This is a genomic window from Aquimarina pacifica, assembly GCF_000520955.1.
GTDB classification, from domain to species: domain Bacteria; phylum Bacteroidota; class Bacteroidia; order Flavobacteriales; family Flavobacteriaceae; genus Aquimarina; species Aquimarina pacifica.
Genome location: NZ_JACC01000009.1, coordinates 57672 through 173014 on the forward strand (window position 1 = coordinate 57672; position 115343 = coordinate 173014).

A 115343-nucleotide genomic window follows, 5' to 3' on the forward strand; every position below is an offset into this window, starting at 1 on the left:
AGCTGTAATTTGTAAATCTTCAAAAATATCAATTGTTTGTGTATCTGTACATCCTCTTGTGTCACGAACAGTTACTGTATAACTACCCGTAGATGTTATTGTAAAGTCATGATTGGCACCATCATCAATAAAACTAACACCATCTATGCTATATGATAATTGACCTGTTCCTGTTGCATTGACAGTAAATGTATATGCAGATCCAAATGTACATTGGTCATAGGCAGGTATAGCTGTCAATGAAGGAGATGCAATAGTATTTAGTGTTACAGGGATGCCAAGGCTGCTACAACCATTATCATCTTCAACTCTTATGGTGTAGGATGTACCAGTGAGGGTGTTAAAAATACCGTTGGCATTAGAGGCAACATCAGTAGTACCATCATTCGCAATATAGGTGTATGGACCAGTACCACCTGTTGCAATCATAACTACTTCAGGTCTTTTTGTACAAAAGCCATCTTTCTGACTGTCTAGTCTTAGCTCTAATAGTTCGGGTTCTGTAATTTCAAACTCTATAGCAGCATTACATGGTGCTGCTAAACCAGAGTCTGTTTCATTTACCCTGAGCAAATATTTGCCGGGAGGAAGTAGACTAATTGTTCCTGTGGCCGAACTCCCTGATAATCCAGTTTGATTAACACCATTACTAAACGTATACGAAGCAGAAATATCAGTGTTAACATCAATAAGACTGTATAATTGATACGTTAGTTCATTACCGTTATAGCCATCTATTATATAATCAAGGCTTCCATCGATAACTGTATTGCAAGTGGTATTATTTTCTGTTTTCGTTATGGTGATAGAAGATGGACTAGGTTGTGGTGTAATAGTTCTGATATCTGTACAGTTAGAATCTATATCGATAATTTCATAAGTAAATGGTGTATCAAAGGCCAGGTTAGTAAACTGATGGTTGCGTTCGAAAGTTGTTCCCGAGGAGGTCGGATCGCCATTAAGATTTGCGAATGTGCCACTTGGGTATTCTCTTATCTGAAAAGGACCAACACCATCAAATACACTAATATCTACTGTAACTCCGCCTAAACAGGTTGCGACAGGTGCTGATTCGGTAATTGTAAACAAAGGTTTTGTGATAATTCTAAAATCATATGTAAATGCGCAACTATTTGAATCGGTAATTTCTAAGGTGTAATTACCAAATTCTAAGTCCTCGAACAATGCTGTGTCTGAAGTGGTAGCTGTAATAGGGTTTATTCCTCCGGCTACCGTAGCTAAGGAATTGTCTGGTTTTCTTAGAGTATATGTATAAGTTCCTGTACCTCCTAAAACACCAACCGCTTCAATAGAACCATTTGTGGTGCCTAGTACCGCATCACAAGTAATATTATTTTGGTTAAATGTTGTTACTGAAATAGGGGCTGGGTCATTTACATCAATGGTCAAAATGGCACTTTCACACTGGTTTGCATCACGAATGGTATATGAATATGTTCCTGCGGTTAACCCGCCATATACCGTTTGGTTTGTATATCCGTTACCGTTAAAATCGATTTCATAAGGAGGTACTCCTATAGAATTATTTACAGTAATTGTTGCACCACCATCAGATGCTAATGGGCATGTTGGTGAAGTTGCTACTGCAGTTGCTTCGGGATTAGCAGCCGGTGATACGATTATCTCATTTGTGATTACTTCACAATTATTAGCGTCTATTGCCTTAAAAGCGTATGTTCCCGATGTCCCTGTGGTGTATGAAGATCCAGAAATTGAAGTATATGTTCCTCCGTTTAGACTAGTTTCAAAACGTATGGGTGCTGTTCCTCCGTTTGTGGTGATGGATATTTCGGCTGCTGTACTTGCAGAGCAATCAATATCTTTTGTTAAACTGGCACTTGCTGTTAATTGTGGTGCAATTGTTTGTGTTATTTTAGCTTTACAACCATAAGTATCTAGAATAGTAACGGTATATGTGTTTGGTGTGAGCGAAGTAACAGAAAAGGTGTTCCCTGTTACATTTGTACTTGCTCCTGAATTAATAGTATATGTAAAAGGTGCTGTTCCTCCTGTGATAGTAACATCTAATTGAGCAGGATTAGCAGGGGTATAACATAGGTCAGATCCGCTGTCAAATGATGCAGAAATAGCAGGTGGATCCGTGATAATAACGGTATCCGTAGTGGTACAATTTAGACGATCAGATACAACAATAGTATATGTATCGGCTGTCCCTACTGTAAACGTAGGACTTGTTTGGGGCCCGGCAACTGATGATGCACTACTATTTAGTAACTCATATTGGATGCCGCCGCTACCTCCCGAAGAAGTTACACTTATTACAGCATCTTGTATACATGTAAGAGGTGTACTATCTATAGCGTCTATTGCTATTGCATTTGGTTGATTTATAGTAACCATTGCACTTTCATTACAATTTGTAGTAGTATCTGTAACCAAAATGGTATATACTCCTGAACCGAGACCCGATATAGTAATAGGTGTTGTATTTGATCCTCCAATATTTGGAGATCCCAACGAACCTCCTGTTACTGTGTAACTATATGAAGTACTAGTAAGATCTATTCCAGATACCTCAAACGAAAAGGCTGCATTTTCATCTCCATGACATTGGGGTTCAGCAAGCAATGTTGTGTTTATAATGATTGCATCAACTTGTTCTATGGTATATGTCTCGCTATATATACATCCATCTTCTGTAGTTCTTGCCTCAAAAGTATAGGTAGTGCCAGGAGAAAGTCCTGCAAATTCAGATGAATTTTGCCAAGCTGTAACTGTTGGTGACGTAATCCTATATTCTATGGTTGCTGGAGTGTTGGTCGTTGTTGGAATAAGTTCAACATCTGCCGTTAATGCCGGACATTGTGGCTGTGATGCATTAAAATCTAAATCAATTATTTCTTTTAATGGATCTACAGTTAATGAACCTAATTCAACTGGGCAAAAATTGGTGTCAGTATCTCTTATAAATACAGTATATGTTCCTGCAGTTAACCCGGTAAATATTCCTGTTGTATTGGTATAATCAATACCATCAATACTATATTCATAGCTGCTATTTCCATTTTGTGGATTTGTTACGCTTATGGTGGCTGTTTGTACGCTTGTTCCTAATGCATCACATTGATAGTTTTGGGTGATTGCAATATCCGCAGTAATTTCGATTGCATCTGTTATCGTTGCATTGAGAGATGTTATACAGTTAAAACGATCAAATATAATGATAGAGTGGTTTCCACTGCTTAGATTTACAAAAGTATGGTTAGGTGTATTTATAGGTCCTACAAATGTAGAACTGTTTAAGACATATGTAAAAGGCCCTTCTCCATCTGTGATTTCAACAAATATTGATCCTTTCTCAGTAGTACATATTGGGTCAATAGCTGTTGCTGTTGCTACTACCTCAGAATATTCACTAACGGTTACTGATCCTGCTGAGATCACACATCCTGTACTTGTGTCTCTAACAAAAATTGGGTAGACACCATCTGTTGTAAATCTAATTTCGTTTGTAGATCCAGACGGAACGGTCAATAAAGGAGTCATAGTAATATTGGTGCTATACTCAAAAGGTCCGGTTCCTCCAGTAATATTAATATCTGCAATCGCCGTAAATTGATCTGGGTCGTAATCTGGTAATCCAGAATCTGGTTGATAAAAAGTATTGCAGCTAAGGTCTTTTCTTAACGTAGTAACTGCAGAAAAATCTATAGAAGAATCGATAGTAATTGTTTTGCTATCAATACATGAACCATCAAAAGAGACAACTTCTACTGTATAAGTGTCTGGATTAAGTCCCGAAAAAATATGGTTTGTAGTTGTTGTTGGACCTACAGCATTGCTAAATGTATTTGTTGTACTAGCAATGGTATATGAATAGTTAGGTCCTGAATCAGTAACATTTATTACAACTTCACCCTTATCATTTGGGCACCCTGGATCTGTTGTTGTTATGGATACAATAGATTCTGAAATTTCCATAAATTGAGTTGCCTGAAATACACAGGCAGTCGATAAACCATTATTTTGACGTACGTTAATTGTATAGGTACCTTCTTCTGTTAATCCAGCAAACTCTGGAGATATCTGATACCCAACGACAGTATTTGTTACTGGTGTAATTAGTTGGTATTCATATTGGTTAGAGGAGTTTTGTACCCGTAATGTTCCTGGTGTTGTACAAACAATATCCTGAACAATTTTTAGGCTTGGTGCAAAATTGTTTTTAAAAACATTAAAATAAAAATCAATACTACAATTAACATCAAATTCTGCTCTGATTCTATACTCACCAGGTTGAGAAACAGTGTATTCTCGGGTATTTGCTACCTGAACCCAATCAGAAGAACAACCACTATCCAAAGTTGGACAAGATTCATTTCTGATTACTGTTGGACAAGATGAAGGATCTAAACGTTCCCAAATGATATTTGTAGCATCTGCAAAACCTGAATCTAGATATTCTTCGGCATCAATACCACATAAAAATATCTCTGGTAAAGCCTCTGCCGTAATAGGGCAAGTACGAATATTGCCATTTACCGAGGTATTATTTACAATATCAATAATTGGATTCACGACGGTGTTAAAAGCTTTTACGGTCCATATCTCAAAAGCATCTGAACAATTTGGATCACCTGTTTTATCTACTCGATATTCTCCTCCCGTACTTACATTTAAGGTCTGTGAAGTACCCACAACGTTACCCGAACTTAGATTTGTCCACCTATACGTAGGAAATCCTGATCCAGCTACTAAATCTAAAGTACCTGTACATAAAATCGCGTCATATTTATTATCACAACCCGATACATCAATAAGAACGGTTGCTGCACCTGGATCATCAAAGAGACAAGCATCTTGTCCTAGTATACTATCCTCATTTGTTATGGTAATTGATGAGCTTACACCTGTATATGTTGTGGTGGCAGTATTTATTATTTGGTCGGCACAAGCGTCACGTAAATCTATACAACTGGCTTCTACAGTGACTTTGAAACGTATGGATAAAGCACTGTCAAATCGCTCTACATATTCATCTTCTATTGTAATGGTAACTTCATTAGTGCCATTGTAAGTAAGGTTTAGTCCAGGGTCGGGAATAGTTGCACCGGCAGTAAATTCTATATTGCTAGATAGAATATCGGTTATTGTGGCATTAGTAATGTCTTCGATCCCTTGATTTTCTATTATTAATTCATAATAAATTTCGTCTCCAGGAAGTACAGATCCTCCTGTAATATCTACTCCATTTTTATCTAAAACCTTTTTGATTACGGTAAGTCTGGGGTCTGTCAATTCAATAGGGTCTGTATAGGGAGCCCCGTCTACTAGGCCAAAACCATCAACTGTTGCCGGATCTACTCCATAAACTCCTGTGTCATTACCATCTGCGTCTGGGTCATTATATGCTTCATCTGCATCACTACATCCATCTTCATCACTATCAAGGTTAAGAAAATCAAAACTACCGTTACTTAACGTATCGATAGGATCAATTCCTGTGCCAGCAGAAGAAGGAATTCCGTGGTATTCATTACTAGCATTGTTATCATCGTCATCGGCTCTACCATCGTCATTGTTATCTATACCACCAGCTTCAACAACATCATAGATACCATCATTGTCACTATCTAAATCCAGATAATTTGGTTTGCCATCATTATCAAAATCGGGACAGTTATTGATTTCTGTCAAATTAAATATTCTTACATCATCAATTAGGTTTCCTACGGATCCTGCAGCTGGGAATACGGATTGTATGGCAAACACGGTGGTTGTTTGACCGAGGGGTACTGTATATAATCCAACGTAGCGTTTCCAAGCCGTTTTGTCGGTTTCCATAATTGTTTGTACCGTGGCCGTTGCGAGATCTTCGCCAATTTTAATAGAAGCTTTTTCTGTTTTTGATCTCCCCTTATGGCTTAGTGACCAAAGTATTTGATCTCCCGGACTTACCGTTATAAATTGATAAAGAGTACTCGGGGCTGTAGACATGAGCTCAGCAACAATATCGCCCTCGGGCGCTACGGTTCCTAAAAAGTTTTTCCCCCAAAGCTCTATTTTTTTATGGCCCAATGAACTATACCATCCCTGAACCTTCGATTCATGAAACAGGCCCCATTTATTTGGTCCAACGAGTTTATTGAATTCGAAACTTCCGTTGACTAATACTTCGGGATATCCGCATTCTATATTATCCAAGATACCATCGTTGTCATCATCAAGATCATATAAATCACACATCCTGTCTGTATCATAATCAGCCGCACCAGTACTGGAGACCGTAGTACAGTTGTCTATTGTCTGAGCATTAAAATTATACGAATTAAATAGTGCTAGCATGAACAGAACATATCTGAGTATTTTTCTACTCATGTTCTTATAGAGACGGGGGGATATAGAACTCATTTTAATATTATTATATCTTGGCCTTACCAATAAATTGTGGCAATAGGGGTAGCTTCCGAAAGATTCGGACATAAGTCACAACTCAATAGCAAGTATCGAAATGTTTACAAATTAAATAGATAGGTTGACCTTGTCAATTTGATCAAAAATTGACATAATTATTCTGTTATTAAATAAATCTCTATAAGATCAAATGAATAGAATAATGAGAGTAGTACGTTTGTGTACTTTTACATGTAGGGAAAGTGTAGTTTTTTACCATAAGGGGGGTGTTAGGGGTTCATAATATGTGTTAAATATAGCGAAAAAATATACTCAAAATGTAACTTTAACGTTTGTTCATCGATAAAAAAGTGTTTTTTGTAGATAAATACAAGTTGTTTTATTCAAAATTGTAAGAGGTGTTCTTGTTAAAATTCATACTAAATGTATTGTGCTTTATAAATATTCTACTAGAGGCATTTTTAAGAAGTCTATTAAATTAAGTCTACCGTTTATGAAAACATGAATCTTATAAGCTTCTTATTTTGGTTATTGTTATTATTAGCTTAATTTGTTGGCACTCTATCTAAAATCACAAGCATTAATATGACTTTTTTGGGGTATTATTTTCGAGAGTTAAAACATCACTAATTTATTTATGATCTATGAGTACATATATGAAAGTCCTAACGCTATTTATTTCGCTTTTGTCAATGAGTTGTTTCGATTCAAAGGGTAAGCAAAAAGTAGAATATTATGATACTGGTGCTGTAAAAAGTATAGGACAGGTTAAGGGAAATGTAAAGATAGGTGTATGGGCGTATTTTGATGAATATGCTATTGTCGTTGATTCAATTCCTTTTGTAAATGGCTTGAAAGAGGGAGAGGCTAAGGTGTATGTTTTAGAAACGGGTCAACTTAAGGAAAAGGGGATGTATCAAAATAATAATAAACAAGGTCTCTGGACGTCATATCATGATGGGGGAAATATACATTGCAAGAAAATATATGAGAACGGAAATCTTGTAGATACCGTTGTCTATTACTACCCTAATGGCACAAAAAAAATAATAACATATATCGAGAATGGCCAGCATCATGGAGAACATAAGGAATTTTATCCTGATGGAAATATTGCTGTCACGGGATACTATAGTGATGGTAAAATAGACGGTGAATGGAAAGAGTATGATAATGCTGGTAAAATCAAGGAGATATACCGTTGTCAGACCGGATTATGGCATGGGGATTATATAAAATATCATTCTAATGGTGTGATTATGGAAAAGGGGAAATATCAGTTAGACAAACAAATCGGTGTTTGGGAGTATTTTGATAGTAGCGGAGCTGTTATCTCTACTAAAACCTTTTAAAATATATAAGGGATAGGTAAATTGGTAGAGGTTAAGGAAGTGACTATTCTTGTTCGTTTTCTGAATACTTAATAATCCATGGATTTGTTGTTAAATGGTTCCAGGGAACTGCGGCTAGATCTACCTCAGGGTCAATATACTTTCTTCTCTTTTTACCATTTACAGAAACACTGCTTTTGACATATACTGCAATATCTTTTCCTTCTTCCTTATGTTTTTTCTTGAGATATTGGGCAAATTGCCACATTGCATCGGGCTTTGAATTTACAAGACGCATTTGTTTCTTTGAAAGATACTTTGTTTTGGTAATGCGCTTTCTTTTGCCTTCGGGGTCATTTTTATCCAAAATGTAAAAACTTGTGATCCCTGATCTTCCTCGTAACATCATGCGCCAACTCATTCTATGACCCTCTTCTGTCCATAATACATCACCAGGGATAAACCAATGACGCAATGGCAGTGAGATTTGTATCACAAACCAAACAATTAGTACGGGAACTAATAATTTTTTATAAGACGGCACAACCATTTCGTTTGCGGTGTAGAATTCTTTCTTTTTCATAAAAATTCGATGTATTGTTTCTTTCGAAAAGAAAAATACTGTAAAAGCAAGCGACATATAAGGAAATATTCCGATTTGGAATACTATTGAGTTAAATAAATGAAAAAAGATACTTACAATAAAGGCGATCAATCGTGTTCTTTTCCATAGTAAAAGAGGGATTATTAAGAGGTCAAACAAAATACCAAAATAGGTAATGCTTACATGTGCCCAGTGCTCCTGAAGAATATCTCCTACAAAATGATAATGCGCTCTACCAGCCATTAAGTTTTTTGCAACCCTATAACTAAGCCAATCAGGGTATAATTTCGCAATTGAGGCATATGTATATACAATCCATAGTTGTGCAATGATTGTTAATACGCACCAACGAGGCATAGAAATTTTCTTTAGTGCAGGATTTAATTTTACATCTAATGAGAAGTAATTTCCTGCTGGCAAAACACTCATCATCATACAGAGTAGGAGTAAGAGGTAATAATGGTTGTTATACGATGATTTTTGCATAAAATAAACTCCTGCCCACATAATAGTATAACCAATCATACTCCAGCGGTACTTGTATCCAACCATGACAAGAATACCAAAGATTCCCATAATGGCAAAATAAAAGTACATACCATTACCTGGCAATGGTTGTAGGAAATCAAATTGAATAAAGGGAAACGTAAATTCGGGATCAACAAATGCTTTTCGTACCCAGCCGGTACAAATAGCTCCTATGGCTTCTGCAGCAATTAGAAATCCAAAAAATACTCTAAAAATGATAAGAGCACTATTATCTATCTTGGTAAATAACCAACGATTAATCATAATAAAGAATTTATAAAGTCTCTGGCGAAATCTTCGTCCTGGTGCATAGCTTCTTGTAAATGTGCTACTGAATCAAACTTTTTCTCATCTCTTATCCGTTTAAGTAACTGTATCTGTATTTTTTTTTCGTAGAGATTAAAAGATGCATCAAAAAAGTGGGTTTCTATGGTCTGTTGGGTTCCATTCACGGTGGGATTGGTTCCTATATTCATCATCCCAAAGTATATTCTATTATCTATACATGATTTTACAATATATACTCCGTTTTTTGGGATAAGTTTGTATTGCTCTTCTATAAATAAATTAGCTGTAGGATAGTTTAATTTTCTTCCTAATTCTTTTCCTTTAACTACTGTTCCTGTTAACATAAACTCATACCCCAAAAATGAATTCGCTCGGGTAATATTGCCTTCTGCCAATGCTTGTCGGATTTTAGTAGAGCTTACAGCTACATCATCAATGTCTTGTTTAGAAATTTCTTCTACAGTAAAGTCATTCTGCATGCCAAATGAGGCTAGATCGGTAATATTAGAGTTTCGGTTACGTCCAAATCGATGATCATACCCTATGATAACGTGCCTTATATTAAGACATTCTATTAGCATATCTTGTACATACTCACCCGCAGTAAGTCTAGAAAACTCTTTGGTAAAAGGATGGATAACCAGATTAGAAAGTCCGGTTTTTTCAAGAATTTGAATGCGTTCTTCAATGGTATTAATCAATTTTATATCTGAGTCTTGCTGCAATACCATTCTTGGATGCGGAAAAAATGTGAGAATCACAGATTCAAGATCATTTCTTTCTGCACATTCGATAAGACGTTCAATGATTTTTTTATGCCCTATATGTACACCATCAAAAGTGCCTATAGTTACAACAGAAGGTATCTGGTTATCGTATGTTTTGGCGTCTGTATAGCGTTTCATATGTTACTTATAAATTGGTGTTTTGTCACCTGTATTTTCAGCATGTTGAAAAATTCTACATTATTAGACATTATGATTGGCATTAATTACAGTGTTAGCATTGTTATTGGCCCGAAATGACACTTTTTTTGTATTTGTAAAAATAAAAAATAGTTCTGATACATTTCTTTATTTTCCGTTAAAGCTATTCATGGTGTTATTAGTTCCTGCGGCTACAAAAGATTTTATAAGTGCTATTGCTTTTTCTAATCTTTCTGGCATGGCTTTTTGTTCATCATCGTTCCATTCTCCTAAAACATAGTCTACTTGCCGTCCTTTATTAAACGCGTCACCGACACCAAATCTAAATCTGCAATATTTTGAGGTGTTTAACTGTGCTTCGGTATCTTTAAGTCCGTTATGTCCTCCTGCACTACCTTTTGACTTGAGTCGAATAGTGCCAAAGGGTAAGTTAAGGTCATCTGTAATAACCAAAAGATTTTCTAAAGGAATTTTTTCTTTTTCTAACCAATATCGAATAGCCTTACCACTCAGATTCATATAGGTATTGGGCTTAAGAAGTAGTATTGTTCTTCCTTTGTGCTTATAGGTTGTCAGGTCTCCTAACTTTTTGGTTTCAAAAATAAGTTGTTCTTCTTTAGCCAAGGCGTCTAAGACTTTAAATCCTATATTATGACGGGTGTTATGGTATTTTGGACCTATATTACCTAGCCCAACAACAAGAAATTTTTTCATAAGATCTTCTTGAGTCTCTTTTTCTTTTAAAAATAATCTTCTGACAACAGAAAGCATATTCTTTTATTGTTTTACCTCGCTTATATATAGTAATTGGTATGCTGTTTTTATAGCGATGTACTTTAAATCTACGTAAAAATAAAAAAAGCATTCTGATTATAAACCAGAATGCTTTAATATACTGAGCTGTAGCAAAATTATGCTTCTGCTGGTGCTTCTGCAGCTGCTCCTTCAGTTTCTTCTTCTTCATCTTCTTCAACAACGGCAACACGAGATGTTTTAACTTGACAAACTACTGTGTTATCAGGGTGAAGTATTGTATAGTCGTCACTAGATAAATCTGTAACATACAATTTGTTACCTATTTTAAGTTCTGAGATATCTCCTTCGATTACGTCAGGTAATTTAGAAGAAAGTCCTTTTACTTTAATACGACGTAAATTAAAACGTAATACACCACCGGCACGAACACCTCTAGAGGTTCCTGTTGTTTTGAAAGGAATCTCCATGGTTATCGGTTTATCGTCAAAAATTTCGATAAAATCTATATGCAAAATTCTATCTGTTACAGGGTGAAATTGAATATCCTGTAGGATTGCATTTACAGTTGTGCCATTATCCAACGCAATTACCACGGTATGTACGTCTGGAGTATACACTAATTTTTTGAAAGCAATTTCTGGTGCTGCAAAGTGTACAATAGTGTCTCCACCGTAAATTACACAAGGTACCTGTCCAGCATTACGTAAGGCTTTTGTTGCTTTCTTGCCTACGCTTTCTCTTTGAGATGCATTGATTGTTAATGATTTCATTTTAAAAATTTATTAATTATTAATTACATTACAAAATTAGAGCTAATAGACTCATTCTTATGAACTTTGTTCATAACATCGGCAAATAAATCTGCACAGCTTACTACTCTAATTTTATTACTTTCTTGTTTTAGAGGAATAGAATCTGTGACAATTAATTCTTCTAACTTAGATTTTTCTAATCGTTCATATGCGTTTCCTGATAGGATCGGGTGTGTACAAATAGCTCTTACGCTTTTGGCACCTCTTTCTATCATTAGATCGGCGGCTTTTGTTAAGGTTCCTGCAGTATCTACCATGTCATCAACCAAAACAACATTTTTGCCAGTAACATCGCCTATTAGTTCCATATGAGAAATAACATTTGCTTTGGCTCTTTGTTTATAACAAATAACCACATCACTTGATAAGGCTTTAGAGTATGCATATGCTCTTTTTGATCCACCCATATCAGGCGAAGCTATCGTAAGGTCACTTAAGTTTAGTGATTGTAGATATGGTAAGAAAATAGTTGATGCAAAAAGATGATCTACAGGTTTCTCAAAGAATCCTTGTATTTGATCTGCATGCAGATCCATGGTAATGATTCTAGTTGCTCCTGCTGTTTCTAGCATTTTGGCAATTAATTTTGCTGCTATAGGAACTCTAGGTTTATCTTTTCTATCTTGTCTGGCCCATCCATAATAGGGTAATACAGCTGTAATATGTCTTGCCGAAGCTCTTTTTGCTGCGTCAAGCATTAAGAGCATTTCCATCAAGTGGTCAGAACTAGGATGTGTAGATCCGATAATAAAAATTCTGGAACCTCTTACGGATTCTTCAAAAGAAGGCTGAAATTCACCATCGCTATAAGTTGAGGTAATAATTTTACCAAGACTCGAACCGTATGCAGATACTATTTTTTCTGCAAGTTCAGTACTTTGACTACACGCAAAGAATTTTGCTTCTGTTATTCCGGTTGGCATAGGGGGTAAATTGTTGAATAATAATAGATTAAACCTTTTTTTTAAAACAAGTTGCAAATTTAAAAATTTATTTTCACTCTAGGCTTTATTTTATTAGTTATTTTGATGGTGGAAAAGGAATATTTTTTTAATTTTGCCATCCAATTCAGAATTGAATATGCTCAAGTGGCGGAATTGGTAGACGCGCTGGATTCAAAATCCAGTGACTTCGGTCGTGTGGGTTCGATTCCCACCTTGAGTACAGATTTAGTAACCTTTTGTAAATTAGAAACTTACAAAGGGTTTTCTTTTGGGTAATGCCGAAATTAAGTATGCACGATACTTTCTTGAGTTACATATAGCTTAAACAATTTGCTATTACTAAGTATATAACGGTTTTCTATAAGTGGTGGTGATTACTGATGCGTATAGTGATATTTGTTTAAGAGGCAGTGTTTGTCGTAGTCTTTATTCTTCCATCCCTATTTCTTTCCACAATTCTAATTTTCATGTTTCTTTTAGATAGAAAATTTCATTTTTGTATTATTAGTCGACACTTTTTTTATGAGTTCAATTTAGTTTCTCAAATCTAATACAGTATTTTCTGTCTTAAAAATCAAAATTAATGAACCACGATTTTGGTTAAGGAATGAATCTTCTTAAGTTTTGACTAACAGTTTTATATAGAACATTCACTGCCCCATATCTATTAGAAATAATCACATAGTTGTTTTAAACATATTTTTCGACTCTAATCAACACTATAACAACGTTGGATCAAAAGCACTCATGGTTTATTTAGTGTTTGGTTTCTTAGCCCATTTTGACCCAGTTCTATAATATTTATCATCATTGAACTGAACATATCTTGTCAATTTTAAAGCTTCTAAGAAAATACCTTCTATGGTCTTAATTGTTTTTGGTTGTTGGCAGTCGTTAAAGGTAAAAATACCATCGCAAACACTAATTTTATTATTACGATGATCCCTAATGAAAAGAAAACCTTTAATTAAAGCTTCTTTAAGGCTTTGTTTAATAAAATCATCATCAATCTTCATAGGTTATTTTAACTTCATTTTTATTAGTTTCTTAAAATTTCTAGGGCTGCAATATCAATAATTTATTATTACTACGGTTACGGTTTTCCTCAGCAATCATTTTTTATAGATTATCTATATAACACTAATAATTTGCTTGTTAAAAATACTAAACTTAATCCCCATTACCCATATTGATTTTTAGAAATAATCGCATAATAGTTTTTAAGTGTATTATCGGTGCACAAATACCGTTGTCTACGAAAAATTTTCCCTTTAAATGGTATTAATAGTAAGTATTTCAAAAAGTCAATAATAGAAATATTATTCATATTTTTCTTCAAACTACAGAAGTGCATCATCAATTTTCTGAAGGAAGTGTAAATGAAAAAATGAGTAGATTTTTCTTAAAAAATCTTTATGAGTAAAGAAGGTGGATCATTAGAATGTGTAAGCATACGTATCTTTTTAGAACAGGTGGTGCAATACAATTTCAAACAGATAATCTGGTTTTAGTACGTGATTTTTTATTAAATCGACGGAGTAATGTAGCGTAAGAATTCTTGATTAAAAGGCAAATTTGCAGGTACTATTTCTTTATCTCTAGGAGAACAAAGAAAAATAGCACCTAAAGCAAGGGTAATATTGCAAGTATAAATTTGTAAATTGAATTTTGGAGTTGACAAATATCTAGTTCAACCAAAACTATTGCGTTAACTATTCTTGCTTTGATGTAATAGTATAGAAATTTTATAGAGAGGACATTGTTATTATATTTGTTTTTGCCATCAATATAGTAGAAGCAGTTTAGAAGTATTGATCAAGTAAAAGCAGCATTATTAGGTAAGTTTATGAGAAAACAAAAAGAACAAGAAAGTCTGAAAAATAAATTCGACTTTGTGCAACGTATGGCCACTCAAAAAGAGATTGAAGAAGTGGTAGGTTTTCTGAGCAAAGAAAAAAATATAGTACTCCGATTGTTACGAGGGTCTGTTTTGGTTCAGGATTTCAAAAAACCGAAGGTGGCTATATATGTGTATAATCATATCAAAATGCATGAAAACAATTCTATTCTATCCATGACGTTTCGTGTATTAAAGACTCCTTATGAGATGCGCTTGTTAGAAAACTATGATGCCATTTTTGACTTTGATAAACTAAAAAAAGAAAAAGCTAAGAAGAAAGCTCCAAAAGGAAGGCGTGCAATACCAAAAATGGAATCTATCCAGAAAACTATGCTTGTTCGAAAATATATCGAAAAAAATCCAAATGTGAATCGAGAAAGGACCTGTGCCGAATTTGGAATCTCTAAAGTAACCTATTACAGAACGATTAAATTTTTGGATTCTCAGTTGGTATAGCCTAAGTTTACTAGGGTTTCATAAACTATTGTAAAACCTTGATAGCTAAACTTCCTATCAAAAACATGAGTAATGGAGATATGTTAATCAATACTTTCTTAAATCCATATTGATTAAATTTCATTAGTCCCTGAATAAGAATTTTCAGAGCAACAAACCTGCTCAAGTATATGATTGCTATTTGGGTATTAAATTCATACATAGACAAATTGGGATGCTGTAAGAAAGCAACCAGTATATGCCCAATGATAAGAGGTGTAAAGGCATATGCTAACAAAGAGAAAATCTCTATATAGTTGGCCTTTCCGTCGATCCATTGTGCGATTTTGAATAGTATAAAAGCATACGTCAAACCTAATAAGACACAAAACAACATACAGATACATAATTGTAGTAGGTTTATTATAAATGTATTCGCTTCTTGACTTTTATCAAAATAAAAAAGAAACTGTACCATTCCATAGAACGCAAAAATTAAAGCGCTTTTTCTTCTTAGATCATCTTCGAATTCATCATCGAGAAGTTCTAAGCCTTTTCTTGTTCTAAAAAGTGTATATAGTATTGATTTCATCTTTTGTTGCTAAAGTATTTTTATTTTAATGTAGTATCTTTTTTAAGGAGGCCTTTTTAAAAAAACACTCAATAATTGAACTATGGGGATATTTTTATAATTTCTTATGTTCATTTTTTCGTTTTAATAAAAAAGCTCTTTAATCCTTTTTGAGATAAAATATTTCCATCAAAACGAAGGGTTGTTTTGTGAGACTTAAATTTGATATCGATAGTAGATGTATATTTTTTGCCTAAAAGAATCATTGCTAATTCACTTTGATTGACTTTAGGGCTTTGGTCTACTTTTCTGGTGTATTTAGTTCGTAGATTAAATTCTTTAATTTTAAGCCCGAAAATATTCTTGCATATCAATACTCTGTTGTGTAATTCAATTGAATGGATAGGAAAATAAATAAGCACCATGCTAAAAAATAGTATACTCAAGTTCAGTTCCCACAGAGATAACTGAATAGTATAAGCTGTTTTTAAAATTCTACTTCCCACAAAGCATAAAAGAGAAATGCAAAAAATGAGAAAAATGAATCTTCGACGTAAAAAATTATTGTTTTTTTGAAATCTCATCGATGATTTTTATCTAGTATATTGTCTAATACAACCCACGAATAAATAGGTTATACTCTCCTGTAATACGATTTCCTCTGGTATCTGTTACATCGATATGAATGGCATCCTCACTGCTACGTACGATTTTTATAGTTCCTGATGTGATAAACGCAGGATCAGGGTTTTCTCTATCTGGATTAAAAGCAGTCCAGTACACCGCATTAGAAAAAGTAAAAGGACTGTCTTTGGCACTAAAGGTATATGTACCTCCTTCTAGCTTCTCTGAGTTCGTATTGAGAACTGCTGCAAACAAAAAACCAGTACCATTGTACATTTCTTCTAGATTGACATACTCAATATTACCTCCAAATAGCTCCAAGTAATGCCAATACTTAAAGGTGTAATCTTCCTGACGCTCTTTATAGTCTCTTGTATATGCACCTTTGAGTTCGATACGATCACCATCTACGGTAACCGTATTAGGATAATATTTATCATCATCACTGGTACACGATACGGTAATGACAATCGTATGTACTAGGAACAAAACTCCTTTTAGTATAGTTTTCATATTTTTTGATTGTTGTTTTAATCCCATACTAGTAGTGCCCAGTATGGGGATTTATAATGGTTATTGTGATTTTGTTTTATTTAGTATTGCTTACTTGGTATATAGGTCATATTTACAAACTCGAACTAGCGACATACTATGACGCAGCGAGTTTTTTACTTGTATAAATCGCTCAAAATCTGCACTGAAAAAATTTCTGCATTATCTGGATTCAAAATACTTCATAAACATCAGTGTATTAATAATTTATTTTTTTCCCTGTATAGCATCTCATATGTCTGAACTTTATATAGGTTTATGTCTCTACCCAGAGAAATGTTACAAACTATACAGTACTTTTTTTGCTTTTTTACTGATAATGATATTTTTCCTTCTTTTTTTTGACCATTACTTTCCTAGTAAAATGCAATATTACAGCGTACTTGTTTCATTTTTTAGAACTCGAAGATTTTTATTCTTTTTAGAAATTGAGAAACGAAGGTTGGATGCTCTAATTCACAAAACGTAGCATATGTCTCTTCTCATTACTGATTTAACCTCTTAAGGCATACGATTTGTGTGCACTCTAACCTGAAACCCAAAACTCTTGATTGACATATTATAGATCAATGGCGCATCTAAGGCTCTCATCAAATGAATCATTCAATAGAGTTTGGTGTTAGGAATTCCCAATCTTATTACCTCAATCTCATGGCACAACAAATTAAAATCATCCTAAGGAGATCAGGTACCACATATAATATCGATGTCGAAATCAAACAAGAAGATGGTACCAAAAAACGAGTTCCTTTCTTAGAACTATCAAAATTTGGTGAGATCGAAACTACCTAATAATGTCTTATTGATGGTAAAGGAGATAAGTCAACGAAAGATAAAAGAATAACTGGGACGAGAAAAAGAATCTCCTATGAAAAAATAGCTTTTATGACTGTAACAGGTAAAGCCTATCATGGAGTTGATATTATAGATTTTTACTTTGAGTACTTAAACAAATAACCCTTTGTAAATTAAAAGTTTGCAAAGGGTTTGTTTTTTTAAAGACATTTTTTGATAATTAAAATTATGTGATTACTTCGTCTTGTAACACTAAATGTTTACTCTTTTTGTTTTGGCAGAAGTTTGTCGATTTACTCTATTTGTTGGTAGAACTCCTTGACGAGGTGTCGGTTTTGCCCTAGACATTTTTGCAAAGACGTTTGAACCTATTTTTGGTTTTGCTGCTTTCGCTTTTTGGGCAGACTGTTTTTTAAATGCTTTTTCTAGTTTTGTTCTCTGTGTTTTTAATTTTGATTCTGCTTTCTTTATTTTAGTGTTATTTTCTCTCACCATTGCTTTGGCAGTTTTTATTTCTTTTTGATAAAAGCGGATGTCAGCTTTTATCTGAACAATGTTTCCGTTAATTTGTTTTCTTTCGAGTTTACTTGGGCGAGGTTTAGCTTTTAGAGCGGTATTCATAAGATTTACATCTTTTTTTAGTCGTGCAACTTCTGTTTCAGCTTCATTAATCTTTCCCTCGATATTAATAACGTCTCTTTTTACGGTATTTATCCCCTCATCTAAGTCAGATAAGTAGTTTGCTTTTTGTTCGAGATTTTGTGTATTCTCGTTCATTTCTGCAACCCCGTTTCTTATAAATATATCAAGATAATCTGTTTTGATTTTAGGAAATAGATCTATTGCATTGGCAAGTGTATCTCTTAAATTTTCATTTTGATCGTTTAATCGTATGAATTGCCCCCGTGATTGATGAAGAAATTCGGACCCTTTATATTCTACCCCATGCCATACTCCATTAATTTTTTGATTTCCGATCACATATTTTGATGATGTACGGACCTTATCTCTTCCTATATTTGATTCTAAGGTATGATCCTGAGTAATACGTCCCCAGGTTGATACTCCTTTTCTGTTTTTTATCTCAAAATAGACCGTTGGATTATTTTGAGGGTCTCCTGTATATCCAATGATATTCTCTGCGCGGTACAAATTTTCTCCGTAACTCATAAGTATTGTTTTTTAAAATTATACAATACGAATGTATCTGTACTTTAAGGATTTTTATAGCCCAAAGTAATAACCGGTGTAGCTGAGGTAATGTTCGGAGCAATTATACATTGCAAGGAAGTTGTTCCCTAAATCTTATTGCTTTTCGCGAGTAAGTATCTTTAGGTCTTCGATCATTCTATTTATTTCTGTGGGCAGCGTTGCATTATAGACACCTCTTAGTCGTCCGATTTTATCGACCAGAACACCATTTTCGGTATGCAAAAATTCATCAACTTCCTTCTCTAATCCTAATCGTTTTTCGGCGAAAAAAGAAGTTCTTGCTAGCTCATATATTTTGTTCTTATCTCCTGTTAATAAGTGCCATTGTTTTCAGTAAAAAAGGCTTTCTCCTTTTAGAACTATCTCGGGGTTTTGATTAAAATCCCAATCCGAAAGATCCAGTATTCCGTTTTCTATAGTAGGTGAGTTGTGATTTTGAATAGAACAGCTTAATTGAAGTATCATAACAAACCCCATGAATATTCTGAGCAGATATTTTTTTATAAATAGGTGTAGAGCTTTTGATAGTTTCATTAGCAGGCTAGAAATGATAGAGTACCAAAGATAATTGAAAATAGGGTTGATCTCATCTGTTTTAATACTTCTTGTTTTTTTATCTGTAATGATCCTCAAGAGCATTATTTGAAACTACTAGTTAGATTGTAAACTTAAAGCATGTTAAATGTAGAATATAGCTAATAAATTATAAATACATTTGAACCTAAAAACCAGTATTGAGTTTTAACTAATTTCTTCCATTAAAAAAAACATCGAATGCCTAAATTTAATTATTTGTTATTTATTATTCCGGCTTTAATATGGGGATCTACTTGGTATGTAATCAAGTATCAACTGGGGAGTGTTGATCCTATTGTATCTGTTTCTTATCGATTTGGTTTGGCAGGGGTTTTATTGTTGGGGTATGCTAAAATTCGTAGTCTTAGATTGGGTTTTACTTTAAAGCAACATTTTTTTATTGCTTTACAAGGGGTGTTGTTGTTCGGGGCAAACTATTGGCTTGTGTATTTGGCTGAATTGTATTTGAGTAGTGGATTAGTAGCTGTAGCTTTTTCTACATTAATTTTTATGAATATTTTCTTTAGTGCTATTTTTTTGGGAGATCAAATTAAAAAACAGATTATTATCGGTGCTATTTTTGGTCTTTTAGGAACTATTTTAATTTATCAATCCGAATTTAGACGAATAGCGTTTGATGATCAAATTAAGGGGTTGATTTTATGCGTAAGTTCGATTATTCTTGCTTCATTAGGGAATATTGTTTCAGCATTTAATCAACGTGCATTTAAACTTCCGGTGGTGCAGACTAATGGTTATGGAATGTTATATGGAGCTATAATTATGTTATGCATAGCATTATCTAGCGGAAAATCCATTCACTTTGATCTTTCTTTTTCATATATGGCTTCATTGGCATATTTGGCTATTTTTGGTTCTGTAATTGCCTTTACGGCTTATCTAACATTAATTGGAAGAGTAGGAGCTGCCACGGGAGCGTATGCCATTATAATAGTTCCTGTTATTGCTTTGACTATATCTGCTATTTTTGAAGAATATAGGCCAGATCTATTTGCCTATTTAGGAATGGCACTAATTCTTGTTGGAAATATTCTAGCTTTAAAGACGAAGGCTAAGACGAAATAAAGTGTTTTATTATTTTTAAGCTGGTATCAGAAACTATTATTCTATGAATTGGAATGATTTTTTATGATAAAAATCTGCAAAACTAACCTCTAGATAATTTTCGATGTCTTCTTTGGTTTTACCTTCTAAATTCATCTCAAATATTTTGGAAATATGTTTTGTCTTAAAAGTCTTAAGCATACCATGATCAGATAATAAATCTTCAAAAGTAATTTGCTTCAACTGTTGTCGCATCCATTGGTGTGCGGTATATCCTTTTTTCTTAAGAGTTAAATCGTTATTCATCTCATCTGTTATCGCTTCGTTTTTTTCCTTCGCCATATTAATTTTGACTTGCTGTCTTACGTATTCATCTTTTATAATTAGATTCATTTCTTCAGAATCGGTATACAATCGCTGTAGACTACCAAAAGCTAGTTTATAATAACTGCTTAAGAAATTTTTGTGATCGTATAGATACTTAAGATAAGCCAAACTTGCTTCTTTAAACACTTTGTGAGGTTTTCTAACATTTTTGTACGCTTCTTTTCTAAGTTCTGCAAGCTTTTGGTCTATACCTTTTATTTTACGGATGTCATTAAAGCGATCCGATTCGCCAATAGCCATTATCTCCTGATATATCTTACCATGTGCTCCTTCAAAATTATGGGTTTTGTAAGAAAATCTAAACCCTTTTTCTTTTTTCAGCCTTTGCTCTTTTTCCTTCTTATTCTTTAGGGTATCTTTTTTAGGCTCTTTATTAATTTTTTCTCTATTCTTGAGTTTAATCTTTTTTACAGAAAGATCGAAGTTATAATTATATCCAAATGTTAAGGTTAACTCATCGATTGATTCTGAATCAGTAGATTTAAACAATTGTATAGCATTGAGATTAAAATTATGTTTTTTCTTATAAATATAATTGACACTTGCTCTGAGGTTAGCAACATTACTGGTATTATCTATACCGCGGGTTGTATTATAAGATGAGCCTATAGAAGTATTCATTTTATTGTTCAGTAATTTCTTAGAAATACTCAATGTTGGCCCCCATGTTAGTGCATCTTCTCTCCCGATAGTATTATAGGTTGCATTTACTGCAGAACTGATAGTTAGTCCCCAATCAGGATATCCGCGGGTATAAGAAACCATAGTATTATGAAAAGTAGAGGCATCTCCTAGCCGAACAATCCCGTTTTGTTCATTAGCCACATCGGCTAATGCATAATTGATGTTGATAGTTTGTTGTAGTTTTTTGGTTTTGGATAAAAGATAGTTAATGTTAAGGTTGGCATTTTGGGAGAGTTGTCTATAGTCTAACTCTTCAGAAATTTCATCGGTTAAATCATCATCGTTGATGTCATCAAATTGGTTGGGCTTTATGTTAGTAAATGTAGTGAAGTTAGAGTATGACCCTGATAGATTTAGGCGTTCTGAAGCGCTCCATGACAGATTTACAGACCCTACTGTTCTACTGGTTTCGCTTTCTTTTTGGTTTTCGAGATCATCACGTTGGTATCCGATATTAAAAGCGAGATTGATTTTGTCATTAAAAAGTACGGTACTGGTATTTACCGTTATGTTTTCAAAATCATTGTTAAAGAAATAAGCACCTAATGTTTCATATCCTGGATCAATACGCTCATAAGTCAATCCAACTTTTGATTTTTTGAAACTATAATTTACTTCGCCAATCATGGCATTATAAAATTCGGTTGATGTTTTGGTATTGAGAAATAGTCCGGCTAATCCTTGTGATTCTTCAATTGTTGTTCCTCTACTATCTTGGGTTATGGCGGTAGAGGCGTATTCTGCTTTTATTTGTAGATCTTTAAAAAAAGTATAACCTCCTGAAATACTTACAACTAGATTTTCTTTGGGAGTTACACCTTTTTCATCGGGTATACTTGCTATAGAGCTTAGGTCGTCTTTGGCATAAAAAGCAATGCCACCTAGAGCAAGTTGATCCTGCTTGTATTCGAGCTTTGCGCCATATCCCATTCGCTGATAAGCAGGAATAGTATTAGCATTGCCGTCGTCTTCGGTAGCTTTGAGTAAACGTCCTGTCATAGCACTAAACGAAAAACCTCCACGCGGAGTAAGTTCTATACCTCCTCCGGTAAATTGATGTGAGTTTAGGGTATAAGGAGAAAAGGTCATATTAGCATCCCCTATATGAGCTTGTATCCATTTGTATTTTGGGTGTAAGCTTAGACGATTAAATTTATAAGGTACCTGATAATCCAGTTGCTCTCCTTGGTTAGAGATATTATAGCTAATAGGCATAGAAAATAGGTAGTAACTGGCATTAAGAAATCCTTGGATATAATAGGTAAAGGGTTCTCTACCTTGTACATTATTAGAAGTATAATATACGCCATTAGTAGCAATACCACCACTGACTTTTAACTTCTTGGCATCAGTAAGGGTTTCTAAATCTACATTTTGGGCGTTGGCGGTATTGGATATCATCCAAAAGAACATTACCAAAAATATGATCTTAGGGTAAGATGAATTCCAAAATCTTCCTACTAAACACCCTAAGCTATGATGTTTTTTATATGTTATTCCCCAAATTGAAATCAATGGTAATTATTTTTTCGAATAGTTGTTTTTAATTATCTCTCTATTTTGTTTTCTCTTCATCATATATTACTTAAGACTCAGTATTTTTTGACTTTGAATTATACTATCTTAAATATTCGAACTCTAACTTTTTATAATACTCTAAACTCTCAAAATAGACTCTTTGAATATTTAAGGATTTTCTGAGAAGAAGGGAGGTTTTGAGGCTAGAGATATACTTTTTATTCATGTAGTATCCCGTCGATAAATCGAGCTATTTCTTTTCCATTATTATCTATAATTTTGATTTCTCCTTCTTTTATGGGTTCAAATTTGACAGTTGTATTTGAACCAAATTTTGTTTTTGCTTGATTAAGGTTTTTAAAAAGTTGGCTAAGACTTCTTATTCTACTACTTTTTGTTAAATGGAAAAATTCGTTAAGTCCATCAAACCCTAGTTTTTGCTTATAAATGAATCGATTACTTATTTCATTAATTAAACCGTAGTTTTTATCTGTTAAGAGACTGGGGTAATCTTTTACAACTTCTCGTCCCATATTATATGTCAATAATTTTGGACTATTTACTATGGTATTGATTTCGTCGGTGGCTTTTTTTACGGCTTCATCCAGAGATTTTTTATTATTTCCAACAATCATTCTAAGTTCTGTACCAATAAAACCTTCTAAAATTTTATCAACTTCATAAGTTTTACCCTCTATAATAATTGTTTTATTGGCTATAATATCATTCAGTTTACCAGAAAACTGTTTGTCAATAGCTCTTGCCATCGCAGCAGCTCTTATACTTTCACTTGTTTCTTCACCTATTCTATTAATACCATTATTAATCTTTTGGATAGTTTTAAAAACACCCCATGAGGTTTTAAGAAGCTTTGTTAGCTCTAGTGCTTTATTTTTATTGTCTTCGACTCCAGCACTTTCTAATAGTGATTCTAAGACTGCACTGGCATGATTTTCGAACAATGGAGAAGAGATGTAAAAACTGCTAACTTTTATTAATGCGTCTACATAGTCAAAACTATTAACCGCAGTTTTTACAAAATAATCTCCGGTGGCTGTTTTACGAAAGACTTCAACAGTTTCATAAATTACTTGTTCGCTTTTTTTAGTATTTACCGCCAATGTTCCTACGCTCTCATATCCATCCATTACAGCATCATCAGCAAGTCTAGCAGTATCAAAATCTACTACTAATATTTGTTTGGTATTGTTTTGATATTTTAAAGTAGCTATTGTTTGATCGCCAATTTTTAAAACTTCATAATTTTTTACTTCTAAAACTGTATTATCAAACCCTTGTTTGATTGAATTTATAATTTCAGCTTCCTTGAAGGATTGATCTACAATATTTTCGAATTGTATTATCTCTGGATTATTACTAATAGATTTGGCATGTTGTATAGCATCATTATATGAATCTTTCAATTCATCTAATTTGGTTATTCCATTGTCAGTTTTTGAAAGATCTTTTAAAGATTTAGTGAATTGACCATCTTTAGTTATTACAGAATATATTTGTTTTGTACCTTCTTTACTTAAGTCAAATAGGGCTTTACCTCCCATAACTAAACCATAGGTAGCAATAGCTTTATCCCAGAGTTTAATAAATTCTTTTCCTTCATTTGTTGCTTGTATGGTGTCGTCATTTATGGCAATAGCAATAGTCCCCACATTTAGTATTATATCTAAAGCTATAATTACGGATGACCCTCCGAAAGGAGCTGATAGAATACCAAAAGTGGCCATTGCTATTTTACCTTTTAGTCCTTCAATTCGTTCATTATGTTTATGAGCAAAATGATAAGCCCATATTAGAGGAACTACTTTAGAGTCGCCTGCTTTTATTCCCGCATAATTAAATTCGTCTAAAAAATCTATTCTTACGAATGACGTTAATGGATTACCATCATAAAAAGTGTAAGAAGCTTTTACTTGATTAGATTGGGTCATAGCATTTAAATATCCAAATCGAATCGTATTTGACTCAAAAGGGCTAAAGCCTTGAACGTCCTTTTGTTCTGTGAAGAAAATTTTACATGGCGGAGTTGCTGTCAAAATACCCTTACAGTCTGATAAAACATCGGTATTATGAACGTTAAAATAATTTTCTCGATAAAAGTACATTTCACCATCAGGTAGAACTAGGTCTGCAGTTTTTATTGGTAAAGTAGAAGGGAGGATTAAAGGTGCAGGATTAATTTTTTGTTGCATTTGAACCAAGAAATTAACAAAATATTCTTTATTTTCTTCTCCAAGGGTTTTATAAATAATCATAATATCACCAGTGTTAGAATCTAGTGATAAATCATCATACCATTGCTGTAATTGCTCAGAGGGCGTATTACAAAGCAAAGCGATTAATAGATCTTGGTACTCATCAATTTCAGCAGGGTTTTCAATAATCTTATTCAATAATCGAAACCTTTCTTCATAGGTTAATTGCTTTAATGTAAATTCAGATCCTTTTAAATTAGTAAAAGCCTCTTTTGTTTTAGCTAGGTTATTCGTTTGTAATGATTCATAGAATTTTGAATATCCTGAAGCAGCAATAGCATACGTTTTAAAATAGGAAGCATAGATATTAAGATGTGGAGTATTATTTTCATTTGGAGAAATATTATGATAGTCATATGTTATGTTACCGGATTCGTAAACATCTTGAATAGATTTTAGAATATTAAATCTTTCTTGAATGATTCTTTTATTTTCTTCATCTTCATATATGTGGTCATCAGTGGTATTACTGAGTATATGGATGTTTGGATATTTAGTGATTAATTTTGATAATCCAATGATATAGGGTGAGTAGGGAGAATCGCATTGTGCATTTTCACTATTTCTAATGATATATTTTTGTACTAATTCGTTATCAAAAGTTTTACCTAGGCTAAATTGAATTTCTTTTACTATACTTTCATCATTTGATGTCTCTAGTAATTTGATTTTAGTACTTTCTAAGAATAAATTATTAATAAAATCTATGGATTGAATATGCTCATCAGAAGCTACTAAAATAGTATCTCCCATTATGGATTCTTTAATATATTCTTCAATACTAGAATAAGTAATAGAAGTTACCTGAAAAATAAAACCACTAGAGGTAGCATTTAAACACAGTTTTCCTAAAATAGGAGAAATATTTTCTTTCCCTATTTTATCAGTCAGTTCATCTACATAAGGTTCGTAAACCCCACTCCCTTTTTTTCTTCCAAAGCCTTTACTTTTTTCACTAATTTCTCCAATTTTGTGTGTATAAATTTGGCCATCTTTATCAACAAAACAAATCAAAGAACCTAAGGGAGCAACAATATCAGTGTCTCCATAGGTGTCTCCAGTACTAAAATAAACCGAACTTGTAGTGTTAGGTAATGTAATTATTTCTCCAGATGGGGATAAGAATGAATAGGAACCATCTAATTCGTTTTTAAAATCATCTAAATCCGATAATCGAGATATTCCAACACTCTCCCCATCCTCATCATTCTGAAACAGATACAACTGTATTCCCGGTGCATGGATTTTTTGCCAATCCATGTGCGTAAACTCCATGCCACTACCATAATCCATTAGAAGATCTGTAGTTTCTTGTTGGACTCCGTATTCTGTAAATGGATGTTCTAACCCATAAATACCATGCCCTAACTCATGTGCAATCGTTTTTGTTAGATGTTCAGGATTAAATACAAAACCATATTGGCGTTTAAGCGGCATAAACCCTTCAGTTTCGGGATCGCTTGTAGGGATATCATCACCAAGTACAAAGACATAGTACATTTCTGACTCAACACCTCTTTGCTCTTTATAATATTCATAGATGGTTCGTTCTTCTGCGGTATAATGAGCTAAAACACTACTATCCCCGATATCTAAAGTGCCATTAGAAGTTTCGACATCCCAAGTACCAGTATTAATAGTCAATGAAGGAGCTGTAGTTATGTTAAAATCAACTCCTGTCTTATTGTAGATGGCATTGATTTCATTTGCGATTGAAGATGAAATACTTGCCCCATTTATAGGTACTAAGGTAATATTCACTAGCTGTTTGGTAATATGCCACACATTGACTTTACCTGCAATATCATACTTACCCGTACTATTTTCTGGTTTTATGTTGGCAAGGATTTCTTCTTTACCAAAATCAAAACGTTTGGTAAGGGCTATAGTAGCGGTATTACCATTCCATTCTGCTGGGATTGAGGTTCCTTCAATGGTTTTAAAAATAATATCATCTGTCGTTTTTCCATTACTTAAGGTAGCAGTAGCGGTCATAAAGTCTTCCTCATGTTCTGCAACATCAGAGATGACTTTATAGAGGACATTATATTTTCCTCCGTTAGCTTGTTCAATGGTTTCATATGAATTGGCAAAGTCAGTGTCACTAATACTACCTCTTAACTTATCTGTCCCATAAAAACCTGATGTATTAAAAAATACGGCCACATCAGTGGCTGATATTTGGGTTACATTTCCACTATTGGTAATCCCATTTGTGTTTCCTGCGGTTGGTGTACCCCCATCGGCTTCTTTACCTTCAGTTACATTACCCGCCTCATCAACGGTCCATTGATCGCCATTGGCGTCTGTAATTACCACAGGAGTGTCGGTTTCTATAGGATGTGCTACACCTTGTTCATCGATTAGTGTTACATTACCGTTTTCATCGACTTCTACATAGGCAATATCAATTGTCGAAGCATCAAATTTATCGATGTCTCCCGTATCTCCGAAAACTTCTTCAATGGCATCGTCAATATTGGCAATACCTTCCCAATTGGCATCATAGCTTGTTTTGACAATCCCATTGGTTAGCTGATAATCAGAATTAATGGTTATGCTATCAAACTCGACTCGTATTTTTACCAATGCCAAATAAGGAACACTTATATATCCCCATCCTGAGTACACTCCATTACTTCCGCTTATTTCCTTGACCGTTACCGGAAAATCTCCAGCAGTAAATATTTCATTAACTCCTATGTTTTGTAAGGGATCTTGATTCGTAATCTCTATTTCGGGAAGTACCCCACAATTGTAATATGCCGTTTCTTCTTCTGTTGGTGTTGTAAATTCTTGGGTTTGAGAAAAAGCAAACCCGCCGTTAGGGGTACATTCTCCGCCTACGCGAAACTCATAAGTGGTTCCGCCTTCTAGATTTCTGATGGTAGTTTCTGGGTTATAGGCATAACTTGTAAACCAATCATCGTCATCAGTATATCCTTTTTTTCGATATTGGGTTTCATATCTCAAATGCTCTGAAGTTTGCCAGGTAATAGCGACGGTCTGAGAATTTTGGGCTTGCGAAATAATAAATTCGGGGGCTTTGCAATCAGCTTGATAGTTGAAGTAATAAATCTCACTATTTCCGTTATTTCTAAAGACAGAAGTTTCACTAACTCCATCACTTACAATAGCTCGTACTTGCCATCCATACGTTTTGTCCTCTAGTAATTGCGTTTCTGCGGGACCGTAAAGTAAAGTGGTTGCTAAGGTTGTGGTTTGATACAGCGCAGGAGAGACTACAAAAGCAGCCTGTGGATTCATCCCTGTATCCCATAATTCTTTTAGCGTAAATTCATATTGTACATTGGTGGCATTGAGATGTCTTGGTGTCCAATTGAAGATAATATTTTGCGGATTTTGAGCAGTGATCAAATCTCCGGTATTCGGTAAGTTAAGAAAAGGAGGGTCATTTAGGAGTAAGTACACATTGAAACAACTATTCTGTCTAGAAAATAATTGACCAGATAGATAATCATATACTTCAAAACAAAAATTGTAAGAACCTTCAGGTAGGGTTTCACTATATTGTTGTGGTGAGATTCCTTGTAGGTTATTCAAATCAAAATAAGGCCGTAGGTCCAGATTAGATAATCTAGTATTGATTCCGCCATCTAGAAATATAGGAGAGGCCCCAGAAACAAAGTCTATAGTTTCGATATTAAGTCCCTGACCCTGAATTTTCATTTTTAGACGAACCCGTCTCCCTATTTCATTTACATCTGTTAATAATAGGTTTACAAATAACTTCTCGCTTGCCGTAGTCTGATAATCACTAAGTTTTAGACTATGTGGTGGTATTAATTGCGGAGTAACTTGTACAGGATATATTTGTGCAGTAATTAGTCCACATGAAAATAGTAGTAGAAAATAGAGTAATATTCGTTTCATCTAATAGGCTTCTTTTTGCATTTTAATATCAACTAATACATAAGAGTTCTGTCCATCTGTAACAAACTCTTTTATTTTAATGGCTCCTTTAATTCCTTGTTGATTTTCAAACAAAATGATTCTAGGGAGAAGAGAATCATCAAAGTCTTCTAATCCTTGATCGGTTTCTTCAATATCGAGCTCTGATAGTAAGGAGTCATCTTGCATGTTATCAAATTGAGAGGAACTAAGTGAAGCGCTGCATGCACAAGATTCTTGCAAATTGATAAATTGAGTATGAGTAGCGTTGGGTATAGCATCAAAAGTGCTTGATGCTGCTTCGTTGGGGGTAATGAATTTGTTAAACGTAAATGTACTATTTAACCCAAAAAATACAATGTCTATTAGACTTCCGTTAGTTTCAGTAACTTGATCTTTGGTATATACTTCCCGCGTTGTGGTAGAGAAAAATGCCCCAAGAGTATTATTGCTATGTGCAGTATTAATACCTAATTTAATATTTTCAATGGTTCTAAGATTGGTATTGGCGTAAACGGTTATGTTTTCAGTTTTAGTTTTAGTTTCTTTACCGTTAGTAGCTTCTAATTGTATTGTATATGTTCCGGGTGTACTCAAAACAATTTGGGGGTTTTGTTCTGTGGTTGTTTGGGGCTGTCCGTTTTCAATAGTCCACATATATGATGTGGCACTAATACTTTCATTATTCATATTTAGAGTAAAAGGCACCTGAAAGTCATCATCTTCAAAAGGAAATTCATAAGAAAAAAAAGCTTCGAGATAGGGTGCTACAGTAACGGTTTCTTGTGTTTGAAATACATCTTGTCCGTTACTCGCTTGGAGACCGATAATATGTTCTCCGGGTTCATTAAAAATAACATTTGAGGGATGTTGTTCGTTTGAAGAAGAAGGAGAGCCTCCTTCGAAAGTCCAGATATAACTAGTGGCCCCCAGAGTAGTATTATTGATTTCTACTTTCATAGGAGCATAATTATTTTCAATGATTGTCGGTTCAAAACCAATAGTTATCGCATCTGCTAATGTTATTGTCATTTCTTTAGAATTGAAGCTTCCGTCTTCATTACTAGCTTCTAATCGTATGGTATATGTGCCGTGTTCATCATATGCAATTATTCCGGGTTGTTTGTCAGTTGAAGTATTTGGGTTTCCATTTCCGAAATCCCATAAAAAATCTTCACCTCCTTCTGTAGTATTTTTTATAGAAACTAGTACTGGGATCGAATAATCACCATCTACAATTTCTAAGCTAAAATCAGCAGTAACAGGAAGAGCTTCTTCTGTGGCACAGTTCAAAAACAGAAAAATACTCCCAAAAAGAAGACGTAGGCTTTTGGGTATTATTCTATATTCTGTATTAAGGTAATTCTTCATTAGTTAATTACTATTTTACGTATTTGACTTTCTTTTTCGGTTTCTAGTAATAAGAAATAGATTCCGGAGGGTAAATTCATACTGTTATCAATAGTGTAATTACTGCTATTGCTTCTTTCCTGCGTTATCAAAGGGGTATTAGATACGAGATTAAAAAGTCGGAGCGAAATCCAACTTTCTTCAGCAAGTGATACAGAGATGGTAAAATTTCCTGAATTAGGGTTAGGAAACGTATCAAATTCTAAAATATATGGGGAATTAGTTTCTATATCATCTATTAGAGTTCTGGGTTCATCTATGATGATAGGCTTCATGTCGTCTTGATAACAATCGCCTTGATAAGATCTAAGGGTAATTTCATAAGCACCAGGTGTATTAAAACGCAACACTAGAGCCTCGTTACTTTCGTCAATAATTTCTGCTTCTCCACCAGAAATCATCCATTCGGTATTGATGCTTAGGGGATCACTGGCATTAACGACAATTACATCTTCTTCTGCATAGGCCTGCGAGGTGATTACTAATTGCGAGTCAATATCGACTGCAGAAGTTGTGATCCTAATTGTATCTGTACCAATACATCCTAATCTAGTGGTTAGGGTGGCGGTATAGGTTCCTGCTTCTGTTATTGTTATTGCAGGAGTGTTACTTGTAAATCCATTATCCGAAGTCCATGAATAAGTTGCCAGATCATCATCAATAGTAATATCTAAGCCATGTGTCTGACCATTACATAAGGTTCTATCATTACCTAAATTCACTAGAGTTGGTTCTGGATCAATTAGTTCAATATCCTTAAATCCCATACACCCTGAGGCATCGGTGACCTGAAATCTATGAATACCAGCTGGGAGTTCTTGTGCAAGCATACTATTGCTATTGATTGTATCCCATGCATAAGTGTATGGCGGTGTACCACCTTCGACAGTTACAGAAATGCTGCCATCGTTTCCTAAATAACAAGTAGGATTAATCTGTTCTATTACTTTGATCTCTAGCCCACCGGGTTGATCGACGCTAACTTGTCCTGTGACTTCACATCCTCGGGCATCTATAATGTAAGCGATATATTTACCTGCGATAAGATCAGTAATCGTTGCAGTAGAACTACCATTAGACCAAAGAATAGTATAAGGAGAGATTCCGCCAGAAATATTTACTGAAGCTGTACCGTTGTTACCCGAATCACAGGTGATTGCTGTACTGCTCATACTTACTTCTAATAATTCTGGCTCTTCGAATGTATATAGTTCATCGGTAGCTTCAATGAGTATTGCACTATCATATATTCCTATAATTCTACCCAAGGCATCTTCGACATTAAGTGCATAATTTCCTGTTGAGAGGTCCACGGCTATAGCTGTGGTCTGGGCAGGTAAATCGATATATGTACCCGAATCATCTTGCTTTTTCCAATAATATTTATAAGGTTGTCCTGTTGTAAAAGGTAAGCCACCTGTAACTGTAGCAATTAATTGTCCATCAGAAAATGGATTGTTAAAGGTATTATTTTGGTTACATGAAATAGGAACATGTACAGCAATAGTAGCTTCGATAGGATCATACATTTCGAACTCACTTTCTATCAAAGTACAGTTATACTCTTGACCAGTATCTGGGTTGGTTACTCCATCAATATCTAGATGATAGTTTCCTGCAGAAATTCCTTCCAATCGAATCTGAAAAATATCGTTGGATAAGCCAATAATGCTTGTGGTGGTTTGTGCGTTGAGTGATGTTCCTGATGCATCGGTCCATAGATAGGAATATACTAAATTAGCCATCCCTGATCCATCACTAATTTGGGCTTCGACCCATCCATCAGAGGCTCCGGCTGTTGATGGCGTGCCAAATGCAGTGTAAGTGATAGTGACAGGATTGGGTTCTAAAACGGTATATGGGACCGTAATTTGGCAATCATTAGCATCGGTTACTGTAATGGTATAGGTATCTGCCAGTAAATCTAAGATGTTTTGATCTTCTGAAATCAAATCATCATCACTGGTATACCATGCATAATGGTAGGGCAATGTTCCGCCTATAACTTCTATGTCAATAGAACCATGATCTCCACCATAACAGATATTATTTTTTATAAAAGAATTGCTAATTTCTAATAATTCTGGTTGGGTAATTACTACAGAAGGAACTACTATAGGTGGATTTATCAGCGGAGGATTGTCTGTAGAGTTACCTTTAAAGTCGGTAACAATCACTTTATAGATTCCTGGGTCTAAATTGGTAGCTGTCTGTGATGTTTGTCCTATGTTGGTATATAAGCCTGCAATTTCCTTTTGCCATTGATAATTATAGGTTGAATCTAAATTAGGCACTCCTCCTGTTGGTGTGGCAGTAATGGTGCCATCAGCAGCTTCAAAACATTGTACCATGGTAGCAGAAAGGGTTACGACTAATGGATCCGGTTCTGTAACCTCTATGGTTTCTGAGCTAATTGTACATTCATTAATATCTTCTACAGTTACAGTATATGCTCCTTTTCCAATATTGATTAAGTTTTTGTCAATACCGACTTCATCCCCTATTTCGTTTATCCAAGAATAGGTGTATCCTGGTGTGCCTCCAGATACAATGATATCAATATTTCCATTCGTTAATCCAAAACCTGATGGGAAGTTGATGTTGTCTAAACTTATGGTCAGTGGTGTAACTGGCTGATCAACGACTACCTCTAATTCTTCTTCATTATCAGAATACCCCGTACAGTTATTAGTATCTTTAACTCGTATTGTATAGGTGCCTTTTTGAAGGTTTGTAATAGCATCACCATTACTAAAATTAGTCCATGTTCCATCATCGATTTGATAATTATAGGTTTCTGATCCTCCTGATACAGTTAAGGTAATTGTTCCATCATTGCCACCATGGCAAGAGACATCTTTTGGAGCGGCAGAAAAAACTACTTTATCTGGTTCTGAAAAATCAAAATCTTCGGACTGTGCTGTTATTCCGTTACTATCTGTTATGATAACATAATAGATTCCATCTCCGATATTAGGAAGTGTTGTTATTGTTTGCGTTCCTGTTCCTGATATTGTTCCTGTTCCTAGAGGAAAAGCATCACCTTCTCTATGCCATTCGTAGGTATAGTTTTCACTATTCTTGAGAAGTCCACCAGCCCCTGTTGCGGTTAAAGCACCATCATTATCTCCATAACAAGTAATGGGTCTAGTTATACTAATGCTTACCTCGAGTAAGGGAGGTTGTGTAATCTCAAATTCTTGTTCCCCTCTACACCCTTCACTATCGATTACTACTGCTATATATTTTCCTGCAGGACCTATAAAATTAGATGAATTTTCTCCATTGATAGGTGTTGTTTGGCCCAATCTAAACCATTCATAATCTTCATAAGTTCCACTACCTCCATCAAAATCTTTTAATTCTATTTCACCATTTAAGCCAAAGCCAAGCGCAGGAGTCATATCTCCATCAAAGGTGATTTCTTCTTTTGCATCAAAAGTAATCGTCACTATCTTTGGATTATCACCATTCATTGCCACACATTCATCGGTATCTCTAATTCTAATGTTATGTGTACTTGCAGATAGATTAGCAATGATACCATTGTTTGGTAGGGTTTCCCAATCATTAGTATTGCGCTTATATTCAAATGAACCAGAACCTCCTTTTGGGGTTACTCTAATGCTGGGGATATCACCAAAGCATTTGGGGTGAATTCCTATGGCAGAAAATTCTACAGGGTCGGGTGCATTAATCGTAAAAGAATAGGATTCTTCTATACTTGCTGGGTCATCAGGGGTGTCTCCATCAGGATACAATTGATATACCACTGCGTATCTACCATCGCCTAATTCATAGCTTCCGGTTCGAGGTTTCCATTTGAATGTTATGTCCTCTCCATCAATATCTAAATCGTCATAGAGATATGAGTTATTAGTACTATCATAATTATTAACTAAAAACTCGTCAGTAACAAAATTTCCGTCATTATTTTCATCCCAGTAAACACTTACGAATAGGTTTTGATCATTATCTATTTCACCCTTTAATTCTAATATAAAACTTCCATCACCCGAATTAGAGCATGTTGGTGTAATTGCATTTATATCTACAAAATCGGGAGAGCATTCTTCTACGACTCTTTCAACAATGGCATATGCTCCTTCATCTAGTACGCCACCTTCGTATAATGGGGGAGCGGCCCGTACATTAGATCCTGGGGGTTTGTATTGCATTCGTAGTTGCATATTCCTAGATGTGTAATTAAAATGCAATCCAAAGCTTTCAAAAACCTCAAAAACCGAAGCGTTTAATGGGTAATTATCTGAAAACTCATAGATATTTTCCCAATAGCCCGCCTTATCATAATAAAACCATGTCAAACCTGGTATATCTTCTGTTGGATTACTACTGTCTATGGGGAAAATAGGTTCGTCTACACATATATTTTTTGAGGTATCATTGGCATTTAGTAGTCGCTCGTTGAGATAAGGCATTAATACAGCTTCTACATGATGTGTAAAATTGCCATTTGTTGAGGATCTATATACGTGATCAAATAAGTCTCTTGTTCCGTCCAAGACTGTCGAGTATGTATTACTTACGTCACATGTGGTAGAATCATCATTATCTATAATAAGGCAATAGTCAAACTTATATCGGATAGTATAAGGGCGTTTTGACAAAAGCACTCCTGCAGATATAGCCATTCCTCCGTCAACCGAGTATTCATCGGTTCCTCTGTCACTAAACCCTATACTCGATAACAGTACATCATCTTTATCATAAACTATAGCTTGGTAACTACCATAACCTGGCTCATAACCAACAGCACTAGTCCCTGTATAAACAAATCCTCCTGCAATTTCTAAGTAATATTGATCTTGTGCATGACTAGTTTGAAAATACAGTAATCCTACAAATAGCACGAGTATTATTTTCTTCATCTTCTAATATTTTATATCTAATTGAGCAGTCTCACTTAGAGTACCATCCATAAAAACTGCTCTAATGACATAGGTGTATTCATTATTGGGATGTACTTTTTTGTCTACAATGCGTTTTGTTGTAGGGGCCACATTTGTTAATAATGAAACAGATTGGTCCTTTACTCCTTTATAGATCATTAATTCGGCAACATTAGGTTCTTTATATGCTTTCCAGAATAACTCTATAAACCCATTTTCTTTGTCTTTATAACTAGATAAGCGTTGTATCTGAGGCTTTAATCCTGTTTTGGGAATTTTTACAGTTAAGGGCACTGCCGGATCAGATTCTAAACCACTTTTGTCAATAGCAATTAGGGTATAGCTATATAGTTTTCCTGCTTCTATGGCAGTATCTTCATAAGAAGTTTGGGAAACTTGGTTTGATTCATTTTTGGGGAGTATTTCTTCATCATTTTTTATTGATTGTATTGTATGTATTAACATCCAATCTAGGGTGTCATTATCTTTTCTATAGAGTTCATGCTTATTTACGTCTGCACTAGAACTATTAGCCCAGCTTAGCATTACTTTACCTACTTCTATATTGTAGGTCTTAAAAACCGCTGGTGTTGGTGGGATAAAATCTGGTTTACTAAGTTCTAAAACATCAGATGGAGGAGACATGTTAAAGCGTTCATCAACAGCAATGAGTTGATAATACACTTTTGTATTCAAGTTTTTTACTGAGATACTGTCATAATATGTGGTTCCTTGGTGAGGAGACACTGTAATTTGTGAAAATTCTTCTTCTTTATTATTTCCTCTAAATACCCGATATCCTAAAATATCTTTTTCTGTATTCGGTTTCCATTGCAGAGTTACGATACCTAAACTATCTACTTTACCCTGAAAACCTATAGGTTTTACTGGGGGTAACGAATCTACTGGTTGTACCAAAGCAGGAAATGAAGTTTTACTTAATCCTTCTTTTGCAATAGCCGTAATAGTTAAATAATTAGTGGGTAATAAGCTATCATATTTTAGCTTTCGAGCTTCTGGCGGGATGTCCTTCATAACCGTAGTATATTTTCCGTTGACCTTATCACTACGCCTAAGTTCAAAACCTTTGATATATTGGTTTCCTTCTTCTAGAAATTCCCATTCTAATATAATTCGATGGTCATCTAAATAGTTTTTATTGGTAATTCTAGGAGTGTAAGGTAACTGCTTTTCACTTTTTCCTGAGACGACATTCGATGGTTGACTTAATTCTCCGAAGGGAGTTTTACCTAATACTCGGTAATAATATTTTTTTTGTGTAACGATAGAGTCTAGATAAAACATACGTTTTGCATTGGTTTTGTCACTATTGTTTAAACCGGTTAATGGTTTTTTATTTAGTTGTACGAAAGTTTCTCCATCTTCAGACCGTTCTACGAAATAACTGTTGTAGGTTTTATTATGGATGGCATAATTCCAGTTAAGCATGACGCTCTGTTCAGTAAAAATAGCTGCTAAATCTAGCGGTTTAGGTAGTTTCTGATAATCTCCTAATCCTGTAAATACGCCTCCTTCTTTAATAGGTAGTTCTATCTCGGGAACTAAGGATGTGATTTTGTACAAATACTTTTCATTTGGTAGCACATCGTGATCTACATATGCTAATCCAGCCATTTCTGCCACGGTATAATCTTGATCTGCTACATACAATCCCCATGTATATCGTTGTTGCTGTTCTTCTGCAAGGTTTACGATAGCAGAGAGTTTGTCCATTCCTTCAATATCAAAACTTTCACCATAAAGAGACTGAGCCATTACCGCCGCATTATTGTTATTATCTATGAGTGTATCCCATTCTTCTAATGGCTTAGGTTTAAAAACGCCAATAGTTTTTTCAACAGGTTGTGCTAATGTGTTTTTATCTCTAGTTACTGTATATCGTTTTAACAGATAGCCGTATGTATTTAATTTTTTCCATGCTATTGCTGTTGTCGTTCCCCATCTCAATAAAATTTTTCCTTCTATCTGAGGACGACTCATAACAACAATTTTGTGATCTTCAATGTTTAAAATATCTGCTTGTTGCGCTTTACCATACTGAAATGACACAAGGCATACTACTATTATCAGGTTTTTGGCAGAGGTTTTTAGGATATCAGTAGTTCTAATAAAACACTGAGATACTTTCTTTTGGATGAAAAATTTGTTTATACCCATGTTCATATCACAATAGTTTTAAATATTAGGGTTCTTAAATTTCATTATACTTGAGGTCCCTTTGGTCCCTCCTGGTAATACATATTGCATTTTTACATTATAATACCCGGGTGTTATTGCCTTAAATTCTCCGTTAATGATATAGTTATACTTCTGTATTTGGCTTTGATATTTTGAAGTGTTTCCTAAATATTTGTTAGCAATCTTATACCTAATATTATAGAAATCTTCGATATAGTGATAGGGTAGATTATAGCGAAAAGGAATTCTTATATCGAGTAATGAATATGAGGGTTGACTCTCTAAATAAGTGCTATACCAAGTTATAGTATGCATAGCTTTTGTTGGTGGGACTCCTAATTCTTTTGTATCTCTATCTAAGGTGAATTCTGGTTCTAATGGATATCCTTGGTATACTAAGGGATATACGGTGTTGTTATAATAAGAATCATCTAAAATAGCTTCTGTAGCGACCAAAGGTTGAAATTCTGTATATGTACTTCCATTTAGTTCTAAAATACTAAAGCGTTCTGACGGAGCTACATCCGTTATTAGCGTATGAACAAGTGTATTTATAGGAACTAAAAAGTACTGAGAAACTACTTTGGCATCTATTTTTTGTTTAAAAGTATTATAAGCACTTGTTTTTATGGTATATGCAAGCATTTCTATTTCTACTCCATCTTTGGCTACGTCCTGTGCTTGCTTATTTAGGAGCTCTACGGTATTTCCTTCTTGTCCTGTTTCTTGCGAAACATATTCCTCTTCTTCATACTCTTGTACCTCTTGGTTTATCGGATAACTAACCATTCTAAACTGATATTCTCTTTGATTGCTTACATCAGGAATATCGAAGGTTACCTTTTTTTCTGCTTGGTTATATACTACCTTATCCGTCTGTTTGAAATCAATATCACTTGTGAATTCTATGCGTTGTTTCCAATCTGTTTCTGGACCAAATAGATACGATTGTCCCCTGTCTAGTTGTATATATCCTATGCTCGTTTCGTTTTGATAAAAATTGTCTTGATCAATAACGGGGTAGCAATATTCAATATTTGATATCGGAATGTAATTAGGAGCTTCGCCTGTTTGGAAGGTTATTTCTTCAATTTCTTGTGCAACTTCTCCGTCTTGCTTCAGTGTAACCCAAGTCCCAGATTGCCTTTGTTGAAAACTCACTTTTACTACAAAATGCAAAGAAGAATTAGGAGGAAGAATTTCTGTGGATATAAAATTAGCAACATCATTATTAGAGTTCCATTCTAATTTTCCTTCAATTGGAGTTCCTTCTTTAGAAAGTAATAGCTCATCCAGTAGGATTCGATATGTACCGATACCCTCATCATCTTCGAATTGAAAAGCTTCATTTATTTTCATATTGAAGGCTACTTGTGGTACAGCAAACACATCCACATTGCTTGATTCATTTTTAGGTTTTATATTTGAAATTATTTTTACACCATCTAACGGAGCTGTATTTACTAGTTCACATTCTTGTCCTAACTCTAGCATAAAATTAAATTCTCCTTTGGCAAGTCCGCCTAGTACATTGTAATATCCACCAACATATCCCCTAAACCAAGCAGGATTAGGTAGTTTGGCTTGCAAAAGAATGGCGGCGCCAGCGGTTAAAATGGGCGCTTTTTTTTCTTTACCTAATAGTTTTATGCGTATCCCTAATTCTCCTTGTAGATAGGCATAGGCCTGACCATTGGCATACCAACCATCAATACCAATTTGTCCACTGCTTTTACAAGCAGTTTCGCCATAATCTTTGAGCATAATATCAAAACCAAGACCTACCTGAAAACGCGCATATAACATTAAGAAGCCCATATTACCGGTATCCACACTTAAACTCATCCCAAAAGCGAATCCACTACCTTCTCCCAGTTGATTTAAGTCTCTCATATAATCAAGAGTATCCATATCAACTCCCAAAATGTCAGCAACAATCTGAGGAGGTGGCGGACTGCCAGGTATTTTGTCTCCTACCATTAAGTATGAGGTTACTTGCAAGCTTGCACCTCCTAATCCGATTTGTAACCCTACGGGATCTGTAGGGGTTCCCATATGTAGATACCATTCTTTGGGAGCACAATGAAAAACGGCCCAGCCTGCTCTTCCTTTTTCTCCGACGCCACTAAAAATATTTCCCGGAGTATTAACAAATACTTCCATTTCGGCATGAAATACTTTGTTCTGAAAATCCATTTCCATAGAGAAGTTAGCATCGATACCAATATCTAATGTTAATCCATCTTGAGGAAAAGCGAGTTTACTGTAATCGACAAGGTTTGTTTCTTTCAATTTATTCATTGCCGCATTATCTGCTCCCAAACTATTGACTTTATCCTCCATGGCGGTCATCTTGTCTTTAAATTGGTCTCCAAACCCGAAGTCTAAAGCTTTTACGATATGGGCTTCTCCAAAAAACATCACTCTGTTAAGTCCGCCATTATTATTAAATGCCAATTCGAACCCAACTTTGCCATTTAATGCTTTTTCATTTCCTAAGGCAAAACCTATTAAAGCTCTAAAACCGAGATAAGTGTCTCTGTCCGGCACGTAGGATTGTCCTGAGGGAATTCCTGCAGAATAAGTACCAGGAGCTTTTCCCATATGATAATAGGCTCCACCTCCAAACCCATTGACAATTACGGGTCCGATATAGACTTTTGTAGGAGCATTGGATAAATCAACATAGGCATCTAGATACCAATATCTAAAATCTGTTTTTCCAAAGCATGCGGTAACATCTACTTTTATTCCTACAAAATCAGCACTTACTTCTCCATAAAAACCATCACCATAGACTGGGTCGTCTTCTCTAATATCAACAAAACCATCTATTTTTATGGCTCCCATATCGGCTTTAACGGATATTCTATTGACTTTAATACGATCAAATTTCCAATGTTGTAGGCCATCATTTTCGCCAAATTTCCCTACAATTTCTAGATCAGTTCCCCCAGCAAAACCTTTAGACATTAAATTAACATCGATGCCAAAATGTAGCGATGCTGTATCATCACTAGCCGTGACTCCTATATCAGAAATTGTAACCGGAAAATTGGCGAATTTTATTTCACCAGAGTACCCCATGTAATCTACTTGAAAATAAGGAGCTTCGGATTGCAATTGTAACTTCTCAAAAGTTACACCCTTAAAATCGACAGTAGCCTTGTCGGGATTAGTACTATTACTACCTCGAATAGTAAGACTGCCGTGTAATACTGCTTTGGGTTTGAATTTATTATCCTCGACTTTGAGTTCGATATAGGAATTTTTTGTTAAGGTGGCTTGCGCTTTAAAAACATTGAACGAAATGTCGTTTTCTGTTTCTACAGTAAGTTGGTATTCATCGTTTACGGGATCAATTAAGGCAGTATATTTTAATCCTTTCTTGTTGAGGGTTTCACTGTCCTGACTATCTGATTCTGTTACTTTATCGGTTACAGGTAATACAATCTTACCATCGAATGCAGCACTTACAATGTCATTAGTCACAATTTTTGCTTCGATATGATCGACACTGAACTGCCATTTTGAGGCTTCACCTTCATGAAGCGGTAAAATATGATCTACCGTAAAATCAGCAGATACCCCCATCCCATCAATTAATAGGTTAGAGGCTTCAAAAAACACTCTTTCGGTATCGTCTCTTTTTTTAAATTGTTTAGGGAGAACGACTTTTAGGCTGTTTACATAGACACCTCTCCATGCATTTTCATTACCAGGGATCAAATATTGATCATATCCATCTGGAAATACTACGTCACTAGAGTTGTTTACATCACTAAAATCGAAAACTGCCGTATTTAGTTCAAAAACTAATCCTGCTTTACCAGAACCATCAGCAGTATTATTTTTTGTTAATTGAAAAGCAGGAAGGTTAATTTCTACCAATATGTCATTCCAATCTTCGACAGTTGCCTTAAAGCTTCCTTTTACTTTTTGTGAGGTATCAGAAATCACCTTATAATTAGTGTCTACTGGCTCTAACATGTTTCTAGAAAATATAACATCAGCTGCAATACCTAACTCTTTAAATCCGCTGCAATCAATAGTAGCATATGTTTCTTGTTCGATGTTTCCTGTTTGCATATCAAAACCACCTTTAAGAACTACCAGATTATTGCCGCCATTAATAGGTATTGCGGCATCTCCGAGTAAAACTAGATTGGCCTCTCCATAAATTCCTCCTTGATGAGATAATTTGATATTGTTCGCTCCAAAAAATAACTGTTTTTGATTTCCTTGTTCATCTAGTTGAGGGATAACAATTCTAACAAATGCTGTTACTTCGGTATACTCGGGAGTAAAACGAGCATCACTAATACCCATTATATAGGTAAGGTTGCCTATTTCTTTTTTTACTCCAACAGGTAAAGTAACAAGATCGTCGGGTGAAATGAGATCAATATAATTTTGAGAAGTTTCTAAATCATTGATAACAGCTATTGCTTCTGCTATATGATCATTGGTAATATCATCTAGAATAAAATTATTCTTAATGTAGTCGCTATTAAATTCACTGATTTCTGGAGAATAAGAAGAGGTTTTAAGTACGTTGTCAAGACTTTTGAACTTTTTTGTCTTTATGGTACTTGATGAAGTAGAATATAAAAGGCTGTCTTTTATTTTATCATTTTTCTCATAGGAGAAGCCTGAAAAAGTAAATGCAAAAAATAATAAGGGCCATAAAATTTTCATACTAAATGCGAGCTGGTTTAATTAATTGGTAATGAACTAGAGCATGTGTTTTTTTAATTAACACGTTGAAAAAGAAAATCTTCTAGAGGGATCTTCTAATCAAGGTAGTTCTGTTTTCTGACGTTATTGAATTAATTGTTAATTTGCTACCAGTAATTTATTTTGTTGAAGAATCACTTGTACTTTATCAAAAAGCAGAGGAGTTGTTATTTTAAAAGCTACGTTCATTTTCTTTGTTTTAAAATTATGAGGTGTAAAAAAACAAACTTATTAGATCATAGTTTGGTCAATCTGTATCACAAACTGGTCAATTTCAGTGTTTAAATCCAAGGAAATCTTATTGCATACTCTTTTTAACTAAAAAAGCCTGATAACAATTGTTATCAGGCTTTTTTAGTTTTTTATAAAAGAAGTAAAAATCTACTTACTATACTTTAGTGTTTATAGGTCTTTCTTGCCTCTTGCGCCCAAGTTAAAAGAGCTTGCTTTTCTGTATCGGTTATGTTTCCATGCAACAAAGTATATGATTTTAGAGGCATTTCTCCTTCTTCAACCTCCTCAATAAGTTCTTCTAGTTTGTGATCTTTTTTCTTATCAGAATAGGTCTCCCATTTAGAAACATTAAAATGCTCATTCCCCTCTTCGATATGGTGACCGATCCATAGAGAAATAGGGGCTACTTCTGCATACCACGGATACGTTGATTTATTACTATGGCAGTCATAGCATTTACTCTCTAGTAGTGTTAGGACTTCTTTGCTGGGTTTGGTTTCTTGTTCAAAAGCAGCTACCTCGCGATATTCAGCATTGTTTTTGGCCGGACGATAGAATTGAATCCCAACTAAAGCGATAAGTAATAAGATCAGAATTTTTTTGACGATTTTCATGATATTAACGTTCTAAATTTTTATTTGCAATGTAGCATAAAAATTTCTATCTGAAGATGGTATAATTCCTGGCCCAGGATATCCGGTTGCTCTTCGTGTAAAATAGTAATTATCTAATAGGTTATTTATGCCTGCTTCTAATTTAAACCTTTTGTATGAATAAGATATCGAAAGATCTAAAACATCATAGGCAGGAATTTCGCCAATTACTCCGCTCAAATTACTTTCTACAGAATTGGTTGCATCTGTAAATTGTGAAGATAAATAGGTGTATTGTAGGCTACTTAACAGGTTTTTGTAACCAAATCGGATACCCGTCTTGATATTTACGTTAGGAACAAATTCTACATTGTTACCTGCGACTCCGTTTTCTTGCGATCTAGTATATTCAGAATTTATGAAAGACGTGTTTATAAAGTAATTAAAAGTGTATTCATTGTCTTTGATAAAGAGTTTATTAATATTTATATCAATCAGAGATTCTATACCGTACATTACTGCATTACCTACATTCCCTCGTTCGGTTTTTACACTTCCATCCTCAAATTCGCGTTGTACAAAACCAATTCTGTCATTGTAGAACAAGCTAAAAACTCCGGCATCGTAGGATATAATGTTGTCAAAATTTCCTCGTATGCCAATATCTGTGGTAAGTCCTTTTTCATCATCAATATCGGGATTGATCGCAAAAGCGGGGTTGACCGTACTGATATCTGTAAACGTTACGGATCTATAGTTTTGAGAAACATTTCCATAGACTTCAACGGCATCAGAGGGTTTATAACTGGTTCCTAGCCCTAGTAATATAAAAGAACGTTCTCGGCTATCCTTTTCATCGATAGTTTCATTAAGAATTACATTACCCGCAGCATCTGTATTTATTCTTTTAAAAAAACCATCACTTTCGGTTTTGATATATTCTAACCTAAACCCCGGCGTAATCGATAATTTGTCTGTAAGATATACTATGTTTTCTCCAAAAACTGAAACATTTAGATTAGGGTAGGTGTACGTATTCTGATTCGAATAGTTGGGGTAGGAGTCTAGTTGAAAGTCAAAATTAGCATCAGCCCCATCAGAACCTGGTCCCTGTTGAGTTTCGTTATTGGCTTTATAAAATTTGGACCCAAACAGTGCGGTAGCTTTTTTACCAAATAGGGTATATTTATGTAATAAGCGTGCTTCGAATCCAAAATTATTAAAATCTCCTTTGATAAGATCTCGTTCCTCTTCTGGGTCTACTTGATCAACTCTATTTGTTCTAAAACCTAGCGCATATCTAGAGGCTTGAAGCCCAAATGCATTGAAGGTAAAGTTCGTTTTTTCTGAAAATTGATGTGATAATTTTGCGTTATAAAGTAGCCAATCTACCTGAAACCAGTTTCGAGCTCGGTTGCTTTGAAAAGGATCCTCATTAAACATAGCGTCTGTAAGACCACCAGCTTGTTGAGCAAGATAACGGATGTAAGTCACTTCTCCGCTCAATTTTGTTTTTTCGGTAATTGCATAGCCCAGATGAGCGTACGCATTTTTAGATTCGAATTGTGAATTGGGTCTAAAGCCATCTCCACTTTTGTAATTAAAAAAAGAATAATAACTCAGCTTATTTTTGGTCCCACTAACACTTGTAAAGTTGGTATATAAATTATTATTTCCTACCGTGTTTCTGGTGATAAATTCAAAAGGTTTATCGGGATTAGGTGATTTCATTATGAAATTTACAAGCCCACCAAATTGAGTGCCATATTGTAATGATGCAGCTCCTCGAATAATTTGTACTTCTTGCAAAGCTTCTGCACTAGGGGTATAATAACTTTCTGGATATCCTAATACATCTGCGCTTATATCATATCCATTCTGCCTAGTATTAAAATTAGCAGTTCTATTGGGGTCAAGACCTCTTCCTCCTATGTTCAGCTGCAACCCAGCATCATCATTCTGAAAAATATTTAATCCAGCTACCTGACTATATATTTGTCGCGCATTATTAGATGCCAGACTAGCCATAGATTGATCAACAAGCACAACTTCTGTTTTTTTACCAGCATAAATAGCCGTTTCTTCTACATCATTGAGTCTTTTTAAATTAAATATTTCTGCTTTTCTGGTCGTAATTTGTACCTCTGATAATTCAATACCACTAGAGGATAAGATATTGTTAACAACCATATCACCATTTATCTGTATCGTTTTTTCTGATATCTGGTGATCATATCCAAAGAAAACCAGTGTTATGGTATTTAAGGAAGTGGTAAATTCATAATACCCATTAGCATCTGTTTTAGTAATCAAACCTTTAGATTTATTATAAATATCAACTTCGGGTATAGGAAGATTGGTTTCTTTTGCTGTTATTACTCCTGATATTTTATATTGAGCGTGTATCGAAATACTTAATAGGCTCAATATTATGAGCGCTTTATAGTCCTTTAATGTCATCTTTAAAAGGTAAGATCCAATGTTTATGTTTAAATGATTCTTTTTCTCGGTACAAATCTACTTCTTTATCTACAAAAGGTTGGCTCAATCTGCCATTTAATGCAACATAACTTTCTGCAAAAACCTGTACCTCTTTATATCCTTGTGCAGTAAAGTGATCTCCCAGATAATGTGCATATTCTAAGATGAAATCAGGTTGAAAACTCATTTGTTTTTCCTGTAGTGGAGTCAAAAAGTCTGTGTTATTAACATAGAAGGAGGCGTTTGTTTTCTTGTCAACGATCTTAAATGTAGTGTGTCCCATTTTTTCTATAAGCATTACACGCCATGAAAATCGATAGCCTTCTTCGGTCCAAAATAGTTCTCCAGGATAAAGCATATATCTAAAAGGGAGTAGTAATTGAATGACGAAAAAAATAGTTATTATATATGGAGTTTTAGAGTTTTTGGGGTACCTAAAATGGTCCAGTCTTAAAATATTACCAAATGCAGATTTGGATACATAGGAGATTCCTTTTTTGAATACCGAAATAATTTTATGATGAAAACGTGCTTCAAAGAAAATTAAAGAACTAATAATCATAATATACGGAAACATCCCAATCGGAAACAAAACTCTTGTAAATACATGAAAAATGACTACGAGCACAAATGCAAACCATCTAGTTCTTCGATATAGTAAAAGAAAAGGGATCATTAAATCATATAACATTCCTGACCAACTCATGGCATAATGAAACCAATCTTCTTGCAAAAGTGTTTCTCCTAGTATGGGCAGATCATATTTCGAGGGAAGCCATATTTTGAGTGGCATCGCTTTTTGTAACCAATCAGAATTGAGCTTGGCCAGCCCTGCATAGAAATATACAATGGCAAGCAATAGTTTTATACTATCAATGGTCCATGCAGGTATGTTTTTATAAGATTTTTGGGTAATAATACAATCAATAGAATAATAGCGATGAGCGGGTAAAAATAGAAGTAGAAAACTCAAAATACTAATAAAATAGTAGTGATTGAGGTAAGTAGTTTTTTCTAGTAATTCTATGTATGTAAAACTCACAAAAAAAGTAAGTATCGAAACTCGATACTTAAATCCAATTGCGACAAAAAATGCAGACAGTCCACATAAAAAAAATAAGATATAGGTATAGTTTCCTATAGATTGTACCCATTCAAAACCATAGTAAGAAAAATGAAATTTGGGAGTGATATATACAGATTCTATCCATCCTTTATACCAGAACCTAATGATGCTCAAACACATCATAAAGCCAAACCCGATTCTAAACACGGCCAAAGGAGCCGAGTCTGTTTGTTTGTTGAGGTATGTGTTAAATAAGGTTCTCATTATGTGAAAAAAGCTGTCTATGGTTTAAAGACAGCTTTCGTAATTTTATACCAATTTTAATTTGGGTTTTTTATTTGGATATATTCGGTGTGTTTTTTGGCTTAGTCGCCATCAGCATCTACATAATCAACACTGATATTAAAGACTTGCAGCATATCTACTTTAAGAAGAACAACGGCAGTCTGTAGTGCATCATATGACTGTGTCATTTTGGTATTATCCGTATTTACTTGTTCAAAGAAATTTTCGTCTAATGCTTCTATTTTTTCTTCTGCTGCTTCGAATTGATCGTTGATCATAGTAGATAAATCAGCTTTGTCTAAGGCCGTTAAATATGAAGCAAAACTAGCTCCTGATCCCGAACCGTTATAGTGATTTCCGTTAAAAATATCTTTAACTGCTTCTAATGCAATAATAGATAATTCTTTAGAGATTTCTTTGTTATAGAAAGCCTCGACTTTTTCTGGTAAAGGAGTTGTCGAAAATACACCTGCAGGAATTCCTATTTTATTAGCTCTCAATCCTTTTTCATAATAGAAAATAAAATCATTTACGAACTTATTTACTGCACTTGATGCAGTATTTTCTGTACTGGATACAAAGGTGTCTCTATAACCATTTGTCCAGCTAGATAGTACTTCTTCTGTAAGCAATTTCATTTGATTAATAACATCAGATAAATATGTTTTATGCTTTTCTGCTTCTGAACCAGTACTGTACTTTGCCAAAATTGCTTCTTCAGTTTCTGCAATTCCGTATAATAAATAATCTATAGCAGGAAAACCAACAGCATCATTGTTATTAGGTATTGTAAGGTCATAATTTCCTGAAGCAATATTGTTTTCGATATCAGCTACAGTGGTAGGGTAAATATTCATCTGGAAATGATATAATATTTCTTCTGCCTTTCCTATATTAAATACCTCAACATATTGCCAAGCCTTATATGCCTCTAACCACGAATCTTGCAAATTAGATAAGTTTTCCTCATTAGGAGTTTCAATAAATGTATTTTTAGAAATTACTAAGGCATCTAGTTCGTTATTTAGATTCTCATAAGAAGGTATAATTATGTTGTCAGCTAGATTGGTCAATAATGCACCTCTATCAAAATCATTTGTGTCACCTCCAGTCTCAGAACTATCATCTGATTCTGTGCATGAAAATGCAATTACAAACAAAAATGCAACTGCGAAAAATCTTTTAATCATAACTCAATTTTTTTAATGCAAAAAGTAGTTGTCTACTTTTTCAAGTAAGACAACTACTATAATATAGTTAAAGAACTATCTCTTTTTTATTAGCTTCCTGCTTGTGCAACTGTAAATGTAAATTCAGCAGCAATCGTATCAGAAATTTGATCTAGTGTTTCTTCGGTTACATCCCAAAAACCATTATCTGTCATTAGCTGATCAATAAACCCGTCAACTTCAGATTTTGTGAAATACGGGGTATCTGTACCCGGTATTCTTGTAAATTGAAGACTGTATATAAATCCAAACCCTTCTGATAAATCATGAAATGCACTTGCATAATCGGTTCCCAAATTCAATTTCCCTTGTTGTAGGTAGTACACTGCACGGATTGCTATAATTTTAGAAACTTCACCTCTAATAATTTCAGCTTGCTCGTCTCTTACAGTATAGTCTTTTGCTTCAATTGCAGCTCTCCCTAATTTGAAAGCATTGTATATAGTTTCGGCAATACCAGCAAAATCGGTATCATCTTCTACTCTTGATAGGTATTTGTTAAGGAAACTATCTGCACCTAATTCAGGAGCTTCGGTATCAGCCTCTGCGCCATATAGATATCCATAGGCTTCATCCCATTTGTGCTCCATAGTGGTATAATCTTTACCTTCTGCAAGAACATCATTATCATTATCATCTCTGTTGTCTCCTTCATCAAGCACTGCTGTACTCAAATAATTGTTAAGCATTTGATCTACCATTAATGCTCCTATCAAAGATTTATTTATGGCTTGATTTAATTCTAATCCTTTTGCGTTAATATAACGAGTAGATCCACCTCCTGCTTCTTGTAATTGTCCTGCAACTCCAGAAGAAGCTAAGTCATCCCATTTTGTAAAGACATCGGCAACTTGTGATGCAATCCAATCATCAAATTGTCCTTTTATAGCTGTAGCATCAGTAGTATTTGCAGAAAAGAAATCTGCAGATGCTGCAGTCTTACTGCGTATACTTTTATCAGAAGCATTTAAGTCGGCATCTGTAAAATCAGAATCACCCTCTGCATGCGCAAACATGGCATCTAATTCTTCTTCTTCTCTTGCACTGTCTACAAGTGCAGAAATGAATTCTTCTGCCATTGCAATTCTAGTGGTTTGTCCGCTAAAGCTAACTGTCGAGTTTCCATCTCTTGTAAATGCATAAGTTGCAGGAGCGGTTACTTCTGTTTCTTGGTCGTTGGTTCCATCATCATCAGATGAACATCCTGTAAATAATAGGGTTGAAAATGTGAATATCCCTAGAATAATTTTTTTCATAACTTTAATCAAGTTTTATTTGGAATAAATAAAAATAATGGCGCAAAATTAGGTAAGTTAATTTAATCACGCAAATTAATTTAGATTTATTCTTAATAAAATTAAAGGCTTTTTTCGAGAAAGAAAAACGAGTAAAAGTGTTCTTTTTTGTGATGAAGCCGATGAACTAAATAGTATTCTAGTCCATGAGGTAAAGGTGTAATATAATTTCTAACTTAAAATGCTGCATTTTATTTGGATCATTTTACAATCAGAAATGGTATAAAAAGGAATATATAGTTGGTAGGAGATTGTTTTTTGGTACCGAAAAGTGATTTCATTAAAATAAAAAAAGCACTACATGCTGTAGCGCTTTGAAACATAAGATCGAGGTTGCTCTGCGGCTAATGAATGATGCGAACATCTGCTGCCGTAGGACCTTTTTTCCCATCAGTCTCATTGTACTCTACTTTGTCACCTTCGTTTAATGCTTCACCATCAATTCCTGAGATGTGCACAAAAATGTCTTTTCCTGTTTCGTCGTTAGTAATAAATCCGTAACCTTTTGATTCATTAAAAAATTTTACTGTTCCTTCCATTGTAATAAAAAATAATATAAATTTGAGTATTAAAGGTAGCTTTAAATTTTTTAGAAATCATTATTTAAATGTGAATATTTTAAATTTCAGCGTTTTGCTTCCTTATTATTGGTCTTATACTCCCTCATTTTTTTAATATTTTCCTCTGTGAGCATGTAGTCTGATACTTTTTTATTTTTCCATCGATGATATATAAAAATGGGCATCAATACAAAAGAGGCAATTAAGATCCCGGTACCTACTAGTATATCACCTTTGGCATGGTTTCCAGAGTTTTTAAAATAGTACCCGACACAAACCAATGCAATTATAGAGACAAAAAGTATTCTTATAACATATTTCATGTTGCTTTTTTTTAGAGAGAATAATGTATCATATTTTACCTTGTAAAATTAATCAACTTTCTGCGATACGCAGTAAGAAGTTTTGATTTTGAAATAAATCCATAATACTTGCCCTCTTTAATAACGGGCAAATTCCAGGCGCCTGTGTCTTGAAATTTTTTCATTACTTTTTTTACATTATCATCTTCATAAGATATAATGGTGGGTGCTTGAGTCATAAGTGTATCTACCGTTAACTTATGATAGAGACTAATATCGAACATAATGTCTCGTATATCATTTAATGATACAAGTCCTATCAAATGATCAAATTCATCTGTAACTGGAAAAAGATTTCTATTTGATTTTGAAACGGCTTCACTCAATAATTTTTTTAATGTATACTCAGGTTTTACGGCTATAAAATTTGTTTCTACACAATCTTCAAGATTCATCAGAGTCATGACAGTTTGGTCCTTGTCATGTGTTAATAAATGCCCTTGTTTTGCTAGTTCATGTGTATAGATATTATGTTCTATTTTATTCTTAGAAATACTAAAGGATATTGCGGTAGTAATCATTAGGGGTACTAGCAATTCATAACTAGTGGTGATTTCTGCAATAAGAAATATCGATGTTAATGGTGCATGCAGTACTCCGGCAATAAGTCCCGCCATACCTAGTAATGTAAAATTTGCTTCAGAAACATGAAAACCTAGACCAATATTATTGATGACTTTAGAAACCACATTGCCTAAGGCACTACCCATGACCATTGTAGGGATAATGATTCCTCCAGAACCTCCAGCGGCAAAAGTGGTTGTCATTGCAATAGCTTTAAAAATGGTAATACCACCAATTAGTGCAATAATGACCCATATGTTATCGGTAATAGTATCAAAAGGGGTTTTGCCAATGGCACGAAGATGATCCCCACTCAGTAGATCATTAATAAAACTAAGCCCTTCTCCATAAAGGGGGGGAATGAAGTATAACATGACACCGATTGCAATTCCGCCAAGTAGTAATCGATGAATTTTTTTTGGAAAGCGATTAAAAAAACCAGAAATACCAAAGTACATTTTGGTGAAATAAATAGAAGCAAACGCTGTACTAATTGCTAAAATGCAAAAAAAGGGAGTGTCATAAATATCAAATTTTTCAGTGACTTCGAAGCTAAATAAGACTTCGTTTCCCAAAAAGAAATACGATGTTATAATTGCCGAGACAGATGCAAATAGTAGTGGGAGTAAAGAGGCTAATGTCAAATCTAAGCTGAATACTTCTACGGCAAAAACTAAGCCTGCCAATGGGGATTTGAATACTGCAGATATGGCTCCAGCGGCAGCACAACCGATTAATAAAAACCGTGTTTTGGCATTGATCTTAAAGAGATTGCCAATATCCGAACTCAAAGTAGCTCCAGCTCCTACTGCAGGACCTAGTAATCCTACAGAACCACCAAAGCCTACGGTAATGGGAGCGAGAATACTCGGTAGATATCCGTGGATAGGTTTTATTATTCCATTTTTCTTAGAAAGTGAATATAAAATTAGAGGGATAGATGATTTTACTTCTTTTTTGATTACATATTTGGATACTATATATATGATAAGGAGCCCCAAAATAGGAATGATAAAATAGAAAGATGTTTGCCAAGAGATGATATCACTCTCAAGAATAACCTGAATAAGGTGAGTAATGTTCTTTAAGATTAATGATATAAGCCCAGTGGTAAGTCCTACAATGATACTTAGGATAAGAATGAAATTTTTATCTGATATATGACGATATCGCCATTTAAGTACTTTATATAGGAAGGTTTTCTTTTTTATGGCGGTCATAGTGTCTTTTACTATAGAATATAAAATGAGGGTTCAGAACGCAAGGATCCCTTAATTTATTTTATACACTATAAAATTAAGGATTTTGTTTTGGATAACCCTTGGGAATACCTGTATAAGTGATTTGTAGTTGTTGTTAATATGTAGGTATGATTACTCAGTAATGTTTTAATTCAATAATCTTATAAGGGTTACTAATGAAGCTGCTTTAAAGCATTTTTTAGAAATAAGGAAATAACTTGGTAACATTCTACATATTCAAGACACTTATTTATAGAAAACAATTTTTAAGAATTTATGAGGTTACAAGTACTAGTTTGGGTTTTAGTGTGTTTTTGTTTGAATAGTCTTTGGGCACAGAAATATTCATCAACATATGAAAAGGAAATAATAAAACTTTATGAGAAGGATTCGATAAACTATAATCTTTTTGAAAACCTTTTGGTTATTGATTCTTCTATGACTAAAGATTTGGTATCTAAGTATCAAAATCGAGTAGATACCGTGCTTAGAACCTTTCCAGAAAAAGAGGATAAAGAAAAAAGAGAGAAAAAGAGAATAAGAGATATTTATAACGTTTTGCATCAACACTTTCTGAAAAAATATGACCTAAATGCTTATTTTAATGATATTTTTCAAAATGGGAATTATAATTGTGTAACCGCAAGTGCCCTTTATGTATATGCTTTTGAAGAATTAGATATTCCCTACCATATAAAAGAAACTCCTTCTCATGTTTTTTTAATTGCGTATCCAGAAACCTATAAAATCTATTTAGAGACAACGGTTCCTGGTCAATATGGTTTTATTGTACCTAATGATAATGAGATTAGAAAAATTATTGATGAATTGATCAGTTATAAATTAGTTACAAAAGATGAGGTGTTGTCATCGGGATATTCGAAATTTTATGAAGAATATTTTTACGGTAAAGAGTATATCACCAAACAGAGCCTAATAGGAATGCAATATTATAATAAGGGTGTTGTAACTTTTAAAGAAGAGAAGTATGAAGAAGCTTTAAGTAATTTTAGAAAGGCGACTATTTATTATCATTCACCAGTGCTAAAACTATTTGTGAAAAATAGTATGATGCTACAGTTAGATTTTCTGGAGTTAAATACCAGAGAAGATATACATCTATTGAAGGAAGCATTTGATGTTTTGGTGTTTGAAGATGATTTGGGTGAAAACGAGCTAAAGTATTTAATGAATAAAATTGTTACACATGATGATAATAATACTGACTTTATTACCTATGTAATTGATGAGTTTTCTTTATTAAAAAATGAGAAAATTAAGAACTTGGGACTAGCTTATTTTTATGAATATTTAGCAAGGGATCAAGCCACCGATGAAAATAGTGAGGAAGCATTGTTATATAGCGGTAAGCTGTTAGAAATCAATCCAAAAAGTAAAATTGCAAAGAAAATCATCGAATATTTTTGTTTTAGGGATCTCTCGTATTCAACATTCGATGAAGAATCCTTGGAATCTTTTAAAACAATAACCGATAGATATGAATTTATTAAAGAAACGGAGCGTTATCATGTGTATTTGGCACAGTTATGTGCAAGTATTTCTTTTCAAAAATTTATTAATAAAGATATTAATGAAGCAAAAGAATATTTACTGGAATTTGAAAATATTGTGGATACCCATGAAAAGGTGTTCAACAAAGTTAATAAGCAATTAATATCTCAATTATATCTCAAAGCGGGCAATTACTACTATTACAAAGGGCAATATAGAAATTCATATACGATTTTTTCTAAGGGACTTTCTTATTTCGAGGGTAATCATCCAGAGTTACAGAAGAAAGCACAATGGTCTAAAGAGGAGTTTTAGCACTCTCTTTATCGCCCTTGAGTTATTCTTAATTTTCTTAGGTAATGTTTCTACATTTATATGACCTAAAAATAAAAAACTCCGCTATTAAAGCGGAGTTTTTACTAATTGGGGTTTATAAATCCAATTGTATGTTCAATTCTTTGAGTTGTTCCTTATCAATATCTGCGGGAGCATCAATCATTACATCGCGACCACTATTATTTTTTGGGAATGCAATAAAATCTCGGATGGTTTCTTGTCCACCTAAAATAGCAACCAGACGATCAAACCCAAAAGCAATCCCACCATGAGGAGGAGCACCATACTCAAAAGCATCCATTAAGAACCCAAATTGGGCTTTTGCCTCTTCTGGCGTAAAACCGAGATGGTCAAACATGAGTGCTTGTGTTTCTTTGTCATGTATACGAATAGATCCACCACCAATTTCGTTTCCGTTAAGAACTAAATCATATGCATTGGCACGTACTTTTCCTGGTTCGGTATCTAGTAGTGCTATATCCTCTGGTTTTGGAGAAGTGAATGGGTGATGCATTGCATGATAACGTTCGGTATCTTCATCCCATTCTAATAAAGGAAAATCAACTACCCATAGCGGAGCAAATTCTTGGGGGTTTCTCAGCCCCAAACGCTCGGCTATTTCCATACGTAAAGCACTAAGTTGCCCTCTTACTTTATGCGCAGCTCCAGAAAGTACACAGATTAAATCTCCGGCTTTAGCTCCTGTAGTTTCAGCCCATTTTGCCAGATCATCCTGATCATAGAATTTATCTACTGAAGATTTATAAGTTCCATCTTCATTACATTTTACATAGACCATTCCTAATGCTCCTACTTGTGGTCTTCTTACCCAATCGATAAGTTTATCGATTTCTTTTCTGGTATAAGATGCTGCTCCGGGAACAGCAATCGCTACAACTAATTCAGCGTCATTAAATACTTTAAATTCTTTATGTTGCGCCACAGCATTTAACTCACCAAATTTCATCCCAAATCGAATATCTGGTTTGTCATTACCATACGTTTTCATTGCTTCATCATACGTCATTCTTGGGAACTCATCAATAGTTACGCCCTTAATTTCTTGCAATAAATAGCGAGTAAGCCCTTCAAAAATGCCCAAAATATCTTCTTGTTCTACAAATGCCATTTCACAGTCGATTTGTGTGAATTCTGGCTGTCGATCTGCTCTTAAGTCCTCATCTCTAAAACATTTTACAATCTGAAAATATTTATCCATTCCGCCGACCATCAACAATTGTTTAAAAGTTTGAGGCGATTGTGGTAATGCATAAAATTGTCCTTCATTCATTCGGGATGGTACCACAAAATCTCGGGCTCCCTCGGGTGTTGATTTTATAAGGTAAGGGGTTTCTACCTCAATAAATCCGGCATTAGATAGATAGTTACGTACCTGCATCGCTACCTGATGACGAAACATCAAACTATTCTTTACAGGATCGCGACGAATATCTAAATAACGATATTTCATTCTAATATCCTCACCACCATCTGTTTCATCCTCGATAGTAAAAGGAGGAGTCTGTGCTTCATTAAGTATGGTTAATTCTGTTACCAAGATTTCGATATCTCCCGTGGGCATGTTTGGGTTTTTTGACTCACGCTCGATTACCTTTCCTTTAATTTGGATTACAAATTCGCGACCAAGTTTTTGAGAACGCTCTAGTAAGTTTTGTTCAGTTCGTTCTTGATCAAAAACTAACTGTGTTAATCCATAACGATCTCTGATTACTACCCAGTTGATAGCACCCAAATCTTTGATTCTTTGCACCCATCCTGATAAGGTGACTTCGGTATTTATATCTGAGGCGCGTAGCTCACCACACGAATGACTTCTGTACATAGTTGTATTATTAGAGGAGCAAAAATAAGAAGATTAAAGTGAATAGGAATACGTTTTACCGAAAATCCAATGGTAGTATGGTGAGCCAATTATGGTATAATTAGAGTTGCGTTTTTGACATAAATAAATGACGGTATATACGTATAATTATCTGTTAGACAAATATTTGTGGATTTTCTCTATACTGTGTTTAACATTTTTTTATAGAAATATTTTAATAGATTTATTGAAACATACAAATACATCATGATGAAAAAACGAACAATAATTTGCAAAATGAAGGGGCTATTATTTATTATTTTTTTGCCTACAATACTGTTTGCTCAAGAAACTATTACGGGTACTGTAATGGATAAGTCATCTAATCAGGTGATTCCGTTTATCAATATTTTAGAAAAAGGAACCGCTAACGGAACCACTTCTGATATAGATGGTAATTTTTCTGTCGAAGTAGGAGAATTACCCGTCACATTGATATTTTCTTCTGTTGGTTATAAAACCGAGGAACTTTCTGTAACTTCTAATCAAAGGGTTACAGTGTATCTTGAAGAAGGTGCTGTTCTTGATGAAATTGTAATTGTTGGTAACCGAGCTAAACCTAGGACAGTAATCGAATCACCTGTAGCTATCGATAATATAACCTCAAAAGAATTAGCAATAAGTGCGCAACCCGAATTAGATAAAATGATTGCATTTAGAGTTCCGTCCTATAATTCTACACAACAAACAGTATCAGATGCGACAGCACATTTTGACCCGTCAGAGTTGAGGAATTTGGGCCCAAGTAGAACATTAGTGCTTGTAAATGGGAAACGAAAAAATCAGAGTGCCTTAGTATATGTTAATGAGACTCCCGGTCGGGGAGAAGTTGGTGTAGATATGAAAAGTATTCCTGCAGCTGCTATAGAAAGGGTTGAGGTATTACGTGATGGTGCTTCGGCTCAATATGGATCTGATGCAATTGCAGGTGTAATTAATATTATTTTAAAAGAAAACCCTGACAAAACTACAGTTAATTTAGGAACAGGAATTACCACAGAAGGAGATGGCTTTACGTATAGTGGAAGCCTGAATACAACAATTAATCCGAATTTTGGAGGGTACATAAATCTTACCGGAGATTTTTATCATCAAGATTACACAAATAGGGCAGGAGAACCAGGGAATGATTTACTTTTTGGGAATATTTTTGGAGATGAAACACTTTTAAACGGAACAAATTCATGGATTCAGGAAAATCCAGATTTGGGGATGATTGTAGGGCAACCCGAATATGATCGATTAGGGTTGGCGCTTAATGCTAGTTTACCGTATTGTAAAGGAACAGCTGATTTTTATGTTTTTGGGAGTTTCCAAAAAAGAGTCGGAAAAAGTTTTGCTCTTTATAGAACACCATATTGGGTTGGGGATCCTTTTAATTTACTACACGAACCGGGTACGGAGTATCAAGGGTTTCAACCAACTTTTGAAACAGATATTAGAGATAATAGTTTTACCTTGGGTAACCGCTGGAAAATGTTCACAGAGTGGAATTTTGATGTGAGTTACACTTTTGGAGGAAATGCTGTGGATTATGAGGTAAATAACTCACTAAACCCTGCGTTAGGAGCAAATAGCCCAACAAGTTTTGATACTGGTGGATATAGGTTTAGTAATCATATATGGAATTTTGATATCTCAAAAAGTTTTGGAGATGTTAGCCTTGCACTAGGTTCAGAAATTAGACAAGAAAGGTTTGTTACCAAAGCGGGTGATGTTGCTTCGTATATTGATGGTGGTGTGCAATCTTTTCCTGGATTAACGCCAGAAAACGCATTAAATGAATCGAGATCAAATGTAGGTGTTTATGCAGGTCTTGATTGGGATATCAATGAATCTTTTCTGGTCAGTGCAGCAGGGCGCTATGAAGATTATAGTGATTTCGGAGAAAATACTTCATGGAAAATCGCAGCAAGATACCTGTTAAATGATGGTAAGGGAGCTATACGAGCATCTGTAAATACAGCTTTTAGAGCTCCATCTTTGCATCAAATCTATTTAAGCAATATACAAACATTACAATTAGCTGATGGCAGTATAGGACAACAAGGAACTTTTAATAATGTGGACCCGATTATTCTTAATCTTGATACAGGTTTAGGAGTTCCTCAACTCGATGCAGAAGAATCATTTAATATTGCTGCTGGGTTTACTTATAGAGTTACATCTAATTTTTCTGTTGCTGTCGATTATTATAACATAAAAGTCGATGATAGAGTCTTATTTACAAACCCTCTGGGATTTGATGATGATGACAGTACAGTAAATGCGGTAGAGCAGGTGTTATTAGATAATTCTATAGGCAACATTACTTTTTTTGTGAATGCAGTAGACACCAAAACACAAGGGGTAGATGTGGTTGCTAATTATAAAGGATTTACGCTGGGAGATGGTAGTCTTGATATCAATGCAGCTTTTAACTGGAATGAAACTAATATTGATGGAACAATTACTGTTCCCGAAAAAATTCTGAATGCAGGATATACTGATATTTTTAATAGAGAAGAACAATCAAGAATCACAACGGCAAGACCAAACCTCAAGGGGGTTTTAGGGCTTACGTATGATATTTCAAAATTTAGTATTGCTCTTAATAATACTTATTTTGGTGAGGTAATTTGGCAACATCCTACAACTCCTGATTTTGATCAGACTTTTGCAGGTAAAGTAATTACAGATATATCTGTATCTTATAAATTTACGGAGTGGATGACAGCAAAAGCGAGCGCAAATAATGTGTTAAACGTATATCCAGATGAAATCGAAACTTTTGGAGATTTTGGAACGGACCTAGGGGGGAGATTTAGATATCCATGGGAGGTAAATCAGTTCGGTTTTACGGGGACATTTATCCAGGCTGGACTTACGTTTAGTTTTTGAGGACTTTTTTCAAAGTATTAGTATAGTAATTTGATTATATCTAATTATTCTCTTGTTTGTGGTTTTTTCTTGGAACAACCACAAACAAGAGAATAATTACAGCAACAGAACCCTGTTTATATCAAGACATTGATATTGAATAAAATAGTGTCGTGGTTATAGATTATTTATTTGACTTAGAAGGACAAACCATATCAGTACCAGAAAATGTGACTTTCAATTTTGGTGGAGGAGATATTATTTTGATAAGTTGTACTTGATAACATATTGGTAATCGATTCTCAGGTTTTAGTGTGCTAATTAATACTGTTGCTAGTAGTAACTCCTGTATTACTGAGAATCGTGCTATTGAGATCTCAGAGAATTTATTTCGTCATTTAACAAAAACTATGGTTTAACATTTGTATTAATTTTGATATTGTAACCATCAAAATTAATACGAATGAAGGGATTATATCTCTGTGTGTTTTCGTGGTAATAATTACGTAATTAGGGATAACATTGTGTCAACGCTATGGATATTGAAGGCGTCAGAAATACTACAGATTATGAGTGGTAAATAAATTTTGAAGCCTTCTTTTTTTAAGAAAATCAAAGTTTTTTTTGAGGAACTACTTTTTTTAAACCTATAATTTTCCTTTTCAACCTCCTTTTTTCCCTCTTCCCATATTTAATTTTTGTTTAATAATCGTATCAGCGTTTATTGCCGATATTAATTCATTAACGAAAACACAGAAAATGAAAACACTGTCTTTGTATTTTTGTTTATTCTTATTACTTATATCGTGCTCTAATGATGATGATGGTAGGGTATTAAGTGATCTCAATACTATTCTTTCTTTCAGTATTAATGAGCAACAGGGTTTAATAAATAATAATGAAATTGTCCTTGAGCTAGATATAGGAACAGATATTTCGGCTTTGGCTCCGATTATTGAACATACGGGAGCAAGTATAGTTCCTGCTAATGAAGTTGCACAAGATTTTACAAATCCTGTAGTGTATACCGTCGTTGCCGAAAATGGAGATACTCAAGAGTTTATTGTTACTGTGACCGTGGCAGAACCAAGTAATTTTAATGATATTACTTCTTTTAGTATTAATGAACAACAAGGTGTAATAAATAATAATGAAATTACACTTTTATTAGATACAGGAACAGATATTACGGCTTTGGCTCCAGTTATTGAACATTCAGGAGTAAGTATAGCCCCAGAAAACGGTTTAGAACAAGACTTTACAGAACCTGTAGTGTATACCGTCGTTGCTGAGAATGGAGATACTCAAGAATTTATTGTAACCGTAACTATTTCTTCGGGCACAGCATCAGGAACAGAATTTATTACCACTTGGTCTACAAACGAAATTACGATTCCCACAAATAAGGAGTTTACCTATATGTATGATGTTGATTGGGATAACGACGGAATTGTAGATGAATCCGGAATACAAGGAGATGTTACTCATGTTTTTGATACCAATGAGGAGCATACCATACGAATAACAGGTGTTTTTCCTTCTATACAATTTGGGGGTGATAGTAATGGCGAAGATCATGCTAATAAGATTATCTCTGTAGACCAATGGGGGACAGGAGTGTGGTTATCGATGGCAAATGCATTTGAGTTTTGCGAAAAGCTTGTAATTCTTGCAACCGATGTTCCTGATTTATCTAGTGTTACTGATCTGTCTTCAATGTTTACCGATGCTTTTATTGTTAATCCCGATATAAGCAATTGGGATACAAGTAATGTGACCAATATGAGTTTTATGTTTGCAGGAGCAAAGTTAGCCAATCCTGATGTTAGTGGTTGGGATACAGGTAAATTGGTTCAGCTAACTGCTATGTTCTTAGGTGCCGAATTAGCGAATCCTGATATAAGTACTTGGGATATTTCTAATGTTACTAATGCCAATGCAATGTTTAATGATTCTGCATTGTCAACTGAAAACTATGACAAGTTACTCATTAGTTTTGCTAATCAGACGCGACAAAATGATGTTGACTTTTCTGCTAATACTACTAAGTATTGTTCTGACGAAGCCCAAGCGGCAAGAGCCGTTTTAATTGATGATAGTAATTGGGATATTACAGATGATGGCATCTGTTTCTAATGATTAACTATGGATTTTTACCAGAGAGGGTCGCTTTTTCAAAGTGTAACTCACATCATGTATTAGAAGATCGATGATTTAGAAGAAGGTGTTTTGTCCAGAGCTATTTCAGAATTGAAATATATACATATATAAAAGCGCCACAATATTTTGTGGCGCTTTGGTTACAATATTTTGCTGCCCTTTTAGGTCCAAAAGTTTATATTGAATAAAAGGTTTTAATTTCTACTAGACTGCAGCTGGTGTAATCAGGGTTTCATCATTTTTTTCTTCTATTTCAGCCACTCTTTTTTTGCTGAATCTCACCTTAATTCTATTTACTATATAAAATAAACATGGTACGATAATTAGAGTTAAGAACGTAGCGATAATTAAACCATAAATTACAGCCCAAGCCAAAGGCCCCCAGAAAATTACATTGTCTCCTCCCAAATAGATTTTTGGATCACCTGTACTAAATAATGAAAAGAAATCAATATTAAATCCAATAGCTAGAGGGATAAGCCCCAAAACTGTAGTTATTGCCGTAAGTAAAACAGGTCTTAAACGTGCTCTACCACCTTTAACAATAAGATTCATAACCTCTTCATTAGGCAAAAGATCTTTTTCAGGAACATTGAGTGATGCCTTTTTACGGTCAATAAGTAGTTGGGTATAATCTAGTAGGACGACCCCATTGTTTACTACAATACCGGCCAATGAAATAATCCCCATCATAGTCATCATAATTACGAAAGAAGCTCCGGTAATTAATATTCCTCCAAAAACCCCAATAAAACTTAAGAAAATAGCAATCATTATGATTGTAGGCTTAGAAATAGAGCTGAATTGGAAGATAAGGATTAGCATAATTAATCCCAGCCCAGAGAAAAAGGCTCCCATCAAAAAAGACATTTGTTTTCCTTGTTCTTCAATTTGTCCTGTATAATCTATTTTGACACCTCTGGGTAATTTTTTGAAGCTTGCCATTTCGGTTTGAATTTGTGATACAATGGCACCAGCATCGGTAAAGCCAGGTTGTAATCCAGAATAAACGGTCACAACTCTCTTAGTATCTTTATGTTTTATAGCACTAAAAGAAGAGGTGTTTTTTTGTGTTGCAACTGCAGACACCGGTACTTCTTTTAATTGGCCATTAGAAGGGTCTCTAAATGTGATATTTTGATTAAAAATAGCACTAGTGTTATATCGATTTTCTTCATTAAATCGAACATAGATATCATAATCTTCACCATCTTTTTTATAAACACCTGCTTTTTCTCCGAAAATAGAACGTCTTAATTGATTTCCTACTTGTCCTGCTGCCACTTGTAGCTCTCCTGCCTTTTGTCGGTCGACCACAACCTGCATAGCGGGTTTGCCTTTATTCACATCAATTTTTAGTTCTTCAATACCAGGGATGTTCTTTTCATTAATAAAATTACGCATTTGCTCTGCGATATTTATTAAGTCATCATAATTAGGCCCTTCGATTTCTATGTTAATAGGATATCCCGCAGGAGGTCCTACGGCATCTTTTTCTACCGAGATAGCAACTCCGGGGTAAATACCTTTTAATTCTTCTTGTACTTTACTTCGTAAAACCTCAGAATCTTTTCCTTTTCTGAATTTATACTCTCGCATTGTAGCAGTAATCTTGGCGCGGTGTGGCATTTCGGCACTACTACCTCCATCGGTTTGAGGATTACCGGCTCCTTCACCTACCTGAGATACCGCAGATTCTACTAAGAAGTTGTACTCCTGGCCTTCGATATACTCATTGTCATTAACAACAGCATATACACGTTTCTCAATATCTTGAGTGATCTTATTGGTTTTTTCGATATCAGTTCCCTGAGGGTATTCTATATAGACAATAATCTGGTTCGGGGTATTGTCAGGAAAGAATTCTACTTTGGTACGCTGACTCCCTACAGATCCACCAAACATTGCAAAAACTACGAATAATAGAATAAAAGTTCCTATTACAAAGCCATACGATCTCCATCCTTTTAAAGCAAATCTTAAAAAACGTTGGTATAGATTTTCTAACCATACTAGAAATCTGCGCTGAAAAACATTGGCAGCACCTTTTAGAGCATATTTATATACCCAAAACATGATAGCAGTAAAGATCATGAGTGTCCCTAGTGCTCTCACAGCTCCACCTACTACTAAGATGAATATTCCGATACCTACTAAAATGATGCTTAATCGTATTAGTTGTTTGACAGTAAGGATTTTTTCGCCTACCTCCATAAATTGAGAAACGAGCATCGAGTTAATAAAAATTGCCACAAATAATGAAGATCCCAATACTACTGATAATGTAATGGGGAAATAGATCATAAATTGACCCATTACTCCTGGCCACATTCCTAACGGAATGAATGCTGCAACCGTTGTAGCTGTTGATACTATGATAGGAAAAGCGATTTCTCCGATTCCTTTTTTAGCGGCTTCAATTCTTGACATCCCCTCTTCCTCCATCAATCGATAGACGTTCTCTACTACAACAATACCATTATCAACCAGCATTCCTAATCCCATGATAAGGGCAAATAGGATCATTGTGTTCATCGTATATCCTAGAGCAGATAGGATCATGAAGGACATAAACATAGACATGGGGATCGCAAACCCAACAAATAATGCATTTCTAAAACCTAAAAAGAACATAAGAACGCCCACAACCAGAATAATTCCAAAAATGATATTATTAACAAGGTCACTTACTTGATTATTGGTTTTTTCTGATTGATCATTTGCTACTGTTACGCTTAGATCATTAGGGAATACATTCTCTTTAGCATCTTCAATAATACTATTTATTTTTTCTGCCGCTTCAATCATGTTTTTACCAGAACGCTTCATCACATCAAGCATGACTACATTATGGCCAAATTCTCGGGCATAGGTAGTTTTATCTTCTTCCTTGAACTTTACTTCTGCAATATCTCTTAAGTAAACGGCACCATTTTCGGATTTTACGACAAAATTATCTAATTGGGTAGGTTGGTTGATCTCTCCCAATATTCTAATAGTTCTTCGTTGCCCACTGGTGATCATATTTCCTGCCGACATGGTTACGTTACCATTTCTTATGGTGTTAATCACATCATCAAAACTAACCTTTGCAGCCATCATTTTATAGATGTCTACGGCTACTTCTACTTCTTTTTCTTGTGCACCTCGAATTTCTGCCTTTTTTATTTCCTTAAGATCTTCGATTTCTTCTTCGAGATATTCGGCAAATTCTTTTAATTTATCTACAGGATAATCCCCAGCAATATTAATATTCATGATAGGTGTTTCCTCAGAAATACTCAAGTCAAAGACATTAGGTTCTACCTTTGCCCCATTAAATGTAGGCCAATCTTCATTTGATTTTTCAGAGTCTACTTCGTCTTTTACTTTTTGCTTTGCAGCAGCAACGCTAAGCTCTTCATCAAATTCGACGGTTATAATCCCATAATCCTCTTGTGATGTCGATAAGGTTTCTACAACACCACTTAGGTTTTTTAATTTATCCTCAAGCGGATCAACAATTAGTCGTTCAATATCTTCGGCAGTGTTTCCGGGATAGGGAACACTAATGTAGATTTTAGTTTCATTAATTTCAGGGAAATTTTCTCTTGGCATAGAGAAATATGCAGAGAGTCCTAAAACCAGAAATATGGCAATCATTACATAAATGGTAGTTGGGTTGTTAATAGCCCAGGAGGAAAGACCGAATTCTTTCTCTACCTTTTTTTTGTTAACTTCCATAGTGGATTACTTTAAAATTTTAACTTTTTGTCCATCTTTTACACTTCTAGCACCTTCACTAATGATGGCATCTCCATTTTGGATTCCTTGGGTGATCTCTATCAAATCTCCCTGTGTTTTTCCTGTGGTAATAATTACCCTTTTGGCTTGTGCTATATTTTCAGCATTTTTGTTTGATGTTACATACATATACTGATCTCCTTCGGCATTTTCAGAAATAATACTTTGTGGTAAAAGGATTGCTTTTTCACTAGTATAGTCGTTGATTTTCACCTTAGCTGTTAGATTTGGTTTTACAGTCCCGCCATTTGATGGTACCGCAATTTCTACTATAAAAGAACGGTTATTAGGATTAATGTAATTACCTACTTGTCTAATTTTTGCTTTGCTGCTTTTTCCTAAAACCGGGAAGAATACTTCTACATCTTTACCTGTAGTGATGTTAGGGAGATATCTTTCTGGCACTTCAGTTTGTATATACATATTATCAAGATTGATAATTCGAATCAATGGAGTTTGCCCCGGAGCCACTACGGTTCCTTGTTCAGAAATAATATCATCAACGATTCCCGAAAAAGGAGCATTAATTGTAGTTTTAGCTAATTGACGTTTGATTTGGTCTACAGCATTTTTTTGTGCTTCGTAATTTGTTTTTGCCTCGAGAAATTGAATTTCTGAACCAATTTTTTGATCCCAAAGTCTTTTCTGACGATCAAAAGTAGTTTTGGCTAATTGTGCCTGAACTTCTATCTGAGATAATTGTTGGCTAAGTCCACCATCATCAATTCTGGCAAGTAGTTGGCCCCTTGATACTTTCTGTCCTTCTTTAACATAAACAGTAGTCAGGATACCACTCATTTCTGGATAGAGTACAATATTTTTTTTGGTTTCTACATTTCCTTGCAATTCTAGATAATGATTAAATAGGGTGTCTTTTGCTGTAATAGTAGTTACCAAAGGAAGTTTTTGCACAGAATCAAGAGAAGCAATAGCTGCATCTAATTGTTGCAATTGATCAGCAACGGCTTGTTGTTGTGCAACGATTTCTGTTCTTTTGGTTCGTAATGCTGTAAGATTGCCTTCTTCTATGATCTTATCAATAGATGCTGCGTCTTTTTGTCCACATGATACAATGAGTATAGCTATGGATACTATGGCTAATATCTTTTTCATAATTAGGATTACTTAGTATTGGGTGTGTTTAAAATCGTTTCTAGTTCGGCTTTTTTGTTGATTATATTTAACATTGCATTCAACATTTCATCTTGAGAAGAATATAGTTGCAATTGTGCTTGTCTTAGTTCAAAGCTACTACCAAGCCCTTCTGAATATTTAATCTGATTCTTTTTTTCGATACGTTCGGCGAGTCCGAGGTTTTGTTTAGCGGTATCATAACTTTCTATAGAAAATTTAAAATCACTAATGGCAGTATCATATCTAAGTTGAATCTCCTGTTGTGTTCTTAAAAAGTCGGTTTTTGCCTGCTTGTCTGCAATTTTTGCTTGTTGCGTACGAGCACTTCTGCGCAACGAACTGAAAATTGGGATATTTAAGCTTGCACCCAAAATTGAAGATTGAAACCAAGGAGTTTCGCTCTCTAAGAATACAAAATCATTATCAAAGGCCGTTGTACCATAATTTACAAAAGCTGATAAAGAGGGTAAAGCTCTACTTTTCTCGAGCTTTAATTCTAATCGGGTTTGTTCGGTAAATAATTCTGCTAATCGATAATCTATGTTATTCTCGATTGCAAATGGTTTGTCAACGATAGATTTCTCCATTTTTTTCATTGATAAACTTTCTAAAGTATCAGAAAGAACGGTATTAGAATTGATATCAACACCTAATGAAAGATTAAACATTTGCATTGCTATTTTTTCTAGACGTTCTGTATTGCTTAGTTGATTCTGTATCTGTAACAGGGTGATCTGAAGTTGTTCGACATCTTCTTCTTCTGCAAGTCCGTTTTCAAAAATAGTCTTGGTTTCTTGGTAATTTTTGTCAAGAGCAGCAATATTGTTTTTAAGAATTTTTACGCTTTCTTGAGCGACTAGCACATTTCCGTAAGCATTAATTACACCTTTGCGAACTTCTAATTGTGTCTTTTCTGCTACATCATCAGTATATTGAGAATAACTCTTTGCAGCTTCTATACCTACTAGGTAAGATCCATCAAAAATAAGTTGTGACAAGGTTGCGGTTGCAGAAAGTTGTTGTTTGACTCCGAAAATAACAGGAGAAAATGTTCCTTCTTCCCCACCAAAAAACTCACTCGGAATTAATGTTACAGGTTGTTTTAGTTGATTTTGATAATCAACGGATCCATTAATTTGCGGTAGACCGTCTGCTGTCGCTTCCCACTTTCTTTTGAGGGCCTTGGCAACATCACGCCTGGCATTGATGGATTGATAACTATTTTCTAAGGCGAATTCAACAGCTTCTTCTAGGGTGAATGAATATTGCGATGACACAGGTGTGTCTTGCCCATATGCAGACAATATAAATACGCTGTAGAAACACAATGACCAAAAGTAATTTTTCATATGGTTTACTGGTTTATTAATTTGTTTAAAATATGAAGTCCTTTTTCTGTGGCAATACCTCTTACATGATACTCAAGGTAATCAGCCATTAATTTTGACATAGGATAGCGTTGTACAGGAAACATATCCTGATCTTTAATACCCATCATTCCTATAAAATAAAGTCTCGATGTAATTTCGACGTCAATTCCTGTTCTAAAAACTCCTTTTTCAATACCCCTTTGCAGGTTTTCGATGACACACTCTTGCATAACCTCGAATTGTTTTTTCTTGAGTATATCATGTATTTTGGGGTAATATTTCTGGAGTTGATATTGAGGGGATGTTTTTTCGTCTTTAAGATGTTCTATTAGAAAAGCCTTAATTGCATATAATTCTTCTATGGGTTCTTTCTTTTCTTCTAAAATAGTGTCTATACCGTCACAGATCGTACAGAATAGATAATCGGTTGTAGCTTCTACAAGTTTGGTTTTGTTCTGAAAATGAGCATAGATTGTTTTTTTGGAAATACCCATTTCTGAAGCAAGATCATCCATAGTTACGCTCTTAAACCCTAGGTTTAGAAACAATTCGTTTGCTCTTTCAATTATTTTCTCTTTCATTAAAGGGGTTCTAAATATGGGTCAAATGTACACAAGGAAACTTTAAAAACAATAAAAGTTTCCTAGGTTTCACAGTTTTTTAACACCCTTGATATTTTATTAATTTTGTGGTAACAATAAAAGGTATATTTGTTTCAGGAATTTTTATTTTACTTTAGCAAAAAAAAGTAGCGTGCACACAATTTCTGAGTATCAACAGTATTTTTTAGAATACTTATCCAAAAAAACAAATACCAAAGAGCCTAAAAACTTATATGAACCTATTTCTTATATTCTCAAGCTAGGAGGTAAGCGATTACGCCCTGTATTGGTATTGATGACTTCCGAAATTTTTGACGTATCCTATAAAAAGGCGTTGGATGCAGCACTTGCTGTAGAAACATTTCATAATTTTTCTCTTATACATGACGACATTATGGATGATGCTCCTCTACGAAGAGGTAAAGAAACTGTTCATGAAAAGTGGGATATCAATACAGGAATTCTTTCTGGTGATGCAATGCTGATTAATGCATATCAGTTGTTTGAAAATTATGAAGGTGCAACGTTTAAAGAGTTGGCAAAACTATTTACAAAAACGGCTATAGAGGTTTGTGAAGGGCAGCAATATGATATTGACTTTGAGACTCGAGATGATGTTACGATTCCTGAGTACATAAAAATGATTGAATATAAAACCGCAGTTTTGGTGGGTGCGGCTATGAAAATGGGTGCCATTGTTGCGGGAGCTTCAGAAAGTAGCGCTTCTTCAATCTATGATTTCGGAAGATTACTAGGGCTTGCATTTCAGCTTCAGGATGATTATCTAGATGCTTTTGGGGATCCAGCGACTTTTGGAAAACAAGTAGGGGGTGATATTATCGAAAATAAAAAAACGATTTTATACCTTAAAGCATTAGAGTTTGCTACTAAAAATGAGCAAAAACAATTACAAGGATTATTTTCTCTTACTCCAGATGACCCAACAGAAAAAATACAGATGGTAACCTCGCTTTTTGAATCAACAGGAGCCAAAGAAAAGGCTCGATTAGAAATAGAGGACTACACCCAAAAGGCTTTTTCCTTGTTAGATAATATGTCTATTACAGAGGATAAGAAAGAAATACTGCGGCTTTTTGGTGAAAAACTAATGAATCGAAGTGTCTAAAAATTATAATTTATTATCTACAAAACAGTGGTTAGAAGAGGTTTCTGGGTCAGAATTATATCCTCAATTTCTAATGCAATTACAAAAAGATATTAACCGTGCTGGGATTGATTATGTTTTAGAAAGTAAAGAACCTTGGGAAGTCTTTGTCGAGTTAGAGAATTTGATCTCCAATAAATTACAGGATTCAGGGGGTTTTCATGAGTATGTAAACTTATTATATGCAGTTGACGTTTCTGAAACTAAAATAAGAAATCTCGACTCAGAGGATAGTTTTGATATTTCAAAGTATGCCACGTATTTAATTTTAAAAAGGGAATGGCAAAAAGTTGGGTTTCGAAATTCTTATTGATATGAATTTTACAATTATAAAGTAATTTTTTGATGCCGACATCAGAATATGGTTTGTCAAAATCAATGAACGCAATTTCACTGAAAATGGGGGTTTATATAGTTTCTTCTTAAAGTACTTTTGGGCTTACTATATTGCATTCATTATTAACCATAAATCATTTTATTTGTTATGACTTCAATCAACAAAATGGCGTTGCTATTGTTCGCTGCTATGTTCATGTTTTTTATTTCTTGTGAGAAAGAAGAATTTGAGAGCATATCTCTCAACGAAAATCAATCAAATACCGATTTTACTCCAATGTCTTTTGGCGAGTTAAAGGGTAAATCAAGAACGGCAAGTTTAGAAGCAAAATCAATATCCGATACCGTTATTACTTGGGCTAGTGAAGATGGTTTTTACTTTGAACAATTAGGGAATTATATATACGAAAATCCGGATTCGGGAGATGATGTTGAGCAATATACAGTTTGGCTTGAGGATACTAACTTTATGTATGCCATAAAGACATCAACAGGTGAGTACTATGCCCTGCCAAAATGGGATCAAAATAATTTGAGGTTTTCATACCTGTATAGTTTTGATGAGGGCATTTGGTTGCCGAATAAAGAAGTAAGATACTCCAGACAAGAATCTGACGATGATTTTTTAATCAATTTTAAATATATTACCAATAGGTATGTTTCTATTGATTGGGATAGAGACGCATTCTTGGGCTATACATATGATATTTTTTTGAATGGAGAAAAAATTAAGGAAAATCTAACCGATTCGCGAGCACTTTACCTTTTTAGATCACTTAATGAAGATACATATTATGAAGCCAAAGTTGTTGCTAAAACAGAAGGGGCTATCGTAAAGATCAATTATTTTTCATTTACAACAAGAAAAACCATTGAGATTTCTGATTTTGATCTTGAGATTATCGATATTGCAACAGATGCAATTACCTTGTCATGGTCGGTTCCAGAAGTAACCAATTCATCGGCAGAGATAGAGTATCGTGTCGTTGTTGGGGGAGAACAAACTTTTACGACGAATACAACGATACAAATTACAAATATTCAAGTAACCTCCTTAGATATTCATGTGCTTGTAGAAGCAATAGTAATAGATGAAACGTATACTGTGCGTAATGCCGTGCATAATGATTTTAGATTAGCAGGTCAGCCTATAGAGGATAATAGCGTAACCTTCAATGCGCGTCAGGCATCTATTGGAGAACATCTCGTTCAATGGAATGAACCTGTATCACCAGATGGACAAGATTTTATATACGCTGTTTATATTGATGATGGTAACGATACAGAATTTGTAACAGAACTTCCTGGTACAGTGACTTCAATTGATATGTCAAATTACATAGGTGCATACTTCGGTTTAATTTATGAAGTATACATACAGGCGATTTTTGCAAACGGAACTTCAGCGACTTCACGCGTTTATATGATCATGGAAGATTTCTAGCAAATTTAAACTATAACTGGCATTAGAGGTTTTTTGAAATTGTCATAATTTTAAATAGAGGATAAGGTGTCTTACCTGAAAACGGGGTATGACTTTTCACTGAAAAAGGGGGTATCAGATGGTTCTTCTTAGGGTACTTTTGCTTGTTATATAATAAGTTATTAACCATATATTTAAAATTATGACAGTCACATTAAAAAAGATGGCATTGCTATCTCTTACTCTAGTACTTTTTATTACTTCTTGTGAGAAAGAAGGGTTTGAAAATGAAACCTTTACAGAGTCTGCTACCACACCAACACCAGACTCGTTTGAAGAACTAAAAAATCAACGATTTACTAATTCAGAATTTATAGAGTCAAAATCAGCTTCGGATACTATAATCACCTGGGCTGCTGAGGATGGTTATTATTTTGAAAGAGTAGGTGATACTGTTTATGGGAATCCTGATACCGGAGAAGCAGAAAAATTCTCGATTTGGAGTGAGGATACAAACTTTTTGTTTGTTACAAGTGCCGGGGCATATATAGCATTGCCTAAATGGGATATCGATGTTTTAAGAAGTTCTTGGGTATACAGTTTTGATGAAAGCGCATGGTCACAGGATAAGAAATTTAGATATACACGTCAAGATTCTGACGATGATTTTGTAATTGACACCAGAAATATTTCATCAAATCACATACAATTTAGATGGTATATTGGTGCTTGGACAAATTATACAGATTATAGATATGATCTTTTTGTAGATAACGAAAAAGTTGAAGAGAATTTGGCATACAGTAGTTATCAATATCATTCGATTTGGGGATTAGACGTGGATACAGAGCATGATATTCGAGTAGTTGCCAAAAGTCAGGAGGCAGGTGCTGAATTACGTATTAAAGATTTTACAATTAGAACCGATAAAAGAGTAGAGGTCTCAGATTTTGAAGTAAGAGTAAGTAGTATAACTGAAAGCAGTGCCAAAATCTCTTGGACCATACCTACAGTAACGAATGCTCCCGAAAATAAAGTGGATAAGTTTTTGGTTCAGGTATACATTACTGGAGCAAATAGTACAGCTGGGTATACAATTTATGATGACTCAGAAATAGTTCTTAATTTTAATACAAACAGTGCGGATGAAATTACGGGTTACGAGTCTCCAGAAACTACAGGGTATTATACATATACTCCTCCGTCAGTTGTAGGTACCTCTATCACCTTTGATAGTCCTGTGTCAAAGTCATTGCAAATAAGAGTACTTATAAAGCCAGTTATTAAAACAAGTGACCCAGATGAGTCTTATTTTACCTCTACCTTGGTAGGAGAATATTCGAGTTATTTTCAGTTATTGAATTAATATAATAATTAATAGAATATTGAGCACGCTTTATAAGACAACCTGTTTTAAAGAAAAAGCAGAGGGTTTTATAAAGCGTTTTTATTAAAGGTTTTAGAAGTAGTAAGACATATCAGTTATCCATTCATAAAGTATGAATCTATTTTAAGTAACTTTCAGATCATAAAATATGGTGTTACTTATAAATTCGAAACACCACTATTTTTTGAGATTTTTACCGAAGAAAAATTAAAATCAGAAGATGCGCTAAAACTACTTCCTGTCTTAACATTCATAAATTTCCACTGATATCCTGTTTTGGTCTGAGTAATAGGAGATCGAGCAATAGCATTCATGGGCACTCCTAGATAATCGGCAATAATCGAGTTAATTTTTTTACTCAATTCGGGAGTATCAATTTCTTTTGTTCCTTTTGCTTGATGTGTTTTTTTAACATAATAAGGATTATTAGCAGGGTCATAATTAGATTGCACTGTTTCTTTGCTACCTGAGCATCCTACCAGTAAAATGCTAATACCTAATGTGTAGAGTTGTTTTTTCATCGGGGACTTATTTTGTTGTTAGAACATAAATATAGTAAACCCGTAGTTTTTTTCTAGTAAATCAGTAATCAAAATATTATAAAACAGATGATTGCGCTGTTTTTGTCGACAAAAAGCATATAGGTAAATAATATGATGTAGTAAACTTACAAGAAAACCCGAACAAAGGGGATGTATGCACTGCCGTAGATGCTTGTGTCGGTATCATATAAAATGTCATATTTTACACCCGCACTTATTTTGCCTACGCGATATGCCACTCCTAGAAAAAGAGCAGGATACCAATATGTGTCCTTTATTGTTTGATTTTCTATTGTTACGCTACGATTTACAAACATTTCTTCAAACTCAGCAGAAAATTGAAGTGCCTGAGAAGCATTTGCCAACATAATTAAACTTCCACCATAATTGGTACTCTCACTTTCACTTTGTGTGCCGATATTATCATTAGAGAAACTACTATATCCAAAATGTAATCCTACTCCTGCATTGAACCAATTATTAAATTCATAGATGGCAGAAGGAGCAATGTAACCAGTAAAAGAATCATTAGAGAACCCCAAACCAATACCACCGCCAAATCTTACCTTAGACCAGAAGTCTTTATCCTGAGAATGTACATTTTGCAACAAGAAAACAGCGAAGAGAAGCAAAAAGCACTTTTTGATATCTTTAATTGCCGTCGCTTTGATTGTTAATTTCATAAAAAATTACAAGATAAATATAAATAATTCAACACCTAATATACTGTAATTGTTGTATTTTTGTTGCGTTTTATCATTAAAAAGATAGTTGAATACTTACATATGGATAAATATTCATTTTTGAATGCGGCTAATACCGCATTTTTTGCAGATTTATATGATCAATATTTACAGAGCCCCGATAGTGTAGAGCCAAGCTGGCGTGCATTTTTTCAAGGTTTTGATTTTGGATTAGAGAGTGCCGATGGATCAGGAGAGACTATATATGTAGAGAAGTCGTCTGAAGAGACAATTGCTGTGCCTCAGAATGTTCAAAAAGAATTTCAGGTAATTCGCCTTATTGATGCATACCGAACCCGAGGACATCTTTTTACTAAGACCAATCCGGTAAGAGATAGAAGAAAATATACCCCAACGCTAGCATTAGAGAATTTTGGACTAAGTCAGGCAGATCTTAACACTGTGTTTAATGCAGGAGAAATTATTGCGATAGGCCCAAATACTTTAAGTAATATTATTGTTCATCTCGAACAAATTTATTGCGATGCTATTGGTATTGAGTATATGTATATCCGTAATCCTGAAGAAAGAGAATGGATTCAAAGTCGTATTAATTTTAATACGAACAGAACTAAGTTTTCTGCAGATCAGAAAAAGCATATTCTTAAAAAATTGAATCAAGCGGTTTCTTTCGAAAGCTTTTTACATACAAAATATGTTGGGCAAAAGCGTTTTTCTTTAGAAGGAGGAGAATCTTTAATTCCTGCGCTTGATGCTTTAGTAGAAAAGGCTTCTGACATGGGAGTTAAGGAGTTTGTGATGGGAATGGCGCATCGTGGTCGTCTTAGTACCTTAACAAATATTTTTGGCAAAAGCCCGAAAGATATCTTTAGCGAGTTTGATGGTAAGGATTATGAAGAGGCAGTATTTGATGGAGATGTAAAGTATCATTTAGGATGGACTTCTAAACGAGAATCAGATACAGGAAAAGCAATAAATATGAATATTGCCCCGAATCCATCTCACTTAGAGACTGTAGGTGCAGTGGTTGAAGGGATTACAAGGGCAAAACAAGATCGTCATTATAAAGATGATATTTCTCAGGTATTACCAATAGTTGTGCATGGAGATGCTGCTGTTGCCGGACAAGGTCTAGTATATGAAATTGTTCAAATGGCACAATTAGATGGATATAAAACAGGAGGAACCATTCATATCATAGTGAATAACCAAATAGGATTTACGACAAATTATCTTGATGCACGTTCATCAACCTATTGTACTGATGTTGGTAAAGTAACTTTATCACCTGTACTACATGTCAATGCAGATGATGCAGAAGCTGTAGTGCACGCCGCAAATTTTGCATTAGATTTTAGAATGAATTTTGGGCGAGACGTGTTTATAGATTTACTAGGATACCGTAAGTATGGTCATAACGAAGGTGATGAACCTCGTTTTACACAACCAAAATTATATAAAGCCATTGCAAAACATAATAATCCTAGAGATATTTATGCAGATAAACTTACTGCAGAAGGTATTATAACTAAGGAGTATGTAAAGCAATTAGAAACAGAATATAAAGCATCTCTAGAAGAAGAATTAGAAGATTCTAGAAAACAAGAAAAGACCGTCATTACACCATTTATGCAAGATGAGTGGACTGGGTTTGTGAGAGTGCAAGAAGATGAGATGATGCAAGTAGTAGATACTACATTTTCGAAAGATGCACTTACAGAGATTGCTGAGGTAATTACAAAATTACCAGAAGATAAAAAATTCTTGCGTAAAATAGAACGATTGATCGAGCAGAGACAGAAAATGTTCTTTGAAAAAGATCAATTAGATTGGGCTATGGGAGAATTGTTAGCATACGGTTCTTTGCTTAAAGAAGGATACGACGTACGATTATCTGGCCAGGATGTAGAAAGAGGAACATTCTCTCATCGACATGCTGTGGTAAAAGTAGAAGATAGTGAAGAAGAAATCTTATTGCTTAATAATCTTAAAGGTGAACAAGGCGATTTTTATGTATACAATTCGCTTCTATCTGAGTATGGCGTAGTTGGTTTTGATTATGGATATGCCATGGCAAGTCCTAAAACATTGGCTATTTGGGAAGCACAATTTGGGGATTTTAGTAATGGAGCCCAGATTATGATTGATCAATATATATCTTCGGCAGAAGACAAATGGAAATTACAGAATGGTTTGGTGATGTTGCTACCTCATGGGTATGAAGGACAGGGTGCAGAACATTCTTCAGCAAGAATGGAGCGTTATTTACAATTATGTGCCAAGGATAATATGTTTATTGCTGATGTAACTACACCTGCAAACCTGTTTCACTTGTTACGTAGACAAATGAAAGCAGCATATCGTAAACCATTAATTGTGTTTACTCCCAAAAGTTTATTACGCCATCCAAAAGTTGTTTCTTCGGTAGAAGAGTTTACAGATGGAAGTTTTCAGACAATCATTGATGATCCTATTGCAAAGGCAAAGGATGTAAAAACATTGGTTTTTTGTACTGGTAAGTTTTACTATGATCTCTTAGAGGTCAAAGAAGCATCTTCAAGAAATGATGTTGCTTTAGTTCGATTAGAACAACTATTCCCACTTCCTGCAACAGAAATGGATGCTTTAATCAAGAAGTATGGTGCTGATGATATAGTTTGGGCACAAGAAGAGCCTAGAAATATGGGTGCATTAAGTCATATTTTGATGCATTATGATGAAGCAAAAACTTTTAGATTTGCAAGTAGGAGACCATACGGTGCTCCTGCAGCAGGTAGTTCTACAAGGTCTAAAAGAAGGCATCAGGAAGTAATTGATTATGTTTTTGACAAAACAAAAGATAATCAAAAACGAAAAAAGAAGTAAGACGATAAACTAGATTATAAATTAGAATATTTTCGCGAAAGCGTAACAAAGTATAAAATCAGAATTATGGCTTTAGAAATGAAAGTCCCTTCACCGGGAGAGTCCATTACAGAAGTAGAAATAGCACAATGGCTTGTTGAGTCGGGTGATTATGTAGAGAAAGATCAGGCAATTGCAGAAGTAGATAGTGATAAAGCAACCTTAGAATTACCAGCAGAGGCAAGTGGTGTCATAACGCTTATGGCAGAAGAAGGCGATGCGGTAGCAGTAGGGCAGGTTGTATGTCATATTGATACAGATGCGGCCAAACCAGCAGGAGATGCGCCGGCTGCAGAGGCTCCAAAAGAGGCTGAACAAAAAGCACCAGAACCAGTAGCTACTCCGGTAGCACCAGCAAAAACTGAAAGCTATGCTACAGGAACGGCTTCGCCAGCAGCCAAAAAAGTATTAGCTGAAAAAGGAATTGACGCAAAACAAGTTCAGGGTACTGGAAGAGATGGTCGCATTACCAAAGCCGATGCTATCGATGCTAAACCATCAATGGGGACTCCAGGATTAGGAAGTAGAGGAGAGTCGAGAAAAAAATTATCAATGCTTCGTCGTAAAGTAGCAGAGCGATTAGTTTCTGTTAAAAACGAAACAGCAATGCTGACTACCTTTAATGAGGTAGATATGCAACCAATTTTTAATTTGCGTAAGCAGTATAAAGAGACATTCAAAAGTAAACATGGTGTAGGATTAGGCTTTATGTCTTTCTTTACACTAGCTTGTGTAAGAGCATTAAAGATGTATCCTGCGGTTAACTCTATGATTGATGGTAAGGAAATGATATCTTTTGATTTTCAAGACATCAGTATTGCGGTATCAGGACCTAAAGGACTTATGGTTCCGGTAATTCGTAGTGCAGAAAACTTAAGCTTTAGAGGAGTAGAATCTGAAGTAAAAAGATTGGCTATAAGAGCACGTGATGGTCAAATTACTGTAGATGAAATGACCGGAGGAACTTTTACGATTACTAATGGAGGTGTTTTTGGGAGCATGTTGTCAACACCAATAATTAATCCACCACAAAGTGCCATTTTAGGAATGCATAATATCGTAGAACGTCCTATCGTTCGTGATGGACAGATAGTGGTAGCTCCTATAATGTATGTGGCGTTATCATATGATCATAGAATTATTGATGGTAAAGAATCTGTTGGGTTCTTAGTAGCTGTAAAAGAGGCACTTGAAAATCCTGAAGAATTATTGATGGATAATAATGTATTAAGAGCTTTAGAATTATAGTATATACAAAGTATTACATATAAAAAAGCCACGATGTACATCGTGGCTTTTTTATATGTAATACTCTCTTGTTTGATTTATGCCTTTTTTACTTTTATAGTACACCCAATAGCTTTTGTGTAATTAGGATCTGGTTGTTCTCCTTTTTCTAATGCCATAATTGCATTTTCAATATAATTAGTTTTTACTTCCTCAGAAGATCTCGCATTATCATCAATTGCTCCTATATATTGTACTTTTCGATCTTTGTCTAGCACGAATACATGTGGAGTTCTTACAGCACCATATTGCGGATATATTTTTTGCCCTTCATCAACAAGGTAAACAAATGGGAAAGCTTTTTCTTTAGCACGTGCTTGCATATCTTCAAAACTCTCACCATTTATTTCTGGATGGTTAGGGTTGATAGCAACTACAGGATATCCCTTTGGGGCTAAATTATTATGTAGCTCGATCAAACGATCTTCATACATTTTAGAAAAAGGACATTCATTACATGTAAAAGTGATGATATATCCTTTTGCATTTTTAATATCTGCAAGAGAAACCATAGTTTCATCAACATTTTTAAGTGAAAAATCTGTAGCGGTTTCACCAATTTTATACCCTCCGATCTCATTGAGAGTTTTAGTTTGAACTGGACCTTTTCCTTTTGGTGGTCTTTCTTTTTCTGCACCAGAAGGAGGTCCTTTGCGATCAGACATTTCAGTAGTACTAGAAAGTTCTTCTTTACCCTCAATAGTATTTGATTGTTGATTGTTTTTGCAAGAAGTAAGTATAGTAATGGTAAGCCCCATAACTATAATAATTGAACTTAGTTTTTTCATTTCTATATGTGTTTTTTATTCTAAAAATTTACAGTATTGTTTCATCAATGACTTTTTCTAAATCTTCAAGACTTTCGAATGAACGTTCAAAATAATTACGTTTTTCACTATTGAAAACTAGAGTAAAAGGAAGGGCTCCAGACCAGTTGGGGTCAACTTTGTCGATCCAACTATTCGCATCACCATCATCAAGTAAAACTACTTCGGATTGAATGTTTCTTTTTTCGATAAATGGCAGAAGTCGTTTTTCGATATCTTTGGCAAAATCTAGGCTAACAAGTAGTACCTTGACTTTTTGATCTTTATTTTTTTGATTATAGGTTTCAAAAAAAGGTAATTCTTTTACACAAGGTGCACACCAAGTTGCCCAAAAATTAACAACATATGTTGTGTCACTTTTTGTATGAAGCAAGGGTTCTAGTTCTTTAAAATCAAGAGTTTTGATCGTATTAACCTCAGTGTTTTTTTGATTTTGGATGGTATTTTTCACTACTTCTTGATCATTTTTCGGTTTCTCTGTATACTTACAGCTATAAAAAGAAATCGATGCAAAAACGATAAAAGCTAAGCGAATAGGAAATATTTTTTTCATACATACAAATCTATTGGGTTTTGTAAAAAGTCAAAAGTATTTAATGTTACTTTAACTAAAGTAAATTTTTTGAATTGTATTTATCTTGTTTTCAGTAGATTGTGTGTTAATTTGAGGTTAATTTAATACGATTGCTAATGTTTTTTTTGTACATTAAATCACTAACCATATCGAAATAACTTATGAAAACTTCATTAGTCGCCGCCGTTTTTCGTTATCTATTGCTTTCCTTTCTTTTACTTATTCTGTTTTCTTCATGTCAGGAAAAAGCTGGAGATGATTTTACACAAGAAGATGTTCGTCGTATTACTCAAGTTCTTAATGAATTAGATGAAGATGAGTATAGAATTGTTTTACCTGTTTTTAAGGATTCAAAAATTGTGGGTTCAGAAGTATATGGTAACCTACCAATAACAGAGGTTCGCCGTGTTGCGATATCAAAAGGAATTTCATATGTAGAAAAAGGAAATTTACAAGCTATTTTTCAGTCTTGCGAAGGAGGCGGAGCAGGCTCACATGTTAATAGTGATTCTGCAGCTAGAGGAAATGATAGTGAGGCTGATGCAGACGGAAATGCTGTCTATGATAGGATTGATCAAATTCTTAAGAATATTGATAAAAGTAAATTTATTCAAATTCGAAAATAATTGATTTTAAGATTATAACGTAGCATGATCAAAACAAAATTGATATATGTGATTTTGGCTATCACACACTTACTGCTGGTTAACATCTTTATTTGGACGAATTTTGAAAATAAAAAACCTTCAGGTGTATATCAGTATCTCAGGATATACAGAGATTTTGCAGGGTGTTTTAGAGATTATACTTATTTTGCCCCGAATATTGCTAATGACACACGAGCTGGTTTTATAGCCAAGACAACATCTGATAGTGTCTATTTCTTACCCTTTAGAGCTGAAAACAAACTAGTGAATACACGCTATAATAATTTGATTTCTTCTGGTATGAGAAATCCAAAAGGACGTGATCTTTTTGCACGTTCATGGGCTACATTGTTATTTGGTCAGAGTGATAGTATTTGTGATATCACTGTTTTTACAGAAGCATATATTATACCTACAATTCAAGAATATCGAAATGGGATGCAGCCTTCTTGGAATATGATTTATATGGGACGTTTTGAAAAGGAAATCAATAAATAAGCCTTGGAGGTATGAATTATCTAAAGCAAGTTTCTTTAAGTAAAATAGTGCACACTGTATTTGATAAAATAACTTCTTTTTTCTTGTTTCCAATATCACCATTTCCTCTTGGGTTTTTTAGAATTGGTATAGGATTAATCGCATTATTTTTATTGATACAATTATGGCCATATCTTCTTCAATTATATGGTAATTTTGGTTTTATACAATGGGCTATTCTCGAAACTAATACATATACTTGGTTTCCTTCTATTGGTAAGTTGTATCTACTTACAGAGCCTATAGGCTTTTCTCCTGAAACATGTGTGTACCTTGTTTTTTTGGTATATGGTATATCTTTACTTGGTTTTATTTTGGGGATTATAACAAGAGTAACTGCTTTTTTGGTTTGGATATGTCATTTAACCATAATTAACAGTGGTTTTATGTCAATCTATGGTCTCGATACCATGCTTCAAATATGTTTCTTTTATGCAATTTGGATGCCGGTAGGTAAGAGTCTGACTATTTTTCATTTGTTTGGTAAGGAAACAACCCAGCCTTCTTTTGTGTCTGGATTGTCTATTCGAACTTTACAGCTTCACCTATGCATCATATATTTAAATACTTCGATAGCTAAGATGCGGGGAGCGCAATGGTGGGATGGTGAGGCGATTTGGAGAGCCTTAATGCAACCACAATTTTCTACATTTAGCTATGACTGGTTGTCGGTATGGCCTTTTGTGCCAAAATTTATAGGATGGTCTGTATTGTTAATAGAGTGCGGTTATCTGGTTTTTATTTGGCCTCAAAAAACAAGGAAATTTTGGTTATCAAGTATATTATTGCTTCACGCCGGAATTGCCTTATTAATGGGGTTACCTCTTTTTTCATTAACCATGATTGTGATGAATGTAACAGCTTTTGGGTGGGATAAAAACACTCGATTTTTTATTAAGTATAAAAAGGTGCGTTTTTAACACATATTTTCTAACATATAATACGAGTTTAATCTCTTACAGAGTAATTAGCCTTTATGTGCTTACTACAAAAACATTTAATTCATTAACAACCAAAATTTTTTTTTGATCGTGGTCAACATGAATTAACGAATTTTAGAGATAAGGTCAATAAAGATATATTGTTGTGGTCGTGATTTGAAATATTTTGAAAAGGAAATTAATTTATCCCAAATATAAAACTTCTATATAGCTCTAAATAAAACTTAGATTTTGAAACCTTATTTTTCATTTAGATATACCATCTCACTATAAGGAATAATGGTAGTATAACCTTTATCTTTAAAATAAGACATATCTTCAGGAGATCCGGTTGCAAGTACAAAATCGCCACCCCAACCACCGAGACTTTTGAGACTATTATGATAATCTGGGAACAATCTGGATTTTACCGTAGGGGTTTTAATTATTTTAGAAATGATTTCTTCATGAGTATTTATTAAAATTTCAAAGGTTTCTAAATCCGTACATTCGATCATTTTCTCTGTAATCTCATTCACCTTTTTTTCTGCGGTATCAAAATCTTTAATAGGCAATGACTGATAGTGTTTAATAGAGGCTTTACTATCCTGTTTTTGATTGAGATAGATAAAAAATAAATTTTCTTTGAATGGTGGGTCAAAGTCCGTTTCTGTAACAATAGGTTTTCCTAGGTTACGTTTGTAGACAATGGGTTTGTGATGTTTTGCACAAGCAATGTCGTATCCGCTGCCACCAAAACTTTTCTCTAATAATTCATAGGCATTTACATTTGCCCACTGCGCAATATTATTGATTAATGTAGAAGAGGATCCGAGGCCCCATGCACTATTAAATTCTAATTTGGTTTCTATGTAATACCCTTTTTCTTCAGAAAGAAATTTGGGATTCAGTTGCTTTGCTGTATTTAGTATTTTTAGTAGTGTGTTGTGTATTTTATGGTCTGGATTTGCGTTTTCGGGAGTTTCAAAATGTATTTCTGTTTCGAACCAACAATTACCAGAGTGATCCATACTTTTCCAGTGCAGTAATTTCGAATCTACTTCTTCAATTTCATTAACATATAACCATTGCCCTAATCTGGTAGGAATAGCCAAAGCGTTACTTCCGTCAAGGACTAGATACTCTCCCGTTAGTAGAAGTTTTCCGTGGCTGTAGAAAGATTGTTTTGTCTTCATGATCTTAATTTTTCAATCTGCGTAACAACTTCGCTGTGGGTCACTGTATTGGTTTTGAAATAATTTACAAGGTGTTTTTTTTCAATTTCTGTGGCATCAAACTGATTAAGGATATTCATTAGGTGCATTTTCATATGTCCTTGTTGAATTCCTGTGGTAATTAGAGAGTTTATCGCAGCAAAATTTTGAGCAAGACCTGCAACTGCTGTAATTTTCATTAATTTTTTAGCATCTGGTTTTTCGAGAATTTGCAATGCTAACTTTACTAAGGGGTGTAGCGATGTTAACCCTCCTACGGTACCCATGGCTAATGGGATTTTTATCGAAAAGGTAAATATGTCATTTTTAATTTCTGCATGCGTCAGACTAGTGTATTTTCCATTTCTTGATGCATATGCATGTGCTCCGGCCTCAATAGCTCTAAAATCATTTCCTGTAGCCAACACCACCGCATCAATACCGTTCATAATTCCTTTGTTATGAGTAGCAGCGCGATAAGGTTCGATTTCTGCAATGCGAATAGCACGTACAAACTTTTCTGCATACTCATAAGACGAAAGTTGTGGCGTATTAGGTAATTCAGATATGTTACATGAGACAGAGGCTTTTACCAAACAATCAGGGACATAATTTGAGAGGATACTCATAATAATATCTATGTCTTTCTCCTGATCCGTAAAATCAGTATATTCTCTTGCTTCTACAAGCAGGGTTTTAGCAAATTGCTCAAGACAGGAATTTATAAAATTGGCTCCCATTGCATCTACCGTTTCAAAGGTACAATGCAGTTGGTAGTAATTGTCAAGTTCATCGGTTTTATTTCTGAGTTCTATGGCTACAATTCCACCACCACGTTTTTCCATATTATTAGTAATATGAGAAGCTGAACTGATTAGTTTAGCAGTACTAGCTGCGACAAATGCTTGTAGTTTTTTTTGATCCCCAGTAAATGAAAAATGGACTTGTCCTACTTTTACAGTAGAGAGGACTTCTGCCTTAAAACCACCGCGATTTTGCCAAAATTTTGCAGCTTTACTTGCAGCAGCAACTACAGAGCTTTCTTCAATAGTCATTGGTAGTGTATAACGCTTACCATTAATCAAAAAATTGGGAGCAATCGAAAAAGGCAAATAATAATTAGAGATTGTATTTTCGGTAAACTCATCATGGAGCTTTTGAAGTTTCTTGTCAGAATTCCAGTAGGTAGTTAATACATTAATGGCGTTTTGATCATTGTTAAAATGATGTTCTACAAGCCATTTGATTTTATCTGTTTTTGAGAGTTTAGAAAATCCTGAAACTAGAGGTGTCATTCTGTTATTTTGGTATTAGAGGTTTCAAATATACTATTCTGTTTTATTATACTTGGTTTATACATTAATTTCTATTTGCCATGTAAGGTTTTATTGAAGATATGTTAACGAGAAATGTATATGCACCCTTAAAATTATTGTATTTAACAACAAATGTTGTATTTTTCGAAGATTTTTTAGTATTCTTGGCGATTATGATTTTTAACCATATGATATGAAAATTACAAAGATTCTTTTTCCTGTAGTATTATTTATTGCATTTAGTGTTGTTTCTCAAGACAAATCGTTTACTGTCGACGAAATTTGGGGAGGAGCTTTTTTAACCCAAGGCTTCGAATCGTTGCATTCTATGAATAATGGTACAGAATATTCAGTTCTGGAGCAAGATGGGATTTCTGGAGCAACGAATATAGAGGTATACAGCTACGAGACAGGTGAAAAAACCAGAACATTACTAAGTACTTCTATGATTGATGAATTGTCTTCTTTTCAGGGATATGAATTTAGTGAAAACGAAAGCAGAATATTACTGTATGGTGAATTAGAACAAATATATCGTCGTTCTTACAAAGGGGTTTACTACTTATATGATGTTCCTTCAAAAGGTATTTTTAAAATTCATGATAAAAAAATTCAATCACCGATGCTGTCTCCAGATGGTAATAAGATCGTTTACATTTTAGAGAACAATATATATATGCTCAATTTTGTAACAGGACAAGAGATTCAGTTAACAGATGATGGAAAGAAAAATGAAATTATCAACGGAATTACGGATTGGGTATATGAAGAAGAGTTTGCCGTTGTTAGAGCTTTTGATTGGAGCGCAGATAGTAATAAAGTTGCATTTTTACGTTTTGATGAGCGTGAAGTACCGGAGTTTTCGATGGATGTATACGGAAATCAATTGTATCAACAACAAGAAGTGTTCAAATACCCTAAAGCAGGAGAAAAGAACGCTAAAGTATCTTTGTTTATAGCAGATATTACAACAATGACATCTGATGAGGTGCGTTTAGGGGATTACAAGGATTTTTATATTCCTAGAATTAAATGGACAGCAAACCCTGATATGTTAAGTGTTCAGGTGTTAAATAGGCATCAAAATAATTTGGATTTAATTTTTGTAGACGCCAAGACAAAAACACCTAAAGTAGTACTCAATGAGCAGGATGAAGCGTATGTTGATATTACTGATAACCTTACTTTTTTAGAGGATAATAGTTTTATCTGGACAAGCGAGAAAGATGGTTTTAATCACATTTACCATTATAAACAAACAGGAGAGTTGATTAATCAGGTTACACAAGGGTCTTGGGAAGTCACTGATTATTATGGTTATGATAAAAAGAATAAAAAAATATTTTATCAGAGTGTCGAGAAATCCAATATTAACCGAGATATTTTTTCTATAGGCCTTAATGGAAAAGAAAAAAAGCAATTGAGCACAAAAGAAGGTACAAATGAAGCTGAATTTAGTGCTGATTTTGGACTCTATATTAATTACTTTTCTAATACAAGTACTCCTTATGAATATAGTCTTCATTCTAGCAAAACAGGAGAAGTAGTAAGAGCTATTAAAGACAATAAAACATTATTAGATGCATTATCAAAATATAATGTAAGGCCAAAAGAATTTTCTACTATTGATATTAACGGAGAAACTCTTAATGCATGGATGATTAAACCTAAAGACTTCGATCCTAAGAAAAAGTACCCATTATTAATGTATCAATATTCAGGTCCAGGGTCCCAGATGGTAAGCAACTCATGGTATTCTTCAAATGACTACTGGTATATGATGTTAGCGCAACAAGGATACATAGTAGCTTGTGTTGATGGAAAAGGAACTGGTTTTAAAGGTTCAAAATTTAAAAAAGCAACGCAAAATGATTTAGGAAACCTAGAGGTGCAGGATCAGATAGCAGCGGCAACGTATTTTGGGGCATTAGAATTTGTTGATGCTTCACGAATTGGTATTTGGGGATGGAGCTATGGTGGTTTTATGTCTAGCAACTGTTTGTTTAAGGCTCCGGATACTTTCAAAATGGCTATTGCCGTAGCACCTGTTACCAGTTGGAGGTTTTATGATACTATTTATACAGAACGTTATCTCAAGACACCACAAGAGAATGCAAAAGGATATGATGATAACTCACCAATTAATTTTGTAAAAGGGTTGAAAGGAAAATATTTACTAATACATGGTAGTGCTGATGATAATGTGCATGTACAAAATACGATGCGATTGGTCGAGGCGCTTGTACAGGCAAACAAGGATTTTGATTGGGCTATCTATCCTGATAAAAACCATGGAATATATGGTGGTAATACAAGACTTCATTTGTATAATAAGATGACGAACTTCATCAAAAATAATTTATAAATAATAACTCAACTTTTTTAATAACTTAATTTTTATTTTATGTCTTCAATTTCACAACCTCATCAAAAAGAGCTTTTCGGGCATCCTATCGGGCTGTATGTCTTATTTATGACCGAAATGTGGGAGCGTTTTTCCTATTATGGTATGAGAGCTCTTTTTGTTCTATATCTTACCACAAAAACTGTGGATGAAAACCCTGGTTTAGGTTGGACATCTGGAGAGGCTTTAGCACTTTATGGATGGTATACCATGTTAGTGTATGTGGCATCAATTCCTGGTGGGTGGATAGCAGATAAGCTATTAGGACAGAAGAAATCCGTTTTAATAGGGGGGATTCTTTTAGTTGTGGGGCACAGTGTTCTGGCGATTGAGGAAATGTGGGCATGGTACTCAGGTCTGGGACTGATTATTGCAGGTGTAGGAATGCTAAAACCAAATATTTCTACTATGGTAGGAGGTTTGTATAAACAAGGAGATATTCGCAGAGATAAGGGGTTTACTATCTTTTATATTGGGATTAACCTAGGTGCTTTTTTATCTAGTTTAATTGTTGGATATGTGGGAGAAGTTCATGGATGGCATTACGGTTTTGGTTTAGCAGGTATTGGTATGGCATTTGGTCTGGTACAATACCTTTTAGGGCAAAAATACCTTGTACATGTAGGTAATTTTTTGGGTACTTCTGAAAAAGTAGAAGATAAAGAAGCAATGAAAAAGCCCTTGACTAAAATTGAAAAAGATAGAATAGTAGTATTACTAATTTCTTTTCTATTGGTGATCGTTTTTTGGGGAGCTTTTGAGCAAGCAGGAGGATTAATGAATATCTATGCGAATGAAAAAACAAATAGGATGTTGATGGGATTTGAGGTTCCTGCATCTTGGTTTCAATCTCTAAATGCGATGTTCATTATTTTTCTGGGAACTACCGTTGCTTTATACTGGGCAAAACGAAAATTAAAAGGAAAAGTATCTAGTTCCTTGTTTAAGATGATAGTGGGGCTCATAATTATGGGAACAGGTTTCTTTTTTATGACAGCAGCCTCTGCAGAATTTACAGCTAATGGTTCTTCTGCTATGTATTGGTTAGTTTTGGCGTATCTTTTTCATACTATAGGAGAACTTTGTATATCTCCTGTTGCTTTATCTTTTATTACAAAATTAGCTCCAGTAAAATATGGAGCATTGATGATGGGAGTTTATTTTGCTATGACTGGTTTCGGTAATAAATTGGCAGGGTTGCTGGGAGAGTCTGCAGAGAATCTTGGTGAATTTACAATATTTACAGGAATAGCGGTTTTTTGCGTTGTTTTTGGTCTAATAGTTATGGTTTTTAGAAAAAAACTAGAAATACTTACACATGGTGTAGAGGATAAAGAAGGAACTTCGCAAGAAGAGGCAGAGGGATTTGAATTGGCAGATAACTAAGATTTAGTATGACTGCACAAAACGATTCTAAAGTATTTAGTTTATTAGGTCATAAGCCTTCCTTATTTGTACTTTTCTTTACCGAAATGTGGGAGCGTTTCTCGTATTATGGTATGCGAGCTCTGTTTGTACTCTTTTTAACATCCGAAATAGTTAATGGCGGATGGGCATGGAGTAACGAAGATGCCTTAAAACTTTACGGATGGTATACTGGATTAGTGTACCTCACACCAATTCTAGGTGGGTTTATTGCTGATAAATTTATGGGCTACAGAAAAGCAGTGGCCTTGGGAGCTCTTTTTATGACACTGGGGCATGCAGCAATGGCTCTAGAGACTCCTGTGTTTTTATATGCGGGCCTTGCGTGTCTTATCATAGGTAATGGCTTGTTTAAGCCAAACTTAACCTCTATAGTAAGCGGACTTTATGACGCACATGAAGAAAAGAAAGACGGTGCGTATACCATATACTATATGGGAGTAAATGCAGGTGCTTTTTTAGGAATTATGTTATGTGGATACATAGGAGAAAAGGTAAGTTGGAGCTATGGATTTGGACTTGCAGGAATATTTATGTTCTTAGGAATGCTGCAATTTTGGTTTGGGCGAAGTATTTTTGAGAGTGTAGGCTTAGTACCTAAAGAGAAACTAGCATTAGATGATATAGATGATGAATTAGAAGATCATGCAGAAGAAGTTGTTGATCAGATTAAGGTGAGCTCTAAAGTAACCAAAGATCGATATATTGTTGTAGGGATACTGGCATTTTTTACCGTCTTTTTTTGGGCAGCTTTTGAGCAGGCAGGAGGATCTATGACTATTTTTGCAAATAAGTATACGAATCGTATTCTGACAGGCGATAGTGCCCTAATTTTTAAGATTGTAGATACGGCCATTACCTTAATACCTTTGCTTATTATTACATGGGTACTTTATAAGTTGTTCATTCAGACATTCAAAAAGATTTCATTATCAAATAGTATTTTGGGATGTAGTTTTGTAATCATATGGATTATTGTATTATGGAAATTAAATCGGGAGTTTGCTGCAGATACTACAGAAGTTCCGGCTTCATGGTTTGGGATTTTGAATTCTTTATTTATCATTTCTTTTGCTCCTATGTTTTCAAAACTATGGGAAAGTAAATACAATCCATCAGCAGCTGTAAAATTTGGTTTAGGGCTAATACTTCTGGGTTTTGGTTTTGCTTTATTAGCATTTGGTTCGATTGCTATTCCGCAGGGAGCAGAGACAGCAAGTGTAAGTATGATGTGGTTGATTCTGGCCTATTTATTTCATACATTAGGTGAATTATTTTTATCACCTGTTGGATTATCATACGTTAGTAAGCTAGTTCCTGCAAAATTAATAGGGGTTATGTTTGGTGTATGGTACCTCGCTATTTTTCTAGGTAATTGGTCTGCAGGTCAATTAGGAGGAATGATTGATCAAATTACAGCTAATTATTCATTAACGACTTTCTTTTTAATTTTTACTGTTGTGCCAATAGGCGCTGGTGGGCTTATGATAGCGCTTAATCCATTGCTAAAGAAGTTGATGCATGGAGTGCGATAATGAATACTAAACTTTTTTGTGTAAATTTGTGTTGCTACCCAACTCTAATTGAATTCCTTCCTGTAAGAGGAATGGTTTTTGTTCTTAGCAACTATAAACAACTATAAAATGAAAAACCTACTTTATGTTCCAGTATTTTTACTGTGCTTTTTTGTTCAGGCGCAAGAAATAAACTGGATGTCGATGAATGATGCATTAGCCGCGCAAAAAACTAACCCCAAAAAAATATTTATGGATGTCTATACCAATTGGTGCGGGCCTTGTAAACTTTTGGATAAAAATACGTTTCATAATGCAGATGTAGTATCCTATGTAAATAAAAACTATTATGCTGTAAAATTTAATGCAGAAGGGACAGAGGAAGTACATTATAAAGATTTTACATATACAAATCCGAATTATAATCCTGCCCGAAAAGGTCGCAATAGCCAACACTTTTTTGCAAATGCATTAAAAGTATCTGGATACCCTAGTATGGTGTTTTTTGATGAAAAGGGAGAGCTAATTGCCCCAGTAGTTGGGTATAAAACTCCTAAGCAATTAGAAATATATCTGAAAATGATACATAATAATGATTATAAAACCTTAACGAGTACTGATGCTTGGCAGGCATACGAAAAATCTTTCGTGAGTACATTTGCGAATTGATGATAAGGTCTTATACTGGATATCATAAAAAAGCATGACTACTACTAGTCATGCTTTTTTATGATAACGAATCCAAAGTTTTTTTGGGACTTTAGATTCGCATAATATAGAGAAGCTCGTTTAGTGAAGAAAGGCGTTTTATTCCTTTTTTAGAGGGATTGCTGCTTACGTATAATAAATAAGTGAGGTGAGATGCCACTATATTAATCGGTATGGTATTTGAAATAGATTTTTCAATACAAAAAATAGATTTGAAAATCAGAAAATTTATGTTTGTAGATCAATTTTGTATTATTGATTTTACAATAGAAATGGTATTACTACAATTAATTGCTTAAGTTTGCGTTAAACTGATTAATAAACTCGATGTAATACCCAAATCACTTTCAAAAAATAAAAGCATGTAACAAGTAGAATAACTCAAATTTCTTGTTTAGTCGATCTCTTTTTGTGCTGGTTTGTTTTTTGAAAATGCCATATTTATGAAGAAAATATATCTCATAGCTACCCTAACTATGTTAATTGTTATTTTGCTTTTTTCTTTTGAAGCAAGAGAACAATATAGTCTGAGACATACTTCGTCACCTATTGTTACTGAACCATTAGAAATTTCACCTGACTTTTATTTTTCTGTGTCAAATAAAAAACATTTGACGGCAGCATTACAACGATATTTTAATCAAGCAATTGATAATGGTGATATTGTAGGTGCTTCTGTTGCTATTGTAAAATGTGATTCCGTTTTATATGCCGGAGGTTATGGACATAGAAGTAGTGTTACTAAAGAAAAGATTAATGAAGAAACTATTTTTAGAATAGGTTCGGCCTCAAAAGGATTTGCAGGTGTTTTGGCAGGGATTCATGTAGAGGAAGGGCTCATAGATTGGGGAGATAAGGTGATGTCGTATATGCCTGATTTTGAACTTCCGAATAAACAACAGACAGAAAACATTACCATATCGCATATATTGTCTCATACTACAGGGTTACCGTATCACAGTTTTACGAATCTCGTTGAAGACGGAATATCAATTAATGAAATAGCTAGTAGCTTTAAGGAGGTAGATCCTATAGGAAAACCAGGTGCTATTTATAGTTATCAAAATGCAATTTTTGCCTTAAGCGGAGCAATCGTTGAGCAAGTTACAGGAACCTCGCTTAGAGAAGTAATGCAAAAAAAGATTTTTGATCCGTTGGCAATGTCTTCTGCTTCTACAAGTTATGAAGCACTTGAGTTGTCTGATAATGTAGCGCAACCACATAAAAAATATATAAATGGATGGCAGCCGATACCTATAAATAATAAATATTATACGAATGCCATTGCTGCAGGAGGGGTAAATGCCAGTGCTGTTGATATGTCTAAGTGGATGAAGTTTCTGTTAGGTAATAATCCAGAGGTGCTAATGCCTACCAGTATGCAAGAAGTGTTTACTCCAAAAATTGAAGTGGGCGGAAGGAGTAAGTACTACCAAAAATGGCCTAACTATATATCGTCATCGTACGGGTATGGATGGCGTATACATACATTTGTAAATGAAGGCTCGCAAAAACCAGCAACCATAATTCACCATGGTGGTAGCGTTAACGATTATAGAACCGAGATAGCTATATATCCTGAAGAAGATTTAGGGATCTGCGTACTCTTTAACAGTCAAAATAAGTTGGCTAGAACCTGTGTGCCTGATCTCCATAAAATTATTCAGGAAATAATGAATACTTCTTCGTATGACGAAGTATTAAAAGAGTCTTTGAGTGTTCTATAGATTTTATTTGCCTTGTCTTACTATAAAAGCGCCTTTTTTACCTGTGTGATGAAAAGGAATTTTATGTTTTTTGCACGTTGTTTTCCACTTTTTAATATAGCTTCTATAATTACTTGCATCCGCAACAATTTTACGTGGAGTAAAGCTCTTTAATAATCGTTCTAAATTAATTTTAGGAGAATTAGATAATATAATAATATCAGGGTCCATCTCTTTAACCTTGTAAATTGATGTGCTGTCTATTAATAAAATTGTTCGATCCTTATAGCTATACACATTTTTTAGAGGAGCTATAGTGTCTAGTTTTGCTTGTTTTTGTGTTAGGTAGTTGTTGAGTAAAAAGTGACGTGTTTTTACAGAAAGAGTGTCGTGACTATATAGACTTAGATTTTTGTTTTTAAGAAAGCCTACCGTTGTATTGTTGTTGTTATTAAATACGATAAATTCTTCTTGATTAAGAGCACCCGTCTTCTCAAAAATAATAATAGACATTAATATCAATACAGATGAGACCATCCAGATTCTTCTTTTTTTATAGTCCTGAATAGTTAAAAAAGAAGTAATAATAACGTTGTAAAGGGCTAGTAGCATTTTCCAGGAAAAGAAAATATTTTCAATTAAAAATACATCTTGCTGTGCTACCCAACTAACGCTAGTGTTCATATAGTCAATACATAAACCGAATAAAGTTGCAATTTTTTCTGGTAAGATGTTTAGACATGCTAATAGAATTGTTATTACGCCTAATCCGAGAATACTCCCTAAAAACGGGATGATTAATACGTTTGAGATAAAAAATAGTAACGGAAATTGATTAAAATAGAATAGAGAAAGTGGCAATAGTCCTAGTTGTGCTGCAATGGTTACTGTAAATGTTTCCCAGATTTTTTTAGGGATGAAATATTTAGGTTTGTAGTGCTTTGCTAATTTGGGTTGAATCCAAACAATAGCAAAAACGGCTAGATAACTAAGCTGAAACCCAATAGAGAAAAGCAATAAAGGATTAAAGCACAAAAGAATAAATAACGAAATGAATAATGAATTATAAATGCTTGTTTTTGATCTAATGTGCATACCAATCGCCAAAAAAGAAAACATGGTTACCGCTCTAAGCACCGAAGGTGATAATCCTGCAATAATGGCAAAACACCAAAGTAATATAAGAGTTGCTATTAATTTTATGGTTTTATATCGATTTCCATATCTGTCTAATGGACTTAGGATAAAAGTAAGAAATGCTAGAATGATGCCAACATGTAATCCGGATACGGCTAATATATGAATAGCTCCTGCATTTTTGTACTCATCTAATGTTTCTGTATCAATGTCTTGACGTTGCCCTAACAATAATGCATTAATGATAGATAATTGTTTTTTGTCAAAATCATAATGCGATAGTTTGTTATTAACGAAGGTTCTAATTTGATCCGATAAGTAATAAAAAGACCAAAATGTCTTTTTATTACTTATTAATTTATTGTTTGATACTGTGATCTGGTGATATATATATTGTTTTTCCAAATACTTAGCATAATCAAACTGATTCGGATTTTTAGGTTTTGAAATAGAGGATAAATTTGTAAATGTACTATATGAGGTCCCAATTGGTAATGGCTCAGACAGGGTGTCTATGGGTATTCTAATTAGTAATTTGCCTTTAGAAATATGATTTGAAATGTGTTGTATTGAGGCAATGTACTTGTCGTAATAGATAGAGGGTTTTAGTCGCTCTTTGATATGAAATTGAATTCCAACTTTTTTGTTTTTAATGTTTTTGTTCTCTAAAAGGTAAGTATAGTGATTATCATAGCTCTTTGGATTATGAATTTTAACGAGTGTAATACCAAAGGTTATAAAAAAAGCAATCATTACAATCGTAAAAAAAGAGCCTTTAGAAGAAGTCTTTTTTTCGTAATACCATGAAAGGCCTAGAAGACCAACCTGTACAGTAAATATGAATAAAATGGTTTGGATATTAATAGAAAGAAATTTCTCAATACTAATTCCTATTACGGTCGAAATAGTAATGATAATAAACGGGATATTAAGAAGCTTCACAACACTATATATGCTTATAACATCCTTTTTGCCTTTACAAATCTGGGGTTCCAATAGGAATCCTCAAGGCTAGAAATGATGACTCCTTTTTTAGAAGAGGAATGAATAAATTTGATACCTCCTTTGGTTTGTACTACAATTCCAACATGAGAGATGGTATTTTTTCCTTTAATAGTTTTAAAAAAAAGTAAATCTCCTATTGCTACTTTTTTGAGGGAAACAGATGTTCCTTGGGCAGCCATATTTCTTGAGGTTCTTGGTAGGGTAACATTTTCTTTTTTGAAGGATGTGTATACAAGGCCCGAACAATCCATACCCTTTCTTGTTGTGCCTCCATATTTGTAAGGTGTCCCACTAAAAGCTTTTGCATGCCCAACAATGCTTTTTATTTTTTTATTGGGAGCACTACTATGTGCACTATAAGTACTTTTTTTGGAAGAAATAACAGCTGTTTTCTTTGATGCTCCGCCACAGGAGGATAACAAGAAGCTTAACAAAATAAGTAAATAGTAGTAAATGTTCTTCATTATTGGGGTGTTTTTATTGTATAGATTCGACTATTAACTTGGCGGTTTTGTCATTAGCCCCTTTTCCTCCAAGTTTTTTCTCTAAGTCATAATAGTCCAAAAATAATACCGCTCTATTGTAATCGTCTATAATTTTTGAAAGTTCTTCTTTTAATCTTTTAGGATTCAATTCATTCTGAATAAGCTCTGCCACTACTGGCTTATCCATAATCAAGTTTACCAAAGAAATATATTCAAGATTAATAACACGTTTTGCAATTTGATAAGAGATGTAACTCCCTTTGTAACAGACAACCTGCGGAACTTTGAACAATGCCGTCTCTAGCGTCGCTGTACCCGATGTAACTAGGGCTGCATTACTAAGACTTAGTAAGTCGTAGGTTTCATTCATAATCAGGTGCACTCCTTGTTTTTGAATAAAGGGGGCATAAAATTCAGGATCCTGGCTAGGTGCCCCAGCAATTATAAATTGGTAATCAGGAAAATCGTCAACAACCGTAAGCATAACCTTGAGCATTTTACGAATTTCTTGTTTTCTGCTTCCGGGAAGGATAGCAATAATTGGCCGATCATCTAGATCATGCTTAGATTTGAACGTTTCTGGCATAATTTGTTTATGCTCAGAAATGGCATCGATTAAGGGGTGTCCTACAAATTGTACAGGGAATTCATGCTTGTCTTCATAAAAAGTTTTTTCGAAAGGGAGAATTACATACATCATATCTACATACTCCATGATGGTTTTTATTCGACCTTCTTTCCACGCCCAAATTTGTGGAGATATGTAATAATGTGTTGGGTACCCTTTTTCCTTTGCCCATTCCGTAATGCGCAAATTAAACCCTGGGTAGTCTATAAAAATAACAGCATCAGGGTTGAAATCAGTAATATCTTGTTTGCAAAATTTTAGGTTTTTAAGAATGGTAAATAAATTCATAAGGACCTCTACAAACCCCATAAAAGCTAAGTCTCTGTAATGTTTGGCCATGGATCCTCCTACAGCCTGCATAAGATCCCCTCCCCAAAATCTAAAAGTAGCTTCGGGATCTTCTTTGAGAATTGATTTCATAAGATTAGCACCATGTAAATCTCCTGATGCTTCTCCGGCAATAATATAGTATTTCACTTTTTTGTATGGTTTTAAACGTCAATAAACTTATAAACTCTATCAGATTGGGGGTGTTTTTAATTAATTCTGCTACTATATTTTACAATTAGAATCCAAATTTACTAATTGCGATACAAATAGCAGCAATAAGTGTTGCAAGAAGAACGCCTCGAGCATGATATATGTTGTTTTTTCTTAGAAATAAAAAAAACACGATCAAGTTTGGTAATGCACCTAGAGCAATTAGGCTTTCGAATGAGTCATTTATCATAGATGTTTTGATAGTATCAGAAAACGACGAGGTTTGTTTACTCAATGAACTAAATATAAATACGCAAATTATAAATCCAAGAATATTTAATAGTAAACCAATAGAAAAACCGGTAAGAATCTTTTTTTTAATCATGTAAGCGACCAATTGTTTAGTTCCTGTATAAAATGATGTGCCGTGAGATCAAACAGAGTAGGAACAATAGATATATATCCGTTGTGTAATGCCCATTCATCAGTATCTTCTCCTTTGTCTTCATTAATAAAAGTGCCCGAAAGCCAATAATATTCTCTTCCCATTGGATTTGTTCTTTTGTCAAATTCTTCCATCCAATGTGCATTCGCCTGTCGACATATTTTTATTCCTTTAATATCTTTTTCGGGTAATTTAGGAATATTCACATTGAGAACAACTCCTTTAGGTAAGCCATTTTTTAGAACATTCGTAACAATTGTTTTTACGAATTTTTTTGAAGGCTCGAAATCAGCATCCATGGCATAATCAAGTAAAGAAAATCCTATTGCGGGTATTCCTTCAATACCTGCTTCGACAGCAGCACTCATGGTACCAGAATAAATAACATTGATAGCAGAATTGGACCCATGATTAATACCGCTCACACAAAGATCGGGTTTTCTTGTTAATAATTGTCTAGATGCCATTTTTACGCAATCTACCGGAGTTCCTGAGCAACTATATTCCTGTTGAGGTGCATTTTTATCAATAACAACAGCATCACAATAGAGTGCACTATTAATCGTAATGGCATGCCCCATACCACTTTGTGGACTATCAGGCGCCACCACAACAACGTCTCCGATTTCAGTCATTACACTAATTAAAGCACGTATTCCTGGAGCCGTGATTCCATCATCATTAGTGACCAAAATTAAAGGCCGTTTTTGAGTCATATTTGTATGGGTTTTGATCGTAAAAATACACTTTTTTATCATAGTAATTTACACCCATTTTTTGAATATAAATCCTATGTGAAACTTTCTATGTTTTCTATATGTAATGCCTTACTTTGTTTTTGAATGCAACCATAACAAAACTATTTGTAAAATTGTAGAAAATGTTATGTTTTATAGCTGTTGAAGTATGTATCATGATGCTCTAATGAATACACCCGTTTAAACAAAAAAACATCCAAAATATAACCAAAAACTTACTGTCGTTTATGAAGTTTTAGTGAAGCTAAAAGTAAAACTTCCCCAAATGAAAAACGAATGTGCATAAGAGTATCATATATTATTAGTTCATTTAAGAAAAATTTAGTATTATTACGTGTTATTGGCATGATTTTTAATGTAATTTGCCTACTATCCCTAAATTAAATGAGCATATGAAAAAGAGTTTTTTGGTTTTGATGCTAACAATCATTGTTTCAGCAGCATCTTGCAGTTTTACTACCAAAGTAGAAAATGACCCGGATAAGGATAAATTATTAATCGATTTAATAAGTTATGTCTTGGGTAAAGGGCATTATGATGCCAAGTCTATTAATAACGATTTCTCGAAGGAAGTTTTTGTTGATTATATTGATGCATTAGATCCACTTAAAAGATATTTTTATCAAAGCGATATTGAAGAGTTTGAAGAGTTCAAAGAATTGATTGATGATGAAATACGAAATAAAGAAATTAAATTTTTTAATCTAACATATGAGCGATTACAGCATCGAATGATGCAAGCTCGAAGATTACATAAAGAGATTCTCGAGGTGCCTTTTGATTTTGAAAAAGACGAAAGTATTGACACTGATTATGAGAAATTACCATATGTAGAGAATGAGAGCCAGATGAGGGATCGTTGGAGATTACAATTAAAATTTAATGCATTATCTAGTTATTATGATAAAGTAGAGGCGCAGATAGACTCTCTTACCAAAAACAGTAATTATAAACGCAAAACATCTATTGTGCTTGAGAGTGAGGCACGAGAAATTACCAAAACTTCGTTAAAAGAGTATTTCGAATTTGCTGATGATTTAGAAAGAAAAGATTGGTTTTCTATCTATATCAATTCTATCGTAGAAGAATTTGATCCACATACGTACTATTTTGCTCCTCAAGATAAGGACCGATTTGATATTGCTATGTCTGGAAAATTAGAAGGGATAGGGGCACGATTGCAAAAGAAAAATGACAACGTCAAGGTTATTGAAATTATTTCGGGAGGTCCTGCCTGGAGAGGTAACAGAGTAGAAGTAGGAGACCTTATCATGAAGGTAAAGCAAGAAGATGAAGTAGAGCCTGTGAGTATTGTAGGGATGAGACTTGATGATGCTGTTAGTCTAATAAAAGGCCCTAAGGGAACTAAAGTAACATTGACAATTAAAAAAGTTGATGGTACAACTGATGTTATCGAAATTGTAAGGGATGTGGTTGAGCTCGAAGAGACATATGCCAAATCTTCGATAGTAAAGAAAAATGATAAGACATTCGGTATTGTTAACCTTCCTAAGTTTTATTTTAACATGCAGGACTACAATCAACGTAATGCTGCTAAAGATGTAAAACAAGAGATTATACGTCTTAAAGAACAAAATATGGATGGTTTGGTAGTTGATCTTCGCGATAATGGAGGAGGATCGTTACAAACTGTTGTTGATATTGCTGGCTTATTTATAGAAAAAGGGCCAATAGTTCAGGTAAGAACAAAAGGAGAATCTCCAGAAGTATTGAGTGATAAAGATAGAAATATACTTTGGGATGGTCCCTTGGTAATTTTGGTAAATGAATTATCTGCATCTGCTTCAGAAATTTTGGCCGCTGCAATGCAGGATTACAAAAGAGCCATTATTATAGGTAGTACCCAGACATACGGTAAAGGTACAGTTCAGAATGTAATGGACCTTAACAGATGGATGAGAAGTAATGATTTCGGAGATCTTGGTGCGCTAAAATTGACCACACAAAAATTTTATAGAGTTAATGGAGGCTCAACACAATTAGAAGGAGTCAAAAGTGATGTAGTAGTGCCGGATCGTTACAGTTATATTGATATTGGTGAAAAGGATCAAGAAAATCCTTTGCCATGGGATAAAATAGCCGCAGCTGATTATACGGCTTGGGATGGGTATATTGATTTTAACCAAACAATTACCAATAGTAAAGAAAGAATGGCTAAAAATAGTCAGTTAAAATTAATAGACGAAAATGCAAAGTGGGTGAGTCAAAAAAGAGACATTAACACGTATTCTTTAAAGTATAATAAGTACAAGGCTAATATTGCAGAAAATGAGAAACAAGCAGAACGTTTTGAAGCAATAGACGATTACAAAACCAATCTTACTTTTGAATCTTTACCATATGAAAAAACACTGATGAAATCAGATTCAATTTTATCTGAGAAAAGAAGTCGATGGCATACAAGCCTGAGTAAAGATGTATATGTAGAAGAAGCAATTAGTGTATTAGAGGATATGAAGATTAATAATATAAGAAGGTCAAAAAATCCACTTACACTAAAGAATTAATGTGCATTAATGCCTAAAAAATCAAACTCATTAAGTACACTGGCGCTCCAGAAATTCAAGAAGAATTTTTGGGGCGTTTTGAGTTTTTACTTTATTGTTTTTTGTGGGTTAATAGCGATTTTTGCCTATGCTATTGCTCCCGATAACTCTCAGAATGCAAACCAAATGCATTTGTCAATTCATTCTAAACCTCCTGGTTTTAATGTAAAAATGCTAACCATTCCTTCTCAGTCTTTAACAGATCAATCTTTTTTTGATCGTTTTTTTTTCGGAGAAAAAAATACAGATACAGAACTTCCTATTGAGCGATATGTGTTAACAAATGATGCTGTTAAAATATATCCATATAGTGAAGGAGAAGTGATTGAATTGTCAAAAGAAATTAAAAAGTCAAGTTTTCCTAGTGCATTAAGTATGAGTGAGATTATAGATACTTATGTAAAGGAGAAGACCTTTATTTTAGGTACCGATAAATACGGAAGAGATTTGTTAAGTAGAATGCTTGTGGGTATTCGTATTTCTTTTTCTATAGGTTTTGTTGCTGTATTTATTTCACTGTTTTTAGGGATTTTTATGGGGGCTATTTCAGGATATTTTGGCGGTAAAGTTGATGCAGCAATTATGTGGTTGATTAATGTTACTTGGTCAATTCCTACCTTGTTATTAGTTATTGCTATAACGTTGGCTTTGGGTAAAGGATTTTGGCAAGTTTTTATAGCAGTGGGCCTTACGATGTGGGTAGAAGTAGCTCGTATTGTTAGGGGGCAGGTAATGAGTGTTAAACAAATGCAGTATGTAACTGCGGCAAAGGCATTAGGCTTTACGAATTATAGGATAATCACTAAACATATATTACCAAATAGTCTTGCCCCGGTGATCGTGATTTCTGCAGCTAACTTTGCAGGTGCAATTCTTATTGAAAGTGGGCTTAGCTTTTTAGGAATAGGTGCACAACCTCCCATGCCTAGCTGGGGTGCAATGATTAAAGATCATTACTCTTATATTATTTTAGGAAAAGCATACCTCGCAATTATTCCTGGATTAGGAATTATGAGTCTCGTAATGGCTTTTATGTTAATAGGAAATGCTCTGCGGGATGCATTAGATGTAAAGGGGTGACCAATGCATTAGCGATGTCTGAATAGAAAAATATCGAGAGTATTAACCCTCGATATAGTAAAAGTAAAATCATTATTAATTGGTGTGCTCTATTCTCTTAATAACATATAAGTTTGGTTTTCGCCTTTAGCATTTCGGATGTTAAGGAAATATACACCGGATATAGAGCCAAGTTCAAGTGGGACTAGTTTTTTGCTTTCAATATTCCCTTTTGCAGTTGTTTTTCCTAGAACATCGATTATCTCATAGCTACCTATAAAATCATTTTTAATTTCGAGAAAGATATTGCCTTTATTTGGGTTAGGGTACACAGCGATACTTTGGTCAAAAGTATTTGTATTATTACTTGTTTTTGAAGCGTTAGAATTTATTTGGAATACGCTACTGGTTCCCGTATAATCAGTAAGTCGGCCTGAAAAGATTTGTTTACTTTTTCCAAAATGACGAATCCGATACTGACCACTATTGATATCTTCGGGTATATCCCAGGAAATATTTATTTTCGAATAAGAAATACCTTCTCGCTCCCAAGTTAGTTTTGTGATCGGATCTCTATCGAGATATATCGCATTCCAATCCGAACCATTTTTTACTTCTACAGTCAAATAAGTATCATTTACTTTTAAATCATTGTTGGGATGTGCACCCCAAAAAGTTACTGAGACTTTATCACCAGGATTGTAAGAGCTATTAACATCTTTATCGATATCTCCATATTTTTTGAAAAAAGGTTTGCTATCGAATAGGATAGGAGTGGTTACATCTACAGAAGGAGCTGCTTTATATGGTATTTCTGGCTCTACATCAGGCCAAGGGTTAGATGTAGGGTCAGCTAATTTCAGTGCCAAACGTTCAAATTCTTGTTGATATGCACTCAGTGTCCATGGACCAAAATGAGTGCTGGCACCTTCGTATTGCTGAAGCGCATACTCTTCTCTAGTAGTTACATATCCCGTATATGCATCAGAATACCCTGCGAGTACTGTTTCTGTTATGCCAGTATTTTCTATATCTGCAATTGTTGCTCGAGTTCGACGACCCGACATGACCGTGAATTCTGCAGGTACAGCCAAAATCCCTAATTGTCCTATTTTCATAAGTGTAGTGGGTACTATTTTTGGTGTTGCCGGGTCTTCATCGTCAGCTCCTAAATAGAATAGAGGAGCGATAGGTTTTTCTGCATGACATAGATCTATGCTAGTACCAAAATTAGGGTTTTTAGTAATGCCTTCTTCTATGCCCAGACCGCTTCGTCCATCTTCTGCTCCCGCTGTAAAAGAAACTCCTAAAGCCGCTTTGCAAGTGTTTTGTGTACTACCGTCTGTAAACTTTGGATCGATAATAATAGAGGAAAAATCAGTATAACGAGATACTACTTTTACCGAACCGGTTAATTTTGTAGTTGCATTTATATACAGCTCTAAAGCTTTGTTATATTGTCGCGTTCCTATAATTTCTGTACTTTCTTCTTCGTTTTCTCCCGGTCCTGTTGCATTTTGATTTGGGTCACTTACAGGGGGCAGGTTTAGATTGGGAGATAAATCTCCTGCATTGGTATTGGCAAAAGCAGCAACAAATGAATCAGATTCATCGTAGGTAGAGTTTTTAAGTCGTTCAAATTTTAGAGCAGCGTATCCTTTATTATCGGCACTATTGTGTTGGTAAGAGTTGGATAAACTGGTTGGGTGTACTGCAAACCATGAAATCATCCCTACTTCTTTGCCACTTTGTGTAAATTTTAAAACCGTCATTTCTTCGTCAATGCTCGAAAATTCATTGGCATCAATATTATTTTGATAAGCGACCAAAGATCTATTAATACTAGCATTATTTAGAGAACCTTTGTTAAAGTAAATACTACCTGGTTTCATTGTATTGTGAGCGCGAACAATGGCCCCATAAATACCATTAACCAAATTATCAAAATTTGTTTTCCAATATCCGCCAGTGGCTAATTCATATAATGTAAAATGAGAAAACCCTCCTGTAGCTACATGTGTATGGGTCGCACTGATGATTACATTTTCATCTTCATAAAGATCACCAAATGTTTTTTTAAGCTTTTCTAGGACGGCTAAATTAACGGATTGAAAAGTTGCTCCTTTATCTATGCATACAAATACTACAGGGCGTTCGTCAGGTTCCTGAACAATAAAAGCACGTGCATATTGACGATCCTTTATCCCTGTATTTCTATGAAACGGATCTGCATACCCAAAATAATTGGTTTCAGCTATTTCTCCTGTAATATCATAGATTCCAACTCCGAGAGTATAATTATCTTGAGCCGAACTATGGACAGTGAATAAAACAAAAAATGAAATAAAAATAAAATAATAAGTTATTGTTAGCCTATTTTTTAAGTGTTTGTAAGACATAATGTTGTTGGTTTGAGTTTGGTTTTATGTGAATACTAAAGTTACTAAATATCAATTGATGACAATGAGGATATGATATAAAAAGTTGGTTTAAAAAATGAATACTTCTTTTTAACAGGGTATTTTTTAGGATTTTTGCAATTTTTGTTAGAAAACACCGGTTTTATGTCGAGTTACACAAAGTAGGGATATTTCTGTTTAATACTATTATGCTAAGAATAAGGTTAAAATGTGGTATTTACCTTTTGTTTTTAGAGTATTCCTAAAAGCTCACAAGTAATAGGGGAGGCCTGAAAATGTATTATGGTAAAACTACTTGAGAATGTGGTTTTAAATAAGTAAGTTTTGAATTACGGGGTAGTGTCACATAAGAAACTTTCTTATTTAAGTTATTTATGAAATTCCTCTAATGTAAAATAGTAGATTGGTAGTTTACATGCTTTCAATAGTAATGAAACAGCTCTTTTTTGCTCTTAATGAAAAAAACTCTAACCTAAAGCTGTAAAGTCTAAACTGGTTTCTTGTCTTGTTTGTAATCTATGTATGCTAGAGTATAGTATTTATTTTTCTGGCTTAAAATGTGATTGAATTGTAGGGGATATACACTGTCAATTTTATGCAAAATGATATATTAATACCGTATTACAGGTGCTGAAACGGCTTTGTTTTAATAGAAAACACCTTGTCTTGCTTAAAATCTTTATGTTGATACCCGTTATTTTCTTTTTTGTGCCCTTAGCTATACTAAATCGAAACCTTAAAAAAGGGTAGTTTTTATTGGATCTTTGGGCTTACGAAAAAGTTTAATTATGTACGTAGATTACATAGCTAAAGTTATCTATCATCTTACTTCTGATTACTTTCTAATAAGATATTTATAAAATGGAAAAACTCTTTGTAATCATATTTTTTAGGATATAATGTATCATTAATAAGGGTTGCAGGGGTATAGGTTAGGGCATTGTTTTCTAACCACTGTGTTTGTTTTTTTAAAATTTCGAGATGTGTATTGTTGTTTTTTGGAGGGCTATACTTCTTAATCCATGTGCTATAGGTCCTGTCTTCAAACCAATTAGTATACGCATCTACAAATGTCTCTGTTCCTGAATTTTCATATATTTCAAAAAGCCTTAATGCAATCTGCGTAGCTTGACTCTCAAGGTCATTACTCCTTACTGACAACCTTATCCTGATTTGAAGCTGATCCCCCATAGATTTATACACACGAGCATAGGCAGCAAAAGCATCTTTGCAATATCCGCACATTGGATTGGTAAGACTTATAATTTGAATAGGAGCATTGGGATTACCTAGTACAATTTCGTTTTCAATAGGTTGGGTGTCTTTAATTTTTTCTGATGTACTTAACAGATGATTAAAAATATTTTCATCTCTTTTGAACTGGTTTAACTTTAAATTTTCCGATTTTAGTTTTTTGTTATCTACTATTTTTTCTTTGATAAAAAGATAAAGCAAGGTAAAGATAGATCCCAATACCAAAAAATAGGCAATAGACATCAGCGGGATAGTAAATGAGAACAATCTAAAGGCTATGATAGCGAGTCCAATCGATACGGACCCCATAAATAAGCATATTGCACACCATTTTTTTATAATTAGAGCTTGTGAGTATAGAGAGTAGAGAACTACAGGGATTCCTAAAAAGACAGGGATACATAATATATTGGTAAACCCATAAAGCACCTGATAACATACTAGAGAGCCAAAAAATACGATTCCAGCATCGGCAAGTGTAAAGTTCTTGAATAATTTACCACTATTGTTATTGATTACATCTCCACAATTTGTGTTTCCGACAGTAGTACAAAACTGATGTGTTACTTTTGATTGTATTCCAAGACTTTCGCGCAGTGCCATCAAGCTAAAAACAGAACCAAATATTGATAAACAAAAGAATACAAGTTGATAAAGATCCCAGGTTCTAGTAAAGAACAGAGTAGCTAACCCGGCCAAAAGTGCTATAATTAATATTCCTTGTATCCATGATTGATCAAAAGAGAGGGTTTGCTTTGTCCCAGACTCTACAGCAATAACTTTAGGATTCCAGATTTCTGTAAACTCTTCAAATGTATACTTCTTTTTTTTCCTTTCTATATGTTTCAATTCAATGGTATTGTCATTTTTGATGACCGATACAATTTCTTCTGTATTTTCTGATTTAATTAAAGAAATGAAACTTTTAGGCAATTGATCTAATGCTTCTACAGGAACCTCTACAGCAATATTATCAATATTAAAATAATCAAGAGTATCAGTAATTGATTGAAAACTTGGGTAGTTTGGATGTATTTGTAGTTGTAATTCTAGATCTTTTTTGTCGTAACCATTAACTCTATTCTGAATGAGAACACTTTCTACAATTTTTTCTATGGATGTATTCATTATTTCTTTATGTCTTAATTGGTGCTATCCTATAAGGTAACCCGATTTCAATTTAGGTACTTAATTTAAAATGGAAAAATAATTAATATTTCTTTGTAAGTTATCCCTGTAAATAGCCAATTTACGCACCTATGATTTTAACAAGATTGTAAAGACCAAGTATAAAGTTTTGAAGCTTGTTTTATTTTAATATTTTCGCTTTGGTTTTTGAGTTATATCCTAAATATTAATGAGAATTTTGGTGTAAAAATTCTGTTGTCTAAAAGGTTATAATATGCATAGGCCAATTCAAAATGATAGCTAATGAACGTAAGAAAATATATATATCCCATAGGAATCATAATTATAAGCATAGGCTTTTACTATTTTGACACCTATTATGAAAACGATAACAGTTCTACCATTATAGGAGAAGGAAATGAGGAATCAAACTCTAGCTTTTTCTATTTGCCAACGTCTACGACTGGGAGAGTAGTTACTCATAATTATTATTCACTATCCTATTCAGAAAAACATGAACAAGCAGAGTGGGTGGCATATGAACTCAAAAAACAACATTTGTCCAAAAATGAGTTTGAGCGTCCTTATTTTGAGATTGATAAAAAAGTAGGTTCTGTATCTGCCGATTGGCGTAATTACAAAAAGTCAGGATATGATCGGGGACACTTGTGTCCCGCGGGAGATAGAAGGTTTACACGTCAAGCTTTTGATGAAACTTTCTTGACATCAAATGTGACACCTCAAAATCATGATTTTAATAGCGGTATCTGGAATAGTCTAGAACAAAAGGTGCGATATTGGGCAAAAAAATATGATGGGTTGTATGTTGTTACGGGGGGAGTATTATCTGATGATCTTTCAGGAATTGGATATGAACATGTTTCTGTGCCTAAGTACTTTTATAAAGTTTTGCTTGATAATAGTAGTGATACACCAAAAATGATTGCTTTTTTATTGCCTCATAAAGATTCTAACGAGTCGCTAAAGGAATTTGTGGTTCCTACTGATCATATAGAAAAGTTAACTGGGATTGATTTTTTTCCGGAGTTAGATGATAAAATTGAAGAGAGCCTAGAGGCCTCAGTTTCTGTTAAAAAATGGAAGTTTTAAATCTTTCCGATGTGACTTTATTTTGAATTCAGTATTGATTTTGTAATTAAATTGATACTGTTACCATTCATTTACCCTATTCGCATCAAGCTTTATAAAAATAAATAGTAAAATGGTAAATCCCCATAATCCTGATCCTCCATAACTAAAAAACGGTAATGGAATTCCTATGGTCGGTATAAGTCCAGTTACCATACCAATATTTATGGTGAAATGAATAAATAATATGCCCACTACACTATACCCATATACTCGACTAAATTGATTTTTTTGCTTCTCTGCCAAATGGATAAGTCTAATGAGTAATAGAATAAATAGTATGATAATCGTTGTAGCACCAAGAAATCCCCATTCTTCACCTACGGTACTAAAAATATAATCTGTATGTTGCTCAGGTACAAAACCTCCTTTGGTTTGGGTTCCTTCTTTCCACCCTTTGCCTGTCCAACTACCGCTACCTATTGCGATTTCACTTTGGTTTGTATTATAGCCAATACCTTTTGAATCTACTTCTTTTCCTAAGACAATATTAAAACGATCTCTATGCCTTTGTTCAAATACATTATTAAATATGTAATTCACAGAAAAACAGAAGCCCGTAACTACTATCATTGTCATTAAGTATCTTGAATACTTAGGTTTTCGCTTTCTATTTCTTACTAGTAGTGCAACTATTCCTAAAGAGATGGTAAGAACTACCCATAAAGGATCAAAAAGGAGTGTGAGAATAAATAGAGCCGCTGCCGATGCACCAACAATCAGATACATAGCTGCAAGCCCTTCTCTGTACAGCGGAAAGAAAAAAGCCGCATAAACCAGTGCACTTCCTGGGTCGGGTTGGGGTACAATAATAATTGCTGGCAGTGCAATAATTAAAAATGCACGTACTTGATGACCTATTAATTTGATATTTGTCTGCATATCACTAAGATATTTTGCTAACGCCAGTGCTGTACAAGCTTTAGCAAATTCAGAAGGTTGTATGCCGGCCGGGCCTATAGCATACCATGAGGTTGCGCCATTAACATTTTTTCCGAAAACAAAAAGTCCCAAAAGTGATAGCAAGGATAGGACATAAATCAAACCTGCAAAACGTTCATAAAATTTGACTTCGATCGCCTGTGTTATAATGATTAGGAGGATACTCAATAAAATCCAATATGCTTGTTTTATATATACTCTAGAGAAATCTGCAAGAGAGAAAGTCTCACTTTCGTAAGAGGCAGAATAAATATTTCCCCAACCAAAACCTACTAATAATATAAATAATAGGACTGTTATCCAATCTATCGAAGCAATACTGGATTTTGCCATTATTGATTAATTTTAAAAGGTTGACCACTATAGGGCTTTGCGTACTCCTCTTCGAGGCTATGGGTGAGAATCCATGTTTCTAGATCGGTTCTAGAAATTGTGCCTTTTAGATATTTTTCGATCATTAAAGAAGCAATTCTACCTGCATATCTAGAGCCCCAATACCCATTTTCTACAAACACTGCAATGGCGATTTTGGGATTGTCTTTTGGTGCAAATGCTACGAAGACCGAATGATCCGTAAGTTGGGTTCGAATCCCATTAATTTTGGTGAAATTTTCGGCTGTTCCTGTTTTTCCGCAAATGGCTATTCCTTCTACTTGTAATGAACTTGCAGTACCTTGTGTATAAACCTGATGCATTCCTTCAACTACAGGTTCGAAGTGCTGTTTATCTATCGTAGTCATTTTTGGGATAGTATAATTTTCATTCTCAATAGGTTTGCCATCTATTGCTTTAATAATATGCGGTGTGTAGTAGTATCCACGATTTGCAATTGCAGCGGTCATATTAGCAAGTTGAATTGGTGTTGCTAATACTTCGCCTTGTCCGATAGCATTTGATAAAGTAGCAGAGGCATACCATTTGTATGTGGGGTATTGATATATTTTATTGTAGTAACTAGATGTGGGTACTTTTCCTTTTTTTCCTGTAGGGAGGTCATACCCGAGATAGTTTCCCAACCCGAAACTTTCTACATGTTTTCTCCATTTGTCCATTCCTTCTTGAGGAGTTTCATATTTCTCAATGATCCTGCGATAGACAGTTGCAAAATATGCGTTACAAGAATTTGCAATGCCAGGAATCATACTCAAAGGGCTTCTGTGCGAATGACAACCAAGCTTTCTTCCATTTTTTCCATAATAATACCCCATTCTACAGGAGATACTTTCCTGTGTGTCAACAATATTTTCTTGTAAACCTATGAGAGCATTTATGGTTTTAAATGGTGAACCCGGAGGGTACTCTGCCTTAAGTCCTCTGTCAAATAAGGGGATGGCAATAGTGTCATAGACTAGTTTTGTAAAGTTAGGGGATCTTTTTCTACCCACTAATAGTTCGGGTTTATAGCTGGGTGCAGTAACTAGGGTAAGGATCTCTCCTGTATCTGGCTCTAGTACAACAATGCCTCCGCGTTTATTTTTCATTAACTTTTGACCATATGCTTGAAGTTTGCTGTCAATTGTTAATGTTAGGTCTTTACCATTTACGGGTAATGTGTCAAACTTTTTGTTTTTGTAGGGACCAATATCTCTGTTGAACCGGTCTTTTTGAATACGCTTAACGCCTTTAATTCCTCTAAGCTCCTTTTCATATTGCTTTTCTACACCATCAATACCTATGAGGTCTCCAGAGATATAATAAGGTTTGTCTTTTATGATTCTGTCATTTACTTCGCCAATATACCCCAAAACATTTGATGCATACTCAGTTTGATAATCCCGTAAAGAGCGTTTCTGTATGTAGAAACCTTCAAATTTTCTCATTTTTTCTTGAAGGTAAGCGTATTCGTTTTTCGTCAATTGGGGAATAATAATAGAAGGTACTCTAGGTGAATATATTCTCGCCTTTTTTAATCTTTTTACAAGTTTGTCTTTAGTTATTTTGAGGATAGAACAAAATTCGGTGGTGTCAAAGGGTTTTAATTCTCTGGGTATTACCATAACATCGTAAGAAGGCTGATTGGTAACAAGGAGTCTACCATTTCTGTCATATATGGCACCTCTTTGAGGATAATCATAAATAACTTTTATCGCATTGTCTTCGGATAAAGATGCAAAAGAAGTATTGTAAATCTGGAGATAAAAAAGCCTGATAACAAAAACAGTACCTGTGGTAATAATTATTAAGTATAACAGTAGCTTTCTCATGAGTCATTTTTTCTGAAAAGTACCAGTACCAGCATGGTAATCACAATTGAAAATATACTAGAAAATAACGTTTTTTTAAGAATTAGTATTATATGTGAGAAGTTAAAAATTTCTAATGAGAAAAGTACGATATGGTGTGTTAAAACCATGATGATAACATATGCGAAACGCTCTCCTAGACCTGCATTACTTAATTTTACGGTCTGAAACTCATAGCTAAGTCCAAAAACAGATCCCAAAGCCACTGGACGAAAAAAAGCAATGATAACGCAAGCAGCAGCATGTACGCCACCAGAATCACCAAACATATCTATGGTTAGCCCAAGGATAAAACTCAAAACAAGAAAAAGAGACCTGTTAATATTAATTGGGGCTAGTAATATAAAAATGATATAGATGTATGGATTTAAAAATCCTAAAAAATTAATATGATTCAAGATACTTACCTGAACAAAAATAAGAGCTATGAATCTAGTGATATTTGATAGAGTGTCCTTGTTCATATCACTATTTTTCTAAACTTTTAATTTCTGTTGCGTCATTACTCTGTATGGCATATACAAAACCAATATTACTCATGTCATTAAATAATTTGATGTCAATTTGGTAATAACTCTTGTTTTGGTTTAATTCGTAGTGAATTATTGTACCAATACCTATGCCTCTAGGGAAAATAGTAGAGCGCCCATTGGTTATGATTGTATCTCCCTCCTTTATATTTGCTTGTCGTGGGATGGTTTCTAACTGAACGATATTAGGATCTTTCCCATTCCACATTAGAGAACCAAATTGATTAGATTTTTTTAGACCAGCACTTATTCTAGAATTACTATTAAGAATAGAAATTACCCGCGAGTAGTTTTTTGACGTATTTTCTACAATTCCTATAATTCCTTTATCTGTTATGATCCCCATGTCAGGAAAAATACTGTCTTTCTCTCCTTTGTTGATTAGAATGTAGTTGTCAATTTTGCTGTAATCATTCTTTATTATTCTCGCTTTTGTGTATTTGTATGGAGTCTTAAATGATGTAGTGTCTACAAATTTTGTGGTTGCAGAGTCAATTTGTATGCTTTTTAATTGATTGTGAAGTCGTTCATTTTCTTCTAATAGTCGTATGTTTTCTTGTCTCAATCCGAAATAATCAGTTATCGAATGTTGCCAAGAATATACACCACCGCTTAAGAAATTGGCAGAGCTTATAAACTTACTTTTATGATATGAGTGCGATTGAATGGTAAACACTAATGATATAAGTAACAACAGAAGAAATAGCAGAAAATGTTTATTTCGTATTAAAAAATTAATAATCTGCTGCATGATTCAGGGAGTAATGATTTATTTGGTTAAACACACTTTATAGCCGACATTTTTTTTAAACAATTTTTTACAATTTCGATATTCGAAATATGCCTAATAAAATAGCTGTTCTGTTTTATTTAACTAAGAGTAAAGCAGGATAACGTAAAACAAAAAAATTAGGTATATTTTTTAGTAATTTATTTTAAAAAAACTATTTAATTAAAACACTTTTGTATCTATTAAGGTTTTTAAGAGTAATCCCCGTACCTCTTACTACTGCTCTTAGTGGATCCTCGGCGATATATACTGGTAGATCTGTTTTTTGTGACAATCTTTTGTCTAATCCGCGAAGCATAGACCCTCCACCAGCAAGATAAATACCTGTATTGTATATGTCTGCTGCAAGTTCTGGCGGAGTTTGAGATAATGTTTCCATTACCGCATCTTCGATACGTAAAATTGATTTGTCTAATGCTTTTGCCATTTCCCTAAAGGATATTTGCACCTGTTTTGGTTTTCCTGTAAGTAGATCTCGACCCTGAACATTCATTTCTTCTGGGGGTAATTCGAGATCTTCTGTAGCAGAACCAATTTGTATTTTTATTTTTTCGGCAGTACGCTCTCCAACATATAAATTGTGTTGCGTACGCATATAATAAATAATATCATTAGTAAATACATCACCAGCAATTTTTACTGATTTATCACAGACAATACCACCTAGAGCAATAACTGCAATTTCGGTAGTACCCCCACCTATATCTACAATCATATTTCCTTTGGGCTGCATGATGTCTATGCCGATACCAATAGCTGCAGCCATAGGTTCATGAATAAGGTATACCTCTTTACCATTAACACGCTCGGCGCTTTCTTTTACCGCTCGCATTTCTACTTCTGTAATCCCAGAAGGGATACAAATTACCATACGAAGAGCGGGAGTGAAAATTTTCTTTTTTAAAGCAGGAATATCTTTGATAAACATGCTTATCATTTTTTCACTTGCATCAAAATCTGCAATTACACCGTCCTTAAGTGGTCGTATAGTTTTAATATTTTCGTGGGTTTTTCCTTGCATCATAGCGGCTTCTTTTCCTGCTGCTATAATTTTGCCGGTCATAATATCTCTGGCAACAATAGACGGGCTGTCTACTACTACTTTGTCATTATGAATTACTAAGGTATTGGCAGTACCTAAATCTATTGCAATCTCTTCGGTAAAGAAGTCAAAAAATCCCATAAAAAATCAGAAAAAAGGAGTTAAAATTTAGTAAATGTAATAAAATTAATGTTTAAAATGACGTGTTCCTGTCATTACCATTGCAATTCCGTTTTTATCGCAGTAATCAATGCTTAATTGATCCTTTATAGAACCCCCTGGTTGGATTACTGCTTTGATCCCTGCATTATCTGCTAATTCTACACAATCAGGGAAAGGAAAAAATGCGTCACTAGCCATAACAGAGTCATTTAGATCAAAGTTAAAGGCATTGGCTTTTTCTATTGCCTGTTTTAAGGCATCTACTCGAGATGTTTGACCAGTTCCGCTAGCTAGTAATTGTTTTCCTTTAGTAAAAACTATTGTGTTTGATTTTGTATGCTTACAGATTTTTGATGCAAATAAAAGATCTTCGACCTGAGTCGAAGTCGGTACTACCTTTGTCACGGTAGTCAAATCTTGAGCACTATCTGTTTTTAAGTCTTTATCTTGAACTAAAGTACCATTAAGACAAGTGCGTACCTGTGTTTTTGGTAATGCTATGTCTTTTTGAACCAAAAGAATTCTGTTTTTCTTTCCTTTTAGAATTTCTAATGCTTCACTATCATAAGAAGGAGCAATAACCACCTCACAGAAAAGTTTATGTATTTCTTGTGCAGTAGCACTATCAATTTTACTATTACTAATTAATATACCTCCAAAAGCCGAAACAGGGTCGCCTGCTAATGCATCGACATAGGACTGTAATACCGTTTCTCTTTGCGCCAATCCACAAGCATTGTTGTGTTTTAGAATGGCAAATGTTGGTGCGTCTCCTACAAATTCACTCATCAAATTCACTGCGGCGTCCACATCCAAAAGATTATTGTATGATAACTCTTTGCCGTGCAATTTGTCAAAAACAGCATCAAAGTCACCAAAAAAGAACCCCTTTTGGTGAGGGTTTTCTCCGTAACGTAGTACTTTACCTTGAGTTTCGCTTATTTTAAGAGAAGGGATCTCGTGATTACTGTTGAAATAATTAAAAATAGCACTGTCATAATGAGAAGATACATTAAAAGCTTTAGCTGCAAATAACTTTCTGTCTTCAATAGATATACTTCCATTTCCTTCAGAAATCACTTCTAGAAATGCTGAGTAATCGTCTACAGAAGCAACGCATGTAACATCAGCAAAATTTTTGGCAGCTGCTCTAATTAAGGAAATTCCACCAATATCTATTTTTTCAATGATATCCTGCTCAGAAGCTCCAGAAGCTACGGTTTTTTCAAATGGGTATAGGTCCACAATTACGATATCTATCTGAGGGATTTCATATTGCTCAAGTTCTGCAACATCACTATCGTTATTCTGACGATTAAGGATTCCTCCAAAAACTTTTGGATGCAACGTTTTTACTCTTCCGCCCAATATAGAAGGATAAGAGGTTACGTCTTCTACAGGAATAACATCAATGCCTAAATCTTTGATAAATTTTTCTGTGCCCCCAGTAGAATATATGGTGACATTAAGTTCGTCTAATTTTTTGACAATTGGTGCTAATCCATCTTTACTAAATACAGAAATTAACGCCGATTTTGCAGTTTTTGTGGTACTCATGATAAATATTAGTTAGTAAAACGCAAAAGTAGCAATTTACGAACCAATTAGACTATCAAATTATATGTAATTATTTTATCAACGCGGATTATTTCTTGTAAAAAAATAGTCGGTTGTCTGAACAGCGAAGATTAAAGAGATTACCCTAAAAAATCTTAATAGATATTGAGAACGTAAACATATTGAATTGAGGTAAAACTTTATTTCAGGTATACGCACGTTCTGTCATAATCTATAACTGCTTTTCCTCTTTTTAAAATGTCTGCACCAATTATCCCATCTACAGGAGTTGCATCATGAGCAATCATAGCGGTGTTGACATGTTTTAGATCAAATAAGATAAGAGAAACTTGCTTTCTTGACCAATTTCCGATTTTGATTGTGTTCTTTTTTGAGAGTTGTGTAAACATATCTGTGGCACCTGCACCAGCAGCTTTAACATCGCTATCTTGTGTGAAAAGATTGAATTTTGCTGCCGTTTCGAACCCTACGCAAGAATTCGATGCGCCTGTGTCAAGAATAAAATTACCTTCTATTCCATTTAGAGTGGCTTTAATCTCAAAATGGTTGGTTTTGGTTAATTCTAGTGGGATTCTATGATATGTTTTTTGGGTCAAAAATTTTCTAAGAGTACTCATGTTCTAAATTGAAAAACTTTTGTAAAAGTACAGTAATTAATAACAAAACAATGAATAGTGGAAGTTTATGAGGATTTCATCGAAAGTATTGTGGGCGATAGATGCATTATAAATTGTTTGCGCTGAAGTGATTTTGGATATGGACTAAAAGAGGAATCAGTTATATGTGTTATTCTAGCTGAAATTGATATTTTTGCGAAATGATACTAACCGATACACATACTCATATTTATAGTGAAGCTTTTGATGAGGATCAGGAAAAAATGATGGAGCGGGCTATAGAAAATGGGGTTACTCGTTTTTTCGTTCCAGCAATTGATTCAACATACACAAAGTCTATGTATGAGATAGAAGAAAAATATCCTGAACATGTTTTTTTGATGATGGGCTTACATCCTACTCATGTAAAAGAGAATTACAAAAAGGAACTTTTGCAGGTAGAACAGGAGCTTAATAAGCGTTTTTCGCGGAGGGAGGGTAAAAAATTTTATGCAATAGGAGAAATAGGTATTGATCTTTATTGGGATACTACTTTTTTGGTTGCACAGCAAGAGGCATTTCGATACCAAATCCAATTAGCAAAAAAATACAAATTGCCTATTGTGATTCATTGCCGTGAAGCTTTTGAAGAGGTCTTTGAAGTTCTTGAATCTGAAAAAGGTGATGATCTATTCGGGATTTTTCATTGTTTTACAGGGACAATAGACGATGCAAAAAGAGCAATCGGGTATAATATGAAGTTAGGTATTGGTGGCGTGGTAACTTTTAAAAATGGGAAAATAGATACGTTTTTGGATCAAATTCCCCTAGAACATATTGTTTTAGAAACTGATGCTCCTTATTTGGCTCCGACACCATATCGAGGTAAGCGAAATGAAAGCTCCTATTTGGTTCGTGTCTTAGAAAGATTGTCAGAGATATATCAGAAGCCAGAAGAGGAAATAGCGCAAATAACGACGAATAATTCAAAGGATGTTTTTGGGGTGTAAATAATTTAGAAATAATTTTAATTTTGTTTGTATGAGCTCTTCTGCTAATATTTTACTTATTTATACTGGTGGGACTATTGGGATGATGAAGGATTTCGAAACAGGGGCATTAAAAGCTTTTGATTTTGATCAATTATTGTCAAATATCCCAGAGCTAAAACAATTAGATTGTAAAATTGCTACCCTTAGCTTCGATACTCCTATTGATTCCTCGGATATGAATGTAGAACAGTGGGTGATTTTGGGGGATATTATTAATACTAATTATGAGGACTACAATGGTTTTGTTATTCTTCATGGAAGTGATACAATGTCATATACAGCTTCTGCTATTAGTTTTATGTTCGAAAACCTATCAAAACCGATAATTTTTACAGGTTCTCAATTGCCAATCGGTGATTTGAGAACCGATGCCAAAGAAAATCTTATAACCGCAGTGCAAATTGCAGCATTACAAAAGAGAGGGAGGCCAGTAATTACAGAAGTTGGTCTTTATTTTGAA

At 34.4% G+C, this 115343-nt stretch carries 77 protein-coding genes and 1 tRNA gene (2 of these 78 cut by a window edge); 27 read left to right on the forward strand and 51 right to left on the reverse strand.

The window, feature by feature from the left end:
* Nucleotides 1–6327 carry the 5' portion of a T9SS type B sorting domain-containing protein gene (locus DZ60_RS0106540; RefSeq protein WP_025741292.1) on the reverse strand. Its footprint begins 3798 nt before the window's first position, so 6327 of the gene's 10125 nt are visible here — the first part of the coding sequence; the start codon lies at nucleotides 6325–6327; its stop codon lies off the left edge, out of view.
* A 713-nt stretch (nucleotides 6328–7040) separates the two neighbouring features.
* Here DZ60_RS0106540 and DZ60_RS24095 point away from each other — a divergent pair.
* On the forward strand, nucleotides 7041–7748 hold the full coding sequence (locus tag DZ60_RS24095; protein ID WP_152537379.1) for a toxin-antitoxin system YwqK family antitoxin: 708 nt from the start codon (nucleotides 7041–7043) through the stop codon (nucleotides 7746–7748).
* Nucleotides 7749–7791: 43 nt separating this feature from the next.
* Here DZ60_RS24095 and DZ60_RS0106550 read toward each other — a convergent pair whose 3' ends face one another.
* From DZ60_RS0106550 to DZ60_RS0106570, 5 genes are all read right to left on the reverse strand, one after another.
* Complete coding sequence (locus DZ60_RS0106550; protein ID WP_025741294.1) at nucleotides 7792–9123, reverse strand: HTTM domain-containing protein; 1332 nt, start codon at nucleotides 9121–9123, stop codon at nucleotides 7792–7794.
* Nucleotides 9120–10052, reverse strand: a complete 933-nt coding sequence (locus tag DZ60_RS0106555) for a bifunctional riboflavin kinase/FAD synthetase (protein WP_025741295.1) — start codon at nucleotides 10050–10052, stop codon at nucleotides 9120–9122. Before DZ60_RS0106555 ends, DZ60_RS0106550 begins: the two co-directional genes overlap by 4 nt.
* 168 nt (nucleotides 10053–10220) lie before the next feature.
* The gene (gene pth / locus DZ60_RS0106560) at nucleotides 10221–10844 is read right to left on the reverse strand and encodes an aminoacyl-tRNA hydrolase (RefSeq protein ID WP_025741296.1); all 624 of its coding nucleotides are present in this window, start codon (nucleotides 10842–10844) and stop codon (nucleotides 10221–10223) included.
* A gap of 140 nt (nucleotides 10845–10984) precedes the next feature.
* Entirely contained in the window at nucleotides 10985–11599 is a 615-nt protein-coding gene (locus DZ60_RS0106565; protein ID WP_025741297.1) for a 50S ribosomal protein L25/general stress protein Ctc, read from the reverse strand.
* Nucleotides 11600–11622: 23 nt separating this feature from the next.
* Nucleotides 11623–12564 carry a ribose-phosphate pyrophosphokinase gene (locus tag DZ60_RS0106570; RefSeq protein ID WP_025741298.1) on the reverse strand — a complete coding sequence of 314 codons (942 nt, stop codon included), beginning with the start codon at nucleotides 12562–12564 and terminating at the stop codon, nucleotides 11623–11625.
* A 159-nt stretch (nucleotides 12565–12723) separates the two neighbouring features.
* Here DZ60_RS0106570 and DZ60_RS0106575 point away from each other — a divergent pair.
* A tRNA-Leu gene (locus tag DZ60_RS0106575) sits at nucleotides 12724–12805 on the forward strand.
* A gap of 532 nt (nucleotides 12806–13337) precedes the next feature.
* Here DZ60_RS0106575 and DZ60_RS0106580 read toward each other — a convergent pair.
* Entirely contained in the window at nucleotides 13338–13601 is a 264-nt protein-coding gene (locus DZ60_RS0106580; protein WP_025741299.1) for a hypothetical protein, read from the reverse strand.
* Nucleotides 13602–14431: 830 nt separating this feature from the next.
* Here DZ60_RS0106580 and DZ60_RS0106585 point away from each other — a divergent pair.
* Nucleotides 14432–14941, forward strand: coding sequence for a hypothetical protein (locus DZ60_RS0106585; RefSeq protein WP_025741300.1), 510 nt, complete (start codon nucleotides 14432–14434; stop codon nucleotides 14939–14941).
* A 25-nt stretch (nucleotides 14942–14966) separates the two neighbouring features.
* Here DZ60_RS0106585 and DZ60_RS0106590 read toward each other — a convergent pair whose 3' ends face one another.
* Together DZ60_RS0106590 and DZ60_RS0106600 are read right to left on the reverse strand one after the other, a co-directional pair.
* Entirely contained in the window at nucleotides 14967–15512 is a 546-nt protein-coding gene (locus DZ60_RS0106590; RefSeq protein WP_025741301.1) for a Yip1 family protein, read from the reverse strand.
* A gap of 588 nt (nucleotides 15513–16100) precedes the next feature.
* Nucleotides 16101–16628: a hypothetical protein gene (locus tag DZ60_RS0106600; protein WP_152537380.1), complete on the reverse strand. Its 528-nt coding sequence runs from the start codon at nucleotides 16626–16628 to the stop codon at nucleotides 16101–16103.
* 633 nt (nucleotides 16629–17261) lie between these two features.
* On the opposite strand from DZ60_RS0106600, the gene DZ60_RS24850 reads away from it, so the two are divergent.
* A complete protein-coding gene (locus tag DZ60_RS24850; RefSeq protein WP_152537381.1) occupies nucleotides 17262–17459 on the forward strand; it encodes a hypothetical protein in 198 nt (65 codons plus the stop codon).
* A 255-nt stretch (nucleotides 17460–17714) separates the two neighbouring features.
* Here DZ60_RS24850 and DZ60_RS0106610 read toward each other — a convergent pair whose 3' ends face one another.
* The 3 genes from DZ60_RS0106610 to DZ60_RS0106615 form a co-directional block, all read right to left on the reverse strand.
* Nucleotides 17715–18632, reverse strand: coding sequence for a hypothetical protein (locus DZ60_RS0106610; RefSeq protein ID WP_025741304.1), 918 nt, complete (start codon nucleotides 18630–18632; stop codon nucleotides 17715–17717).
* A gap of 135 nt (nucleotides 18633–18767) precedes the next feature.
* On the reverse strand, nucleotides 18768–18896 hold the full coding sequence (locus tag DZ60_RS25665; protein ID WP_262482380.1) for a hypothetical protein: 129 nt from the start codon (nucleotides 18894–18896) through the stop codon (nucleotides 18768–18770).
* Between the two features lie 108 nt (nucleotides 18897–19004).
* Nucleotides 19005–19307, reverse strand: a complete 303-nt coding sequence (locus DZ60_RS0106615; RefSeq protein WP_161634368.1) for a hypothetical protein — start codon at nucleotides 19305–19307, stop codon at nucleotides 19005–19007.
* A gap of 141 nt (nucleotides 19308–19448) precedes the next feature.
* On the opposite strand from DZ60_RS0106615, the gene DZ60_RS0106620 reads away from it, so the two are divergent.
* The gene (locus DZ60_RS0106620) at nucleotides 19449–20336 is read left to right on the forward strand and encodes a DMT family transporter (protein WP_025741306.1); all 888 of its coding nucleotides are present in this window, start codon (nucleotides 19449–19451) and stop codon (nucleotides 20334–20336) included.
* A 36-nt stretch (nucleotides 20337–20372) separates the two neighbouring features.
* Here the strand turns inward: DZ60_RS0106620 and DZ60_RS0106625 are convergent, their stop codons facing one another.
* The 14 genes from DZ60_RS0106625 to DZ60_RS0106695 all read right to left on the reverse strand — a co-directional run bounded on the left by DZ60_RS0106625 (nucleotide 20373) and on the right by DZ60_RS0106695 (nucleotide 52234).
* A complete protein-coding gene (locus tag DZ60_RS0106625) occupies nucleotides 20373–22901 on the reverse strand; it encodes a TonB-dependent receptor (protein ID WP_025741307.1) in 2529 nt (842 codons plus the stop codon).
* A 221-nt stretch (nucleotides 22902–23122) separates the two neighbouring features.
* Nucleotides 23123–29071, reverse strand: coding sequence for a fibronectin type III domain-containing protein (locus DZ60_RS0106630; protein WP_025741308.1), 5949 nt, complete (start codon nucleotides 29069–29071; stop codon nucleotides 23123–23125).
* Nucleotides 29072–30460 carry a PKD domain-containing protein gene (locus DZ60_RS0106635; protein ID WP_025741309.1) on the reverse strand — a complete coding sequence of 463 codons (1389 nt, stop codon included), beginning with the start codon at nucleotides 30458–30460 and terminating at the stop codon, nucleotides 29072–29074.
* On the reverse strand, nucleotides 30460–35388 hold the full coding sequence (locus tag DZ60_RS0106640) for a T9SS type A sorting domain-containing protein (protein ID WP_025741310.1): 4929 nt from the start codon (nucleotides 35386–35388) through the stop codon (nucleotides 30460–30462). The genes DZ60_RS0106635 and DZ60_RS0106640 overlap by 1 nt, the downstream gene beginning before the upstream one ends.
* A gap of 3 nt (nucleotides 35389–35391) precedes the next feature.
* Nucleotides 35392–37593 carry a fibronectin type III domain-containing protein gene (locus DZ60_RS0106645; RefSeq protein ID WP_152537383.1) on the reverse strand — a complete coding sequence of 734 codons (2202 nt, stop codon included), beginning with the start codon at nucleotides 37591–37593 and terminating at the stop codon, nucleotides 35392–35394.
* Nucleotides 37594–37605: 12 nt separating this feature from the next.
* The gene (locus DZ60_RS0106650) at nucleotides 37606–42306 is read right to left on the reverse strand and encodes a hypothetical protein (RefSeq protein WP_025741312.1); all 4701 of its coding nucleotides are present in this window, start codon (nucleotides 42304–42306) and stop codon (nucleotides 37606–37608) included.
* A 434-nt stretch (nucleotides 42307–42740) separates the two neighbouring features.
* Nucleotides 42741–43193, reverse strand: a complete 453-nt coding sequence (locus tag DZ60_RS0106660) for a heme-binding domain-containing protein (RefSeq protein WP_025741313.1) — start codon at nucleotides 43191–43193, stop codon at nucleotides 42741–42743.
* Between the two features lie 12 nt (nucleotides 43194–43205).
* Complete coding sequence (locus DZ60_RS0106665) at nucleotides 43206–45632, reverse strand: TonB-dependent receptor domain-containing protein (protein WP_025741314.1); 2427 nt, start codon at nucleotides 45630–45632, stop codon at nucleotides 43206–43208.
* Complete coding sequence (locus DZ60_RS0106670; RefSeq protein WP_025741315.1) at nucleotides 45613–46983, reverse strand: HTTM domain-containing protein; 1371 nt, start codon at nucleotides 46981–46983, stop codon at nucleotides 45613–45615. Before DZ60_RS0106670 ends, DZ60_RS0106665 begins: the two co-directional genes overlap by 20 nt.
* A gap of 101 nt (nucleotides 46984–47084) precedes the next feature.
* Nucleotides 47085–48194, reverse strand: coding sequence for an imelysin family protein (locus DZ60_RS0106675; RefSeq protein ID WP_025741316.1), 1110 nt, complete (start codon nucleotides 48192–48194; stop codon nucleotides 47085–47087).
* An 89-nt stretch (nucleotides 48195–48283) separates the two neighbouring features.
* A complete protein-coding gene (locus DZ60_RS0106680) occupies nucleotides 48284–49489 on the reverse strand; it encodes a DUF4856 domain-containing protein (protein ID WP_025741317.1) in 1206 nt (401 codons plus the stop codon).
* Between the two features lie 383 nt (nucleotides 49490–49872).
* Nucleotides 49873–50067, reverse strand: coding sequence for a cold-shock protein (locus DZ60_RS0106685; RefSeq protein ID WP_025741318.1), 195 nt, complete (start codon nucleotides 50065–50067; stop codon nucleotides 49873–49875).
* 86 nt (nucleotides 50068–50153) lie between these two features.
* Complete coding sequence (locus DZ60_RS0106690) at nucleotides 50154–50411, reverse strand: hypothetical protein (RefSeq protein ID WP_025741319.1); 258 nt, start codon at nucleotides 50409–50411, stop codon at nucleotides 50154–50156.
* 35 nt (nucleotides 50412–50446) lie between these two features.
* Nucleotides 50447–52234, reverse strand: coding sequence for a chloride channel protein (locus DZ60_RS0106695; protein WP_081740414.1), 1788 nt, complete (start codon nucleotides 52232–52234; stop codon nucleotides 50447–50449).
* A gap of 297 nt (nucleotides 52235–52531) precedes the next feature.
* Here DZ60_RS0106695 and DZ60_RS0106700 point away from each other — a divergent pair, with 297 nt between their 5' ends.
* Nucleotides 52532–54082 carry a hypothetical protein gene (locus DZ60_RS0106700; protein WP_025741321.1) on the forward strand — a complete coding sequence of 517 codons (1551 nt, stop codon included), beginning with the start codon at nucleotides 52532–52534 and terminating at the stop codon, nucleotides 54080–54082.
* Between the two features lie 115 nt (nucleotides 54083–54197).
* Here the strand turns inward: DZ60_RS0106700 and aspS are convergent, their stop codons facing one another.
* A complete protein-coding gene (gene aspS / locus DZ60_RS0106705; protein WP_025741322.1) occupies nucleotides 54198–55946 on the reverse strand; it encodes an aspartate--tRNA ligase in 1749 nt (582 codons plus the stop codon).
* A 276-nt stretch (nucleotides 55947–56222) separates the two neighbouring features.
* On the opposite strand from aspS, the gene DZ60_RS25670 reads away from it, so the two are divergent.
* Both DZ60_RS25670 and DZ60_RS0106715 read left to right on the forward strand, forming a co-directional pair.
* Nucleotides 56223–58865 (forward strand): TonB-dependent receptor, encoded by a 2643-nt coding sequence (locus tag DZ60_RS25670; protein ID WP_034228952.1) that lies wholly within the window; start codon nucleotides 56223–56225, stop codon nucleotides 58863–58865.
* A gap of 738 nt (nucleotides 58866–59603) precedes the next feature.
* Entirely contained in the window at nucleotides 59604–60980 is a 1377-nt protein-coding gene (locus DZ60_RS0106715) for a BspA family leucine-rich repeat surface protein (RefSeq protein ID WP_025741324.1), read from the forward strand.
* 228 nt (nucleotides 60981–61208) lie between these two features.
* On the opposite strand, the gene DZ60_RS0106720 is transcribed toward DZ60_RS0106715, so the two are convergent.
* The 4 genes from DZ60_RS0106720 to DZ60_RS0106735 are packed head-to-tail and all read right to left on the reverse strand — an operon-like array spanning nucleotide 61209 to nucleotide 67872.
* Complete coding sequence (locus DZ60_RS0106720; RefSeq protein WP_025741325.1) at nucleotides 61209–64727, reverse strand: efflux RND transporter permease subunit; 3519 nt, start codon at nucleotides 64725–64727, stop codon at nucleotides 61209–61211.
* Between the two features lie 6 nt (nucleotides 64728–64733).
* Entirely contained in the window at nucleotides 64734–65900 is a 1167-nt protein-coding gene (locus DZ60_RS0106725) for an efflux RND transporter periplasmic adaptor subunit (protein WP_025741326.1), read from the reverse strand.
* Between the two features lie 8 nt (nucleotides 65901–65908).
* The gene (locus DZ60_RS0106730; RefSeq protein ID WP_025741327.1) at nucleotides 65909–67270 is read right to left on the reverse strand and encodes a TolC family protein; all 1362 of its coding nucleotides are present in this window, start codon (nucleotides 67268–67270) and stop codon (nucleotides 65909–65911) included.
* Nucleotides 67271–67275: 5 nt separating this feature from the next.
* A complete protein-coding gene (locus DZ60_RS0106735) occupies nucleotides 67276–67872 on the reverse strand; it encodes a TetR/AcrR family transcriptional regulator (protein ID WP_025741328.1) in 597 nt (198 codons plus the stop codon).
* Nucleotides 67873–68044: 172 nt separating this feature from the next.
* Between DZ60_RS0106735 and DZ60_RS0106740 the strand changes: the two genes are divergently transcribed.
* The 4 genes from DZ60_RS0106740 to DZ60_RS0106755 all read left to right on the forward strand — a co-directional run bounded on the left by DZ60_RS0106740 (nucleotide 68045) and on the right by DZ60_RS0106755 (nucleotide 72183).
* Nucleotides 68045–69019, forward strand: coding sequence for a polyprenyl synthetase family protein (locus DZ60_RS0106740; RefSeq protein ID WP_025741329.1), 975 nt, complete (start codon nucleotides 68045–68047; stop codon nucleotides 69017–69019).
* A complete protein-coding gene (locus tag DZ60_RS0106745) occupies nucleotides 69012–69371 on the forward strand; it encodes a hypothetical protein (RefSeq protein ID WP_025741330.1) in 360 nt (119 codons plus the stop codon). Before DZ60_RS0106740 ends, DZ60_RS0106745 begins: the two co-directional genes overlap by 8 nt.
* A 171-nt stretch (nucleotides 69372–69542) precedes the next feature.
* The gene (locus tag DZ60_RS0106750) at nucleotides 69543–70838 is read left to right on the forward strand and encodes a hypothetical protein (RefSeq protein WP_152537384.1); all 1296 of its coding nucleotides are present in this window, start codon (nucleotides 69543–69545) and stop codon (nucleotides 70836–70838) included.
* A gap of 181 nt (nucleotides 70839–71019) precedes the next feature.
* A complete protein-coding gene (locus tag DZ60_RS0106755) occupies nucleotides 71020–72183 on the forward strand; it encodes a hypothetical protein (protein ID WP_034228955.1) in 1164 nt (387 codons plus the stop codon).
* A 179-nt stretch (nucleotides 72184–72362) separates the two neighbouring features.
* On the opposite strand, the gene DZ60_RS0106760 is transcribed toward DZ60_RS0106755, so the two are convergent.
* Nucleotides 72363–72725 (reverse strand): hypothetical protein, encoded by a 363-nt coding sequence (locus DZ60_RS0106760; RefSeq protein WP_025741333.1) that lies wholly within the window; start codon nucleotides 72723–72725, stop codon nucleotides 72363–72365.
* A 146-nt stretch (nucleotides 72726–72871) separates the two neighbouring features.
* A complete protein-coding gene (locus tag DZ60_RS0106765; protein ID WP_034228958.1) occupies nucleotides 72872–73429 on the reverse strand; it encodes a hypothetical protein in 558 nt (185 codons plus the stop codon).
* Between the two features lie 102 nt (nucleotides 73430–73531).
* Between DZ60_RS0106765 and DZ60_RS0106770 the strand changes: the two genes are divergently transcribed.
* Together DZ60_RS0106770 and odhB are read left to right on the forward strand one after the other, a co-directional pair.
* Nucleotides 73532–76315 (forward strand): 2-oxoglutarate dehydrogenase E1 component, encoded by a 2784-nt coding sequence (locus tag DZ60_RS0106770; protein ID WP_025741335.1) that lies wholly within the window; start codon nucleotides 73532–73534, stop codon nucleotides 76313–76315.
* A 66-nt stretch (nucleotides 76316–76381) separates the two neighbouring features.
* Complete coding sequence (gene odhB / locus DZ60_RS0106775; RefSeq protein WP_025741336.1) at nucleotides 76382–77602, forward strand: 2-oxoglutarate dehydrogenase complex dihydrolipoyllysine-residue succinyltransferase; 1221 nt, start codon at nucleotides 76382–76384, stop codon at nucleotides 77600–77602.
* 77 nt (nucleotides 77603–77679) lie between these two features.
* Here the strand turns inward: odhB and DZ60_RS0106780 are convergent, their stop codons facing one another.
* A complete protein-coding gene (locus tag DZ60_RS0106780) occupies nucleotides 77680–78429 on the reverse strand; it encodes a thioredoxin family protein (protein ID WP_025741337.1) in 750 nt (249 codons plus the stop codon).
* Nucleotides 78430–78457: 28 nt separating this feature from the next.
* On the reverse strand, nucleotides 78458–79021 hold the full coding sequence (locus DZ60_RS0106785; protein ID WP_025741338.1) for a TlpA disulfide reductase family protein: 564 nt from the start codon (nucleotides 79019–79021) through the stop codon (nucleotides 78458–78460).
* A gap of 182 nt (nucleotides 79022–79203) precedes the next feature.
* Here DZ60_RS0106785 and DZ60_RS0106790 point away from each other — a divergent pair, with 182 nt between their 5' ends.
* The 3 genes from DZ60_RS0106790 to DZ60_RS0106800 are packed head-to-tail and all read left to right on the forward strand — an operon-like array spanning nucleotide 79204 to nucleotide 81146.
* Nucleotides 79204–79668 carry a hypothetical protein gene (locus DZ60_RS0106790; protein ID WP_025741339.1) on the forward strand — a complete coding sequence of 155 codons (465 nt, stop codon included), beginning with the start codon at nucleotides 79204–79206 and terminating at the stop codon, nucleotides 79666–79668.
* A gap of 24 nt (nucleotides 79669–79692) precedes the next feature.
* Nucleotides 79693–80187 carry a hypothetical protein gene (locus tag DZ60_RS0106795; RefSeq protein ID WP_025741340.1) on the forward strand — a complete coding sequence of 165 codons (495 nt, stop codon included), beginning with the start codon at nucleotides 79693–79695 and terminating at the stop codon, nucleotides 80185–80187.
* Between the two features lie 11 nt (nucleotides 80188–80198).
* The gene (locus DZ60_RS0106800) at nucleotides 80199–81146 is read left to right on the forward strand and encodes a hypothetical protein (RefSeq protein ID WP_025741341.1); all 948 of its coding nucleotides are present in this window, start codon (nucleotides 80199–80201) and stop codon (nucleotides 81144–81146) included.
* A gap of 260 nt (nucleotides 81147–81406) precedes the next feature.
* On the opposite strand, the gene DZ60_RS0106805 is transcribed toward DZ60_RS0106800, so the two are convergent.
* Both DZ60_RS0106805 and DZ60_RS0106810 read right to left on the reverse strand, forming a co-directional pair.
* Nucleotides 81407–82342 carry a GYDIA family GHMP kinase gene (locus DZ60_RS0106805; protein WP_025741342.1) on the reverse strand — a complete coding sequence of 312 codons (936 nt, stop codon included), beginning with the start codon at nucleotides 82340–82342 and terminating at the stop codon, nucleotides 81407–81409.
* Nucleotides 82339–83655: a hydroxymethylglutaryl-CoA reductase, degradative gene (locus tag DZ60_RS0106810; RefSeq protein ID WP_025741343.1), complete on the reverse strand. Its 1317-nt coding sequence runs from the start codon at nucleotides 83653–83655 to the stop codon at nucleotides 82339–82341. The genes DZ60_RS0106805 and DZ60_RS0106810 overlap by 4 nt, the downstream gene beginning before the upstream one ends.
* 214 nt (nucleotides 83656–83869) lie before the next feature.
* Here DZ60_RS0106810 and DZ60_RS0106815 point away from each other — a divergent pair, with 214 nt between their 5' ends.
* The 5 genes from DZ60_RS0106815 (at nucleotide 83870) to DZ60_RS22640 (ending at nucleotide 91454) form a co-directional block, all read left to right on the forward strand.
* Entirely contained in the window at nucleotides 83870–86041 is a 2172-nt protein-coding gene (locus tag DZ60_RS0106815; RefSeq protein WP_025741344.1) for a S9 family peptidase, read from the forward strand.
* 39 nt (nucleotides 86042–86080) lie between these two features.
* Nucleotides 86081–87466: a peptide MFS transporter gene (locus DZ60_RS0106820; protein ID WP_025741345.1), complete on the forward strand. Its 1386-nt coding sequence runs from the start codon at nucleotides 86081–86083 to the stop codon at nucleotides 87464–87466.
* 8 nt (nucleotides 87467–87474) lie between these two features.
* A complete protein-coding gene (locus DZ60_RS0106825) occupies nucleotides 87475–89040 on the forward strand; it encodes a peptide MFS transporter (RefSeq protein WP_025741346.1) in 1566 nt (521 codons plus the stop codon).
* A 108-nt stretch (nucleotides 89041–89148) separates the two neighbouring features.
* Nucleotides 89149–89688, forward strand: coding sequence for a thioredoxin family protein (locus DZ60_RS0106830; RefSeq protein WP_025741347.1), 540 nt, complete (start codon nucleotides 89149–89151; stop codon nucleotides 89686–89688).
* Between the two features lie 482 nt (nucleotides 89689–90170).
* A complete protein-coding gene (locus tag DZ60_RS22640; RefSeq protein WP_025741348.1) occupies nucleotides 90171–91454 on the forward strand; it encodes a serine hydrolase domain-containing protein in 1284 nt (427 codons plus the stop codon).
* A 3-nt stretch (nucleotides 91455–91457) separates the two neighbouring features.
* On the opposite strand, the gene DZ60_RS0106845 is transcribed toward DZ60_RS22640, so the two are convergent.
* The 5 genes from DZ60_RS0106845 to surE all read right to left on the reverse strand — a co-directional run bounded on the left by DZ60_RS0106845 (nucleotide 91458) and on the right by surE (nucleotide 96329).
* Nucleotides 91458–93512, reverse strand: coding sequence for a ComEC/Rec2 family competence protein (locus DZ60_RS0106845; RefSeq protein ID WP_025741349.1), 2055 nt, complete (start codon nucleotides 93510–93512; stop codon nucleotides 91458–91460).
* A gap of 14 nt (nucleotides 93513–93526) precedes the next feature.
* Complete coding sequence (locus DZ60_RS0106850; protein ID WP_034228966.1) at nucleotides 93527–94039, reverse strand: C40 family peptidase; 513 nt, start codon at nucleotides 94037–94039, stop codon at nucleotides 93527–93529.
* Between the two features lie 13 nt (nucleotides 94040–94052).
* Nucleotides 94053–95165 (reverse strand): lipid-A-disaccharide synthase, encoded by a 1113-nt coding sequence (gene lpxB, locus DZ60_RS0106855; RefSeq protein ID WP_025741351.1) that lies wholly within the window; start codon nucleotides 95163–95165, stop codon nucleotides 94053–94055.
* An 88-nt stretch (nucleotides 95166–95253) separates the two neighbouring features.
* Nucleotides 95254–95553, reverse strand: coding sequence for a hypothetical protein (locus DZ60_RS0106860; protein WP_025741352.1), 300 nt, complete (start codon nucleotides 95551–95553; stop codon nucleotides 95254–95256).
* The gene (gene surE / locus DZ60_RS0106865) at nucleotides 95550–96329 is read right to left on the reverse strand and encodes a 5'/3'-nucleotidase SurE (protein ID WP_025741353.1); all 780 of its coding nucleotides are present in this window, start codon (nucleotides 96327–96329) and stop codon (nucleotides 95550–95552) included. The genes DZ60_RS0106860 and surE overlap by 4 nt, the downstream gene beginning before the upstream one ends.
* Before the next feature lie 434 nt (nucleotides 96330–96763).
* Here surE and DZ60_RS0106870 point away from each other — a divergent pair, with 434 nt between their 5' ends.
* Together DZ60_RS0106870 and DZ60_RS0106875 are read left to right on the forward strand one after the other, a co-directional pair.
* The gene (locus tag DZ60_RS0106870) at nucleotides 96764–98899 is read left to right on the forward strand and encodes a carboxy terminal-processing peptidase (protein ID WP_025741354.1); all 2136 of its coding nucleotides are present in this window, start codon (nucleotides 96764–96766) and stop codon (nucleotides 98897–98899) included.
* 9 nt (nucleotides 98900–98908) lie between these two features.
* On the forward strand, nucleotides 98909–100018 hold the full coding sequence (locus tag DZ60_RS0106875) for an ABC transporter permease (RefSeq protein ID WP_025741355.1): 1110 nt from the start codon (nucleotides 98909–98911) through the stop codon (nucleotides 100016–100018).
* A gap of 89 nt (nucleotides 100019–100107) precedes the next feature.
* Here DZ60_RS0106875 and DZ60_RS22645 read toward each other — a convergent pair whose 3' ends face one another.
* Entirely contained in the window at nucleotides 100108–102396 is a 2289-nt protein-coding gene (locus tag DZ60_RS22645) for a neutral/alkaline non-lysosomal ceramidase N-terminal domain-containing protein (protein WP_025741356.1), read from the reverse strand.
* Between the two features lie 846 nt (nucleotides 102397–103242).
* Nucleotides 103243–104799: a vitamin K epoxide reductase family protein gene (locus DZ60_RS24855; RefSeq protein ID WP_025741357.1), complete on the reverse strand. Its 1557-nt coding sequence runs from the start codon at nucleotides 104797–104799 to the stop codon at nucleotides 103243–103245.
* A gap of 303 nt (nucleotides 104800–105102) precedes the next feature.
* Between DZ60_RS24855 and DZ60_RS0106890 the strand changes: the two genes are divergently transcribed.
* Entirely contained in the window at nucleotides 105103–105909 is an 807-nt protein-coding gene (locus DZ60_RS0106890) for a DNA/RNA non-specific endonuclease (RefSeq protein WP_025741358.1), read from the forward strand.
* 60 nt (nucleotides 105910–105969) lie between these two features.
* Here DZ60_RS0106890 and rodA read toward each other — a convergent pair whose 3' ends face one another.
* The 7 genes from rodA to DZ60_RS0106925 all read right to left on the reverse strand — a co-directional run bounded on the left by rodA (nucleotide 105970) and on the right by DZ60_RS0106925 (nucleotide 113852).
* Complete coding sequence (gene rodA, locus DZ60_RS0106895) at nucleotides 105970–107223, reverse strand: rod shape-determining protein RodA (protein WP_025741359.1); 1254 nt, start codon at nucleotides 107221–107223, stop codon at nucleotides 105970–105972.
* Nucleotides 107223–109094: a penicillin-binding protein 2 gene (gene mrdA, locus DZ60_RS0106900; protein ID WP_025741360.1), complete on the reverse strand. Its 1872-nt coding sequence runs from the start codon at nucleotides 109092–109094 to the stop codon at nucleotides 107223–107225. Before mrdA ends, rodA begins: the two co-directional genes overlap by 1 nt.
* Nucleotides 109091–109597, reverse strand: a complete 507-nt coding sequence (locus DZ60_RS0106905; RefSeq protein ID WP_025741361.1) for a hypothetical protein — start codon at nucleotides 109595–109597, stop codon at nucleotides 109091–109093. Before DZ60_RS0106905 ends, mrdA begins: the two co-directional genes overlap by 4 nt.
* A gap of 4 nt (nucleotides 109598–109601) precedes the next feature.
* Nucleotides 109602–110414 carry a rod shape-determining protein MreC gene (mreC, locus tag DZ60_RS22650; protein WP_034228967.1) on the reverse strand — a complete coding sequence of 271 codons (813 nt, stop codon included), beginning with the start codon at nucleotides 110412–110414 and terminating at the stop codon, nucleotides 109602–109604.
* Nucleotides 110415–110607: 193 nt separating this feature from the next.
* Nucleotides 110608–111636 (reverse strand): rod shape-determining protein, encoded by a 1029-nt coding sequence (locus DZ60_RS0106915; protein WP_025741362.1) that lies wholly within the window; start codon nucleotides 111634–111636, stop codon nucleotides 110608–110610.
* Nucleotides 111637–111681: 45 nt separating this feature from the next.
* Nucleotides 111682–113214: a bifunctional phosphoribosylaminoimidazolecarboxamide formyltransferase/IMP cyclohydrolase gene (gene purH / locus DZ60_RS0106920; RefSeq protein WP_025741363.1), complete on the reverse strand. Its 1533-nt coding sequence runs from the start codon at nucleotides 113212–113214 to the stop codon at nucleotides 111682–111684.
* A 200-nt stretch (nucleotides 113215–113414) separates the two neighbouring features.
* A complete protein-coding gene (locus tag DZ60_RS0106925) occupies nucleotides 113415–113852 on the reverse strand; it encodes a retropepsin-like aspartic protease family protein (RefSeq protein WP_025741364.1) in 438 nt (145 codons plus the stop codon).
* 200 nt (nucleotides 113853–114052) lie between these two features.
* On the opposite strand from DZ60_RS0106925, the gene DZ60_RS0106930 reads away from it, so the two are divergent.
* Together DZ60_RS0106930 and DZ60_RS0106935 are read left to right on the forward strand one after the other, a co-directional pair.
* Nucleotides 114053–114841 carry a TatD family hydrolase gene (locus DZ60_RS0106930; protein ID WP_025741365.1) on the forward strand — a complete coding sequence of 263 codons (789 nt, stop codon included), beginning with the start codon at nucleotides 114053–114055 and terminating at the stop codon, nucleotides 114839–114841.
* Between the two features lie 31 nt (nucleotides 114842–114872).
* Nucleotides 114873–115343 carry the 5' end (the start) of an asparaginase gene (locus DZ60_RS0106935; protein ID WP_025741366.1) on the forward strand. Its footprint extends 564 nt past the window's final position, so the window shows 471 of its 1035 coding nt (coding positions 1–471); it begins with the start codon at nucleotides 114873–114875; its stop codon lies off the right edge, out of view.

What these genes read in the sequence shown, in the direction of transcription:
- DZ60_RS0106690 (WP_025741319.1), bottom strand. Translation starts at nt 50,411, where the DNA reads ATGAAATATGTTATAAGAATACTTTTTGTCTCTATAATTGCATTGGTT.
- DZ60_RS0106675 (WP_025741316.1), bottom strand. Translation starts at nt 48,194, where the DNA reads ATGATTAAAAGATTTTTCGCAGTTGCATTTTTGTTTGTAATTGCATTT.
- DZ60_RS0106585 (WP_025741300.1), top strand. Translation starts at nt 14,432, where the DNA reads ATGAGAAAACAAAAAGAACAAGAAAGTCTGAAAAATAAATTCGACTTT.
- DZ60_RS0106890 (WP_025741358.1), top strand. Translation starts at nt 105,103, where the DNA reads ATGAACGTAAGAAAATATATATATCCCATAGGAATCATAATTATAAGC.
- pth (WP_025741296.1), bottom strand. Translation starts at nt 10,844, where the DNA reads ATGCTTTCTGTTGTCAGAAGATTATTTTTAAAAGAAAAAGAGACTCAA.
- DZ60_RS0106610 (WP_025741304.1), bottom strand. Translation starts at nt 18,632, where the DNA reads ATGAGTTACGGAGAAAATTTGTACCGCGCAGAGAATATCATTGGATAT.
- DZ60_RS0106700 (WP_025741321.1), top strand. Translation starts at nt 52,532, where the DNA reads ATGAGGTTACAAGTACTAGTTTGGGTTTTAGTGTGTTTTTGTTTGAAT.
- mreC (WP_034228967.1), bottom strand. Translation starts at nt 110,414, where the DNA reads ATGCAGCAGATTATTAATTTTTTAATACGAAATAAACATTTTCTGCTA.
- surE (WP_025741353.1), bottom strand. Translation starts at nt 96,329, where the DNA reads ATGACTCAAAAACGGCCTTTAATTTTGGTCACTAATGATGATGGAATC.
- DZ60_RS0106905 (WP_025741361.1), bottom strand. Translation starts at nt 109,597, where the DNA reads ATGAACAAGGACACTCTATCAAATATCACTAGATTCATAGCTCTTATT.
- DZ60_RS0106750 (WP_152537384.1), top strand. Translation starts at nt 69,543, where the DNA reads ATGACTTCAATCAACAAAATGGCGTTGCTATTGTTCGCTGCTATGTTC.
- DZ60_RS0106555 (WP_025741295.1), bottom strand. Translation starts at nt 10,052, where the DNA reads ATGAAACGCTATACAGACGCCAAAACATACGATAACCAGATACCTTCT.
- DZ60_RS0106800 (WP_025741341.1), top strand. Translation starts at nt 80,199, where the DNA reads ATGAATTATCTAAAGCAAGTTTCTTTAAGTAAAATAGTGCACACTGTA.
- DZ60_RS0106820 (WP_025741345.1), top strand. Translation starts at nt 86,081, where the DNA reads ATGTCTTCAATTTCACAACCTCATCAAAAAGAGCTTTTCGGGCATCCT.
- DZ60_RS0106755 (WP_034228955.1), top strand. Translation starts at nt 71,020, where the DNA reads ATGACAGTCACATTAAAAAAGATGGCATTGCTATCTCTTACTCTAGTA.
- DZ60_RS0106765 (WP_034228958.1), bottom strand. Translation starts at nt 73,429, where the DNA reads ATGAAATTAACAATCAAAGCGACGGCAATTAAAGATATCAAAAAGTGC.
- odhB (WP_025741336.1), top strand. Translation starts at nt 76,382, where the DNA reads ATGGCTTTAGAAATGAAAGTCCCTTCACCGGGAGAGTCCATTACAGAA.
- DZ60_RS0106730 (WP_025741327.1), bottom strand. Translation starts at nt 67,270, where the DNA reads ATGAAAAATTACTTTTGGTCATTGTGTTTCTACAGCGTATTTATATTG.
- DZ60_RS0106825 (WP_025741346.1), top strand. Translation starts at nt 87,475, where the DNA reads ATGACTGCACAAAACGATTCTAAAGTATTTAGTTTATTAGGTCATAAG.
- DZ60_RS0106715 (WP_025741324.1), top strand. Translation starts at nt 59,604, where the DNA reads ATGAAAACACTGTCTTTGTATTTTTGTTTATTCTTATTACTTATATCG.
- DZ60_RS0106770 (WP_025741335.1), top strand. Translation starts at nt 73,532, where the DNA reads ATGGATAAATATTCATTTTTGAATGCGGCTAATACCGCATTTTTTGCA.
- DZ60_RS0106670 (WP_025741315.1), bottom strand. Translation starts at nt 46,983, where the DNA reads ATGAGAACCTTATTTAACACATACCTCAACAAACAAACAGACTCGGCT.
- rodA (WP_025741359.1), bottom strand. Translation starts at nt 107,223, where the DNA reads ATGGCAAAATCCAGTATTGCTTCGATAGATTGGATAACAGTCCTATTA.
- DZ60_RS0106930 (WP_025741365.1), top strand. Translation starts at nt 114,053, where the DNA reads ATGATACTAACCGATACACATACTCATATTTATAGTGAAGCTTTTGAT.
- DZ60_RS0106875 (WP_025741355.1), top strand. Translation starts at nt 98,909, where the DNA reads ATGCCTAAAAAATCAAACTCATTAAGTACACTGGCGCTCCAGAAATTC.
- DZ60_RS0106630 (WP_025741308.1), bottom strand. Translation starts at nt 29,071, where the DNA reads ATGAAACGAATATTACTCTATTTTCTACTACTATTTTCATGTGGACTA.
- DZ60_RS0106695 (WP_081740414.1), bottom strand. Translation starts at nt 52,234, where the DNA reads ATGACCGCCATAAAAAAGAAAACCTTCCTATATAAAGTACTTAAATGG.
- mrdA (WP_025741360.1), bottom strand. Translation starts at nt 109,094, where the DNA reads ATGAGAAAGCTACTGTTATACTTAATAATTATTACCACAGGTACTGTT.
- purH (WP_025741363.1), bottom strand. Translation starts at nt 113,214, where the DNA reads ATGAGTACCACAAAAACTGCAAAATCGGCGTTAATTTCTGTATTTAGT.
- DZ60_RS0106570 (WP_025741298.1), bottom strand. Translation starts at nt 12,564, where the DNA reads ATGCCAACCGGAATAACAGAAGCAAAATTCTTTGCGTGTAGTCAAAGT.
- DZ60_RS0106735 (WP_025741328.1), bottom strand. Translation starts at nt 67,872, where the DNA reads ATGAAAGAGAAAATAATTGAAAGAGCAAACGAATTGTTTCTAAACCTA.
- DZ60_RS0106810 (WP_025741343.1), bottom strand. Translation starts at nt 83,655, where the DNA reads ATGACACCTCTAGTTTCAGGATTTTCTAAACTCTCAAAAACAGATAAA.
- DZ60_RS0106785 (WP_025741338.1), bottom strand. Translation starts at nt 79,021, where the DNA reads ATGAAAAAAATATTTCCTATTCGCTTAGCTTTTATCGTTTTTGCATCG.
- aspS (WP_025741322.1), bottom strand. Translation starts at nt 55,946, where the DNA reads ATGTACAGAAGTCATTCGTGTGGTGAGCTACGCGCCTCAGATATAAAT.
- DZ60_RS24095 (WP_152537379.1), top strand. Translation starts at nt 7,041, where the DNA reads ATGAGTACATATATGAAAGTCCTAACGCTATTTATTTCGCTTTTGTCA.
- DZ60_RS0106780 (WP_025741337.1), bottom strand. Translation starts at nt 78,429, where the DNA reads ATGAAAAAACTAAGTTCAATTATTATAGTTATGGGGCTTACCATTACT.
- DZ60_RS0106850 (WP_034228966.1), bottom strand. Translation starts at nt 94,039, where the DNA reads ATGAAGAACATTTACTACTATTTACTTATTTTGTTAAGCTTCTTGTTA.
- DZ60_RS25670 (WP_034228952.1), top strand. Translation starts at nt 56,223, where the DNA reads ATGAAGGGGCTATTATTTATTATTTTTTTGCCTACAATACTGTTTGCT.
- DZ60_RS0106590 (WP_025741301.1), bottom strand. Translation starts at nt 15,512, where the DNA reads ATGAAATCAATACTATATACACTTTTTAGAACAAGAAAAGGCTTAGAA.
- DZ60_RS22640 (WP_025741348.1), top strand. Translation starts at nt 90,171, where the DNA reads ATGAAGAAAATATATCTCATAGCTACCCTAACTATGTTAATTGTTATT.
- DZ60_RS0106760 (WP_025741333.1), bottom strand. Translation starts at nt 72,725, where the DNA reads ATGAAAAAACAACTCTACACATTAGGTATTAGCATTTTACTGGTAGGA.
- DZ60_RS24855 (WP_025741357.1), bottom strand. Translation starts at nt 104,799, where the DNA reads ATGAATACATCCATAGAAAAAATTGTAGAAAGTGTTCTCATTCAGAAT.
- DZ60_RS0106550 (WP_025741294.1), bottom strand. Translation starts at nt 9,123, where the DNA reads ATGATTAATCGTTGGTTATTTACCAAGATAGATAATAGTGCTCTTATC.
- DZ60_RS0106680 (WP_025741317.1), bottom strand. Translation starts at nt 49,489, where the DNA reads ATGAAAAAAATTATTCTAGGGATATTCACATTTTCAACCCTATTATTT.
- DZ60_RS0106915 (WP_025741362.1), bottom strand. Translation starts at nt 111,636, where the DNA reads ATGGGATTTTTTGACTTCTTTACCGAAGAGATTGCAATAGATTTAGGT.
- DZ60_RS0106805 (WP_025741342.1), bottom strand. Translation starts at nt 82,342, where the DNA reads ATGAAGACAAAACAATCTTTCTACAGCCACGGAAAACTTCTACTAACG.
- DZ60_RS0106665 (WP_025741314.1), bottom strand. Translation starts at nt 45,632, where the DNA reads ATGACATTAAAGGACTATAAAGCGCTCATAATATTGAGCCTATTAAGT.
- DZ60_RS0106565 (WP_025741297.1), bottom strand. Translation starts at nt 11,599, where the DNA reads ATGAAATCATTAACAATCAATGCATCTCAAAGAGAAAGCGTAGGCAAG.
- DZ60_RS0106600 (WP_152537380.1), bottom strand. Translation starts at nt 16,628, where the DNA reads ATGAAAACTATACTAAAAGGAGTTTTGTTCCTAGTACATACGATTGTC.
- DZ60_RS0106660 (WP_025741313.1), bottom strand. Translation starts at nt 43,193, where the DNA reads ATGAAAATCGTCAAAAAAATTCTGATCTTATTACTTATCGCTTTAGTT.
- DZ60_RS0106635 (WP_025741309.1), bottom strand. Translation starts at nt 30,460, where the DNA reads ATGAAGAATTACCTTAATACAGAATATAGAATAATACCCAAAAGCCTA.
- DZ60_RS0106580 (WP_025741299.1), bottom strand. Translation starts at nt 13,601, where the DNA reads ATGAAGATTGATGATGATTTTATTAAACAAAGCCTTAAAGAAGCTTTA.
- DZ60_RS0106650 (WP_025741312.1), bottom strand. Translation starts at nt 42,306, where the DNA reads ATGAAAATTTTATGGCCCTTATTATTTTTTGCATTTACTTTTTCAGGC.
- DZ60_RS0106620 (WP_025741306.1), top strand. Translation starts at nt 19,449, where the DNA reads ATGCCTAAATTTAATTATTTGTTATTTATTATTCCGGCTTTAATATGG.
- DZ60_RS0106795 (WP_025741340.1), top strand. Translation starts at nt 79,693, where the DNA reads ATGATCAAAACAAAATTGATATATGTGATTTTGGCTATCACACACTTA.
- DZ60_RS0106645 (WP_152537383.1), bottom strand. Translation starts at nt 37,593, where the DNA reads ATGAACATGGGTATAAACAAATTTTTCATCCAAAAGAAAGTATCTCAG.
- DZ60_RS0106870 (WP_025741354.1), top strand. Translation starts at nt 96,764, where the DNA reads ATGAAAAAGAGTTTTTTGGTTTTGATGCTAACAATCATTGTTTCAGCA.
- DZ60_RS0106860 (WP_025741352.1), bottom strand. Translation starts at nt 95,553, where the DNA reads ATGATTAAAAAAAAGATTCTTACCGGTTTTTCTATTGGTTTACTATTA.
- DZ60_RS0106640 (WP_025741310.1), bottom strand. Translation starts at nt 35,388, where the DNA reads ATGAAGAAAATAATACTCGTGCTATTTGTAGGATTACTGTATTTTCAA.
- DZ60_RS0106830 (WP_025741347.1), top strand. Translation starts at nt 89,149, where the DNA reads ATGAAAAACCTACTTTATGTTCCAGTATTTTTACTGTGCTTTTTTGTT.
- DZ60_RS0106815 (WP_025741344.1), top strand. Translation starts at nt 83,870, where the DNA reads ATGAAAATTACAAAGATTCTTTTTCCTGTAGTATTATTTATTGCATTT.
- DZ60_RS0106925 (WP_025741364.1), bottom strand. Translation starts at nt 113,852, where the DNA reads ATGAGTACTCTTAGAAAATTTTTGACCCAAAAAACATATCATAGAATC.
- DZ60_RS0106685 (WP_025741318.1), bottom strand. Translation starts at nt 50,067, where the DNA reads ATGGAAGGAACAGTAAAATTTTTTAATGAATCAAAAGGTTACGGATTT.
- DZ60_RS0106790 (WP_025741339.1), top strand. Translation starts at nt 79,204, where the DNA reads ATGAAAACTTCATTAGTCGCCGCCGTTTTTCGTTATCTATTGCTTTCC.
- DZ60_RS0106720 (WP_025741325.1), bottom strand. Translation starts at nt 64,727, where the DNA reads ATGGAAGTTAACAAAAAAAAGGTAGAGAAAGAATTCGGTCTTTCCTCC.
- DZ60_RS22645 (WP_025741356.1), bottom strand. Translation starts at nt 102,396, where the DNA reads ATGTCTTACAAACACTTAAAAAATAGGCTAACAATAACTTATTATTTT.
- DZ60_RS24850 (WP_152537381.1), top strand. Translation starts at nt 17,262, where the DNA reads ATGAATCATTCAATAGAGTTTGGTGTTAGGAATTCCCAATCTTATTAC.
- DZ60_RS0106725 (WP_025741326.1), bottom strand. Translation starts at nt 65,900, where the DNA reads ATGAAAAAGATATTAGCCATAGTATCCATAGCTATACTCATTGTATCA.